The organism is Hydrogenispora ethanolica, assembly GCF_004340685.1.
Taxonomy (GTDB): Bacteria; Bacillota; UBA4882; order UBA8346; family UBA8346; genus Hydrogenispora; species Hydrogenispora ethanolica.
In genome coordinates, this window is record NZ_SLUN01000018.1 from 1 (window position 1) to 115,343 (window position 115,343).

A 115,343-nucleotide genomic window follows, 5' to 3' on the forward strand; every position below is an offset into this window, starting at 1 on the left:
TTCAAGGTCCGTTTTGGGCTTGCTCATGGAACTTGGGGGGTTCGCTGAATCGGCTTTTTGAGGGCGTTTTCCCCTGTTCAGCGAACCCTAATTAAATTCAACTTATATGGTAAAGAACCCAAATCAGGAAATACTACACGCTGAGGAGTGATCATCTTGAATAGGCAGGAAGCAAAACGAATCATCGAATCGTATGGAGTAATCGAGGTCCGACATGCTCAAGCACCGGTTTGGATCGAACAAATCAACGATGACGAAACCGCCGAAGTGAGGGAGCTAAATACGGACATCCGAATGGAAGTCCCACTCGCTGAGTTAGAGAGAAGCTCTATCCCGGCCGACCATGAATGGTAAAAAAAAGAGCCCTTCCCTTTTTCGGGGAAGAGCTCCTTGCTCTAACTTATCCGTAGTATTTGGATCGAAGCATTGACATTGTCCTGGACGCCATCGACGTTTTGTAGCAAAGCAACGGTGTTGAAGGAAGTATGGTTCCGGATGGTGAGAGTGGCCGGTGCAGTGATGCTGACAATAACGTGTCCGGTATTCTCCACGTTTGCAGCGCCCACCCCGTATATCGAACCGGGAATGAGTACACCGTTTAAAAATAGCGCGAATTGATTGACTCGGTCAGCTACCACTGTAAACATAATACTGTAAACACCGCTGCTAGTGATGAGTATCTCTGCACTTCCAGGTGTATGGGAGATGCCTCCTACAATTAAACCGTTCGTATCCAGTGGTACATCGGTTTCTGCAGGTATGCTGGGAACAATCGTTGTATTATAAATATATGCATAATCGGTGGATACCAATGGTCCAGTCGGTCCAACGGCTCCGGTCGGTCCTACCGCACCAGTCGGCCCTACGGCTCCGGTTGCTCCAGTCGCTCCGGCTACTCCTGTTGCTCCGGTAGGCCCTACAGCCCCGGTTGGTCCTACGGCTCCGGCGGCTCCAGCTACTCCCGTGGCTCCAGTCGGTCCAACGGCTCCGGTCGGCCCTACCGCACCAGTCGGCCCTACGGCTCCGGTTGCTCCAGTCGCTCCGGCTACTCCTGTTGCTCCGGTAGGCCCTACAGCCCCGGTGGGTCCTACGGCTCCGGTGGCTCCAGCTACTCCCGTGGCTCCAGTCGGTCCAACGGCTCCAGTCGGTCCCACAGCTCCAGTCGGCCCTACCGCACCGGTTGGTCCTACAGCTCCAGTGGCTCCTACCGCTCCGGTGGCTCCTACCGCTCCGGTGGCTCCAACGGCTCCGGTAGCTCCAACGGCTCCGGCAGCGCCAGTCGGTCCAGTTGGTCCTGCAGCTCCGGTCGGTCCTACCAAGCCAGTGGCTCCAGTCGGTCCAACCGCTCCAGTTGGTCCAACCGCTCCGGTGAGTCCAGTTGGTCCAGTTGGTCCAGTAGCGCCACTCGGTCCTACCAATCCGGTGGCTCCAGTCGGCCCGGTGGGCCCTGCGGCTCCGGTCGGTCCTACCAAGCCTGTAGCTCCAGTCGGTCCTACAGCTCCGGTTGCTCCCGTTGCTCCGGCTACGCCTGTAGCTCCGGTCGGCCCTACGGCTCCAGTCGGTCCCGCAGCTCCCGTTGCCCCGGTTAAGCCTGTAGCTCCGGTCGGCCCTACGGCTCCGGTTGCTCCCGTTGCTCCGGCTACGCCTGTGGCTCCGGTCGGCCCTACGGCTCCAGTCGGTCCCGCAGCTCCGGTTGCCCCGGTTAAGCCTGTGGCTCCGGTCGGCCCTACGGCTCCTGTGGCTCCCGTTGCCCCGGTTAAGCCTGTAGCTCCGGTCGGCCCTACGGCTCCGGTTGCTCCCGTTGCTCCGGCTACGCCTGGGGCTCCGGTCGGTCCTACAGCTCCGGTTGCTCCCGTTGCTCCGGCTACACCTGTGGCTCCGGTCGGTCCTACAGCTCCGGTCGGCCCCGCAGCTCCGGTTGCCCCGGTTAAGCCTGTAGCTCCAGTCGGCCCTACGGCTCCGGTTGCTCCCGTTGCTCCGGCTACGCCTGGGGCTCCGGTCGGCCCTACAGCTCCTGTTGCTCCCGTTGCTCCGGCTACACCTGTGGCTCCGGTCGGTCCTACAGCTCCGGTTGCTCCCGTTGCTCCGGCTACGCCTGTGGCTCCGGTAGGCCCTACGGCCCCAGTCGGTCCTACAGCTCCGGTCGGCCCCGCAGCTCCGGTTGCCCCGGTTAAGCCTGTAGCTCCAGTCGGTCCTACAGCTCCGGTTGCTCCCGTTGCTCCGGCTATGCCTGTGGCTCCTGTCGGTCCTACAGCTCCGGTTGCTCCCGTTGCTCCGGCTACACCTGTGGCTCCGGTCGGCCCTGCAGCCCCAGTAGGTCCAACAGCTCCCGTCGGCCCTACGGCTCCAGTCGGTCCTACAGCTCCAGTCGGTCCTACAGCTCCTGTTGCTCCCGTTGCTCCGGCTACACCTGTGGCTCCGGTCGGCCCTACGGCTCCAGTCGGTCCTACAGCTCCGGTCGGTCCTTTGGCTCCGGTCGGTCCAACACATCCAGTTGGCCCAATGCAACCATGTTTTCCAAAGCCTTCAGGTCCTACCGTCCCGGTTATATCATTGGATTCAGTTAGGCTAATTGGGCCTCCAACTATTGGAACTTGAATGAATTTTTGCAGAGCTTCGTTGATCGTGTATGAAAATGCCGCAACGGAAGATGCGAGAGTGGGGAAGCGTACTGATAGTGTCAATAGTTTATCGACTGTTACCTGAAGAACGTTAATAACACCTTGAGTATTGCCTGCCGCAAAACAGGAGAGCGCCACTTCGACATCTTCGGACAGCATTTCTCTTAAGTCATTGGAAACATTCAATTCCTGAATGCTATCTCGAATTGCAATGAGTAGTGACTCAAGATTGGAAATATCTGACGAATCATTATTCAAAAAGAATCACCTCTCCTTCTTTCGCTACCATCATACGAAATAAATATGGATAAGGAGTTATTGCAGAAGACACTTTATCCAAGAAAATGCCAATTGGAACCAAAAAGCATGCCTGCCAACAGCATTTTTTCTTGAGTCCGTTCGATATTTTAGGCAATATTTTTGTCACTTATCGAGAAAAGTTTTAAATAAACATCTGTATGATAAAAAGAGACCCATTGTATAACAGCATACAACGAATCTCCTGAGAACCTAGCATGAATATACCGGGTTATCGCCTAAGCAACATAACCCTTCAACCCTATCTCCTCAGCCACTTTTTGCATTCCCTGGATTGTTTCATCAATCACCCGATCGAGATCCATGCCCAGCAACGAAACGCCTTCCATAATCACTTCCCGGTTGACTCCAGCCGCGAAACTCTTCTCTTTCCATTTTTTCTTCACTGATTTCACTTCCAAGTCGAGCACACTCTTGCTGGGTCGGACCATGGCAGCGGCAGCAATAAGCCCGGTAAGCTCATCGATGGTATAAAGAACTTTCTCAAGATTGCTCAGGGGCTCTATGTCACAACACAGTTTCCAGCCATGGCTTTGAATCGCGCGAATATATTCCTCCGGCCAATTGCGTTCGGCAAGGATCTCCCGGACCTTAATGCAATGTTGTTCCGGGTATTGTTCATAATCAAGGTCATGCATCAGACCGATTAATCCCCACAATTCCGGTTCTTCCCCGTACAGCTGTGCGAAATGGCGCATCACAGCCTCCACGGTCAACGCATGTTTAATCAAACTCTCATTTCGGTTAAACTCAGTAAGCAGGGAAAACGCTTCAGCTCGATTGGGATTTATTACCGTCATTGCAAAACCTTCTTTCTTGTCACAATTTTCATGACCAGCTCGCAAGCTTTGGTTGGCCACTTGTCCTACTTTAAATATCTCCGTGCGAAAATTTCTGATATATTCTTTATTTTTATGGACTTCCCTGCAATTTCCATCGGGATTAACAATTCTGAAACTTCAATCTGACTATAACTTACCAAAAATGTTACTATAAACCAAACTGTTTTTTGAGCCCCGCAAGCCGTTTATCCACTCCGCTTTCACCCGGCAACAACCTTCGAAAGCCGAAAAGCGGTATTTGAGTCAGGTTTCGCTCCTTCAAACATTGCCTGAGCTCTTCAATGAAAACTCCGGAGCCTTCTTTTTCAGAAACATCACGATCGTGGCCGAGCATCGTCCCCTTGCCCTTGGTAACCTCCACACCACAGGAAGGACTGGGATTCATCCCAAGAATTCCAACTACCTCATAATCATGGTTGCTATAGGCCTCTATCTCTTCCGCTACTTGCTCCGCTAATTTTCGAAAGCCGACGCGCAATTCGTCCTCCGGGAGTAATCCGTAAAACTCCTTTTCCAGGCCGAGACAGCGGAATTCCGGACAAGGCATCTGCACAATTCCGACTCCGTTATCGACCAAAAAGCGGATCAAAGGCTCTGTGGAGCCGCGATAAGCGCTCCCGCCCGGGAAACGGGGATTGGTATTCAAAAAACAGTGCGCTAAAAACAATACCCGTCGGCCACGCCGGTCATTCAAGAACAAATAGCCCAAACGAAAAGCATCGGCAAAATTTCCGTAGAATGAAATCTCCCCGGTAGCCCATAGTCCGATGAAGAACGGCAGCTCCCCCTCCAGGATCTTTGATAATACCGTTATGGAACAAGCTAGCTGAAGATCCGGATCCTCGACTGGGGAAACAAAGCAGAGCCGGGCCGCTTCAGAACGCCAGTAGAACGATTCGCCATCAACATCCCAACGAATCGTTCGCTCCCATCCTTGCAAACGCCGGGACGATTGGGCATTTTGATGAACCCGGTCCAATAATTGCTCTAAAAGGATCTTACGATTACTCAACTTCTATCACTCCTTCATCGGTCGCAGAGTGGGGGGCAAAACGGCTTGCAGTGCACCTCTTACGCAAAAAACATCCCTTTGGCAGCCAAATTCAATATACCACCAAAAAAAACAAGTATCAAGCAGACATTTAACATTTATTTCTAACCACGACGATTGCGAAGCCGCTTGCGGAAATGAAAATTATCCTGTGTTTTCGCTCTTCGAAATGAGTGGAACGCATCTTCATATCAATCCGGAATGTTCAATATTTTTCCCAAGATGGTATATACCGAAAATCCTGCTAAGAAGTACAACTGTTACAAACCGCAATAAAAGTCTATAATTCATTTATTGGCTCAGCTTTATTGCATGAGATCGTGTTTCATAATTAAAAACGATGTTCCATATGCAACAACATTAATCCTTAGTCTATATGATTTACGAAAATAACGAACGCTTCACCGTTTTTTCGCAAATCATTTGATTCAAATCATGTCGTTGCATATAGAAGCGTTGTGATAAACCCTGTCCGAAGGCCAGGGTGAACACAAAAGCTCTGTCTGGAACATTATCACATTTGCCTCTGGGCAAATGATTTATGAAACCGGTCTCCAAAACTACGAATGGAGGTCTCCAATGCGATTCACTCTCAAAAAAACTTCACTAAAGTATCTAGTAACTCTCTCTGCAACAATGGTACTCGTATTCTCCAGTATCGCGATGGCTAACTCCAAGGCAACGACCGCCGTCTCCAATGAGGGGACAATCATTGTTCAAGATGGGCAATCCGGAGCGGTCATCTTCGAAAGGAACGGCACGTACTACTTTGGGTATACCAACTCCCAACAACTCGTCAACCACGGCGAGATCCGGCCAAAAGAGATTTTGGTGAAATACAAAAAACCAGATCCCGGCAAAAATCGCTTGACGGTTCAAGGTATGGAGTCAGTCCAAGAAACCGTCAAAAAATATTCCGGATCAACCCGACAGATCAATGACCAGCTTCGCCTGGCATTGGTCAAAGTTCCCCAGGACAAAGATTACTTCCAAACCATGCAGGAACTGAAGAAAAACTCAGTGGTTGAATACGCGGAACCCAACTATGTTCTGCGCGCCCAAGCCGCGCCCAACGATCCTTACTACGCCCGACAGTGGGGACCCCAGACAATCCATGCCGAAGCGGCCTGGAGTAAGATTGACGCCACCAAACGGGCCGGGGTCACGATCGCCATTTTAGACACGGGAATCAACGCGATGCACGAAGATTTGCAGAGCAGCATCGTTTCCGGGTTCAATGTGGTGAATAATAACAATAATACCAACGATGGAATGGGTCACGGCAGCCATGTGGCCGGGATCGCCGCTGCGGCGGTTAACAATGGCAAAGGAATAGCCGGGATTGCAGGCGGCAGTAAAATCATGCCTGTCAAGGTTCTCGGGGAGAACGGTTCCGGAGATTTATCGACGATCATCAATGGGATTAAATACGCTACGGACCATGGCGCTCAAGTAATTAGCATGAGTCTGGGCGGTGCCGGATCCAGCCAGGCCTTGCAAGATGCGGTAAACTACGCCATAAACCGTGGAGTCAGCGTGGTAGCCGCCTCCGGCAATGAAAACGGACCGGTGGATCTCCCGGGTAATTGCAAAGGCGTTATCACCGTTGGCGCCATCGACCGGACAGGAATGCGTGCTTCCTACTCCAATTATGGCCCGGAAATGGATGTCATCGCACCCGGCTCTGACATCATGAGCAGCTATATCGGGGGTGCTTCAAGCTATACGACAATGAGTGGAACTTCCATGGCGACACCGTTTGTCGCCGGAGTGGTGGCATTGGTTCGCGCTGCCAACCCCAACCTGACCCCGGACGAAGTTACCGCAATCATTCAGCAGTCCGCCACCGACAAAGGCCGGGCCGGTTTCGATAATGAGTACGGCTATGGCGTGGTTGACGCGGAGCAAGCGGTGAATCTGGCTTTGAAGGGAAACGGCAATTCCAGTCCTGCGCCGGTGCCAACTCCGAATCCGACGCCGGCGCCTTCACCCGCGCCGCAACCCAGTATCAATCTGGCGCTCAACAAGACAGCAATCGCTTCTTCGGTCGAGTCTCAGACCCGGAACGCAGCGAAGGCGTTTGATGGCACCACCGCGACCCGTTGGGCCAGCCGGGAAGGGATCGATCCTCAGTGGATCCGGGTCGATCTGGGTAAAACCAGTACCATTGGCAAAGTAGTCCTCAAATGGGAGACTGCTTACGCCAAAAGCTATAAGATTCAAGTATCGAATGACGCCATCCATTGGGCAACTGTCTACTCTACTACTTCCGGAACAGGCGGAACCACAACCCTGACCGGTTCGGCGATCGGACGCTATGTCCGGATGTACGGAATCCAACGAGGTACTCCCTATGGCTACTCTCTGCGGGAGTTCGAAATTTACGGAAAATAAGCCCATGATCCTGAGAACCGCCAAAGAGGCTGCTCCAAACGAGCAGCCTTTTTTTATTGTTGGTTCCAGAAATCCGGGAGCAAAAAAAACCTTATTATATGGCTATATAGGATGAAATAAATATCTTTACTATATTTGCATAGTAAAGCCGAATGCAAATGAAATCAAGGCGGAATTTATTTCATCCTATTACAGCAGTAATAAGTTGAATTAAATCCCTTCATGTTGCCATCATGGCCGGCTTTAGGGACATGGACATGATGCTTATAGAAATTTAATTCAACTTATATACCCTATGTATAGCACTGATTCTCCGACAATAAATATATAAAGATCAAACCGCTCACCCAACGTCGCCAAACCACACCTTCCATCCGCCAAAATCGCAACCGTGGGCTTCAAGTCAGAGTCCGACCATCATATGGCCTTGCCTCGGCCAGTCCGAAGGCCCTCTGTTGAAGATCGGTGGCAAAGTCCTTTTATCAAATCAAAAAAATTTTAAGTTTCGATACAACCGGAGGGCGCTTTGAAAAGAAGTCAAGTTCAGCTTCTGCTATTGATCCTTTTTGCTTTGGGATTCTGCGGCGAAAAGCTTGTTTCCATGGCGCTTGCCGGGCTGACGATTCAAACGCTGAATCAAGCGGCGGAGATCCAAGACCCTCACCCCTTTGGCCGCCCGGTTGAGGGTCCGTTGCAATGGGAAAATGACCCGCAATTTCAAGCCATTTGTCAAAAATACGGCGCCACCTTGCGAATGGCGGCTTTTCAAACCACTCTGCCCGATCCCTTACCCGGAGAAGAATACAATGTCGCTTTAGGCGCCCGGATCTTATCCGGGGCCATCGCCGAGCCGGGCAAAACCTTCTCCCTGAATAAGCGGATCGGACCTTACTCCGCCAAGCGAGGTTATCAAGACGGTCCAACCTATGTCGGGACTCAGGTTTTTCTATCGATTGGCGGGGGTGTTTGTAAAATTGCCTCCACCTTATACAATGTCACGATGCTCGCCAACTTGCCCATTGTGGAACGTCATCCCCACAGCATGCTCGTTCCTTATGTTCCAGCCGGGCAGGATGCCACCGTGGCCGACGGCGGCAAGGACTTCAAGTTCAAAAACGACCGGGACTATCCGCTCCTGATCTGGTCGGGCACAAAAGATAATACTTTATCCATTGCATTTTACGGCCGTTCTGTTCCGCCCAAGGTTACTTGGAGGCATCAAATTATGAACCGTCAAAAGACTTACACGGTATATCGGTATAATAAAAATTTGGCGCCGGGCATTGAAAAAACCGTCATCCCCGGAGCGGATGGACTCACCGTGAAGACTTGGGTGATCATTGCCGCTCCCCCGACGCAGCCTTGTGAGAAATATCTTGGAATGGATTATTACCGACCGTTACCCAACGTCGTGGAACGCGGCCCCATGAAACAACGGGGGAATGGCACATGAATGCCGTCTTTTTGGCCCTTTTTGGCGCCCTATGTTGGGGAATCGCTCCCCTGTTCGGCAAGGTCGGGCTGCGCGGCATCAACCCTTATGTCGGCCTCTCCGCCCGGACCATCATTACTGTCTGTTTAGTGACGGGATTTATTCTCGGCCAGGGTGGGCTGGAAAAGATCGCATCCATTCCGGCCCGCCGCTGGCTGTATTTAGCAGCCGAAGCCTTCTTCGCCACTTTTATCGGCGATCTTGCCTATTATGCGGCGATCAAGAAAGGGGCCATCGGGCAGACTTCCCTCATCTTATCCACCTCTCCGCTCATCACTTTATGGGCCGGCTGGTTCTTCCTGGGCGAAGCGCTCTCTCCCGCCAAGATCTGTGGCGCAGTCCTCATCATCATCGGTTTGGTGTTAATCGGATTCAAAAGCTGATCCCGCGCGATAATAAGTCCGAGCAATGCTACTTTGACACCTCGTTTTCTCATTCCGCATGCTGTCCCCTCACTCTCGCCGCCTCCCCCGGTCTAAAGAAAACGGCTCCCCATAATAGACTATACGAATCATCCATTCATGGCCAGTGCGCCGGCAGCGGACGGGCCATTGCGTATAGATTGGAGCTGTCAGCAAGATCTGGATTCAATTCATGGAATTCCCGGTCCTATTACGGACGATGTTATGTTAAGATGGCAATTGTTCTGCTTAAATATAACCAGATCATCATCATGAGATAAAGGGGGTTTTGCTATGAAAAAGAATAAAGTGCCGTCGCTTATCGTCTTTATTGCCATTAGCCTGGCCCTGGTTTCGCTCAGTGGTTTGGTTCTGGCATACCGGACAACTTCAAAAGACGAGATGCAAGGAGAAAAAACGTCCGAGGTTGCGACTCCTGAGGACGCACCGGCGCCACCGGCCGCGCCGCCAGCACCGCAGCCGGATCAAGAACAGCCGGAAGTAGCGGTCGTGAAGCCGACAGCCGCCATCCCGGATAATTGTCTGCCGCTTCAAACCATCCTGAATCAGCGGGGATTGACAGTTTCAGGGCATAAGCTCGTAATTTATGTGAAAAAATCGGCCAAAGTTCTATCGTTGTATTTAGATGGTGAACTGTTAAAAAGCTACCATGTGGAACTTGGCGATTCCGGTTTGGCTGACAAGCAGGTCTCCGGCGACCACCGGACTCCGGAAGGGACCTTCTACATCACGGAGAAGTCGAAGCTCATCCCTTCTGATGAATTTCTGGGCTCCCGTTGGTTCCGATTGAGCTATCCCAATGTCGAAGATGCCGAGCGGGGCCTCAGACAGGGATTGATCGACCAGGCGACCCGGGATGCAATCGTGGAAGCCAATGCGAATTACACCACCCCGCCGCAACGAACGGCCTTAGGCGGCGGCGTCGGAATCCACGGCGGCAGTCGTTCCAGCTTGGGTCCGAACTGGACCTGGGGTTGCGTCGGCCTGTCCGATCGGGATGTTGAGGAATTCTTTGACTATATTGCCGTGGGCACAACGGTTGTAATCGAACCTTGATTGAATCTTTTCGAATGAAGTTTTTGAAAGAAAAGACCATCGCCAGGCAACGATGGTCTTTTCCGGTATCAATAATCTCTGCCGCTCAGGCGCACACATCCACCCATTCTCCCCCGTGACCGGCTCCAATTGGGATGGGCTGATCCGGACCGCTGAATTGGGGGAGCCTCCCGCCGGAAAAACATAATCGAACTCTCGCAAGGACTGATCGAGATAGATCGCCAGCCGTTGTTTTAACCCGAAGGGGCAGACACCGCCAACCGGGTGGCCGGTTACCTCCAAGACCTCGTCGGACTTGAGCATTTTGGCTTTTTCTTTGAAGTATTCCTTATACTTCCGGTTGTCCACTCGGGCATCACCTTTGGCCACGATCAAGACATCCCGTTCTTTCAGCCGGAAAGCCATTGTCTTGGCGATGCGCGCCGGCTCGACCCCCAGGGTTTAAGCGGCCAGCTGAACCGTAGCGCTACTCTCAGCCAGTTCGATTACGCTCAGATCGAGCTTCAATTCTCCAAACTGTTGTTTGACACTCTCTACACTCATCGTTCCTTTTCACTCCTTGCCCCCCGCCCGGCGGAATCCCAAGACGGCTTATTGGACCGGGGGCTTTTTCATGGTCAAAGCGATCCGTTTGCGAGTCTGATCGACTTCAAGCACCCGCACTTCGACAATATCTCCCACCGCCACCACGTCCGTGGGATTTTTGACATACTTGTCGCTCAACTGCGAAATATGCACCAAGCCATCCTGCTTGACGCCAATGTCCACAAAAGCGCCGAAATCGACCACATTCCGGACGGTTCCGGTGAGAACCATTCCCGGCCGGAGATCCTCCATGGACAGCACATCGGTGCGGAAGACTGGCTTTGGGAGGTCCTCGCGCGGATCGCGGCCCGGTCTGCTCAACGAATCAATAATGTCCTTGAGAGTCGGTCGGCCCACTTCCAACTCCCGGGCCATCTTGTCGACATCCAGCAGTTGCAGTTTCATCCGCAAAAGCCCCAAGCGCTCCTTGTCCCGGATGTCGGCCACTGTAAATCCCAGTTTTTCCAACAGCCGGCACGCCACGGGATAGGATTCCGGATGAACCCAGGTAGCATCGAGCGGCTGGTCGCCGTCGGCGATCTTTAAAAAGCCCGCCGCCTGAATAAAAGCTTGTTCGCCAAGGCGTTTGACCTGGAGCAGTTGAGTCCGGTTAGAAAATTTGCCGTTCGTTTCCCGGAAGACCACGATATTCTTGGCCACTGCCGGTTGGACTCCGGCCACATATTGCAGCAGGGAAGGCGAGGCCGTGTTGAGATCGACGCCTACAAAGTTGACGCAGGACTCGACCACTCCTCCCAGCGTCTCCGTCAGTTTTTTCTGGTCAACGTCATGCTGGTAAAGGCCTACTCCGATCGATTTGGGGTCAATCTTCACCAGCTCGGCCAGCGGGTCCTGAATCCGACGGGCAATGGAGACGGCGCCGCGCATCGAAACATCCAGTTCGGGAAATTCCTCTCTGGCGAGCTTCGAGGCAGAGTAGACCGAAGCCCCGGCTTCGCTGACGATACAATAAGCAATTTGCCGGGTTTCCAGCCGGTGCAATAACTCGGCGACCAGTGTCTCCGTCTCGCGGGAGGCAGTCCCATTCCCGACCGAAATCAGGTTGACCCCGTGCGTTTCGATGAGCTCCTGCAGCTTTGACAATGCTTCTTCCCGTTTCTGCTGAGGCGGATGCGGGTAGATCGTGTCCGTATCCAATAGTTTGCCGGTCTCATCGACCACCGCCGCCTTGCAGCCGGTCCGGAAGCCGGGATCGATCCCCATCACCCGGATATTTGGAACCGGCGCTTGCAGGATCAGATTCCTGAGATTAAGGCCGAAAACCCGAATGGCATGCTCTTCGGCGACGGTTGTGAGATGCGCGCGCAACTCCCGTTCCAGCGAAGGAAAGAGCAGCCGTTTATAGCTGTCGCTGACCGCCTCCGTCAGTTCGGTGGTAAAAAGGGATTTAGGATTGATCACCACCAGCTGCCGCAGTTTGGCGACGGCAATTTCGTGGTCCAATTCCAGGCCCACCTTGAGAGCGTCCTTATCCTCGCCGCGATTCAACGCCAAAACCCGGTGCGGCGGTATTCTCTTCAAAGGCTCCCGGTAACTGGCGTACATTTTGAATTCGTCCAATCCGTCCGGATCGTTCTCCGGCCCGGCCTTCGCTTCGGAAGCGATGAGCGCCTGGTCCCATAACAATTCCCGCAAGATCTTCCGATACGCGGGGTCGTCGGCGATTCTCTCGGCAATTATGTCCTTCGCCCCCGCCAATGCCGCCTCCATATCGGCCACGCCCAGTTCGGCGTCGACGAATGGCCCGACCCATTCCGCCAAAGTTCCTTCCGCGATGGTTTGGCTCCAGATCTGGTCGGCCAACGGCTCCAGCCCCCGTTCCTTGGCAATCATCGCCCGGGTGCGTTTTTTCGGCTTATAGGGCCGGTAGAGATCTTCCAACTCCTGAAGCTTGGTCGCAGCCCCGATGGCCGCCGCCAATTCGGGGGTCATTTTCCCCTGCTCATCAATGGAATGACTGATTTCACTCTTGCGAGCCTCGAGATTGCGCAGGTAATTCAGCCGCTCCTCGACGCTGCGGATCTGTTCCTCGTCCAGTTCGCCGGTCATCTCTTTCCGGTAGCGGGCAATAAACGGAATCGTATTTCCGTCATCCAGCAATTGCACGGTATTGGCCACTTGGCGGGGGGCAATTTTGAGTTCGGCGGCGATTGTTTTTACCAGGTCCATGTCGTAGCTCCTTCAAACAGAATCGATATATCTCAAGTCGAGTTTTTTCCAGGCGCTAGTTGCGATCTAATTTATCGTCCCACACTTAAAAAATTATAACGGCCCAAATTGGAAAAAACAAGCGATAAAAAAAGAAGCCTCACGGCTTCCGGGAATACCCTAATCAATCATGGACCTCCACGGCTTTTTTGGTCATGGGAATGACTCCCGATTTTCCATTCTGGGCATCGATTACCAGCATCGGTTCCTCGTTGGGCTTGATCAAGCCGATCTGATGACCCCGTTCCTCCACGTAACTCATGGTCATCATCCTGGCCCGCTCCTTTTTCAATTGGGCTAATTGCTGTTCCAACGAATGATGTTTGTTCCTTAAATCATATATCTCTTGCGATTTCATCACGCAACTGTAAACTCCCTCCATGAGAGGGAATAACACGACCCGGCATGAAACGAACATTACCAGACCCCATGTCAGAAATGGCCAGAATGAACGGGGCCGAAACCGGAAACGGCGCCGAACCTGAGTTGAATCATTCCGAACCGGCGAACTCTCTTCCGAAACAAATGGATTAGGGCGTTGATAATTTCGCATGGATCTCAACCCGGCTCCGCCTCGCTTTCATCGGCTTCCGCAATTCCAAGCGCGGCCCCGGGTAGGATGATTACCACCTCGTAGCCTTTGCTCTTGGCCCGGTTATAAAGCGTCCCGACCGTACTCGGGGTCAATTGGAGACGCTTGGCAATGGCTTCGGTGCTCTCTCCTGTCTCTTTAAGCACGACGACCTGCCGTTCCCGAAAACTCAGGTTTTCTACGCCTCGAATTTCTATTTTCATTATACCACCGCAACTACAAAATTTCTACAAAATTACTACAAAATTTTATATCTCTATTATAAACCCAAGTCGTCAAAAAACCAATACAAAAAGAGCCGCCTGTCCGATGACAACGGCTCTTTTCAAGAACGGAACTGCAATTAACCCTTTGGTTTAAAAATGACGGCGACTAAAAAGCCAAAAACAATGGCGGCTGTAATCCCGGTACTCGTTAATTCGAACATTCCGGTCAAGACACCCAAAGGGCCATTGAGTTTTGCTTCGGCGATGGCCCCTTTGACCAAGGAGTTCCCAAAGCTTAAAATGGGCATGCTGGCCCCGGCTCCGGCAAAACGAATCAGTTTTTCATAAAGTCCCAGTCCTCCCAGGATGCCTCCGCAGACTACCATTCCGACTAAAATATGACCCATGGTAAACTTGGTCTTGTCGTAGATCAGCTGGCCAATCAGGCAGATCAACCCGCCGACCAAAAAAGCTTTTACATACATCATGCGGCTTCCCTCCGCTGAGCTTTTCAATATCCAAATCTGAATCCATCCGCAAAATTGCTACATTTCCAAGCTAATCGCTTGGGCGACGCAAGGAATGTTTTCGCCTTGCTGACATGAGAGCGGGCTGTGCATGGCCCCGGTGGCCACCAATAAAACCTTTTTCAAGTTGCCCCGGAGCAATTGTTGGTAAACATAGCCGTAAACGACACTCGCAAAACAGCCGCAGCCGCTTCCGCCCGAACCGACCCGCGGATCATCGAGATCATAGATCAGCATGCCGCAATCCTGGTAATTTTTGCTCAGATCCAGGCCCTGAGTATCTTTCATCCATTGGATCGCCAATTCATGGCCTACCTTGCCGAGATCCCCGGTCAGGATCAGGTCGTAATCAAGCGGTTGGAGCCCGGTATCATTAAAATGGGCGCTTAGGGTATCGACTGCTGCCGGGGCCATCGCCGCGCCCAGGTTCAACGGATCGTTGCACGCCATATCGACGACTTTGCCGACCGTCGCATACGTGATCCGGGGTCCTAGTCCCGAGCTGCCCAAGAGCGCGGCTCCAGCCCCGGTTACCGTCCATTGGGAACTCGGTTTGCGCTGCGTTCCGTATTCGGTGGGATAGCGGAATTGCCGTTCCGCCGTGCTGTTATGGCTGGAAGTCGCGGCCAAAACCCGTTCCCCAAAACCGCCGTCGAGAATCATCGAGCCGAGAGTCAATCCTTCCACCGCAGTCGAACAGGCTCCGTAAATCCCGAAAAAAGGGATGGTCAGCTCCAGCGCGGCAAAGCCCGAGGTGATGATCTGATTCAGCAGATCTCCGGCCAACAAGAATTGCATCTGAGCCGGGGTTGCGTTAATCTTATGAAGCGCCGTCAAACAAGCATCCAAAAGCATCTGGCGTTCGGCTTTTTCAAAGCTGGCAGCGCCCGCTAATGGATCGACATGTTTCGTATCGAAATAGTCCCCCAGTGGACCGGCGGCTTCATAAGGGCCCACGGCCGTTCCCGTGCTGAGGATAACCGGGGGAACCGCGAATTGGACGGTTTGTTTGCCGATATGTTTGGTCACTGTCCATTCAGCCTCGCCTTACTTCCAAGTCAGGAACAACGAATAGATCAACCCCACGAAAAAAGCGGTCACGACTCCGTACGTAATGACCGAACCTGCCAAAATGAACATCTTACTGCCAATGCCTTGGATAAAACCTTCTTTTTTAAATTCCAAGGCAGCCGAGACGATGGAATTCGCAAATCCGGTCACCGGCACGGCCAGACCGGCTCCCGCATACCGCGCCAATTTATCGAACCAGCCTAACCCGGTTAACAAGGCGCCCAGAAAGATCATGGTCGCTACAGCCGGATCACCCGCTTTTTCGACTGGTATTTTCATCAAACGTGCATAGCACTCCAGAATAAACTGTCCGATGATGCAGACGATCCCGCCGAAAATAAAGGCCCAAGCAGCATTCCTCAGAATATTCGGTTGGGGAATAATCTTTTGAGAAAGGTTTTGATATTTTTGCTGGTCCACGCTGAGTTGTTTTTTTGGGGGCAAGCTTTACACCTCTTAATTCTCTAGTGTATCATGAGGGGCGAAATATATTCTGTAAAAACTTACATAGAACCGCCTTCTCTGATCGATACTAAAAATTAATTTCCAAAGAGGAATCGACCGAACGATAGAGAATTAAGTATAGAAAACCAGAATAAGGAGTGAAGCCAAATGGAGGTCATCGGAGTTATTGCGGTCGTTTATCTGATTTACTACTTCATTCAGCATCAAAGATAATAATTTCAAACAGCGTTCCCTTATCCACTCGGTTTCGTATCCGAGTTCCTTGGGACGGATGAAACTCTGTGAATGACAATACAGGTCAATTGACCTGTATTATTTTGTTCGGGTTAAGACATTTACTCGCGGTATCGTTTCTCACAATGCAGCGGGTATCCTAATTGAAAGACTCGCGGAGCGATATGGAGCTTCAATGAGCGGAAGAAGATTTTGGGCGCTACTGGAAAGAGAATACCTGGATTTTACCACCAGCAAGTCTTGGATTCTGGCGCTGGCTTTGCCGCTGTTCATCGGTTTCTTGTTCAACTTTGTCTACAGAGACGCGGAAACCGCTCAGTTAACGGTGGCCTACACGGGCCGCTTAACCGCCATCGAACAACGGATCTTTGCGGCCCCGCCCTTTCGATTAATGTACTATCAGGATCTGAAACTGGCCAGAAAGGATTTGAGCCAAGCAAAGATCGACGCGCTCCTTCAGCCGTCCCGTCCCGGTTCCGGCAAGATCACCCTTTTGGCCAATCAGACCCAAGCAAAAAAGGCGGCCTTGTTGATCAATGCGGTAAACGTCTCGCTAATCCAAACTTTTTCGAACCGCCGGATCCCCCAGATTCAAATGAAATATCTCAATCAAAAGGCCCAGCCGCGCTGGCTATCGGTGCCCATTTGGTTGATCCAATTAATCCTGACCATCGCTTTGCTGCAAGCCGCCGCCGCCGTCGCCGATGAGAAAGAGAAACAGACTCTGCATTCTCTATTGGTCTCCCCGGTTCAGTTCATTGAATATATGGGCGCCAAAGTTTTATGGGCTGCTTTCGTCGGAATGGCTTCCATTTATCTGACATTATGGCTAACGAAATGCCCAAGCCATCTCGTCGAACTGAGCTTATTCGCCCTACTCGGGTGTCTGATCTATGCATTTCAAGCTTTGCTAGTCGGGCTGTTCGCTCCCAACGCACTTTTCGCGCGAACCATCGCCACGGTCATCTACTTGGTTTCCACTTTTCCTATGATGGTTGCCGACTTGGCCGGCGAAGGCAAGGAATTATTGAACCTCTTCCCCTCCTATCTTATTTTGCGCGGGTTGGAGCAAGCCGTTCAACTGCAACCGCTGACCGCTGAGCATTCGCTGGGCGCTATCGTGTTGGGACTGGAAACCCTGGCATTGGCGGGGATTGCTTACTACTTTTTCAAACAAAAGGCTGATTTTTGATGGCTCATCGCAGACTAACAAAACCCGGCCGCGAGACCAAAGATGCGCTTGGTTCGCTGCGACTTCAGAAACAAGGTGTTAACATGCCCGATGTAGTGGTGGTAAACAATCTAATGAAAAAGTATGGCCAGCGTTTAGCCGTAGCCGGTCTTTCCTTCTCAGTCGGCCCGGGACAGACGTTGGGTCTACTCGGACCTAACGGCGCCGGGAAGACGACCACCATGCGCATGTTGATGGGTTTGTCACGCCCTTCTTCGGGATCAATTTCCATCTTCGGTATTCCCTTGGCGAACGGATTAAAGCAAGTGCACTCCAGGATCGGAGTCGTCTTCGAAAAACCCAACCTGATGGAGAATCTATCCGCCTACCAAAACTTGGCGCTCAGCTGTAAGTTATATGGACAGCCGCTGTCCCGAATCCAATCTTTGCTGGAGCGGATGGATTTATGGAGCCGGGCGCGCGATCCGGTACGCTCCTATTCCAAAGGAATGCGGCAACGCATCCTCATCATTCGGGCGTTAATCCACGAACCTGAACTGCTCTTCCTCGATGAACCGTGCTCCGGTTTGGACCCGGTCTCTTCGCGGATTATCCGCGATTATCTCTTGGAATTAAAGCGTGGCGGCATTACCATCATTCTGACCAGCCACGATATGACGGAAGTCGATGAGTTATGCGACCAAATTGGCTTCATCAACCATGGCGAATTAGTGGTCATGGCCGAACCCCGCGAACTCAAGGAAAGGTTCGGCCAATCCGGACTAAAGGTTACCTTCCGCCAGGATTCTCAGATCTCGGAGGCCGTAATCGCCCCAACATCCGAAAATCTGGGCTGGTTGGCCGGACTATACGCGGAAAACCGGGTCGTTGCCGTTCATTCCATGGAGGCGACTCTGGATGAGATCTTTCGAAAACTCAGTGATTCGAAATTAGGTCAACAACCAAGTGATGAACTTCATTAATAGCGGCAGGATGAAGAGCAGGCCGACCAGTAGCATCCACGATGCCGGCTGGGCGAAGTTACTGGTCCACCCGATGCCGAAGCGTTTCTCCACAAACCAGGCGGGATCGTCCGGATTATAGTAAAAGATCCCCCATTTCCAGTAACGATCATCGTCCCGGTTCAGTCTCGCAGCTGATTTGGCGTATCCCATCCGGATCCGGCTTCCGCTCTGGCCCGTACCGATGGCTAACCATAGCGCTCCAGCCACGATGATTCCCGTTAGCATGAGCGGTCCGCGGCCACCAGCCGACTGTTCCTCACCAAGCCCACCATGGTAATTTGCATCCAGCTTATTTATTAAAAAATCCACCCTATTTTGGATAAACTGGATCTCGTGCGCAAAATTGATTTACTGTAAACCCAATCCCCGGAGTTACCATTTTCACGCCAGCCCGTTGCCGTAAATTCGATCCCAAACTTTAACCGTTTCACGGGAGGTTTTTTCTATTCCATCCCGAATTATTGGCAAAAAATATATCCATTGAAACCAAATTCCGCAGAAACCGCAATCGAGACGACGATTGCGCCCTCTGTGAATCAAACGAAGGGACTGATCGAATGGCCAAGATCAATCAGAATTATCTGGAATTGCCGGGCAATTATCTCTTCTCCGAGATTGCTCGAAGGATTCAAGCCTACAAAAACGAACATCCCGCAGCGGATATCATCCGTTTGGGAATCGGCGACGTTACCCGGCCCCTGGTTCCCGAAGTCATCAGCGGTCTCCAGCGCGGCGTGGCTGAGATGGGGGACGCCCGGACTTTCAAGGGGTATGGCCCGGAACAAGGCTATCAGTTTCTGAGCGAAAAGATCATTGAACACGAGTTCCGGCCCAGGGGCGTGGAACTCGATCCCGATGAGATTTTCATCAGCGACGGCGCCAAATGCGACACCGGTAATATTCAGGAGATCTTCGGGCTCGATAACATCGTGGCGGTCACCGATCCGGTCTATCCGGTTTATGTGGACAGCAACGTCATGGCGGGCCGGGCCGGAAAATTGGGCGGCGACGGCCGGTATGAGAAGATCGTGTACCTGCCGTGCACCGAGGCGAATGGGCTCAAACCGGAATTGCCGGGGACCAAAGTCGATCTGATCTACCTTTGTTTTCCCAACAATCCCACCGGGATGACCCTGACCAAAGAGGAACTCAAGCCTTGGGTCGATTATGCCCGGGCTCACCAGGCGATCATTCTGTACGACGCCGCCTATGAATCGTATATTCAGGAGGCCGATATTCCGCACAGCATCTATGAGGTGGAGGGCGCCAAGGAAGTGGCCATCGAGTTCCGGAGCTACTCCAAGACCGCCGGCTTCACCGGAACCCGGTGCGCCTTTACCGTGGTTCCCAAGACCGTTCTGGCATATGATGCCGATGGCAACGGCCATTCGTTGAACCGCTTCTGGCTGCGCCGCCAGACGACCAAATTCAACGGCGTTTCGTATCCGATCCAGGCCGGGGCCGCCGCGATCTATTCCGAAGCCGGCCGCAGCCAGATTCGAGAGGTCATCCGGTATTATATGACCAACGCCGCGTTGATCCGCCAAGGATTGCAAGCTTCGGGCTTTACGATCTACGGCGGGGTGAACGCCCCTTATATCTGGTTGAAAACGCCGGGCTCGCTCACTTCTTGGCAGTTCTTCGACAAGCTGCTGCACGAGGTCCAGGTGGTGGGGACGCCGGGCGCCGGGTTCGGTCCCAGCGGCGAAGGGTTCTTCCGGCTCACCGCCTTCGGCAGCCGGGAAAATACCGAGCGGGCGATGGAAAGAATTCAAAAACTGAAATTCTAAGCAATGAAAAAGCACTCCTTCGCGGAGTGCTTTTTGATTCAACCTCAGTCGACGCTTATCCGATAAGCGCAGCGGAATTCTTCATCCGGCCGCAGCGGCATGACGCCTTCTTTCTCCCGGAAATCTCCGTCAAAATCCTCCTCGTCCCCATGCCCGAACCAGGGCTCGATACAGATAAACGGCGCTCCTTGGGGCGGCGACCAGAACGCCAGATATGGAAAACCGCTGAAATCAAAGTGAATCACTTTACTGTTCCGGCGGTTCTTTAGGGCGACGGATTGGGAACGGAGCTTCTCAAAGACGAGCGCGTCGCCTGCAAAGAGTTCCTTCGTCAAGGCGATGGTCCGCTGGTTGTCCAGAAAGGGCCGTCTTTCCCGTTTCAGCAATCCGTTGGGATCAATCGGACGGACCGGCGCGGTTTCAGGCAATTCAAACTCCAGATAATAATCTTCGAAGTTCGTGTCCGCCGTGAATGGGCAATTCAATCCGGGGTGGGCGCCAATCGAAAAAAAGAGGCTCTGCCGGTCGCGGTTCCTCACCCGGTATGTGGTGGTCAGGGAAGCCCCTTGCAAAGCATATCCGATCTCCAGCTCGAAACGATATGGGTATTTTCTCAGCGTCTCCTCATTCCACCCCAGCCGGAAGAGGACATTCTGCCGGTCTTTCTGAACCAGCTCGAAAACGCTGTCCCGGGCGAAACCATGCTGGCCCAGGCAAAAACTCCGGCCGTCGATCCGGTACTGGTTATTTTTCAAACGGCCCACGATGGGAAAGAGCACCGGAGCATGGCGGGGCCAAAAAGCGGGATCCGCGGACCAGAGATGCTCCACTCCGTCCCGCTTGTCTCTCACGCAGACTAGCTCGGCCCCTTGGGCGACCGCCTGCACGGTCAGGAATTCATTTCCAAGCGTTATAGCCATGATGCTTCACTCCTTTGGAATACAACAGCTTGTTCAGTGACTGAAAGAGCTCATTCATTCACAAAATGAGCTTGTTGAACGACTGAAAGAGCTCTTTTTCCACAAAATGAGCTTGTTGAACGACTGAAAGAGGGGCTGTTGCAAAATGAACATGCAAGTTCATTTCCAACAGCCCCTTCTGCTTCAGGAATTCCGGGCTATTTTACCATTTATACTTAACCGTGTAGGTAATGGTCTCCTGTCCGCCCGGAGGAACCACCACGGCGAACTCGGCCTTGCCCGACTCGGTCTTCACAAACCGGTGGTCCGTTTTGACGATCTGCCATTCGTTCCACCCGTTCATCCGTTCCACGACGGTGACGTCCACCGCGGTCTGCTTGTGATTGCGGAGCGTGATCTGATAGCTCTCTTCGCGGCTCGTCGAGCCGGTATCCCGGACATTGGTGCGAATCCGTTCTCCCACAATATCGAAGGCGTTGCCGAGCGCCACCCGGAGCTTCTCAGCGGCGGCGGTATGATCGATCCGGTCTTCACCGATGAATTGCAGCGCGCCGTCACTGTCGGCTTTTTGCACGCGCACCCGGCCTTTCGGCAGCGGCATTCCCAGGTTATTCGCCTTGCTGTTCACGAGCTCCAGCACGACCTGGACTTTCTTCGGATCCGCCGTTCCGTCATAAATAAAAAGTTTCCGGGCGGGAATTGCGGCGGCGGTCAGCAATTCCACCTGTTTCAACTGATTGTTCTTCACCGTGGTGGTCCGGCCCAGCGTATAAAGATGATATTCGAAGAAAGACTGCTCTTGAAAACGCTCGGGCGAAGCCGTTTTCAGCAGATAATCGCCGGCCCGTTGGCGTTCCTCCTCCGGGGCACGGTGCAGATCTCCGGCCACCAGTTTGAGCCGGGCGTCCCGGTAATCGGCTCCGCTCCGGTTGTCCAGCGTGACCCAGCCCGCCAAGTCGATCCGGTTGTCATCCTGATTGATCGTCGCCACATAATCCGCTTTCCAAGAGAGCCCCCCGGTGAGGTAACTCACTTCGACCTGTTGCGCGCCGGCCCGCGCCGGATTGGTCAGTAACCAGACCAGTGTCGGACGGACCACGAGGCCGCCGGGCAACTCTGGAAACGTGACGCTCTGAATCTGGGCGGCCTTCACGATACGAACCTCGCCGCCTTGCAAAGTCGCGGCCAGGATCAGATTATCCCCCCCGCTCATCAAATAGCCCTCAAGAGTCTCTCCTTGGACTGTGGTCAGCCGGATCCTTTGGCCCAAATACTTTTGGAGCAGCGCGGTATCATTGATGATGTCGTATTCGTAATTCTGCTCCAGCACCCGGACGCCTGGCTCCGATAAGGAACGGAACCGTACCGAGGTCGGATCGATAAGGGAGGCGACATCCGTAAAACCGACGGTTCCGATCCCCGCCGGCAGCTCCATGCCGCGCCGTTCTTTGACCAAGCCCAAATTATCGTTATACACGGTCAGTTCGACGCTCCGATCGCTTGCGGCGGCGGTGATCGGCCGGCCTGCCGCAAAGACGGCGACCAACAGCATTCCCAGCAGGATTACTCCCAGCCGCACTCTGCTGCGATCCATGCGATGCTTCATTCCGTTTCACTCCTTTTTTTGAATTCGAGTTGGAGCATGCTTGCTTCCAATGAGAATTACTACTCAGACGAAACCGGTTTCAAAGATGTTCCCTTCCAAATCATTTTCCAGCGATCCGTTGGGAAAGATCCCGGTTTTTTGAGGGGAATGTAAAAAAACTCCAGCAAAAGAAGGCAATTTTATAACAAATCCGCTCATTTTTCGTTGTATTGGATCGGGAATATCGCTTATAATTTTACATATCGGTTTCATTATTGTTACGTAATATTCATCATCCGTCGCATAAAACCCTGTTGATTGCAGAATCGCAGAATTTAGGTGAAAAGTCTATGATTACCGTCAAACGGGTTCAATTGCCGGTCCTTGCCTTGCTGGCCATGGTCGCCGTCCTGTTGTTCACCATTCCCCGGCAGCTGATCAATCACTACCTTTTTGTCCGTTCGGCCATCGCCCTGGTGGACCGGGTCGATATTGAATGGATGGGATATACTTCTCAAAAAGTCGTGGCTCTGACCTTCGATGATGGCCCAGACCCTCGTTATACGCCGGCAATTCTGAAGATCCTGGCCGAATATAAGATTCCCGCAACCTTTTTCCTGGTCGGAACCAATGTCCGGCGCCATCCCGAACTGGTTCGGGCTGAAATCGCCGCCGGCCACCAGGTGGGCAATCATACCCTATCCCACCCGCATCTGCGTCGCTTGACTCTTCCTCAAATCGAAAAGCAGATTGCCGCCACCGACCGGGCGATTGCTGAGGCCGCCGGGGTAGAACCGCTTTTATTCCGGCCGCCGTACGAGGAATTGAGTGAAAACATCCTGGCCGCTTCGCGATTGGCGCGTAAAAAAATCGTCATGTCCACGATTACGGTTGAGCACCACGTCCTCCCCACCCCGCAACAGAAAGCCAACCGCGTCGCAAAGATGGTCTTTCCCGGAGCCATCATCCTGGCCCACGATGGCCGGGTCAACCGTACCGATACCGTCGCCGCGCTCCCGGAGATCATTCGCGCGCTGCAAGCCAAGGGATACCGTTTTGTAACACTGACCGAACTCTTGCAACACAATCGTTAAGACAGCTTTTTGAAGATCTCCTGGAATTTTTCGAGGACCTGATCCACCGGCCGGCCGTCGCAAATCTCGGTCTTTAAGCAATGGACCAGTTGATGGCTGAGAACCGCCAAGGCTGTCTGGGAGACGGCGGCCTTGACCGCTGCCAATTGAATGATCAAATCCTGGCAGGAGCGTTCTTCCTCCAACATCTTTTGGATCCCGCGCAACTGTCCCTCGGCCCGCTTCAGACGGGTCATAATCTCCTCTTTGGTCTTCGGATCCAGACAAATCTGTTCATTAATCTCGGCCATCTGTTCGTACCTCCAGCGAAATGAAAGAATTCCTTGGGAAAAGCATCGCGCGACTCGCAATTCAGCATCCGCGGATCGTTTGTCATCACCGGCGGAGCCTGGTCATGATTCGTACCCGGCGGTGCACCTTTCAAATATTTCGCTTGCCAGAACATTTTTCCTTTTATCCCAAAAGGAAATTCGTACAATTATCCGGCCTTTGGATCACTGCTTTTCTTTCGGGCGGGGCTCAAAATATTCAACCCCGGTCATCGCCGCGGCCAAGCGGTCTAACGCCACCAGATCCTTCCGGGTCAATTCCCGGAGCGATCGCTTGCCCAGAGCGCGGGCGACCTCCTTCATCTCCAAAATCCAACTCTGCAAAAATTTGTTGAGATGCTCGGCGCCCAGTTGTGGATCGAATTTGAACTCCTGCTTGCCCCCGTGGAAAAGCAATTCGGTCGGGGGTTCCCACGGCAGTGTTTTTACGACCTGGGTATGGGATAGAGCCAGACAGGCAGCGGTGCCAATCATCACGGCATCCGCTCCCAGCGCCAGACATTTCAGGGCATCGCCCGGCGTATAAAGGCCGCCGCCCACCATCAGGGAGATCGTTTGCCGCTGCCCCGTATCTTCCAGATACTGAACCGCCCGGCATAGCGCCGGCAGGGCGGGAAGCCCCAGATCATCGGCGAGAATCGTCGGCGCGCCATGAGTCCCCCCCTCGGTGCCGTCAAAGATGAAAAGATCGGCTCCGGCCGCCAGAATCCGTTCCAATTCCCGCTCAATGTAATGGGTGGCTCCGATCTTCACCCCGATGGGCACTCCGCCGGTGATCCTCCTCAATTCCCGGATATAGCGCTTCAGTTCCGCCACATTTCTCCCTTCAGGCAGGTGGGATTCGATTAACAGATCCAAACCGGGGATCGCTCCGATCCGTTTCGCCAGCTCGGCCTCGACCTTATAACCCTTGATGCGGACCGGCGCCGAATTCCAAGCCCCATGGCCGAGGCCGATCTCTATCAGATCAGCCTGCCGGAGAATGGCGGGATCTTTGGACCAATAACCCCGGGGAAGCTGTAGAATGTAATGCCCGGCGTTTTCCCGTTCTTCCTCGAGCAGCGGCCCGTTCCCGGAGTCGGTTGCCGTCTCCGCCAAAGCGGTTGCCCTAGCCAAGGCGATCTTGGACCGGTAACTTAAGGCATTTCCATAGGACATCCCGCCGATGACCACCGGGATCCCCAAATGCAATGGTTTCCGAGCCCGCGTTCCCAGCGTCACCCCGGTCTCTATCGGGTCTTCCTCTTCCAAGGGTTCTCCCGTCAAATACACCGGATTGAATTGCAGCTGTCCCCAATCGCAGAAACGCAGGTTCGTACCGAAAGGCCGTTCCAAAGGCTCTCCGGTCCGGGCGCGCAACAAGCTCTCCAACCCATCGCGCCAAGTGATTTTCCGAAGGATTTGAAGGTTCGTAAGGAACGGAAAACTCTTCAGGAGCCTGCCGAATTGGCGCATGAAACACAGCCGCTCCAAAATGACCAAGCCTATCGCGCAGGTTAGCAACCCGATCAGCACGCCCAAAGGGACCGCCACTCTCAAGCGCCTCCCTTGCCGGGGGTGAATAACCCTGATTCCACCCCGGTCATCTGGGAAACCTCCGGACTCAGCGCGCATAAGTCGGCGACTGACAACTCGGCCAGTGATTTCTTGCCCATCGAACGCAGCGCCATGATCATCTCCTGCTGGCAACTTTTTAGGAAATTGGCGATACTGCGGGCCCCTTCCTCGATGACGAAGCGGTCTTTTTGTTTGCCCCGTTCATAGACCAATTCGGTGGGGGGTTCCCACGGGATCACCTTGGTCAATTGCAAATGAGCTAAAACGATCATGGTGATCGTCCCCATATAAACCGCATCGGCCCCGAGCGCCAGCGCCTTAAGCACCTGGCCCGGCGTCACGAAGCCGCCCGAGACAATCAACGAAACTTTTCCCTGCAATTGTTGCTTTTTCAAAAAAGCCACGGTGCGGCAGAGCGCCGGCAAGGTGGGCAACCCGACACTATCGGCCAGGATCGGCGGGCCGAAACTGATGCCGGCCTCGGCGCCGTCAATGGTCAAAAAGTCGATCCCGGCGCCGGTCATGATCTCCAGTTCCTCCTCCAGATAATGGGTGGCGCCGAATTTCACGCCGATGGGCACTCCGCCGGTGATTTTGCGCAGATATTCCACAAGTTCGGCCAAATCGGACCGGTTGCGCACCTCCGGTAAAACGGCGCTCATGTGAAGGGATTGATCCGGACCGATCCCCATATACTCGCGGAAATCCGGGCTAATGTTTTCGGGCCCGAGCGTCACCGGCGCCGAACCGAGCGCGCCGTAACCCAACTGGATCTCGATCATGTCCGCCTGACGGAGCGCCTTTTCATCCTTGCCCCACGCGCCGCGGTGGTACTGCAGGATCAAGCGCTTAGTGCTCTTCCGTTCCTCGGGCAAGAATGGCCCGACACCGGTATTGGTAGCGGTATTGACTTGGTCGGCCCCCTTGGCCAGCGCGATTTTTGCCTGATAAGACGGGCCGAAGCCGTACCCCATTCCGGCAACCATCATCGGCAGACCGATGTGGAGAGGCCGGGCCGCTTGGGGCCCTAATACCACTTCGACGTCGACCTTGTCCGACTCGGCCACCGGCTGTCCCGATAAATAGACCGGATTCAGCAGCAGCTTCTCCCAAGGTGAAAAATGAATCGGGCTCCCGAACGGCCGTTCCAAGGGTTCGCCCTGATTGCCGCGGAGATCGGCCTCCAATACGTTCTGAACCCCTACTTTGGTGAAAACATTGTACATTTCCCCCAAGTTCTCGGGATACGGGTCTTTTAAAAGCCGTGTCAGAAAGGCATCACTTACAAAATTGATGATCGGTTTGAATAGCAATAGCCCGACGATTCCGGCTCCGATAAAACTCAATCCGAATGCCAACCAAAACTGCCATCCCAGATTCATGCCGAACCTCCTGTGATTTTTCAAGGTTATTCTCCCCCGCGAATGGCTTTTCATGAATGAATCGAACCCGGCCGCCGAACCGGCAGACTCTTGGGTTGTTGATGGACCATTCTTGGACGGAATCTGTTATAATTGAGTTATTTCACAAGGATACTATCTCTAAAGGAGGATTGCGAATGAAAGCCAATTTAAGCTGGGATGGCAAGATGGGCTTCACGGCCACGGGAGATTCGGGCCATGCGATCAAAATGGATGTCAGCGCCGAAGCGGGCGGTTCCGATTCCGGGGTCCGGCCGCTGGAATTATTGCTGCATGCCCTCGGCGGATGCAGCGGCGCCGATGTGGCGTCGATCCTACGCAAAATGCAGCAAAAAGTGGAGAAGTTCTCCATCGAACTCGACGGGACCCGGGCGGAAGAGCATCCCAAACGGATTACCCAGGTCCATATGATCTTCCGGGTCGCCGGACATGACATTGATCCCGAGAGAGTCCGGCACGCGGTGGAATTGTCACTGACGAAATACTGCTCCGTGGCGGCTTCGTTGAATGCCACAATTACCCACGAAGTCATCGTGGAATAAAGTCAAAGCCGAATCAGAATTCTAAAAATGAAACCGGGGTACCCCGGTTTTTCTCTGCCATCCTTGCCGTTAACGGGCGACGCTCGCCAAAACAGCCAGGCCGCAGATCAGGCTCCAAACCCAAATCTTTATTTTGGCCGGCATCGGCATCACCTCATCGCTATCGATTTCATAAGATACGAATCTCTCACAGCTGCACTGATCATAAGAAAAGAATCGTTGGGCATTGGAACTGTGGTGATCGAAGGATTGTCGTCGCAACCAGCCTTGAACCCATGGAGAAAGGCCGATTGCGACGTTTTTGAGCTAAAACACATGTTTGGAATTTTGATATTCTTGGACGATATCCAGCGTCTCGCCGAATCTCTGGAAATGAACGACTTCTCTTTGCCGCAAAAAACTCAAGGTATCCTTAAGATCCGGATCGTCGGTGAGATCAATCAACCATTGATAGGTGGCCCGGGCTTTCTCCTCCGCGGCCATATCCTCGTGGAGATCCGCCACCGCATCGCCCTTGGCTTGAATATATGCAGCTGTCCAGGGATTGCCGGTCGCATCTACATAAAACAAGGCGTTGTCGTGGTCGGCGTAATGGCCTCCCAAATCGACGGCGCGCATCTCCTCCGCCGTTGCTCCTTTGGTCAACTGATGAACCAGGGTGGCGATGATTTCGAGATGAGCCAGTTCTTCCGTGCCAATATCGTTTAGAATCGCCTTCGCTTGTTTGGTCGGCATGCTATAACGCTGGTTCAGATACCGAAGGGCCGCTGCCAGTTCACCGTCAGGCCCGCCATATTGAGTGATCAGGTACTTCGCCATCTTTAGATCGGCATTCCCAACCTTGGCGGGATACTGTAGTTTCTTTTCATAATGCCACATCGCGCTTCCTCCTAATATTCAATCTCCCAAGGCCAGGGGTGCTCCAGCCATTGCCAACAGCCTTGATTGTCGGTACTCGCTTCCATGGATAACGGGCCATAATAAGCCTCGTAGGTTCGCAAGCATTGTTCCGCTTCCTGCGCCAGCCTGGAAAATTCATTCAAAGCCCGCTGGTCAGCGGGATGCGTATCCAAATACAATCCGAACTCCAGCGCGGCGAATTCCAGTGCCTGCAAGTTTTTGAGCATTTCCAGCTGTTCCGGGCGCATTAGTTATCCCTCCAATGTTCCCGACCGACATACGGCCGGTAGAGTTCGGGGAAGATCGTTCCCGCCATCAATCCTTGCATCGGATCCCATGAATTCACATATATTTGCATCGGAACATAAGCCCGGGCCAATTGCAGCACAACTCGGTTCTCATTCATCTTCATTCCTCCCGAGGACTTTTAGTATAGTCTATTCGTCCTAAGGAACTATGCATATATGACCATCGCCCAAAAATATAGGCCAAAATAACAAAAACCCCGCGCGCGGGGTTTCCATCAAAAACGTCTGCAATTTGCATCAATGAGCCGCCGGATTCCGGACCGGGGAAGCTTTTTTGCGTTTTATCTTCATCTCCTTAGGGAAAATGATCTCCGTAATCTCCACCGCCCGGTAATCGGCATCGCCGAGACAGCGGCAACAGTTATCGCAAATCTTGTCGGGATCCAGATCGCAATAATGGCATTCGCCGCAATCATCGCAGATCTTTTCCGGATCAAGGGTACATCTGGCCAAGTTTCATCGCTCCTTATGTCCATGGACGGATAAAAAAGTTAAAAAGCCAATGGGACTATCCAGATCCATCTTATCACTTTTGCCGCACCTTTTTCAAAAGTTTTCTGCGGCAAGTCGAATTTCTTCGGTTGCTGCCGGACAACTCTTCCGGCTCCTTCGCCGCGCCGGCTTTCACGGCGGCGTCCCCTCCCGGGTCCTTGCCATACCTTGCGGCAAGTTCGCCCGGGGGTTCGGAAGGTCGTCCGAGGTCCCCGCAGGACTCTCCCGAGCCCCGGGAGGATCTGCCATCCCTTTCATCAAAACCTCCGAGTTCTTGGGAATGTTTGCTCCTTGATCCCGCAACTCCGATCCGGTCGTTTCCGCAAAAGTAATTCTCCCCGATTCTGAAGGAGAATTAACGAGCAACCGAGAATTATTCAAGCAGGAAGGGTGATCCATCCATGTTATTTGCAGCCTCGGTCCGAGTCAGCCTGGGCAAGAATCTACGCCGTCTGGATATTGTAATCGAAGCGGAAGACCTGGAAGCCGCCAAGGAGAAAGCCATCCGCCAAGCGCGCAAAATGTACTCCCCCGGCAAAAAGGCGGTCTATTCGATCCTCGACATTATCAATGAGGATGACGCCTACCAAACCTTAGCCCACCCCAAGCCGCCCGCCGCCGAACCGGCGGATCCTCCGGCCTCCAATCCTTGAGAAGAGACGATGCGATGCGCCAAAAGGCCATGAGACATAAATATACCCGAAACGGTTAAAACTATTCCGGGTGATGTGATATGTCCAAACAGACCCAGATTGAAGAGATTGTAAATTTCGTGTCCAAACATCCACAGACCGTGGCCAGCCGGCGGATCTGCCGGGAAATCCTGGGCGAGGCCCTGGAGCGGTTTAATACGGAGTTTTCCCAAGAGTTGGAGGCGAAGCTTCACCAGTCCGGCGACCGGGAGATCGATTCGTATTATACGCTGATCCGCTAAAACGCTCACTCACCGCCTGGACTGTTTTTTCCGCACTGAAAAGCCGAAGCTGCCGACCACCTGATCCAGGGTCCAATAATGGCCGTGCACGTAGGTGATGAGATCGGCTTTGGCCAGATTCAGCCGTCCATTGGGATCGATCAGGGCCTCTTCCACCTGCACCGCTACTACTTTGGCGATGAATAGGTCATGCGATCCCAGGGGAGACACGCTTTCGACCTTGCATTCCAAGGCCAACGGCGCCTCACGAATCAGCGGCGGCCTGACCAAACCGGCCGGCTCCTTGGTCAGGCCGGTGACCTTGAATTTGTCGACTTCCCGTCCCGAGCGCACGCCGCAAAAATCGACCGCCCGGACCATCCGGCGGTTCGGCAGATTGATCACCAATTCGCCGTTGGCTTGGATCAACTGATGGGAATGGCGTTCCGGCCGGATCGACACCCCGACCATGACCGGATCGGAACAGACGGTTCCCGCCCAAGCCACTGTAATGAGGTTGGCCTTTTCTTTCTCGCCGCAACTGATCAGCACCACCGGCACAGGATTCAGCAAAGTCCCCGGCTTCCATTGTATCTTCGCCATGCTTGTTCTCCGTTAAAAGATTTGGGGCTTAAAGGGTTCCCTTGTCTCTTCAAGGATTCCCTTTCGCATTGACAATATGATATTGTAGCACATTTTTGAAAACGCTGCGAGGTTAAAAAACTGCATAGCCTTTTCTCTATAGTTTCGCACCAAAAAACGGCCCTTCATACGGCCGTTTTTTAGTTTTGGTGCTCTCTCGTTCAAAAACTCCTGATATTTGTAGAACCGGAATCAGTTGAAATTCAAAGTCGCGCCCAATACCCAGCGGTCCATGTCGATGAAGCCGAAATTGATGCTCACCGGCTCCTTGAACATGAACTTGGTCCCCAGATTGACGTTGTGGGAATCGGCTTCGACCAGAAGTTGCACCTGTTTTAGTTGGCTGCCGGTGACCCGGAAATTCTTGCTGAGCCCGGCGAATAACCCGTCAAAGCTTCCGCCGCCCGCTCCTAAGTAACCGCGGAATCCGCCGTCAAACGTTTTCGAGATGACCAAATACGGGGAGATCTCGTCGGCGCCGATATCTTGAATCCCGATGGCCAGGGCCGGCTGCGAAGCGGTCTCCCGCAACAAGCGGTACTTGCCGCGCAAGGTCAGGTCGGTATCCCAAGGATTGTCATAGACGGCGACTCCCAGCTCAAAATCCCGGGCCACCCCGAAATCCAAATTGCCATAGGTCCGGTCATTCTCTGCAAAATTCAGACCCAGGCTTACATCGCCGGAGTTCAATGTATCTGCGGTCGGAGTCACCATCAGATCGGTGCCACCCAACAACCCTGCTCCCAGGGCAGCCGTTCCGGTTGCCAAAAGAATCAAGAGAACCACGGGAAACAATAAAGCCTTTTTCATTCCGATACCTCCATATTTGTACTTCATTTCGGATTTCTGTGAAAAAGGCTTGGATTCCTGGTGGGAATGGATGGAAAAACTTTTTTTTACAAATGGACTTTTTTAATAATTAAAACTGTTAAATAGCCTTCAAACTTAAAAAACTTATCAATTGATAAAAAAATACTTCTTAAGCCTCTACTCAAAAAATAAAAGCTTGTTTTTTTACTAGTAACAACTCTCTTTACTAATTCTAAACTGCAAGAATCTAACTCTTGTTTTAGGTCAAAAAGTTTAAACTCTTGAGGGTAAGGCCATTTTCCAGAGATTACTTTTTTTAAATATCCTAAACGATAGGGGAGACTGTAATGATTAGGAAAAGCAATAACCAGTAATCCGTTTTCTTTCAAAACACGACTATACTCATTTAATGCTGAAACTCGGTCCTCAAAAGAAAAGTGTTCAATAACACCTGCGTTAAAAACGATATCAAAATATTCATCGACAAAGGGCATATCAAACATATCTGAGGTAAAAAATTGAGCTTGTTGATTAAATAAGTTAAACAATTCCTTAGCGAGTTCAATGGCTTTGGGGTCATAATCCAGTAGGTATTTTTCAAAATTATTATCTAAAATTAGACTAGTAATACCATTTCCACATCCAATTTCAATGATTTTAGATGGATTACTAGATTTTTTTACACTCTTAATTATATCCCTTAATGCCAATTGAAATTCTTGAGGTTGTTTTGCTAGTTTAACAAGCTCTTCAATTTTCATTTGTTCATATTGTTTGTGCCACAGAGTCTTATTTACTAGTTTATCCATCTCATATCACCAAATTTTTTAAAACTTTTTCCATTTCTATCACTTTACTCTCCCAAGAGTTATCGGCAGCGATTTTTTTCCTAATTCTTACCCATTCGATATTATCTTCCTCTAATGCACGCCCTATTAAACTAATAAACTCTTGATGCGTATTTCCAATATAAGCATACGGTAAATAAGGTAACACTTCCGGTAAAGCAGTAGATACTACCGGTCTCCCTGAGGCAAAGTATTCATATAGCTTTACCGGGTTAACGCTCATGGTAAGCTGGGATATTTTAAATGGAATCAAGCAAACATCAAATTCCATAATAAACTTAGGTAGTTCATTATAGTCTTGAATTCCATGTAAAACAACATTTGGTAGTTTTTTTAAACTTACTTTATCAATAGTGTTCTGTATAGGTCCAACTAAAGAAAATGTAATCTTGGGATAACTCTGAGCTGCTTTTTGGATTAATTCAACATCAACCCAATCAAAAATCGCACCAATAAATCCAACAACTTTTTTTTCTTTCTTTTCTGGATTTAAAGGAACCATAAAATGAGAAACATCAACACCGTTACGATTAATAGTAACTTTCTTATTTTTTTTTACGACTTTATTATATAAATTTTCTGCTGTTACAAATACATGATCTGCCTTTGAAAGAAGATAGTCTTCTTTCGTGGAAACTATTTTTGCTTTTTGAGGATTAAATTGAGCATGATCGTCGACACAATCATAAATAATGTATTTTTCTTTAAATAATCCAATCAAATCATTTTGATTATAAGTATAAAACCACAATATATTATTATTAAATCCAAGATCAAAAACTGTTTTTTGGAGGTTTTTATGAAATTCATTGTTAATTTTATTGTTTATATATGGAAATTTTCTCGCCGAAAACGGAATAATTGGATTAAGAACAAAAAGGTTAGAGTTTATCTTTCGAAGAGTTTTAAATCCACCAATTCCCTGTTTTCTTAAGCATCCTTCCCACGTTTTAGTTGGTTCAATATACAATATTGGATGTTTCTTTGAAAGTAATTTCATAATTTGCTGAGGGCGTTGATGCATAAAATTCCAATCAATAGAAGATAAGCAAATAATACTATAGTCTAGCAAAATTCTTCCCTCCATCAAAAACACAATTATTTTATATATATACTTGAAACACTAATATATTTCATAACAATTTTCCTATATTCTTCTCTCATTCTATTCAGCGAAAATTTAAATTCTATACTTTTATACCCTTCTTCTATAACATTATGAAAATTCAGTGTATCTTTTTTGGCAAAAACCACCAAAATCCTTTCCGCTAAAATCAAATAATTATCTTTTGGAACCAACCACCCGTTTTTTTCATGTTCAATAATCTCATTAACCCCAAAAACATCAGAGGCAATTACCGGAATTTTTGCTGCCATAGCCTCACAGACCACTAGCCCAAATCCTTCATAATGAGTTGATAAAACAAATAAATCAATTCTTGGGGCTAACTCAACAAAAAAGCCTGTTTTAAATGAAACAATTTTTTGTAAGTCCTGCTTTTCCACGTAAGCTTGACATTTTTCCTTCATTTTACCAGACCCCTGCAATATCAGCCGGATGGGAAAATGCCGTTCTCGATATAAATACTCCACTGCTCGAATTAAAGTCATTTGATCTTTTTGACTGGAAAACCTAGCAGTCATGCCAACTGTAAACACTGAATGAGAAATTTTTTCAATTTGAAACTTTTTAAGATCAATGCCATTATATATTACCTTAATCTTCTGCTTATCTGCTCCTAGAGTAACAAGGTGTTCCGCAACGGCCCGCGATACACAAATATACCTTGAGGTATGTTGATCCATCATTCGAAGTAACCATTTTCGAAAGGAAGTGTATCTCTCTACGTTATGTTCAACATGAATTACCGGAATTTTTTTTATCGCAGCACACATCTTTGTCCAAAGATGTGTGCTATAGCCATGAACCAGAATAACATCCGGTCTATGTTTATCAAGATACTTGCATAATCCCCAGATATAATCCAAAACAAATCGATCTTCCACGACAACAGCGTCTTGAATACCGGCACGATTATACTTCCGTAACAAGATGGATGACTCGCAATAACGCCCTAAATCCTCGGCAATCGTTAGCATGATATTTAAAGCGCCAGATGGTGCTCCCGAAACTATATTTAACACGCCTCCCATGGTCAAATCCTCACAATCTGAAATGTTATATATGCGGTTGCAGTGCATCCATAACCATCTGCACCGAAATATCTTCCATTGACTCTTTGGCTTGCAGCACAACGGCGTGTTCCGGCGCCCATCGTTCAGGATTGGTTGGTCCGTATAACGCTATCAAAGGAGTACCGGCTGTCGCAATGATATGCATAGTTCCGGTACAAGGAGTAACGGATACCGTAGCATAACGGGCCAATAAAGCAATTTCCCGAAGACTAAAATATCCGGCCGTATTGATCAAATTCCCATCAATGGCTCCAACGAATGCTTCGTCCTGCTTTGAACCCAGGTAAACTGGAATGACATTCTGACAATTGAGAGATGCATTTAATTCAGCGAGTAGTTCGACAGGCCAGTTCTTATTGGCCGAAACCCCGCGTGGTACAATCAATACTAAAGGGTTACAGTCAAATTTATGGGCTTTGTACCAGCTTTTAATCTTTGTTTCCGACTGCTTATCAGGTTTTCCCACACGCGGTTGAAGGTATTTAATTTCTGCTTCAGAATCGATGCATCGAATATAATAGGAATAATCCAAACTAGCGCGTAAAGCTCGCTGTTTACGACGAAAATATTGCTTTTTATCAATTGTAATCTCAAAACCGATGTTCAGCAATTTGCAGCCAGCTTGAATTGCCATAAGCGTAGAGGATAAACGTTCATCAACAATGATAGCGTTTGTATAGTTTTTACATCGTATTTGGTGTAGCATTTCTTCTCTTGAAGGAACATGATAACCAAAGACATCATCAATATAAGGATGGTTTTCGATGATATCGGTCGCCTTTGCTGAAACAACCATCCCTAGACGACAATTTAAGCGTTCTTTTATTAACTCGGCAAGAGGCGTTGTCAGAACAACATCTCCTATACCAAGGCGATTAATTAATAGGATGTTTTCCATATTTACCTTTCTCAACTTCTTCTTTGAACACTTGCAAGTATTGCTGGACCATAGTCTTGATGCTCATTCGCTTCCGAATCTGCTGCAGAATTAGTTCTTTTTCCGAATTTGATAACTTAAAAGCTTTTTCGATTTCTTCAATTAATTTTTTTGGTTGAACTTGAAAATTTCGACCGTCAAAATTAACATCAATGGCTTCATTAATATTTAGCGCCGAAACTGCTCCGAAAAAGGTATTCTCGTTTCGGATGGCTATTACCGGTTTTAAACAAGCCAGAGCTTCTATTGCTACCCTTCCTTCACCTACGATTAAATCGGCTGCGGAATACCAAGTAAGTATATCCTGCGTAAAATTTTCGATTCTAACAACGGGGCCGTACATTTGATTCAATGATTGTACCTTCGCTTCAACCTGTGAGCGCAAAGGTCCTTCACCGATAATAACAACCTTGCAATTAGGGTACTTACTAAGGAGTTGAGGAATACTATCCAATAAAACTAAAGCGACGGCACCTTTAATTGAGCTCAACCGGCTGACATGCAAAATTGTCATGGTGTCCAATGACAGACTTAACGATTGTCTAGCTACGGTTTGATCATAGGCCACAAATCTTGTAAAATCGATTCCGTTATGGATGACCTTAACAGAATCCAGCGAGAACCCAAAGTCTTCAACGAGTCGTTGAGCCAAATTATGGCTAACTGCAATCATAGTTCCAAATTGTCGAGGGTAACTTTTTTTTCTAGGGGCTCTATGCCAGGCATCATGCATGGTCACAGTAAAGGAGACTCCCGTTATATTTTGAATGGCACGTGCCCAAAGTCCCGATGTACGTTGCTGTGCACTGATAACATCAATTTTTTTAATTTTGACAATATTCACAATTTGCCATATGCTATATAACCAGCTAAAAAAATTAATACCACGAGTTTGAATTTCGATAATAGATATCTTGGGATATTCTTTTCGTAATAAACTTAGTTTTTCTTTGTCTCCGCCTCGATTAACCGCTAATGTTATCGCGTGCTCCGAATACAAGCCTGTAATCAACGCCTCAACATGTGTCTCGGCGCCACCGACTCTCCAAGGTTGAGAAAACAAGATCAAAATGTTCATAAAATTTCCTCTTCATCAAAAAAGTCATTAGCTCAGTGATTCATTTAAATCTCAAGAATACGCTTCGCATGAGCAATAACCTCTTCAACAGTAATACCTTTCATGCAACGGTACTGATTTTGACAAAAAGCATCATCATGGCAAGGGCCGCAATCAAGTTTACAACTAATTATTACGGAGTGTTTTTTTCGTGGCCCCCACAAGTTACTATCCGTAGGACCGAATAGTACAATTGCCGGGGTATTGACCGCTTCAGCAATATGTGCCGGACCAGTATCTACACTAATCATTAAATCGGCTCTACTTATCAATTGAGCAATTTCGGTTAAGCTATAAGTTCCAGCCAATACAGTCGCCTGGTCGTTCGCTTTTTTGTTAATTTCCTTTAATATGGACTGCTCTGCAGTCCCGCCTATCAAATAACATTGTCCAAGAGATGAAAACTGTTTTATAATCTCAGTAAAGCCCTCAATTGACCAACTTTTTCCTTTCGAACGGCCACAAGGACATAGGACAATTTCGAATTTTTTTGACCTATCCTTCGGGATAGAACAAATCGTAGATACATTCAGAAATGGTGCGGAATCTGAATTTTTAATTCCGAGCGGATCTAAAAGAGTAAGTAAGTATTCAGTGTTATGCTGACCAACGCGTATTTGAGAATCGACTGTATGCGTTAAAAACCATTGCGATCCTCGTGCTTTAAAACCGATGCGATATAAAGAACCGCTGAGAAAAGCAATTAAAACACTTCGTTCGGATAAATTGGTAGATAAAGCGAGCTGATATTTTTTTTTGCGAAGTTTAATTATCAACTTCAAGAAATTTAACAAATCTTTATCTTTTCCAAGCTTATCGTAAACAATAACGTCGTTAACATTAGGGAAAAGTTTGGCAACTGCTGCAGTTTGAGGAGTGACGAGCAAATCAATTTTGGCATGTTTATAAAATGACCCAAGCGCTCTTGCTATAGGTGTAGATAATACCACGTCACCAACATTCGCAAGATTAATAAGTAAAATATTGTTAATCAAGTGATGCTTAATGTTCAAGTTCACAACTCCCATTTACAAAGCCCAAACCCAAAACACTCTAAAATCTTGCTAGTGTATTTTCTAAACTCAGTGCCACTTCATCCACATCAATCGCAGATAGACAATCAAAGTTCTTAGAACATCTCCGTTCCCAACACCCCTGACACTCTCTTTCCACTGTCAACACCTCATGCCCTTCCCCATACGGTCCATTCCGCAAGGGGTCTGTCGGGCCAAATAGCGCCACTACTTTAGTTCCCATCGCCGCAGCCAGATGCATTGGGCCGGTGTCGCCGCCGACAAAGGCTCGGGCGTGTTGAATAACATAAGCGAGTGCCTTTAAGGTAGTCCGGCCGACTAAATTAACCGGTTCGGTTTTCGTATGCTTGATGATTTCGTCGAACAGCGGTTTCTCTTTGGGTCCGCCCACCACTACCGGAGTAATCCCTTCCAAAGTAAGCCTGTCCGCCAGTTCTGCGAAGCGAATCGCGGGCCAGCATTTATTGGGCCAGTTGGCTCCCGGGGCCAAAATTAGATAGGGTTTTCCAAAGTCCAGGCCACATTCTTGGGCTTTTGATATAGCTTTTTGAGCTTCATCCTCCGTGATATGAATCCCGAAATTGACTTGGTTCACATCGCAGCCGAGATAACGGGCTACGTCAAGATAACGCTCCACCACATGACTATCGCGATGGTCGCCGCAAACTCGTTTTCCGATCCAATCGCTCAACTCACGGGCATTACAATACACCAGCTTTGTCGGAGCCCCGCTCAGCCAAGAAAGAACCGCGCTCTTCAATAACCCCTGCAGGTCCAAAGCCAAGTCAAAACGATATTGGCGAAGTTCGCCCGCCAAAGCATTAAGTTCATGCAAAAAACCGTGCCCTGTTTTAAACTTTGCCTTATCAAAGACAATCACTTGATCGATAAACGGATGATCGGCCAAAAGATCGTACGCCGGCCGTTCCACGATCCAGGTCACCCGGACCGAAGGATCGGCCTCTTTCAACGCAGCAGCCACCGGTAGAGCATGGATGACATCGCCGATGGCGCTCAGCTTAATGATGAGAATATTTTTAAAGTTCATCCGTTTCTCCGATGGCCATACGGTTTTTTATTATTCCACAAAGAACCTTTTTTTCCCTTTGTTATAATTCATAAAAGATTCTTTGAAAAACCCACCCATTTGATTATCGGCAGCGAGAAAATTTTAATAAACTGAAATCATTTACCAATCAAATTTTTCTCACAAACTCGCCCTTATCCCAATCGCCGGCAGATTCAATTCCCGGACCGCCCGGCAGATTCCTTCGGCATCCAGACCGCATTGGGCCAGAAGGATCTCGGTTGAGCCGTGCGCGATGAATTGATCCGGAATCCCGAGCGCCTTCAGGCGCACTCCGGTGACTCCCTGCCCGGTGAGGAATTCAGCCACCGCCGAGCCAAAGCCGCCGGCGACGGCGTTCTCTTCAACCGTAATAATCTTTGAATGGTTTGGCAACAAACTGAGCAGCAACGCTTGATCCAACGGTTTGACAAAACGGGCATTGACCACTGTACAATCGATCCCGGATTTTTTAAGCAGCTTGGCGGCTTCCAAAGCCGGGCTGACCATGGAACCGATGGCCACGATCGCGATATCTTTCCCTTCCAGGAGGATCTCTGCCGTTCCCAATGGCAAAGGAACGTAGGCTAGAGCATCTTCCAGCGTCAATCCTGCGCGGCGCGGATAGCGGATGGCCACTGGACCGTTGGTATGAAGCGCGGTATAAAGCATATCCTGAAATTCAGCGGCATCCTTGGGGGCCATGACAGTCATATTGGGAATATGCCGTAAAAAGCTGAGGTCAAAAACCCCATGATGGGTCGGTCCGTCCGCCCCCACCAGCCCGGCGCGGTCCAGCATGAAGACAACCGGCAAATTTTGCAGGCAGACATCATGGATGATCTGATCGTAGGCCCGCTGCAGGAAGGTCGAATAAATCGCCACCACCGGATGAAATCCCTGCTTGGCAAGGCCGGCAGCAAAAGTCACCGCATGTTCCTCGGCGATTCCCACATCAAAGAAACGCTTCGGAAAATGTTTAGAGAAGTTCAGTAAACCAGTCCCATCGGCCATGGCGGCGGTGACTGCGATGATTTTCGGTTCGGATTTCGCCAGATCGACGATGCAGCGCGAAAAGACTTCCGTATAACTCAAAGCGGACGGTTCTTCGGTTTTCCGGCCGTTGGCAAGTTCGAAAGGACCGGTGCCATGGAACCGCTGCGGGTTTCGTTCGGCCAATTCGTATCCCTTGCCCTTGACAGTCAACACATGAATCAATACGGGGCCGCCGCGATTGGCGGCATCGCGCAAACTCACCTTTAACTCGGCGATATCATGGCCATTCACCGGACCCAAGTAAGTGATCCCCAATTCTTCAAAAAACATTCCCGGGATTACCAGATAAGTCAGGCTGTCTTCGAGTTTACTCAGGTATTCGACAGTGACCTTGCCCACCCGGGGGATCTTCCGGATTAATTCTTGGATGTCGGATTTTAGCCGCCGCAATTTAGGGTTCATCCGCAAGCGGTTCAAGTAACGGGAGAGCGCTCCCACGTTTTTGGCGATGGACATCTCGTTGTCATTGAGCACCACAATCATATCGGTCTGGAGATGGCCCAGCTGATTTAGGCCTTCAAAGGCCATGCCCCCGGTCAATGAACCGTCACCGATCACCGCAACGACCTTGTGGTTCTCACCGGCCAAATCACGCGCCTTGGCAATGCCGAGCGCCGCCGAGATCGAAGTGGAGCTGTGCCCGGTGGCGAAGGCGTCATGTTCACTCTCTTCCGGTTTGGGAAAGCCACTCAAACCGCCGAATTGGCGGAGTGTCTGGAATTGATCGTAACGGCCGGTAAGGATTTTATGGACGTAGGATTGATGGCCGACATCCCAGACGATCTTATCCCGCGGGCTATCAAAAATCGCATGCAAGGCCAGGGTTAGTTCGACGACTCCGAGGTTGGGCGCCAGATGCCCGCCGGTATGAGCCACCGTTTTCAGGAGAAATTGGCGAATCTCCGCCGCCAATTCAACCAATTCCGAGTTGGAAAAGCGTTTTAGATCCGCCGGCCCATGGATGGATTGCAGGTAATCACTCATTTGGAACTTTTCACCTTCCGAGAGTTGGGCTTGGCTTTTTTCTTGGTTCGTTTGGGGTTGAAATCAGCGACCTTCAAAAATGATAAAATTTTCCCCACTAGAAATACCACATCATTGGCACGACTGATGGCATAGGATTTGGCAAGCGCCTTGCCACCGACCGTCATGGCCGCGACCAGAGCAACCGCAAACGGACTTAAGAATCGCTCTTTCAGAAAAGAGTGCTCCCTGATCAATGTAAGGACGATTCCCGCGACAAGCACGCCGCTGATAGTACCGGCGATATCGCCGATCACGTCATTGCAGAAATTGGCAACCCGGTCGGCGCGGCGGATCAGATAGATAGCTTGTTTGGACCCTTTGACCTTGTCGGCGGCCATGGCGTGAAAGGGCGCTTCTTTGGCGGCTGTCACCGAGGTGCCGATGATATCGAAAAAAATTCCGGTAAGTATAATCAGTGCCAAAAAAAGTAGCGCCAACCACAAAGCCAACGAAGGGCCGAAAAAGAAAGAGACACCCAAAGAAATGACAAAAGTCAACAATGCCGTATTCAGAGCCTGAAGAGTACTTTTAAACAAGGAACCACCTTAAAGAAACCAATCGCTTCGAATCCATAGGAACGATTGGTAGTATTCCAGATTTCCGCCCAATCCATGTTCGAACCGCACCGGCAAAAGCTCGGCGGAAATTTGGTGACAGCTTCGAAAAGATCTCTCGAAAACGCGGACTTTTTTCGGATAACCCAAAAAAGCGACCCTATACGGGCCGGTTTAATGACGGAATATGTAAGAGGGGATGGTATCCGCCGAGTAAAAATTGTGGCTTAGGTCCAGTAGGTTTTCCCAGAGACCTCCGTTTCGTCGCCGAAGCGGCGGTTTCCCTTTATGGTCTCTCTGTTTCGTCGCCAACAACAGGACTGGATTACCACTGAGTCCACACTGCAATCCCCGGTGAAATTCGAAAAATCGAATAGCCTAGGAGTTTTCCTCCACAGAACGAGTCATCTTCTAGCCTCTTTTGCGGCGTTGGGTTTCAAATGGCAGAGAGTCGCCTGGTTCTGCAGAACTTTGGCGGCTTGATTACCCATATCCTCCCAACCCGCTCAAGGCAGGCTACACTGCACCGATACTAAGTACAAAAGACCCGTACCATATGCAGGTTTACCCCCAAGCCGTAGTTCACGCTTCGTTTTAACAACGGGATCCCCACGCACTTGGGCCTCCACGGTGGTGGGGTCTACGCCCACATGCCATTGTGGATCGCCCCATCCCCTTAACCCCCAGCACCAACCCCCGACTGGGCGTCGGCAGCCAGCACCAGGGACTTCATCGATGTGCCCGCAACGGATTTTTAGGCCCGTCTTCGAAGATGGTCGCCCCGACTAGGATACTACACCATCCCCTCGTGAAAACTATTATACCATATTTAGGCCGGTCCGCACAAAAAGCTCTTGCCATAACTGGCAGTAAATTGCTTATGCCGGCTGACAGGACGGGAAAAATAATTTTTTACTTCATCAACAGTAGGGCCATGATCACGCCCAATGTCGCTCCGGCTATCACCTCGACCGGAGTATGACCCAGGAGTTCCTTCAAGCGTTCCTGATGAAACTCGCCTTCCTCGAAGATCTCATCCACGATCTTATTTAAAATGACCGCCTGACGACTGGCCGCCAATCTCACCCCGGCGGCGTCATACATTACCACTGCGGCAAACATGATGGCAATCGCCGTCATCGGACTGTCCCAACCTTTTGCGATTCCCACGGCGGTCGCCAGCGAAGTCACCAAAGCCGAATGAGAACTGGGCATCCCGCCGGATCCGACCACAAACCGTTTGAAATTGATCCGTTTTTCAACCGCGTAATAGAAAACACCCTTCAGAAATTGGGCGACGAACCAAGCGGAAATAGCGGTCCATAAAATTTTATTCTCAGCCAATTCCTTAAAGAAATTGCCCACTCCGATCCATCTCCCTTAAAAATCGCGATTCACTACATAATTCGCCCAAGTCAACAGCAGTTCTTTATACAGCGAATCCGGCAGGGGGCCGATCTCTTCCAACGCATCGGCGACAATGGATTCCGCTAGGCCCCGGGTATATTCTATTCCATTGAAGTCTATAAGAATTCGTCGGATCTCCGCCACTTCCTGCTCGCCGAGATAAGGATTTCCCAGCCAGCGATCTAAAAATTCCCGTTCGGCGGGACCGGCGTTATGATAGGCATGCAGTACGATGGTAGTCCGTTTGCCCTCCCGGATGTCGGAACCGACCTTTTTGCCCAGTCGCGCCTCATCGCCGGTGATGCCCAGGATGTCGTCCTGCAGTTGAAAGGCGGTGCCGCATTTCAAGGCGAATCGTCCCACCGCCGCGATCAGGCCGTTCTCACTCAACGTTTTGCCCAAGCCGATCGAAGCTCCGGCGATTCCGGCATACTCGTACAGGACTCCGGTCTTCAACTCCAACATCCGCAGCACTTCCGCCTCGGTCAACTCGGCGATCGGCCGCCTTGCGAACAAGACATCCAGGGCCTCGCCTTCCAGCAACCGATTGGTCACATCCACTTCCATCCGGCGGACCAGATCGAGGACGACCGGCAGCGGCACTCCCAATGAGGCCGAATCCAACAACAAACGCACCGCCCAGGCATGCTGGAGATCTCCGGTGAGAATCGCCACATTCCGGCCAAGGTCGGCCGCTTCTTTGTCGGGATACCCCCATTCCTGGGCTTTCAGCCGGAACTCCTCATGGATGGTGGGCTGTCCCCGCCGCCGGGGATCATTATCGATAATATCGTCATGGACCAGGGTCCAGGTGTGATACACTTCCACCGCGGCCGCAGCCAGCCGCGCCGCCATCTCCTTGCCGCCGACTGCGCCGCAGCAGAAAAAGAGGATTCCCGGCCGAAACCGTTTGGCGGGACGGTTTATATACGAATAAACAGCTTCCCGGAGGGGTTCCGGACGAAAGCTCTGCCGGTAATGTTCTTCATTGAAAAGCTCGACGACCATGGTTTCCCGTTCTTTCAGAGCGGATACGAATTGTTCCCTCGTTACCATCCCTGCCTAACCCTCCTCTTGGCCCTGATCCAATTGGAACGAACCCAGCTTGGGTTCGGCATTCTCGATTCCCAGCAGGATCTGAAGCCTTCCTTCGGCGGCATCCAGTTTTCCCGTGCAGAACTTGGCTAACCCGATCCCTTCCTCGAATAGATTCAAACTTTCCTCGAGGGACAGCTCGCCGGTCTCAAGCCGCTGCACGATCTCGGTCAGCCGTTCCATGGCTTCCTCATAACTGCGTTCTCCAGGCTTATTTTTATTGGCATCGCTCATGATGAACTCTCCTTACTGAGAGAATTTCAAATCTCTTCGGAAAAGCTTCGCAACTCATTGCGAAGGGTATATTATGGTAATTTGAAATTCTCTGTACTGGTTACTTTACAATGCAGCGCGCCGGAGGCCAACGTGACGTGCACCGCCTCCTCCGCTTCGACTTGTTCGGAACGGGTCACGAAGGTGCCATCCGCCTTCCGGACAATGGCATAGCCCCGGCCGAGCGTGGCTAGTGGGCTTAACGAATCCAGTTTGCCCAGGATCCGCAAAGAGCGCTCCCGCTCCAGTAACAAATGCTGGCGGGTGATGCGGATCATCTGCTCGGAGAGGAGGTCCACTTCCTGGCGTCTCCGGTCCAGCGGCGCCCGGGGCGCTTGAAAGACCCGGCTCTGCATGATCCGTTGCCAATCTCTGCGGCAAGTCTGGATTTTGCGGTTCATCCCCGCCAGCAACCGCCCGCGCAAGGCGATCAGATTGTTTTGGAGGGATGCCTGCTCGGGGACGGCCAGCTCGGCCGCTGCCGAAGGCGTGGGAGCCCGTAGGTCGGACACAAAATCGGCGATGGTAAAATCGGTCTCGTGGCCCACCGCGGAGATGATCGGCAGTGGAAAATCGGCGATCGCCCGGGCCACCCGTTCATCGTTGAAGGCCCACAAGTCTTCCAGCGAACCGCCGCCCCGGCCGATGATCACCAAGTCGAGATTGTGGAAACGGCCTGCTTCCGCCAGCGCCTTCACCAGGCTGGCCGGGGCCTCATCCCCCTGGACCTGGGCGGGAATGATCAAAATATCCAGATTGGGCCGGCGGCGGCGCAAGATCTTAATCATATCCCGGACCGCCGCCCCGGTCGGCGAAGTAATCAATCCGATCTTTTGCGGCAAAGACGGTAGCGGCTTTTTACGGTCGGCATCGAAGAGGCCTTCCGCAGCCAATCGCGCCTTGAGTCTTTCAAAGGCGGCATGCAGATCGCCTTGACCCGTTTCGGCCATCTCCTCGACATACAGTTGGTACTGTCCGAGTTTTTCATAGACCGAGAGGCGGCCGCGCACTTGAATCGCCATGCCGTCGGCAGGCTTGAACCGCAACAGGCGGGCCTGGGATTTGAACATCACGCAGCTGAGCCGGGCTCCCTCATCCTTCAAAGTGAAGTATAAATGCCCGGAACTATGGCGGGTAAAATTGGAGATCTCGCCGCGGATCCAGACCCGCGACAACAGAAAACTCTCCTCAATGACTTGTTTGATGGTTTGGGTCAATTGACTGACACTGATGATCGGTTCGGCCAAGGTAATACTCCTCGTATCGTCGCAAACAATTGTAAGCCTCGCAATGAAGGCGACCCATTTTCTCTTCGTCCCGCGATGGATAAATATCCCAATCCTCCCGGACGGTTGGACGTGGAGGCCCACAGACGCTTGCTCCGCTGTCGTTTTTAGGATTCATCCTTCGAAACGCGAAGGAAACGGTTCGGCAAATCAAGATCTTGAAAATAATGGCAATGGATATCTTTGCCGAACTTTTTTCCTATAATTCGGTAAATAAAAAGAATATTCCTGCCAAAACGCAGGATATCCCAGTTCAGAGAATTGCATAATTACCTTAAACAAGCCCTGTGGCTACAATATATAGTGTAAGGCCCGGATATACCTATCGATATATTGTAGCCAAAAGATTATTTTATCAATTATGCAATTCTCTCCGTTCGTTACCTTATTTTATTGCGGGCTCCGGGAGCCCATAAAAAAACCGGCCGGAAGGAGCTCTGGCCGGTAATCCGAAACGAATTATTGACGGCTTTCCGTTTCCACACGAACTGTGGCCCCGGCTTCTTCCAATGCCGCTCGCAACTCGAGGGCGGCTTCGTAAGAGAGTCCTGAAAAAGTAGTCAGGGAGACCGTTTCATTCCGCATGGCGTAATAGGTGCCGTCCCCGTAATTGGCCCGGAAGTCACGGGCAATCTTTTGAACCCGCTTATTCCTGGGGCCGAAGTCGATGATCTCTACCCGGTAGATCGCTTGATCCGGCGCCGCCGCCACCGACCGCCGCAGCACCTGCACTTTGCCGGCCGGGGCCGATTCTTTGGTTGCCAGCTTGGCAACGGGTTGCTGGATTCGCAGACTATTCAACGCCAGGCCGATGATGACAATCGCCGCCACGCCACAAACCGGCAGAAGCGGCCGAAAGGCCGGAAATCGCCAGCGCCGCGCCGCCGGAGCATTCCATGGACGCTGCGCCGCCTCACTACGAAGGCGGCTCCGCCAAGCCGCGCCAAATTGCGGGACCGGCTCCACCGGCTGAGCCTCGCTCAATAGCCGGTATGCTTCTTCGGCGAGTTGCAGTTCCTTCGCGCAATCGGGGCATGCTTGAATATGCTGGTTGAGCAGAACGCACAGGGACTGGGGGGCTTCCCCCGCCACAAGGCTGTGCAAATGCTGCCGGATCTTGGTACAATTCATGCCTGCATCCTCCCTTCCAGCAAGCCGCTGTAGCGCGGCCGGCCGGCCAATTGCTTGCGGAACGCTTCCCTGGCGCGGCTCAACCGCGATTTGACCGTTCCCACGCCGCATCCGATGATGCGGGCGATTTCGTTGTAATCCAGTCCTTCGATGTCCCTCAGAATAATAATCGTCCGGTGTTCCAAAGAAAGCCCCAGCAACACTTCTTGAATCAGCCGGGCCTGCTCGGAATGTTCGGCCTCATCCTCCGGGTTCCGGAAAGCGGCGGCCGGTTCGACGCCTTTCTCCTTGAGTTCCTCCAAGGAATAGGCCTGATGTTTACGGCGCCTGAGTTCATCCAGACAAAGATTGGTGACGACCCGGTACAGCCAGGTCTTAAAGGTAGATCGACCGTTAAACTCATGGATTTTATGATAAACGCGGACCATGGCCTCCTGGCCGAGGTCGCTGGCGTCGTGGTGATTGCCGAAATACCGGAAAGTAAGATTATAGATTAGTAACTCGTAATTCCCCAAAAGCTCCTCAAATGCCTGCTGATCTCCATTTTGGCACCGGCGGATCAACTCCGGTTCATTCATTGCCGCTCCTTCCCGCCCGCGCGCGCCGCGCCAAGCCGCTCCATTCCATTTATTATAACGGCTGAGGGGGCGGGAAATCAACTCTCATCATCGCAGAGGATGAAACAAAAATCCGGTTCGACCAGCGGCCGGAACAGACCGGAAAGACAGATGAAGCGCCGGAATGGCGGAATTTTTCCCATTTCATCCGCCCCAAAAATCAAACGCCGCTGTGGGAATCTTTTTCTGGTCATTCCGGAAGTCGTTATTTGGACGAATCCAACCCGGGTTCGGTTCCCTGTTTTTAAGTCCGTTCCCTCGTCCAAATTCGAGCCGGGGCGACGGAGAATTCCCCGCGCACCGGGGTTCTCCCTGAGAATTTTCCGCCGCTATGTTAGCGGTAATTGTCTGGATATTTCCTCCGTCCTGTGGTACGTTAATAGAGTTCGGGCGGGCAGCGGCCCGCTCCCCTGATTCCGGTCTTCGAAAAGAGGTTTAAAACGATGAGTGTCAAAGTCGCGGCCTATAAGAAACTGCACCCCACCGAGGCCTATGCCTGCTCGGCCATAGAAGCGCAAAACTGGGCCCAAACCTTCGCCGATCTGCGCCTTGACTTTGGAAGCTTCCGTAGCTTCCGGCTGGACCCGCGCTGCAGCCGGCGGCCGAAAATAACCGGCGTGGTGGTGGCCAAGGCCATGATCGATGCCAAATTAAAGCCAGCCCTTTATTTTTACCCCTTTCCCAACTCCCGCTACCCGGAACCGTTGCGGAAGGAGTTTTTGACCAAAATCCTTCCGGAAATTCAAACCTGGATCGAAGGCTACCTGGCGGCCGCCGACACCGAGATGGTCGGCCAAATGATGCTCGTCGTCGAATTGATGGCCGCCGGATTTACAATTCATCGCTTACGTTGCTTATAAGCTGGAAAGGCCAACCGCTCCGCTCATTCTCCCCCCGGCTACCCCAGTGATATGGACGCCGGTCAATCCCTCCCGTCTGGCCAGCCACCCGTTTTCGCAATCGCTCCGTCGCCTTCAATGTTGAAGGTGTTTATTTTGTTACCATAAATACATACGAAGTAACCGTGCCCATCTGCTCAGTCGCTCGACACGCTCCTTTGGTGAGCGCAGGCATTCTCGCAATGATCGCGCATGCCTGCTCAGTTGCTCTGTGAACAAGCTCAGTTTCCGCGCAAGCATACTCAGTGACTGTGCGAGCTTACACAGTTACTGTGCATGCATGCGCAGTGACCGCGTATGTTCATTCGGTTACGGAAGTAGTTCGTTCGGTTTCGAAAGATGCTCATTCAGTAACCGAATCGAAAGCTTTCGTAATCGAAGGAACAGCTTCGGTCAATGAATCCGGTCATGCGGTTATTGAAGGACCAAATTCAGTTTGAGAATGGGAGACCTGAATTACGAAACGTTCCGGTGCGGGCTCCGGGGACGTGCCTGCTAAGCCGGAACCAGTATCCGCCCTAAACGCAGGAAGCGCTTGGACAGTCTTCTCAAGCGCGTCTTCCGGCCGGCGGGCCCCCGGTCCGGTTCCACACCATTTCCATCTTTCCACCCCGCCGCCATCCTCATCCAAACCCGCCAGCAATCTACCAGCAACTTCCGCGCAGTTGACACGTTGAGAGAATAAGACTGCAACGGAGCCTGCGGTACAAGGATCCAGTCTTGCCAGTGATTCCTTGCAGGAATCACCGGAAAAAAGACGAATGATGCGGTATTGAAATACTTTATGTAAAGTTAGGCGCCATATTTGCTGCTTAACGTCAAAAAACCTTTCCAGTTTCGCGGTTTCACGGACGACCCTATTTTTATCCGGTTCTAAAAGCATTGTGATAAACCCTGCCCGAAGGTCAGGGTGAACACAAAAGCTCAGAAAAGCAAGTGATAAAGTCGATTTTTAATCCTTTGAAAGAGTGATTTCCGAATTTGAGGACTTTATCACATGGCTTCCAAACGACGCGCCAAACATACGAAGCAACATTTTTGAATAGGGTCTTTCCGTTCCAAATTTGGTTCATACTTTAGAAAGGAGCATATCATTTTGATGATTACGAAAAGAAAGTTTTATCTGATGTTATTGGGGATGCTGACCCTGACCGCGATCTTCAGCGTGGAAGCGCAGGCGGCGACGGCAGCCGCGACCGCGACTGCGACCCCGGCGGCGTTCTCCGATATCGAGGGCAACTGGGCGCAAAAAGAGGTCAAGTCGCTCACGGATAAAGGCGTCATTAACGGCTACCCCGACGGCACTTTTAAACCGGATCAGACGATCAACCGGGCGGAATTCGCCAAGCTGGTCGCGAAACTTTTCAACTACCAACCCGCGGCTTCGGTTCAATTTCCGGATATCAAGAATTCCTGGGCCAGCTCCTATATTAAAGGAGTCGGCTCCCAAAAAGTCATGCAGGCTTTCGCCGACGGCAACTTTAAGCCGGAGAATCCGGTCAACCGGGGCCAGTTGGCGGTGTTTCTCACCCGGGTTCTGCATATCGTGACCCCGGAAGAGAAGTATACCGATCCCTGGGCGGCGAGTTTCACGGACCTATCCGAAAAAGATTGGGAATTCCGCTATGTAGAAGTCGCCGCGAAACTCGGCCTTTTGCCGGAAAGCTATAAAAATGAATTTCACGCCGGCCAAGGCGTGACCCGGGCCGAAGCGGCCTGGACCTTGAATGCGCTGAATAATCTTTCAGTTAAAAAAGGCAAGATCTCGACCGTCGATCCGACCAGCGGTCTGGTCAACATTCAACGCCAGCAGAACGGCGATCCGCTCCTGGCCCTGGTCAATCCGGATACGGTAGTGATGCGCAATAACACCAGCGCCGCGGTGGACGGATTGGTGCCAGGCGATGAGATCACCGTTATCTCCAGCGCCTCGGGCGACGTGAAGTATTTAAAAGCCTTTGGCAAAGTCACCAAGAACGATCTGCTCTCGCGGGTCAGCACCATTACCAAAGGCCGTCTCACTCCCGATCAGATCAATTCGATCGTCTCGGGAGACTGGGATTCGATCAAAGATAGCATCAAAGGCGGCATTTATAACCAGATGATCGAAATGGGTCTGACCGCCGGCGAGGCGGAGAGCATTATCGGCCAGGACTGGAACTATCTCGATACGCTCAGCAAAGACCGTTTATCCCAGGCATTGTCGGCACAGTTCGGGATCTCTCAGGACTTCGGCCTGGCCCTGCTGGAGCGGGACATGAAAAAGATTCAAGACTATGGCAAGGTTGAACTGGCGACGGCCGCTCTCAGCAGATTGCTGGGCGCTACGCCGGGCACCGACACCAGCAGTTCCTATTGATACAATTCGAATAGAAAAGCAAACCCTCATCCAACCATGAGGGTTTGCTTTTCCCATTCCGTAGATGCCCAAAAACTCCTGCGCCCGGAATACTCCCGGATGAACCGGCTAACGAATCCCGCCGATCAACGAGAATAAGCCAAATCCCATCACCAAGCAACCTGATACCAAATTTATCCAGTGCAGGGCGGGGTCAAAACGTTTCCGGAAGATTCCCACCAGCAAACTGAGGAAGAACCACCACAGCAGCGATCCGCAAAAAACCCCTAGCACCATCAGGCCGGAACGCCAGAGATCAAAACCGCCCGTTCGGGTGTCCAAACCGGCGTAGACCGCGGCAAACGATAGAATCGTCATGGGATTGGTCAACGTCAAGAAGAAGGTCGAAAGATAATTGCGGAAAAGTCCCAATTGAGATGGAACCTCTGCCGCCGTGGCGGAGGGCCGGGCGACAAAAATCCGCATCCCCAGATATATCAGGAATAACCCTCCAATGATATGAAGCCAGCGTCCCTGGCCGAGTAGCAACGCAGTGGCGGCATTCAAGCCAAAAACGGCAATCGAACCGTAAATGGCGTCCGCTGTCGCCGCCCCGGCTCCCGACACAAAACCGGCCAAGGAGCCGCCGGACAGTCCCCGTTGAATACATAGAATCCCGATCGGACCTACCGGAGCGGCAATCGAAAATCCGATCACCAAGCCTTTCAACCAAAGTTCGGGGCTCATGGCAACACTCCCTTTCATCAATTTCTCCGCCTCGAAGTTTTATGGAGCAATCACTCGTCACCGCAGCCGGAACCAGCCAACGGTACCGCCGACGTCTCTTTCACTGTGGAGAGGACGACCGTAGTCTTGCTCCTTACCACCCCCCGTGTCTCTTTCAGCTGTTCGCTGATGAGGCCTTCCAGTTGGCGCAGGCTCGCGCAACGGATTTTGAGTAGATAATCAAAATCGCCAGCCACATGGTGACATTCCTGAACCTGCGGCAAATGGGCCATCTTTTCCAGGAATGGCGACCGGGCCGAAGGATGATCCAAGGTAACCGCGACAAACGCCGTCACCAGGCACCCTACCGCTTCGGGGTCGACCACTGCGGCATAACCCTTGATGACCCCTTTCTCCTCCAGCCGGCGTACCCTTTCGGCGGCTGCCGGAGCAGTCAAGCCGAGAATCGCCCCCAGCTCCGCCCAGGTGGTGCGGGCCTGTTTCATCAATTGGTCGATGACTTTCAAATCGATGGCATTCATCCCATTCACCCCAATAAAACAAAGTTATTATTCATATTATACTTATAATACAATGTTTGATCAAGAAATTATTTTAAAAAAGAAACCATTCGGGATGGAATGGTTTCTTTTCATTCGTATTGATGGGTGGGGGATTAGTTCGGCAAGATTGCCAATTTACCGGGAGGGCTTCCCTCAATGGGTTGCGCCGAGTTCAACGGTTGCTGATGAACCTTAACCTTGCCATCCTTGACCGAAACCGCAATGGTGCGGCTAAAACGGCCGCCCGTCTGGCTGGTTTCACATGCCAGCCGGTAATTCTGTAAAATCGCCGTGACGGCTTCAAGATTGCGCACTCCGATCTGGAACGAATCATCGTTCCAAACCGCAGTCGCTCCTCCGAAAAGGCGGATATTCAGCTCCCAGCCGTGACAATGATACTGCTTTAAAAATTTCTCCACCATGCCCGGTACAGCCGTGTCAGCAAAATAGCCCGGTGATTGCAGGCTTTTCAATGGGTCAATCGTTGAATCCGGCAGGGCAATATGGGCCATCCCCAAAACTTTTTGGCTTGATGAATAAATGGTCAAAGCCACACATGAACCAAGGGCGAAGGTAATCAGGGTATCTTCGGGATCGTTGGTAATCAACAGTTCTCCTACTCCAAGAACTCGCAACAAAAATAGACACTCCTTAATTAAGATAATTTCCGGAAATTGCCATGATAAAGTTCAATCATTCGTCGCTAATTTCTCCCGCCAGCGATGCGAGTATCGGTTTATGACCATTCCTCAGGGCCGATTGGAGTTACACCCCGCAATTTTGCGAGTCCAGGCATTGTTCCCGGCATGTTTTCACGGCTCGTCATCAAAAACGAAACCATTTGTTTCTTTCGGCAAATTCTTCCCTTTTTTTAGAATTTATGGCTTAAGATTATGTAACATTTCTGGAAATGACGCTCCGTTTATTTTTCCCTTCCCACAAGAATACCGTTCCAAAGGCTGCCGCTGATCATACCTACCGCCCCTCCGCTACAGTCGGAGTAAAGTATCAATAATGGTTTGGACTTGAAAAGGTTTTACGATAAATCCCTGCGCGCCACAGGCCAGTGCTTCCCCCACTATTTTTTCATGTTCCAACGCGGAGATGATTACTACTTTACAATCTTTATCCAGCGCTTTTAGAGCTTTAAGCGTTTCCAGGCCATTCAGTTCCGGCATGGTAATGTCCAGAGTCACCAGATCCGGGTTGAGCTGTTGATATTTTTCAATTGCTTCATAACCGTTCTCCGCCTCGCCTGAGACTTCAAATCCGTAGTTTTCTAATATTTCCCGCAAAATTGTCCTCATTAAAACCGCATCGTCGACCACCAATACCTTCCGCGCCATTTTCACCCTCCTTATTGGTGCAGATCCGGATACCGGCCGCATCTATCGCTGTATGCCGCAATAAGTCTTTCGGGATAACTTGGAGTAGTTACAACATATGTTTTTTCCGCGATCCATTTTTTACAGAGTGAACCGTCGAGAACGTCCCCCCAGGACGCGAAGAACTTTCAAGTTTCCCGGCAGACAAGTTACATGATTCTCCATGGGCAGGTGAATTGATAGAGAGCCTCTCCTTCTCGAACTCATGGTACACGTCTTTTAGATATTCGACGGGAAGCGGAAAACAATAATGGGGAATAACCCTACTTTTCATGAAAAAACACCCTACTTCAAAGGGTGTTTGGACGATGTCCGATCTTAAAAACGCGTGATAATCATCAAAACCTCGGTTCTACAACCATACGGTTAACGGATTATTAAAGGTTGACGATTCCCGCAGGGGATCCAAGCCACCAACTGAGTTCCTTTCCCGGATTTCGATCTGACTTCCAGCCTACCGCCCAGCATTTCAAGGCGTTCGGCCATACCCACCAGCCCGATCCCTGGTGATTCCGGATGACGGAGGAGGCGTTCTTTTTTGAGGCCCAGACCGTTGTCTTGAACTGACAATTGAATCTGCTGATCATTCTGGTGCAAACGGATTCGAACTTTGGAAGCGCCGGCATGTTTTGCGATGTTAGTCAACGATTCCTGCAAGATCCGATAAAGACAGACGCTTACTTCTTCGGGGATATTCCGCAATTCCGAACCGTGATAGTCGATGCTCAAACCGCTTTGTTTGGAAAAATCCCGGCAAAGATCCTCCAGAACCAGATTAATCCCATTATCCTTCAAAGCCGGAGGCCGCAATTGATGAGCCAAGGTCCTGAGATTTTCGAGGGTGGTATCGACCATCATAATCGCATTCGACAATTTTTCTTTTAGAAAAGAATACTGGACCGGGATATCATTGTTTAATAACACCAAGCATATTTTTAACGCAGTTAATGACTGTCCGGTTTCATCATGCAATTCACGGGATAATCGTTTTCGCTCCTCCTCCTGGGTGGCAATGATTTTGGCATTCAGTTTCCGCAATTGCTTTTGGGTGACTTTTACCTGGTCGAACAGCAATGCATTGGCAACAGCCATGCCGGCTTGATCGGCGATTCCCCGCAGTAGGTTTCGGTCCTCCTCCGAAAGATGGGTCTCCTCGTAGGCATAGATATTAATGGTTCCCAATAAATGAATGGAATTAAAAAACACAATCACATCAATCGCTTGCAAATCCGGTTCGGTCTCAGCAAGGTTCGATAGAATTTTTCGGCTCCGAAGTTCCGAAGCCGAGACCGTCAGATACTTTTGTTTGATTAGTTTTTGATAAATAATCGGAGGAACCGGGTCGACGTCCAGGTCTTTGAGCGATATTCCATGACCGAAGACCAGATGAAGCCCATCGGTTTTTTTCTCAAAAAAAGTGGCGCTGACTTTGGTCTGAATTATTTCGGAAATATCCTCGCAAAGCAGCTTCACCAAAACATCCAGATTCAACTGATCGTTGAGCCGGGAAGCGTTTTTGAGTAAGGCTGTCGTCCGAGCATTCTGACGCAGCATCGCTTTTTTGGTTTGGATGCGCTCAGTGATATCCAATCCGATAATGATGAATTGACACTTTCCGTTCCTACTCTTTGATTTTGATTTATACCACTCGATTTCCCGTATGGAGCCATCCTTCAACATAATAGGACTCTGATGATAACTGTATGAAGATTTGGATTCTAAAAATGACCGACGATTCTCTTCCCGGTCGCTTTCTCGAAAAAACAGGGTGAACCAATCTTGGTCCTTAACTTCTTCCAAAGAATAGCCTGACAGTTTCTCCATCAGCGAATTGAAACGGATAATCTTTCCTGTCCGATCAATTACAACAATAATGATTTGGGCAATATTAATGAGTGTTTCCGCAAAATCTTTTTCTTTACGCAAATCATCCTCAATTTGTTTTTGGTGGTTCATATTTGGGTTAAATATGAGTTCAGGCCTCCGCGTTCCATGGTATCCAGCATCGTACACGATTCACAGCAGTTTGAGGTAGACTTCGATCCCATTTAATTCCGTCAACAAATCAAAAAAATAGATTTTACCCTTTTATTGGCGAAAAAACGGTATTCGAACCAACATCAACAAAAAAGGGATGAAATCTCCTTTTCATATTCGACAATCATCAAATCTTCCCCTTCGAAAAAATACCGTTGTTTGGGGTATCTTTTACGTAATATTCTTACATCTAGCATGCTGAAACAATCGACACAGCTTCCGAAATGGTTATAAATGTATATTTTGTAATAATACGTCTTATTTTTATATTCGACTAAAATTTCCTTTTTATAATAGGGTATAACCCTACCTTTAAATAAAAAACACCCTACATTGAGGATGTTTTTCATTGCTGCGGCAATGAGAGAGTCTTATGCGAAAACAAGCTTACTTTTTATCCGTTATTTTCGTCAATGAATTGTATCCAAAAATACTACATTATGTTTGATGGCGATTCGTACCAGACCGGCAGTGTCATGCACATTCAGTTTACTCATCATTCTGGCCCGGTGTTTCTCAACGGTTTTAACAGTAATATTTAGCAATGAAGCTATCGAGTTGTTGGTATGGCCTTCCGCTACCAATTGTAGGACTTCCATTTCCCGCGAAGAAAGAATCGTATCCAGTTCGGTTTCGGTATTCGAGGCAGTAGGATTAAAAATCTCGGAAATTAATGGGGCAGAAACAATGGGAGTGATAAAAATCTCGCCTCGTTTCGCCGCCTTAATCGCTAATATGAGTTCTTCAGTCACCGAACGTTTCAATAAATAACCTTTAGCTCCATTGCGCAGGGATTGTCGGACAAGGGACAGATCCGAATACATGGACAGCACGATAACTCGGGTTGGGACATCGAGCATCTTGATCTTTTGAATGGCTTGGGTCCCATTCAATCGTGGCATGGCAATATCCATCAGCACCACATCCGGTACCAACTTCATCACCATATCCACTGCCATCTGTCCGTCCTCAGCTTCGCCTACAACCTTGATACCAGTTTCTTTCTCTAACAAAGCTTTTATTCCTTGCCGCACCAAGTGATGGTCTTCGGCAATGAGGACACTAACCATGATCATCCTCCAGGGTAGTCATCGCAGGGATTGTTCTCTTTCTCGATTGGATATACAATTTTTGAAATGCGACTCATATTATTCTACAGGAAATAAACAGCCCTTCAGGGCTGTTGGCTGCTTGATGGGTAATTTTATCCTCTAATTTGGAAAGGTCGACACGAGACTCATCCCACATGCTATGGTTCAATCTAAATATTGTTGTGGGTCATGAGCAAACCCAATTTCCGCATGACTTCCAATAATTTCCCCGTATCGATTGGTTTGGCGGCATAAGCTTCGCAACCGGTGTCAAAGGCCTCAAAGACATTATTAGGCTCATTCAAGGCCGTTGTCATAATCACCTTGACCCGGTTTTGGTCCGGAATGCCTCGTTGGTTCTCAATTCCGCGAATCGTCTTTAAGGCTTTATAGCCGTCCACTTTGGGCATCATAATATCCATACAGATTAAATCATAGGGTTGACCTTCATCCCAAGCCATCAAGAAAGCTTCCACTGCTTCCATGCCATTCACAGTGATATCGCAATCACCGTACATTGTTAAAAACTTAAATAAAAATTTTCTGCTGGCTAAATCGTCCTCAACAATCATAATCCGCATGGTGAGAACCCCCTTTCATTTATCACAGCGCAACATTCAATCATTATGTGTCAAACCAATTCGAGCAAGCGGAATCGCCTCTTATTCAGCTCTATGTAAATACTGCTCCAGTTTATCATAGCACTCTTTAATTTCAAGACATTGTTCTTTTCGCACTGCCATTTCCATCTTAAAGGCAAGTTGCTTCAAGATATCATCCTTTTCGTTAACGGCAGCTACTTTTAAATGATGAGCGATGTCTTCCATAGTTGCATAATCTTCATGATTAAAAGCAGCCTCGAAATTTAGGAGAAACCGCTTCTTACTGTCATCCGGTTGGATTTTTTCTGGTTCCCATTCTTTTGAAAGGTCTTCCGCCTCGGAATTTTTCTGGTATTTTGCCGCTTCAACGAAACAGAGTTCAGCAATGTTTTTTGAAAGGTCGTAGATGGAAACCGGTTTGGTAACCAAGCCATCCATGCCTGCAGCCAGAAACTTTTTGGTATCGTCCGAAAAGGCATGCGCCGTTAAAGCTATAATTGGGATGTGCCCTCCGGCTTCCGCTTCCAGTTCTCGGATTCGGCGGGTCGTTTCCATGCCTCCCATGCCCGGCATTTGGATGTCCATCAAAATAAGATTATAACTGTTTCGTGTCAATTTATGGAGAGCCTCTATCCCTTCCGTGGCGACATCGACTTTTATCCCAATGCGCTGTAACATCTTCGCAACGGTTGCCTGATTAATCGGATCGTCCTCCACTAGCAGCACATGCAACTGTGCCGAGCCGAGGTCAAGATAATCGGGAAGGCTGGCTTTCTGGGGCGGTGAGTCTTGAGCATCAAGCGTAACCGGAACAGAAAAATAAAAAGTACTGCCCCGATCTTTTTCACTGTATACCCCAATTTCTCCGCCCATCATGTTTACCAACCGTTTGGCAATCGCAAGTCCCAGGCCGGTCCCGCCGAAACGGCGCGTAATTGATCCATCCACTTGGCTGAATGTTTGAAATAGGCGATTCATTTCAGACTGTTCGATTCCTATTCCGGTATCACTGACTTCAAACCGAAGAAACACACTATCATTCCGGTCATAACTATGATAGACTGCTAGCGTTACCATCCCAGTCTCAGTAAACTTCACCGCATTGGATAGCAGATTATTCAGCACCTGTAGCAGGCGGAGCGGCGCACCGATTAAGGAACGTGGGGTTCGGGGGTTGACCTCAACGGTTAACTCCAATCCTTTTTTTAAAGCACTTGAGAGATGGGCTTTGAGCGCCTTATGAACTAATTCATCCAAATCAAAAGGAATGAGTTCGATTTCAAGTTTCCCTGCTTCAATTTTAGAGAAATCAAGGATATCATTTATTACATTCAATAAAGTCCCGGCACAATTCTTGGCAATCAAAAGGTTTTCACGCTGGTCCCGCTCCAGGCTAGTTAAAAGAGTCAAATCGATCATTCCCGTAATTCCGTTCAGTGGCGTCCTGATCTCATGACTCATATTGGCCAGGAATTCCGTTTTAGCCCGATTCGCTGCCTCGGCGGTCTCTTTCGCCTGTTTCATTTCGGCCTCAGCCTGTTTACGCCCGCTGATGTCGGATATTACGACCGCAAAATAACCCGGCTGCGGACTATATGCCGAAATGGATACCCAGCCGCTGCTCAGTTCCGATTGAGAAGTATCCAGTTTAATACTCTCACCTGTAAGTGCCACCATCCCAAAGATGCGAATCCGCTCCGCAACAATCGGCGCCGATTCGGGGATTATCTCCGTAAGGCGTTTACCGATCAACTGTTCTCGATTCCAGCCCGTCAATTTTTCGAAAGCAGCATTCACTTCTAAAAAAACATAATCTATTGGATTTTGTTGCTCGTCAAATACAACTTGATGGTAAGCAAAACCATCCGACATATTGGCAAATAAAGAAGAATATTTTTCTTGACTCGCCCGCAGTTGAGCTTCGGCATTTTTCCTATACGTAATATCGCGCGCAATGCCGGTGCTTCCTACAATCCGTCCATCTTCCGCAAAGATTGGAGTTTTGATGACTTCAAACCAGCGTTCATCACCGCCACGCACCCTGATTTTTTCTTCCGATCCAAATTGCCGGCCAAAATATACCACTTCACCATCGCCGTTCATTAAACTTTTGGCAAGCTGCTCCGGCCACAACTCAGTGTCTGTCTTCCCGACAACTGCTTCGGGGTGAACTCCCAGCAAAGAGCCGAACCTTTCATTTACGGCAATATAATGTCCCTCTTCATTTTTCAACCAAGCTAAATCGGGGATATTATTCAAAATTGCCTGTTGAAGTCGCTCTTTTTCCAAGACCAACTCCTCTATTCGCTTAATACGAGTTATATCCCGAAATACGACGACTACTCCAAGGACAGTATCGGTTTGATTTTGTATCGGAGCGTTACTCGCAGATATGTAACGAATTGTCCGGTCTCTGGCCACTAATGCCGTATGTTTTGGAAGTCCCACCTTCGTCCGGTTCTCAAAAGCTATTTGCATGGGATCAGTGACCGGTAGCCCCGTTTTGTAATTGATGATTTTAAAAATCACATTGGCGGGTTGATGAATGGCTTCCTCCAGCGTCCAGCCAGTCAATTCCTCAGCAACTTTATTAATAAAAATAACATTCAATCGATCATCGGTTACAATTAATCCATCTCCGATAGAATCCAATAAAGAATGTATCGGTTCCTTATTTGAACGAGTGTGATGACTACCTGATTTTAAGCGATTTCGTAGCAAAGATTCTCGTAATGCATGTTGAAGTACTCTCGAACGATGCGGAAGCTGATTTGGAAAAAAACAATCATAATAAGAGAATGAAAACTGAAAATTCTCAGCTTGCAAATTCCTACTCAATAAGAGCACAATTGCCTCTACTGCGTCTTTTACGAGTGGAGAGAGCAACGAATCGTCGGGAAAAAGATCGATATTCAGCACTATCAAATCCCAAAGGCGATTGGAAATTGCGCTTTTTAAAGCCGAATTATCATCCACCTGGTACACCGTTATGGTAATACCTTCTTGAGCAGCTGCTTCAGCCACTCTATCCGCATCATTTTTTTGGTCGCTGGCGATTAAAACCTGCAAAACTTCAAACACGGCTTCACCTTCCGCTTTGAGTTCCCAAACCCATGTCTATAGGTTGTTGACACAGGTTTCGATCGCTTTCGCCATCTCTCCTAGCGGTACCTGCCTCTCCACTGCGCCGATTTCAAAAGCGACCCGCGGCATACCATACACCACACTGGTACTCTCATCCTGACCGAGAGTCCGACTCCCCTTTTTACGCATTTCAAGCAATCCTTTGGCGCCATCATACCCCATCCCTGTAAGAATAACCCCCACCGAATTCTTACCAGCGTGATCTGCGACGGAGTGAAACAAAACATCGACCGAGGGACAATGTCCGTTCACCTTGTCCCCTTTAAAGCATTCAATAAAATAAGATTCGCCGCCTCTTTTAATTTTCATTTGAAAATCCCCTGGCGCAATCAAAACCCGCCCCGGAAATACACGGTCGCCGTTTTCCGCTTCTTTTACCTCGACTTGACAAGAGTTATTCAACCGTTCAGCATACATTCTGGTAAAAACCGGCGGCATATGTTGAACCACAACCGTTCCTGGCATATTGCGCGGAAAAGCCTGCAAAATATGGGATAAAGCTTCGGTTCCCCCGGTTGAGGCTCCGATGGCGATTAGTTTATCGGGCCGACCTTGAATCACATTCTTTACTTCATGGAACTTGGGGTCATGCTTCCAACTTCCTACCTTAGCAATCGAAGCAATTTTAATCTTTACAATCAGTTCGTTAATGAGTGATTCCATGCTACGACCAATGGAAGTATCCGGTTTGGTTACAAAATCAACTGCTCCAGCTTTGAGCGCTTCAAAAACGCTATCGCTCACAGCACTAACCATTACTACTGGTAAAGGATATTGGGGCATCAACTGTTTTAAGAAATCGATCCCGTTCAATTTCGGCATTTCAACGTCTAAAGTCAAAACTTGCGGCTGCAAGGCAATGATTTTTTCCTTAGCTTCATACGCATCGCTCGCTGTCCCCACAACCTGAATTCCTGAATCCGCCGCGAGACCTTGAACTAAGGTTTCCCGAAAAACCAAGGAATCATCAACGACCAAGACTTTAATCCGCTGTTTGATTGTCACTGGCTTTATTCCTTTCTATAGACCGAAGGACGAATATATTTGTAAGCGGTTTCCTCTCGCCGTAAGGATTCCGAAAGACCGATAAATAAATACCCGCCCGGTTCAGTATGATCATAAAAACGATTCACAAGTTGCCGACGAGTCTCAGAGTCGAAATAGATCATAACATTACGGCAGAAAATGACCTGAAATCTCTTTTTAAATGGAAATACTTGATTCATCAGATTAAACTGCCGGAAAATTACATTTTCCCGAATTTCCTCAACAACATGACTCGAATCGGAGTCATGTTTTTTGAAGTATTTTCGTCTCCATTCTTCTGGCAAGACCTGTAATTGTTCGTTGGTATATATCCCTTGTGTCGCAGTCTCTAAGACTTTTTCCGAAATATCCGTAGCTAAAATACGACTATCCCATAACTTTTGTTCCATCCCGAGAAAGTCTGCGATAATCATTGCCAAAGTATAAGGTTCTTCTCCACTAGAGCATCCTGCACTCCAGATTCGTAAATCTTTATTGGAAGCGGTCTTTTTTAAACATGGGAGCACTTGAGTTTGAAAGTAATTAAAATGTTCTTTCTCCCTCAAAAAAAAAGTATGATTGGTCGTAATCCGATTAATTAATGTTGTAATCGCTTTTCCCGTTTGATCAGCTTTCACATATTTTATATATTCCGAAAAAGAATTGAGATTTTTTTCTGCTAAAATATGCTGTAGCCTTCCGGTTACCAACGTTTTTTTTTCAAATAAATTAATACCATAATTGTTTTTGATAAAACCAACAAGCTCAACGAACTCATCTTCGTTAATTGAAACCATGATCAAGCCCCACCACAATTATAACGTATTACGTCGGGTTGTTTTCACTTTTATTTAATAACGAGAAAAATCAACTTAAGAAAGCTCGGCCAAGTTTTTAACTTCATCATCGTTAAGTAATTTTTTGCAGTCCAACAACAGTTTTACTTGATTTCCTATTTTGCCCAACCCTTTAATGTATCGGGTCTGAAATCCAGTGCTGGGATCGGGAGGAGGCACAATTTCTTCTTCCGGTATCGTAACAACCTCAAGTACCTTATCAACGATCAAACCAATCGTAATTTCTTCTATATCAACTACAATAATGCAAGTCCGCTCATTATACTCCAGAAAATCTTTCTTAAATCGAATTCTTACGTCCATCACCGGAATGATTTTGCCTCGTAAATTAATAATTCCCTTGATATAATCCGGAAGTTCGGGTACCTGTGTAATCGCTTGAATGCCGATAATCTCCGTAACAAATTTTATCTCTATTCCATAATCTTCTTTTCCGATAGAGAACGTCAGAAACCGCCCTTTTTGCGTATCTTCTTGCAATTCCATTGATTCATCGACCATTCCAATCATTTCTACCACCTCTTGTTTTTAAGTCCAATTATTTTTAACGTCATAGAACGAATGGAGACCTCTCAAAAGACTTCAATAATGCAAAAACCCCGCTACATCCAAAATCAAACTAATACTGCCGTCCCCCAATAGAGTACAACCCGCAACCCCACTTACTTTCTTAATGTACCGTGGAAGATTCTTCACCACCACTTGCTGTTCGCCCAGTAATTGATCAGCAAATAAACAAATTACTTTTTGATCATTTTCCACCATCACAATAATTCCTTCCGATAATTCTTCTACAACGGTAGGAATTTTATAAAATTGATGCAGTCGGAGAATGGGATGGCATTGCCCGCGAAGCAGGATCATTTCATTTCCATCCGGGTCATGAATAATGTCTTCACTTTTTACTCGAAATGACTCTCGAATGGTTGTCGTTGGAACAGTAAAAAGCGATTCTCCCACTTGAATCGACATTCCATTAATAATTGCTAAAGTCAACGGAATCTTTAATGAAATTACAGTTCCCATTCCCGGTGTGCTATCAATGAAAACGGTTCCGCCTACCTTCTCAATGTTCTTCACGACTACATCCATGCCTACACCGCGACCCGAAAATTCCGTTACCTTTTCCTTGGTCGAAAATCCTGGCAAAAGAATAAATGAATAAATTTCGCGATCCGTTAATTCGCTTTCAGGCTTAAAGACCAATCCATTTTCTTGAGCTTTAGCCAAAATCTTTTCTTTGTTTAATCCGCGACCGTCATCCTGAACAATGATCCACACTTCATTTCCGGAGTTTTTCGCTTCCAATGTTATTTTTGCTGTTTCCGGTTTCCCTTTCGCCAGACGTTCATTGGGAGGTTCTATACCATGATCAATCGAATTTCGGATTAAATGCATCAGCGGATCAGATAGATTTTCAATGATATTCTTATCAACTTCAGTTTCTTCACCGATTAGCGCAAGCTCAACATCTTTATTAAGCTTGTGAGACATATCCCTTACTATCCTCTGCATTTTTAGGAATGTATTCGTCAACGGAACCATTCGGATGGACATTACGATATCCTGCAATTCATTCGTGATTTTCCGAAGTTGTCCAGAGGCTTTATGATAGTTTTCCAGCGGTAAGTTTTCTAGTTCCGGATGATGAGTCACCATTGCTTCGGCAATCACCAACTCTGCAACCAGATCCATTAATTTATCCAGTTTATCGACATTAACGTTGATAAATTTCTGGGTTACCGAATTAAGAACATGGTTTTTCTCAGCCTCTCCACCATGCTTCGTTTCATTTGGATGAGAATTGCCCGTATCATTACTGGACGCATCTTTTTGGATCTTTGATATCGCGGGAGTATCGATATCCGGAAGAATGGTCACTTCTTTGAGAAACGGCGTCTTATTTAGAAAATCACGAAGCTCTTCAGGAGTGAGCTGACTCTGTATCAAAATATGCAGACCGTTCTTGCGGATCTCCCCAATTGTATCCTGATCGTCGATGATAACCTCAGGACTGGTTTCGACTACCTCCGCTTTCTCTTTTAACTGATACAAAAGGGTGAAGGCTCGAACATCCTCCATTTCACAGCCTTCCATAAAACAAAGTTCGATCCGGAAACGGTTTTGATTATCCTTTTTTTCTGCATTCTGGTCGGAACCAATATAAAACTTTTGCGATTCTGCCTTTTTTGTATCATTTTTGTTTTCAGGAGGCGCTCCTGACGCATCGGATTTCAATGTTGCCAAAAACTCTTTAATCGTTTGGATTAACCCGGATGAATCTCCGTCGGGTTCTTCTCCGTTTTGAAGCTTGTTAATCTCATTTTTGGTAAAATCAACCCCAGCCAAGACTAAATCGCTCAATTTCATATAATCTACCTGGCTTGGCTTTTCCTCGCGTAAAAAATAAAAGAGATCTTCGATCGCATGAGCTAAATTCGAAATATTATTAAATAGCATCATGGCCGAGGAACCTTTAATGGTGTGCATGATTCGGAAAATTTCATTAATCGATGAGTCAAACCCATTGCCTTGTTCACTATTGAGAATAAGTTGTTCCAGCTGCTCAATGAGTTGTGTGGTTTCAAAAATGAACAAATCCAACATGGGTTCCCGCTCAAAACTGCTCCCCATTTAGTTCACTCCTTATTTTAGCGAATTTACCGAATAAAATCCGGGCGGCCGCTGCTGAAACATCGGTCGTCCGGATTAACGAATTTTTTAATCCGCAGGCCTGACTAATCAGCATCCTTGCCGAACAGGTTTTCTAAATATTATATCGACGTTACCTGTATAATCTTAATAGCTTTATAGTTTTTCCTAAAGATCGTTTTTACATAGTAATGGCCAATATTGCTTATTCCGTATCAGACTTTGAAATAAACTCGCTTCATGATATAGCATAATACGAAGACCACCGGATGATATATGTTACGAGCTAGAACAATTCCTACCTATCACCGATTTAAGATGGTAACTCTTCTACCAATCTTTTTTCAATCCATTTCAACTCTGAAACTAACCTAACCAGTAAGGGTTCAGCATCAATAAACTGACTTTCTCGAATCACCGATTCCAATTGAAGTGCCAATTCTTGCGCGCTAACGGCTCCAAAATTGGAAATCGCTCCTCTAACACTATGTACCTTTTGATATAAGAGATTATCATCCCTTGCGTCGAAGGCGCTCCAAAGTCCATCAATCATTGTAGGGAGAACCTTCAAAAAATCTTTGATTAACTCTGCGAGCAACTGCGAATCGTTACTCAGATTTTCGCGGAGCGAATTCAGATCAATAATACTCTCATTGGAAGAGCCCTGCGTCATATTACGGGTGATGACACGATATAAATCATTCATTTTTATTGGCTTTGCGAGGTAATCGTCCATCCCGGCCGCTAGGCATCGCTCGCGATCTCCTTTTAACGCATGAGCAGTCATGGCGATAATTGGAATATGTCTGTTGATACTCATTTCTTTTTGCCGAATTATCGAGGTAGTCTCAAATCCGTCAAGCTCCGGCATCTGCACATCCATCAAAATCAAGTCAAACTGACCGTGTTCCCAAAGAGTCAGACATTCTTTCCCATTAACAGCTGTAGTGACTCGCCAGCCTCGATTACGCAATAAAGTCTCAGCCAGTTTTTGATTGACAATGTTATCTTCCGCCAGTAAAATACGGAGCGTCGTCGGAGATTGAAGCGGACCGTTGTTAATTTTCGCTTGAGGTAATGTCGTTTCCCCGGCTTGTCTCAACTCGCGAGTCTCACTTTCCTCAAGGCCGCGTTGGTATATTAAATGTGCCATCATTTGAATCAGCTCCCCTTGTCGGACCGGTTTAACAAGATAACTTTCGATTCCTAATTTCCGACAGCGCGCCAAATCACCTTGAACCGCATCCGAGGTAAGCATCATGATGATTGTGTTTCTTAATTCCGGCTGACTTTTAATGGTTTCAGCCACAGCAAATCCATCCATCTCCGGCATATTCACATCCAAAAGTACAAAATGATATGGAATTCCATAAATGGCGGCATTTTGCAATAAAGCTAATCCTTCAACTCCATTAGCGGCCAAACTCACGGAAAACCCTAAATTTCGTAAAATATCTTTAAGTATCAAGCGGTTGGTCTCATTATCATCAATTATCAATGTTTTAATGGAGCCATTAAAATGAACGGATTGGGATATCACCTTCGTTTGAACGAGAGGGGGCATATACGGAATTTCAAATTGAAAGGTGCTACCCTCGCCAGGCGTACTTTTCACTTGAATATGGCCGTTCATCATCTCCACTAAGTGTTTGGAGATCGCAAGGCCCAATCCGGTTCCACCGTATTTTCGCGAAATGGAGCCATCCACTTGACTAAAACTTTTGAAAAGGCGGTCCATTTTCTCCGCTGGAATTCCGATCCCGGTATCACGAACTGTAAAGGCGATCCTTCCAGGAGTTGACTCTCCCCAACCAATCTTGACTACGACCTCACCTTGAGCGGTAAATTTTACCGCATTGCCAATAAGATTGGTCAATATTTGGCTTATTCTTCCTGGATCTCCATGAAGAACCGGCGGAAGCGATGAATCGATCTGATACGATAATTCAATCCGTTTTTGATGGGCTGTCACTGCCAACGTCTCCACTGTTTTTTCGATCATCTCTCGCAAGTTAAAATCGACAGTTTCAAGCTCCAGCTGACCAGCTTCTATCTTTGAAAAATCGAGAATGTCATTGATAATCTCCAGTAATAAATCGGCAGAATTCTTAACCATTTGCAGATAATCCCGCTGTTCTCTGTCGAGTTCAGTTTGCAACGCCAATTCAGTCATTCCGATGATGCCATTCATCGGGGTCCGAATCTCATGACTCATATTCGCCAGGAATTCACTTTTCGCCCGATTAGCTGCTTCAGCGGCATTTTTGGCCATCTCTAAGGCTTGCTCCGTCTCCTTACGCTCAGTGATATCAATAAAACTCTCAACTCCGCCTATAATTTTTCCATCCGGGTCTCTGAGCAAGTCAGCACTTTTTAAGACCGTCATCCACTGCCCGTTTTTTTTCCGCATCCTGCATTCGATGGACATCACCGGTTTTGGAACATCCGGACAATAAAGGCCGCATGCTCCCTTAACACATGGAGTTGGCGCAAACATGCGACAAGGTTTACCGATTACTTCCTGGGGTGAGAATCCGGTGAGTTCAGCCGCAACATCGTTAAAACTGGTAATCATTCCTTCTGAATCCACCGAAAAAACGGCGCTTGGTGTCACTCGGCATAACAATTCGAGCCATTCTTTGGTTCGGCGCAATTCATCCTGGGCTTCTTTTCGTTCTGTGATATCGTGAATGATCGAATATAAGAGATTACGCTGGTTGACCTTGATCGGGCCACTATAGACTTCCACTTCGCGAATCTCGCCGCTTGCCAATCGATGTTTAAAAATAAACAGCCTTTTTTCCAGTTTGACGACTCGCTTCATTTCTGAACGAATTTCTGCGAGAGAAAGTACATTAATATCCATAATGTTTAAAGTTTTGAGAACAGATTTGCTAAATCCATAAAACTCAGCAGCTGCCGCATTCCCGTCGACAATTGCGCCAGTATCTGGATCAATCAATAACATCACCGAATTATTCATTTCAAAAAGGCTGTTATAACGAGCCTCGCTTTCAAGCAATGCTTGTTCAAAATGTTTTCGTGCCGTAATATCTCTAACAATTGACAAAGAACCTGGAGTCCCGGGGTCTAGCCGGACTGCTGTTGAAGCTACTTCTACATCAATGGCGTTCTCTGCAAAGTTCACATATTTCATCTCGACTAAAGGCGTACTGTTTCCCAATATCTCCAGTTCCATTAAACGCTGTTGGGTAAGTTGATAAAAGTCTGGATGTACAAATTCATAAATTGATTTACCGTATACCTGTTCTTTTTTTTCAAATCCTAAAAGTCTCAAGAAACCCTGATTGGCATAGACAATCTTCCCTTGAGATTGGGCAAAGAAAGCATCGGGCAAGTTTTCCACAAACCGGTGATAACGGTTCTCGCTCTCTTGCTTTGTCCATTGCTCGCATAGGCTAACCTCAAAACAGTCGAAAAAGCGCTCAATCAACTGAATATAAGCTGCGGCATTTTCTGGCAGCTCCTCTGTAGTGCCGATGAACTCCAAATAGCTTCGGCGGAAGCACTTCAGTAAAGCCAGAAGAATCGGAAAAGGAACTTGGAAGGTATAAACATTCTGTTCATCGCACATTTCAGAACTCACGGAATCCACGGTATTTTGAAATACAGGATCCATGCTGAAACCGCTTCGATTCTGCCATGCCAGAATCAACTTTTGCGACAAGCGAGGAACTGAGATGAGATCATCTTTTTGAAGAATAAGAAGGGCATCAGACAAGTGATTTTCTACAGCGTGCGCAGTAATCCGCTGAATAAGCCAATTTTCTTTATGATGCAATGCTTCCGCAAAATTCATCTTCAATTCCTCCCCCCGGTAAATAATTGTGGGATTCATTGCATTTCCATGCTTATCGATTACACGCCTCTACGAGGGCATGAGGAATCTCCGATAATGGCAGAATTCGAGAAACCGCACCAATAACAGCTGCCTCTTTGGGCATCCCATAAACCACGCTACTTGCTTCGTCCTGAGCGATGGTATAGGCGCCGGCCTTTTTCATCGCTAATAATCCCGTAGCGCCGTCTTTTCCCATTCCAGTAAGAATCGTTCCCACTGCATTCGCTCCGGCGTATTTGGCGACCGACTGAAACAGTACTTCAACCGACGGTCGTTGATGAAAGACGAGCGGGCCGTCTTTGACCTCAACGTAATAATTGGCGCCGCTCCGTTTGAGGACCAAATGCTTATTTCCCGGAGCAATGAGCGCTTTCCCGGGTGTCACCGGTTCCTGATCCTCGGCTTCCTTCACTCGGATCCGGCATTGACTATCTAGCCTATCGGCAAAAGCTTTTGTAAAAAATTCCGGCATATGCTGAACTATCAAAATTGGATGCATATCCGCAGGCAATTGAGTCAACAAAGCCTTCAAGGCCTCCGTGCCGCCCGTGGAGGCTCCGATTGCCAATATCTTAAAGGTGGTTTTCAGTAATGCGTTGTTGAATTGGTACTTCTGAGAGACTGCTTCCGAACGATTGAATTGCGTCGCAGAAATTGAAAATTTTCGCAGGCCGGCCACTGCCTTAATTTTGTCGATCAATTGCGCGCTCATATCTTGCACCGAATAGGAAGAACCCGGCTTGGCAATAACTTCGGCTGCACCTAAATCTAAAGCGCGCAAGGCTACTTGCCCTCCTTTTTCAGCCAGGGAACTCACGATAATTACCGGCATCGGATGATAACGCATCAGTTTTTCCAAAAAGGTCAAGCCATCCATCTTTGGCATTTCGATATCCAATAGCAGTACATCGGGGTTCAACTGTACTATTTTGTCCCGGGCGATAAAAGGGTCGGGCGCTGTCCCGACTATCTCCAGCTCGGGATCTTTGGCTAGTTCGGTGCTGAAAACTTTCCGAACCATGGCTGAATCATCAACAATCAATACCTTAATCTTCCCTGCCATGTTATTTATACCAGTCGCTTTCCCACGCTTTATTTACTTTTGAAATGAAGATCTCTCCGGTAACAGTATTAAAGATAACTTTTCGGCTGATTGGACCGCCCGTATCCCGCGTGGCAATCTCAATCCGATGCTTCTGTAAAATTTCTTCCGCAATCTTCGCATTCTCATTTCCAATCATGGAATTGAGGTGCAAATGCTGACCTCCGCCAACGATATGCGCTTTCAATCCGGATCTTTCCGCGCCCATCTTCCGGAATAGGTGAATCATATAGGGAATGGAAAGATCCCCAAACCGCGCATTGCGTTCACCGCGTAACGATCTGGCAAATAGGTAATGATTCATCCCGCCGATCCGTGGCGCCTCGCTCCAGATACAGACCGCTACGCAAGATCCGAGGACCGTCTGGATCAAATACGGCTCAGGGGTTACAAAAATGAAGCCAGGCTGGAGAAAATAACTATTGAACCCTTCCATACCTATTTAGTCGATCAATTGCATCTCGCGCAATTGCTGTAACAGTTTGACTCGCTCAATCGGTTTTACGAGATAAGCCTCGCATTGTTCCTGAAATGCCTGCTTGATATTTTCATGATCATGCAAAGCGGTGGTCATAATAATCTTGGCGCCATCTCCCCAATCGACGCTCATCTCCCGTTCAATCGCACGAATCGTCTTTAGAACCTCCTGTCCGCCCAGTTCCGGCATCATGATGTCCAAACAAATTAATTGGTATGGACTCTTTTCCTGCCAGGCAAGGCGGAACGCTTCGATCGCTTCCTTACCATTTACAGCAATGTCGCAAGGACCATAGGGCGCCAGAATGATCTGGAGCAAGCGACGGCTGACAAAATCATCTTCGACGATCAAGGTTTTCATGATTCACACTCCCCGTAAAATGGCGCGATGAGTACTTCGCTACGCCGTCAGTTTTCAATTTTGAATAAATTCTCAACGTCCAGGATCATTGCCAGTTTCCCGTCGCCAAGGATAGAAACTCCGGAGGCGAATTTCTGTTCCTTAAATTCTCGATCGAGCGGCTTGACCACGACTTCCTTCCGGCCGGAAATGCCAGCGATCGGCAATGCCTTCTGGTGCTTATCCATTTCCAGTATGATCACCAAACTATTCTCCGGTAAATGGTCCGGCTCCGCGACCCCAAAAGCTTTCGCAATCGGCACCACTGGCAGCACTTCATCCCGGACCTTAAAAAAGGCCCGTTTCCCTTTGATGAATATCCACTGCTCAGGACGGGGTTGAATAATCTGCTTTACATTCAAAGTCGGGATCACGCAGCGATAACCAAAAATCTCAGCGATAATTCCATTTAGAGCTGCAAAATTGATGGGAATCTTGAGAATGAAGGTGCAACCCTTGGCCGGAAAGTTTCGCACTTCGATTTTGCCGCCGATCCGCGCCATTTCGGTCTTGACGACATCGAGACCGACTCCCCGGCCGGAGATATGGTTCACCTTTTCCGCCGTAGAAAAGCCGGGCAAAAAGATGAAGTCGACAATCTCCTCATCCCGGTATTTTTTGGCGGGATCGGCCAAGCCTTTTTCAATGGCTTTGGTGAGGATCCTTTCAAGCGACAAACCCCGTCCATCATCGGAAATCTCAATATAAATGTTGCCTTTTTTGTTATAGGCCTGAATTTTAACTTCTCCTTGCGGCGGTTTCCCGAGCTGGATTCTTTCCGCCTCGCTTTCAATCCCATGAGAGATCGAATTCTTGACCATGTGGAGCAATGGGTCCTGGATCTTCTCGGCGACACCGCGATCGATCTCCGTATCCTCTCCCAGCGCCAGATAGTTTACATTTTTTCCAAGTTCATTAATGGCATCGCGCGCCACCCGGTTAATCTTTTGAAATGTCGCCTTTAACGAAACCATCCGCATCGACATGGACTGACTCTGAAGATCCTTGATCAGCCTTTCCATCCGTAACACTTTATTGACCAGTTCATCATTGGCATTAAAACGTTGCAACGCGGACTGTTCAATCTGTGCTTGCAATATCAGCAGTTCACCAATTTTATCGACCATACCGTCGATCTTGTAGGTAGGGATGCGGGCAAATTCAGTTCCGGAAATTCCATTCAACCCATTGCGTTTGTTGGGTTCCGATGCCCGAGCGGGTTGACCCGGAGCTTCCGTTGGAGAACCTTTCCCCTCGCTCGGCTCATCCGAGGCATCCGGGACCAGGAGCGGCTGACGATTGGCTTCCTGCTTTATGAACTGCTTTGCTGCTGGCGGCTCTTGGAGATTCGCCGTCGCAATCACGGCTTCGGCCGAAGAAACGCCCTTCGTACCCGATTCCAAGTCCTGCAGATGTTGTTCAATTTTCTTGGATAACTCCGGACCCGCTTGCTCGGATGTTTCCGTGATCAGCTGTCTGATCAGCTCGCCCGATATCAAAAGTCGTTCCAGTACAATTTGGTCAGTTTGGTGTTCCGCCTTCCGGATCTGATTCAAAAACCGCTTGGTATGATCGGTGATCTTTTTCACTGAGCCAAAACCGATAAACCCCGCCAGACCGCCGATGGTATGAAACAGCCGGTAAATCCGGTAAAGAATCTCGGCGTTTCCCACGGGTCCTGCCAATTCCGACAGGCTAAGCTCTATTTTGCCAAGATACTCTTGCATTTCCGCCAAAAAATCCGCCCGAAATTCCCGGTCAATCTCAATTACTTGCGCAGGCCCGGCCGGTCCGTCAATAATTTCCGCAACGAGTTGATCCACCTCATCCGACTCATTTGTGCCCTCCGCTTTTCGCTCCTGGGAAGTGACCAGGCGGAACGGATTGACGCTAGGAATGGTTCCAAAATTGGCTGGCAGGGGTTGAACTGAAACAATGATCTCCGTTTCGATAGCCAACGATTGAAGAATAGCGGCATCTTGCGATTGCGAAGCCAAAATTACTACCAATTGTTCCGGCTCGTAGAGAAGATTACCCTCTTTAACCGCAGGCACTTCCGGGTCAGCCTTCAGCAATACTCCCTGATTCTCCAAGATCTGATAAACAATCAGTGCCCTCACGGAGACAAGTTGCGTTTCCGGTTTAAAGGTAATTTGAACCTGATACAGCGAGTATCCTTGCGCTGCCAAATCCTGCGCTTGTTGGATGAGCTCCGGAGAGTCGAGAAACATTGGCTTTTCTATCCCGGATTGGGGCATTTCAAGTGGCTGCTGATTCGCCTGGATGATCTCGTGCAGATGCTTCATAATCTGATCCGACTTGAAATCGCCTTCATCCCCATTTTGAATCACCGATTCTAAACAATTCAGGAGAAAATCATGACAAACAAAGAGGAGCTCCACCAGTTTGGCATCAACCTTAAGCTTTCCATCCCGAACATCATGTAATACATCCTCCATGCCATGGGCCATATTCTCCATCTTCATCAAGCCCATCATGGCGGAGGATCCTTTCATGGTGTGAACCACCCGAAAGATCTCATTGATGATTTCCTTGTTCTCCGGGTCCTTTTCAAGCTCCATCAAAGAATCATTCAGAATATCCAGGTGTTCCCTGGTTTCTCCGACAAATATCTCCGCCAGTTCACTCATGGGGTGAACCTCCTTTAATTAACAAATTTGCAACATCTCGATAGGATGGAATAAACTTTCCTTGCAACTTTTTGCATTCCTAAAGCCGAACGCAAACGAAATCCAAAACGGCATTATTTCATCCTATTCCTGCGGTATTGAGTTGAATGAAATCCCTCAATTTTACCATCATGTCCTGCTTTCGGGACTTGATGCATCCCAATTCAACTAATGTACCGCCCGCCGGCCTTCGTATTCTTCCGGTAGATGGTCGGTTGCAAATACTGAAAATGATGTCGCTTATTGGTCAGACTTTCGGAATGGCCGATAAAAAACAGGCCGCCCGGGATTAAAACATCGTAAAAACGATTTACCAAATCTTGCTGGGTCTGCGGATCAAAATAAATCATTACATTCCGGCAAAAAATCATGTCAAACTTATTTTGAAACGGAAAATGATCCATCAAATTAAACTGGCGAAAGGTAATCAAGTCTTTTATTTCCTGGGTAACCTTCCAGGCATCGCGCTGCCGGCTAAAATAACGCTGCAAATAATAGGGATTGATCACCGCCACATCTGCCGCGTTGTAAACGCCTCGTTGAGCGGCGACCAAAACCCGGTGACTCAAATCGGTGGCTAAGATTTTAACCTGGATCGCCGCCGGCAAGGTTTCCCGCAATACCATCGCCAGCGTATAAGGTTCTTCCCCGGTGGAACAACCGGCGCTCCAAACCCGGATCATCCCTTCCTTCTGAATCCGCGGATTGAGATCCATGATATTTTGCAGCTGTTTTTGAATAAACTCAAAATGGTGATTTTCACGAAAAAAATCAGTCTTATTAATCGTGATCTCATCGGAAAAACGGACCCAGTCTTCAGGTTTCCCGTCCCGCGTCAAACGTTGATAATACTCATCGTATGACGCGATCCCCTGCTGGCGCATTAACTTATCCAATTTCGTTTTCAGCATTTCTTTCTTGACCGATTGAATATGGATCCCCAACTGGTCATAGATTAGCCGGCTGAATTTTTGAAATTGCCCTTCATTCAAATGATTCGTTGGGTCCATATCAAAAATCACTCAGATCGTCTTTTAACGGGATGACTTGTTCGGGATCCACAATTTGCGTCGTCTTTTTGGAAAACGAGTTTTTCTCGGCAGTATCCTGAAGCATCTTTCCCGGAGCGGAGTTCCCGCCAGACTTCGGCCGTTGCAAAGAAGGCTTGGCGGCCAAACGCTCCGTCGGGTAACCCGCATCGGCGGCGGCGAGGCCGTCCACCAATCCTTTGAGCTGCTGTACAATTTCCCGGGTATTATAGACTTGGGCATTGAGTTCTTCGGCGGCGGAAGCGCTTTCCTCGGCTCCCGCTGCATTGGACATGGTGACCGTCTCCATCTGGGCAATGGCCTTATTCACCTGCATAATCCCCTGAGACTGCTCTTGACTGGCGACCACGATCTCTTCCATCAATTCATTCACTTTTTTGGCTTGTTGAGTAATGGAGACCAGCGCCTCTTGAACCCGCTCGGAAACGGTCACGCCCTTGGCAGCCAATTCAATATTGTTTTCAATGATGGCAGCGGTATCTTTAGCCGCCTGGGCGCTGCGCTGAGCCAGATTCCGGACCTCCTCGGCCACGACGGCGAATCCCATGCCGGCTTCCCCGGCGCGCGCCGCTTCCACAGCCGCATTCAGGGCTAGAATATTGGTCTGAAAGGCAATCTCATCGATGACCTTAATAATCTTGGCAATCTGGTCGCTGGAGCGTTTTAACTCGTTCATCGAAGTCATCATCTGCTCCATCTCGTGGTTGCCGCGTTCCGCAAATTCAATGGTCTGCTTGGACAACAAACCCGCCTGGTGAGTATTTTCCGAGTTCTGCTGGACCATCGAGGATGTCTGTTCCAGCGTAGTGGATGTTTCCTGGATCGCGGCGGCCTGTTCCGAGCTGCCTTCCGCCAATTGCTGGCTGGTGGAGGAGAGTTGAGTGGAAGCTGCGGCAATTTGGGTCGCACTCTCGGAAAGACTGTCCACGCTATTTTTGATGGACTTGCTAATGGAGGTACTTAGGAAATAGCCCAATCCCAAAGATAATAAAAGTCCCAGCGCAATGCTGATAACAATGATGATCGAAGTAGTTCTTTGTTGGTTATCCGCAGCGCTGCTTTCGTTCTTTGCCGCTTGCCGATTCATGGCAATCAGCTTCGCCAGTATTTCCTCGGATTTTAGAAAATTCTGGCGGGCAATCGTATAGGAGATCTCCAGCGCTTTCTGTTTTGAAGCGGTAGTATTCAAAAGAGCTTGCTCAACTACTTGTTCATGACTTTCTTTCCAAATACTCCATACCGATTGCAAAGCCACCCATAGTTCTCGTTCCCCTTTCAATGAAATGAGCGGCTCGTATTCTTTCGAACATTGCTCGATGCGTTTCCAAATCGTCGTCATCCGGTTCTTCTGAAACTCCATCTCATCCCGGTTGGGTGCAATCAGCATTGAACGCTCGGCTGCCAGAATACTATTCATTCCCGATTCGATCGTCAAGAGGTTTTGAACGGAAGGAAGCATATTATTACTGATCTGATTTAAATTTTCACCGACCCTCTGGAGACCACCCCATCCGATGATTCCTAAGACAAGCGTGATTAAAGAGACCAATAGAAAACTAAGGATCAATTTGGCACTGAGTTTCAATCGTTTAAGCATTTTCGACCACTCCTTTAGTTTCTTTTAAACTGGTCAGCTCTTCCTGAGCCAACATTTGATCCATTTCCAGCAAGACAATCACTTTATTTTTTAACTTCCCGATCCCGGTCATGAATTTGCCGTCAATGACGCTGTCGTATTGCTCGGGGGGTTCGACATCGCCAGCCTGGACATTGACAACTTCTAAGACCATATCCACCACGAGGCCGAAGAGCCGTTGCTGGCCGCCGGATTGAATCTCCACCACGATAATGCAAGTCCGGTCGGAATACAGCTGTTCGGGAAGGCCGAACTTCAAGCGCAGGTCGACGACAGGCACGATTTTACCGCGCAGGTTAATGATTCCTTTGATAAACACGGGGGTTTTAGGGATCGGTGTGATCTCCATCATTCCGATGATCTCTCTAACTTGCCGAATCGGGATTCCATACCCTTCGTTCCCCAGGCCGAAGGTCAGATATTTTCCTCCGTTCATCTCGCTCTCCTCCAACTTTTTTCATAACCCACATTCTCATTCGCTTCACTACATCCCGACTGAGTAGCTAAAAAATGCTTTTCCCCTTCCCTCCCATGTCCAATTTGTTCTTCTGTGTTTCGGATAATGATTCATTGGAATATATTAAATGAAATATATTTCCTGGTAGATAATGATATTTGTATATTTATCGGCAGAGGAAGCCAGAACTTTAATGAATTATGCAATCGGTTCCGGGATCCCTTGACCCGACTGCATTTTGGGTTATGAACCATCATTTCTCTCCGGAATAAATTGAAGCGGCGGATGAGGATTCCTTGGGGGGAATGGAAGACGGATCTTCAATCATCCAAGACCGAGCTTGAATAACGAAAGATCGATCTTCAACCATCCAAGATCGATCTTGAATAACCGAAGATTGATCTTCAATCATCCAAGATTGATCTTGAGCGACTGAAGATCGATCTCCAACCATCCAAGATCGATCTTGAGTAACTGAAGATTGATCTTCAACCATCAAAGATCGATCTTGAATGACTGAAGATCGACCTTCAATTACCAAAGATCGATCTTGAACGGTTGAAGACTGATTTTAACGACATCACGCTCCTGGCGGGACCAGCGCGGATTTAGCGGCTACCTTTTCATAATTGGCCTCCGTTCCCGAAGGTCGAATCCTGCGGTTCACTCAATCCCAACCCGGACCGGAACCGGATGCAACACCCGGATCAGATCTTCCGGTTTGATACTCACCAGATAACCCCTTTTTCCGCCATTTATGTAGAGCAACGGCAAGGCCAGGATGCTCTCCTCCACATACACCGGGAGCTGCTTACGGGTTCCAAAAGGCGAGGTTCCTCCGACCAGATATCCGGTATGTTTGGTGGCGGTCTCCGGCGTGCAGGGATGAATGCTCTTTACCCCGAGCACCCGGGCCAATTCCTTGGTGGAGACTTGCCGGTCGCCATGCATCAGTATCAATAACGGATGGCGCTCCTCGTCCTCCATGACCAGCGTTTTGACGGTGCTGTGCTCATCGATGCCCAGTTCCCTGGCGGCAACCTCGGTGCCGCCCTTCTCTTCATACGCATAAAGATGATCGGCGAAGGCCACCTTGGCCGCTCGTAATTGCCGAACTGCGGTTGTAACCGGCGTTTTTTCCATCTTACGATTCACTCCAGTCTGTATCATTGGCAGCGGGTGACCCCGTCCCAACCCTCCGTGTACCTGAGAGAATTCGCGATCCGCCAAAAGCTTCCTGCGTTTTTCCGGCGCGGTCGGGTTAAAAAAAGTTAACGATCAACTTTTATCAGTGACGGCAGGTTAATCCGGTCGCATACCGAAATAATTATGACAAAATTCAAATCATACCTCGAGGTGACCATTATGAAGTCTGCCCTGTTTGTGGTCGACGTGCAAAATGATTTTTGCCCGGGCGGCAGTCTGGCGGTGGCCGGGGGCGATCAGGTCGTTCCCGTCATCAACCGCTTACTCCCCCGCTTCGACACCGTGGTGTATACCCGGGACTGGCATCCCGCCAACCATATCAGTTTCGCCGCGCAGCCTCAATTCATCGATCAATCCTGGCCGGTCCATTGCGTCGCGGGAACTCCCGGCGCGGCCTTTCACCCCGGACTGCAGGTCAGGGAAGACGCCATCATTGTCAATAAAGCGACTGCCGTCGCTCAGGAGGCCTATAGCGCTTTCCAAGGAACCGATTTAGCGGAGCGGCTGCGGAGCCTGGGTGTGGATACGCTATACCTCACCGGCCTGGCGACCGATTATTGCGTCAAAGCCACCGCCCGCGACGGATTGCGGGAAGGCTTCCGGGTGCTGGTTATCCGCGATGCCGTCCGGGGAGTGGATGTGCCGCCGGGATCGGCCGATCAGGCCCTGGCGGAAATGGCCCGGGCCGGAGCCGAAATTATCACCGCGGCCGAGGTGAAATAAGTGGAAAACCTGTCGGATACCGCTGCCGGCTGGGGGGAGCGTAGAGACTCCGCCCTACTGACCGATTACTATGAAATCACCATGCTTTATGGCTTCTGGAAGTACGGCCGGCACGAGCAGCAAGCCTGTTTCGAATATTTCTTCCGTTCGTTGCCGCCTCATAACGGTTTCGCCCTCAGCGCCGGCCTGGAACAGTTCCTCGACTTTTTGCGCCATTTTGCGTTCAATCCAAGCGATCTGGCGTACCTGGGCCAACAAGGCTTCGAACCCGAGTTTCTGGAGTATCTGGCCCATTTCAAACCCGATTTCGACCTGTGGGCCGTTCCCGAAGGTTCGGTGGTCTTTCCCAATGAACCCTTGATCCGGGTCGAAGGCCCGCTCGGCTTCTTGCAACTGTTGGAAACCATCCTCTTGAACTCATTAAACTATCCGACCCTGGTGGCTACCAAAGCGGCCCGGGTCTGTTATGCCGCAGAAGGAGATCCGGTGATGGAGTTCGGCCTGCGCCGCGCCCAGGGCCCGGACGGCGGACTGAGCGGCGCCCGGGCCGCCATCATCGGCGGTTGCGTCGGAACCTCCAATGTGCTCGCCGGCAAACTCTACGGCGCCAAAATCCTGGGAACCCACGCCCATAGCTGGGTGATGAGCTTCGAGAGTGAAACCGAGGCCTTTCGCGCCTATGCCAAGGCTTTCCCCAACAATATCACGCTCTTGGTCGATACCTACGATCCGGTCAACAGCGGAATTCCCAACGCCATCACAGTCTTTCGGGAACTGCGGGCCCAGGGGCTGAATCCGCGCGGCTCGATCCGGCTCGACTCCGGCGACCTGGCCAAACTTTCCAAAGAAGCCTGGCGGCTCTTTCGCGAGGCCGGCTTCGAAAATCCGTCGATTGTAGCCTCCAATGAACTGGATGAAGACCTGATCGCCGACCTGAAACGGCAGGGCGCCAAGATCAACTCCTGGGGCGTGGGCACCAATCTGATCACCTCCCGCGACTATCCGGCCCTGGGCGGAGTCTACAAACTGGTCGCCATTCACGAAGCGGGCGGCTGGGAGCCGCGGATCAAGATCTCCGGCAACATCACCAAGATCACCGATCCGGGCCGGAAACGGATCATCCGCTATTACGACCATGAAAACCATCCGCTGGCCGACCTTCTCTATCTCGAAGGCGAACCGGTCCAGCAAGGCCGGGTCAAGGCTTACGATCGGGAAAATCTGCAAAAAGAGATCACGTTCCGGGCCGATCATTATACGGAACTTTCCCAAAAAATGGCCGAAGGCGGAAAATTTACGGTCGCTCCCGTATCCTTGCCGGAGCTGCAGGCGCGGGCCCAGGCCAATCTGACCTGTTTTCCCGATGAATATCGCCGGCTGCGCTACCCGCAGACCTACGACGTCTTCCTCTCTCCCGAAGCCGCCCGGGTGAAACACACCTTGCTGGAGGCGAACGGTTTTTACCGCACCGAGGCGGCTGGCAAGGAAGAATAAGGCTGGTTGCCAGATTCAAAAACCCGGGTCAAAGAAAGGCCCGGGTTTTTTAGTTCGGAACGCGAACCAACGAATATCTTATGGAAACGGTTGGAATCGCGTAAATTTTTATGAAAGCGTCTTTTCAATTTCGGGCGTTCGCGCGATAATAATAATGAAAGAAAATTTTCAGGCACTCTCATGCCGATAGTGTCGGGCCGACACTAACAGTGCAGTCCGTCCGGCGGAAGGAAACTACGATGCGCATTCGCTTGACCTTATGTTTATTTCTCATGATCGCGGCGGTCCTCGCCATTCCTCACCGGGCGCAAGCCGCAACCTTCTCCGCCGATCTGACGGTGACCCAAAACGGGCGGGCACACTCCGGCAAGATCTACGTCCGGGACAATGCCATCCGCCAGGAATTGCGGCTTAAAAACGAGGTTCAGATCACCATCATCCGGCTCGACCAGAAACTCGTCTGGACGCTTCAGACCGCCAACCGGACCTTCCTGGAGACCGCTTACCTCGGCACCCAGACCGATCTCCAGTCCTACGGCATCAAAACCGAGGATATCCGGGAAACCAGGACCATCGGCATTGAACAGCTGAATGGCTACCGCTGCACCGTGATTCAATACCGCTTCAATGACCCCAAGATCATGATGACTCAATGGATAGCGACCAAACTCAATTTCACCATCAAGACGGAAATCCATGGCGTCAAAGGTTTCAATCTGACGCAAGAGCTTAAAAACATCGTCGAAACTCCGGCCGCAGACACCGTCTTCGAGATCCCGGCCGGCTATCAAAAGATCTCTTTTACCTCCCCCGACACGCCCTAAAAACCCGGTACACCGGAACACGCCGCGGGACTTCCAAATGGTTTCCTCAAATCTTCATGCAAAAACAAAACCGCCTCCCTGCGACGGCGGTTTTCCTGTTGGCTTTTCGGAGTAGCTTAATGATGGAGATAATTTTCCCGAGCAGCCTGATAGTGCGGGGTGCAGGATTCTTCGATATCCACCCGGACCGGAGTCTCCTGCTCCATCGATTCAATGATCGCCAGCACGGTCCGGGCGTCGCCCAGCTCCAGCTCCGGGGTGACCGCGATCGCTTCTTCGCCGATGTAGGCCTTGTAAAAATTGAGCAGTTCATTATAGTAGCCCCGTTGCGGCCGGTAGGGGATCTGCTTGGAATTGCCGTCATTCAGGGTGAGATTGATGACGCCGCAGTCCCGCTCTTCCTGGTAGATCTCGCCTTTCTGGCCGATGATCCGCCAGCCGACTAAAGGCCGCTGAATCTCCTTGCCGCCGGCGTAGAAGACATAGCTGCCGGTGAAGCCGCTCTGGAAGCGGAAGATGACGTGGACCACGGTATACTGCTCGGGCGTGACCGGTTTTTGCTGCCCATACGCCATCAGCTCGTCAATCGCTCCGAAGACGTGGCGAATCGCCGCGATATCGTGCACCGCCGTATCGTAAAAGATCCCGCCCGGGAAATCGGGATGTTGCCGCCACTCCTTGGCCGGGAAGGCGTCCTTCCGCATATCGTCGGGGTAGTTGAGCACCCGGTTCCAGAGGAAGTAATCCACCTCGCCGATCTGGCCTTGCCGCACCAGATCCCGGATGAGATTGGGATCTTCGTTATACCGGTAATTCTCGGCGATCAACATCGGGATCCGGTATTTTTGGGGAAGCGCCGCGCATTTTTCGGCCTGTTCCAACGTTGGCGCCAGCGGCTTCTCCAAAATGATCCCTTTTCCGGTCCCGGCGATCTGCTGGGCGATCGCCTCGGCAACCGTAAAATTCAAACCGATTGGCACCATGATGTCGATCACCTGTACGTCGTCACGCCCCGCCAGCTGCCGGTAATCGGTGTATACGTCCTGATCGGACAGTCCCAAACGTTTCGCCCAATTCTGGGCTTTCGCCCGATCTTCGTCACAAACGGCCACGATCTGATATTCCTCGGCCAACTCCTGGTAGGCCGGATAATGCAACCGTTCCAGAGCCATTCCGGTTCCGATGATTCCCACCTTCAAACGTTCCATCAGCATCCCCCGTATCTGTTCAAGTGATAAACTTATTATTCGTCCCTGAACGGTGAATATACGGCAAATCGGCCAATCGGCTTACAATTTTTCCATATTTGGGATTTCCTAAAAAAGCTGTGATTAACCCGGCTAAAAAGCCGGGAAGAGCCACAGCGATTGCTTGAAGCAAGTGATAAAGGCGTTTTTAGACTTTTTATAGGTCGAATCGATTGGGAAGAGACTTATCACCTGGCTTTTGAAACCAAAAAAAGCAAGCCCGAGGTTCGGACCTGCTTCTTCGCAATTTTAGCCAGTGATAGCTTCTTATTTTTTCAGGCTCTGGTCCAGCGACGCCTGGACCTTGAGGGGCAACCCGAACAGGTTGATGAAACCCTCGGCGTCTTTCTGATTGTAGACCTGGTCCGCGCCAAAGGTCGCCAGTTTCTCCTGGTAAAGCGAGTACGGCGATTTCCGGCCGACAGTCTGAACCGAACCTTTGAACAATTTTACCTTGATGCTGCCGCTCACCCGCTCCTGAGTTTGATCGATAAAGGCGTCGAGCGCCTGGCGGAGCGGGGTGAACCATTGGCCGAAGTAAACCAGCTCGGCATAGCGCCCGGCGACCATCTGTTTGTAATGCAGGGTATCCCGATCCAGGGTGATGGTCTCCAGGGCGTGATGCGCCTCATACAGCACCGTGCCGGCGGGTGTCTCGTAGACGCCGCGCGATTTCATGCCCACCAACCGGTTCTCGACGATATCGACCCGGCCCACGCCGTGCCGGCCGGCGATCTCATTCAGCTTGAAGATCAGCGCGACCGGGTCGTAACCCTGGCCGTTGATCGCCACCGGGACGCCCTTCTCGAAGTCGATGGTCAGGATCTCCGGTTGATCCGGAGCCTGTTCCGGAGAGGCGGTGAGGATGAACATATCCTCGTTATACTCGTTCCAGGGATCTTCCAAAATGCCCCCCTCGTAGCTGATGTGCCAGAGGTTGCGGTCCATCGAATAAGGTTTGGCCTTGGAGACCGGAACGGGAATCCCTCGCGCCTCGGCATAATCAATCTCCTCGTCGCGCGATTTGATATCCCATTCCCGCCAGGGGGCGATGATCTTCAGGTCCGGCTTCAAAGCCTTGAAGGTCAACTCGAAGCGGACCTGATCGTTGCCTTTACCGGTGGCGCCGTGAGCGACCGCATCGGCTCCCTCTTTGATGGCGATCTCCACCTGCCGTTTGGCGATGACCGGCCGGGCAATGGAAGTCCCCAGCAAGTAACGGTTCTCATAGATCGCTCCGGACTTGATCATCGGGAAGACAAAATCCCGCACCAGTTCTTCCTTGAGATCTTCAATATAAATCTTGCTGGCCCCGGTCTTGATGGCCTTTTCATTTAACGGTTCCAACTCTTCCTCTTGGCCGACATCCGCCGCGTACGCGATCACTTCGCAACCATAATTCTCTTTCAGCCAGGGGATGATGATTGAGGTATCCAAACCGCCCGAATACGCCAGAACCACCTTGTTTAATTTTTCCATCATGACTCCTCCGTTCGTTTTAACGATAAAAGCAAACCTTGGTTCAGAAATTGATTTTAGCACCGTTTATATTCAGGAAAACTCCCGCAATACCTGCTTCATGATGGCCAAAGCTTCATCCAGTTCAGCCGGAGGGATATTCAAGGCCGGCAAGATGCGGATGGCGGTATCGGTGACTGCGTTGACCACCAACCCCCGCTCCAGACATTTCAGCATCACCGGTTTACTGGGGATATTCAGATCGAGAGCCAGCATCATGCCGATGCCCCGCGAACCTTTGATCACCGGAAGCTCTTTCCGCCATTCTTCCCAGGTATCTTGGATATGGCGGCCCTTGCGGATGACTTCGGCCATGAGGCCGGGCTCCTGCAGCAGATCGAGTACGGCCAGGCCGGCGGCGAAGGCCATGGCGCCTCCACCTATTGTCGTGCTGTGATCACCCGGCTCGAAAAGATTGGCCCGTTCGTCCACGAGCAATGCTCCGCAGGGGATTCCGCCGCCCAAAGTTTTGGCGACGGTGATCACATCCGGACGGAAGTGGAAATGTTCGTAGGCAAAATACTTGCCGGTCCGGCCGAAGCCGGTCTGAACCTCATCCACCATCACCAGCACCCGCCGCTCACGGCAGAATGCGACCAACCCGGCGATGAACTCGGGATCGGCCGGGACCACGCCGCCTTCACCCTGCACCAATTCGATGAGAATGGCGCAACTCTGGTCGCCGATCGCCGTCTTCCAGGCGTCGAGGTCATTCATGGGAGCGTAGACAAAGCCCCGCACCACCGGTTGAAAACTGGCCTGATACTTCGGCTGCCCCGTCGCGGACAACGCGCCGAAGGTCCGGCCGTGAAACGAATCCCGGGCGGTGACGATCTGATACTTGCCGTCCAAATGGACCTTGCCATACTTGCGGGCCAGCTTCAGCGCGGCTTCGTTGGCCTCGGCGCCGCTATTGGAGAAGAAGACCTGCTGAAAACCTGTTAATTTGGTCAAAGCCGCCGCCAGCTTAACCTGTTCCTCCAGATAAAAGTAGTTGGAGACATGGATAATCTTCCCGGCCTGGCGCACCAATGCTTCCGTGATGGCCGGATGGGAATGGCCGAAATTATGGACCGAGATCCCGGTCAAAAGATCGAGATACTCCTTGCCATCCGCATCCCATAGGCGCGACCCCTCGCCCCGGGTGAAGACCACCGGCAACCGGCCGACGTTTTTCATCACCGCCGGCTGCCCCAGCTCGAGCAAGCTGGAATTCGACATCACAATACACCTGCCTTTTAAAAGAGCTGTGATCAGTCCGGCTACAAAAGCCGGAAGGGTCACAGCGATTGCTTCATGCAAGTGATAAAGTCGATTCAATCTTTTTGCAAGACAACTTCCGGTTCGAAAGACTTTATCACATGGCTTTACTGAACGACCATGGTTCCGATTCCCTGGTCGGTCAAGATCTCCAATAACATGGAGTGCATCAGGCGGCCGTCGATAATATGAGTCCGGTTCACGCCATGGTTTAGCGCGGTGATACAAGCCTGAACCTTCGGGATCATGCCGCCTTCGATCTGACCCCGGTTAATCATTTCATAAGCATGTTCAACTTGCAAAGCGGAGATAAGCGAGGATTTATCCTCATAATTTTCGAAGATCCCTTCCACATCAGTCAGCATGATCAATTTTTCCGCCCGCAGCGCGGCGGCCAGTTCCCCGGCGGCCGTGTCGGCGTTGATGTTATAGCTGACCCCATCCTCACCGACGCCAATCGACGAGATGACCGGGATATAGTTATTGGCAATCAACTGGTCAATGATGGTGGTATCGATCCCGGTCACTTCCCCCACGAAGCCGACATCGGGGATTTCTCCTTGAAAATCTGCGGGCATAGTGGGCTGGGTCTTTTTCGCCCTGATTAAATTGGCATCCTGTCCGGAGAGACCGACCGCTTTCCCGCCGATCAGGTTCAACTTGGCGACGATCTCCTTATTCAGTTTGCCGACCAACACCATCTGCACGATCTCCATGGTCTCGGCGTCGGTAACCCGCAGGCCCTGAACAAACTGGGCTTTCTTCCCCACCCGGTTCAACATCTGGGTGATCTCCGGCCCGCCGCCGTGGATCACGACCGGATTGACCCCGAGAAACTTCATCAACACAATATCCTGCATGACGCCTTGTTTTAAGGATTCGTTGATCATGGCGTTACCGCCATATTTGATGACAAACGTCTTACCGTAAAAAGTCCGGATATAGGGGATCGCTTCCACCAGCACCCCGGCTTTGGCAATAATCTGGTCCATTCCGGCCACCTCCTTCTCTAAAATACAAACGTTCAAATCAACACTGCGTCGCAATCCACCGGGGCGTTCAAAAACGGATTGTGACATACATCGTCACTGTTTCAAGTCCGGTAACTGCCGTTGATTTTGACATAATCATAACTGAGGTCACAGGTCCAGACGCTGGCCTCAGCCGATCCGGCGCCGAGGTTGACCGTGATTAACAGTTCGGACTGTTCAAGGACGCGTTTGGCCCGCGCTTCATCGAACACCAAACCGCAGCCATTCTCGCAGACCAGCAAGTCGCCGAGATAAATCCGGACCCGGCCGGGCTCAAAGGTCACTCCCGAATAACCGGCGGCCGCCAGGATCCGGCCCCAGTTGGCATCCTCACCGAAGAGCGCCGTCTTGACCAGGTTGGAGGTGGCGATGGATTTGGCGATGGTCACCGCTTCAGATTCGGTAGCGGCCCCGGTTACTTTGATTTCTACCAGCTTGGTAGCACCTTCGCCGTCCCGGGCCATTTGGCGCGCCAAATCCTGGCAGACCGTGATCAGACCTTCCAGGAACAACTGATATTCCGGCCCGTCGGTCTCCAGTGACGCATTACCGGCCTTGCCGTTAGCGAGGATTAACAGGCAGTCGTTGGTGCTGGTATCGCCATCCACCGTCACCCGGTTGAAAGAAAGATCGCCGGCCCGCCGCAACGCCCGTTTAAGCATCGCCGCATCGATGGCGATATCCGTAGTAACCACGCCGAGCATCGTCGCCATATTCGGATGGATCATCCCCGAACCTTTGGCCATGCCGCCGATATGGACCGTCCGGCCATCCAGTTCGAACTCCACCGCGGCCTCCTTGGGAAAGGTGTCCGTGGTCATAATCGCCTGGGCTGCAGCTCTGCCCCCTTCAGCGCTGATGAATTCCGGTCGCCCGGCCAAGGTCTGTTGAATCTTTGTCATCGGCAAGGAAACGCCGATCACTCCGGTGGAAGCCACCAGCACCGCATCGGATGGGATTCCTAAGAAGTCCGCGGCCGCCCTAGCCATTGCTTCGGCAGTCGCCGTGCCATCCGGAACACAGGCGTTGGCATTGCCGCTATTCAGGATCACTGCTTGAGCGGTATCGTTTCGCAACTGCTGTTTCGAAAAGACGACCGGAGCCGCCTGCACCACATTGGTAGTGAAAATGCCGGCCGCCACCGCCGGAGCCTCGGAATAAACCAACGCCAGATCCGGTTGACCATTCTTCTTAATTCCACAGGCGATCCCGCCCGCCTGAAACCCAGCCGCTACAGTCACGCCGCCAGAAATCTTTTGCATGATGCCACCTCCATTACGGGTACACCGGCCATTGCACCAGACTCATGGTCTCCGGGAGATCACACATGATGTTCATATTCTGGATGGCCTGGCCGGAAGCGCCCTTGATCATATTGTCAATCACTGAGACTACGATTAGTTGCCGGGTCCGCGGGTCTACCCGTACCGCAATATGGCAACAGTTTGTGCCGGTTACATTTTTCAACTCCGGCAACTGGGGTTCACGGACAATTTTGATGAACGGCTCGCCCTGGTACGCTTCGGCGAGCATCGATTCGACCTCGGCAGTGTTCATTGTTTTGGTGAGACTCAGGTGAAGCGTACTCAGAATCCCCCGCGCTACCGGAAGTAGATGCGGGGTGAACGATACCGCGACCTCTTTTCCGGCCAACCGGGAAAGCTCCTGCTCGATTTCAGGGGTATGCCGATGAGTGGCGACACCATAGGCTTTAAAGTTGCCAAACAACTCCGGGAAGTGATAAGCCACTTCCGCTTTGCGGCCGGCGCCGGAGACGCCCGATTTGGCATCAATGATAATCCGGTCGGGATCGACCACGCCTGCTTTCAGCAACGGGCACAGGGGTAAAATGACACTCGTCGGATAGCAACCGGGATTTCCGACCACTTGGGCTTCACGGATCTCTTTGCGGTAAAGTTCCGGTAGGCCATAGGCCGCCAGCTTCGTCATTTCTCTCGCGCAATGCTCTTTTTTGTACCATGCCTCATAAATCCGGTAATCACGGAACCGGAAATCGGCCCCCAGATCGATTACTTTTTGTCCCTTCTCCAGCAACGCGGGAGCCAAAGCCATGGCCACGCCATGCGGAACGGCCAGAAAGACCAGATCGCAGCCATCCACCGCATCCGCCGAGTCGGACCCGTTGAAAACCGGTCCATTCCACCCCGTGAAGCTGGCAAAGACCTCTTCCAGTTTCTTCCCTTCATGCGTCCGGGAGGTAATGGCGGCGACTTCCACCTTCGGATGCTGCGCCAGAATCCGAAGCAACTCACCTCCGGTATAACCGGACGCTCCGATAATTCCTACTTTAATCATTTCGCTCGACCTCTTCTGGTTCAAATTACCAGGCTTTATTTAATAATTATACATAGGATGCGAATAACACGCAAGCCAATATCCAATAATATTTCTTAAATATTGGTGAACCAGATTTAATGGTAATGTATAATTATACTTAAAGTCTGATTTTTAATCCCCGATAAGAATATATTTTGAAATTGTCGCAGTGATTATGTGGAATCTACGATAGATATTGCCAAAGGAGGTAATGAAACGACATCCTCCTTCCCACATGGAAAGGAGGATGTCGTTTCATTTGGATGAATGGCAGCTTGTTATTTCCCCAATGCCTTTTTGAACTCTTTATTCAATAAAGGCAGGATCTCCAGAACATCCCCGACAATCCCGAAAGTCGCGATCTTAAAGATGGGGGCATCCGGGTTTTTATTAATGGCAATAATGATATCCGATGATTGCATGCCGGCCATATGCTGAATGGCGCCATGAATACCACATGCAAAATAGACCTTGGGACCTACGGTCTTGCCGGTCTGGCCGACCTGATGCGAATAAGGAACCCATCCCGCATCCACTGCCGCCCGCGAAGCACCCACCGCCGCACCCAGCGTTTCCGCCAGTTCCTCCACAAGTGCAAAATTTTTGGGATCGCATAATCCCCGGCCGCCGGAGACGATGATATTGGCCTCTTCCAGGTTGACCGCAGGCCCAACCTCATTGACGACTTCCAGGATTTTCGCCCGAACATCCCAAACATTGTGAGAGAGATCAACGGACACGACCTCGCCGGTTCTTGCCGAGGCGGCCGGCAGCGGTTTGAAGACCTTCGGCCGGACGGTCGCCATCTGCGGCCGATGATTCGGACAGAGAATCGTAGCCATCAGATTGCCGCCAAAAGCCGGCCGGGTCTGTAACAGATTCTTTTCGGCAACATCCACTTCCAAACCAGTACAATCCGCGGTCAAACCAGTACCCAACCGGGCTGCCACTTTCGGAGCTAACGAACGGCCGGTCGCTGTCGCTCCCATCAAAATAATATTCGGTCGCTCTTGACGGGCAAGATCGACGATTACCTGCGCATAGGGATCTTCGAGAAAACTCTCTAGTTCCGGCGCTTCAGCCAGCAGAACTTTATCGGCACCCTGGGCGATCAGTTGTTGCGCTATCCCGGCGACCTCTTTGCCGAGCAGCAAAGCAACCAGCGGTTCGCCAAGCTGATCCGCAAGTTTCCGCCCTTCGCCCAAGAGCTCAAAGGCCACATTCGCCAACTTGCCCTGGCGTTGTTCCGCAAAAACCCACACCCCGCGGTAGAGCGTCTTATCAATCGTGATCTCCTGCTCGCGCTGGATTTCGATGGCTTGAAACTTGCAAGCCGAGACGCATGAACCGCAAAAATTACAGCCATCTTTGATGACCGCTTTTTTGTCAACGAGCTCAATGATGCCAAAAGGGCAGCTGGATATGCAGATTTTACAGCCCAAACATTTATCGACATGAACTTTGATACCCATGATAATCCTCCTATCCGATTTCGTAAAAAAGGAGCGACTGCGGCGGATCAGACTATCTTCCTGCCGACGATGGCATCAACCAAAGCTTGAACCTGCTCCTCGGGAGTACCTTCAAAGACTTGCCCCTGGCATTTGAGCTCGGGAATGAAAATCCGTTTTACCCACGTAGGCGAGCCTTTCAACCCAATCTTGGCTGGATCGGCATCGATCATTGCCGCAGTCCAAGTGGTAATCACTGCTTTCTTGGCGCGCATCATCCCTTTGAGGGACGGCAGCCGGGGTTCATTGATCTCCTTTACCACGGTGATCAATGCTGGCAAAGGGATCTGAACCCGCTCATAACCTTCTTCATTCATCCGCTCGGCGATCAAATGGTCAGCCGCGATCTCATTCACTTTTTTGACATAGGTTAGATGGGGGATGCCCAAATTTTCAGCGATTTCCGGACCGACTTGGGCGGTGTCGCCATCAATGGCTTGCTTGCCGCATAGAATCAATCCGACCTCTCCGATCTTGGCAATCCCTTTGGCTAAGGCATGAGCCGTGGCGAGCGTGTCCGAACCGGCAAAAGCCCGATCCGACAACAGAATTGCATCATCGGCTCCCATGCCGATTAACTCCCGTAATGATTCGGCGGCTTGTGGGGGACCCATCGATAATACGGTGACCGTCCCGCCTAGTTTCTCTTTGATTCGGATGGCTTCTTCCACAGCGTACATATCAAACGGATTGATAATGCTGGCGACTCCCTCCCGAACCAAAGTATTCGTTTCGGGATTAATCTTGACTTCGGTGGTTTCCGGAACCTGTTTGACACAAACGACAATCTTCACCAATATCTCCTCCTTATGACGGCAGGAAAAATAAATCCCCGACCTAAAAAAGCGCCCCCGCGGGCGCTTGATAAAGGCTTATTTTGAAGCGTATTCCTTAATCAGTTCCAGGGCGATGATGTTGCGCTGAATCTGGTTGGTCCCTTCGTAAATCTGGGTAATTTTAGCGTCGCGCATCATTTTTTCAACCGGATACTCTTTCATATAACCATACCCGCCTAAAACCTGAACGGCATCGACCGTAACCTTCATGGCGACGTCAGAGGCGAATAGTTTGGCCATGGCCGATTCCTTGGAGAAGTTCTTGGCGCCGGCATCAATCATCCGCGCAGTGGCATAAACCAGTGCCCGGGCCGCTTCCAACTGAGTGGCCATGTCCGCCAGCATATGTTGGATTGCTTGAAAGGACGAGATGGGTTGTCCGAATTGAACCCGTTGTTTGGCGTATTTGACCGCTGCGTCCAACGCTCCCTGGGCAATACCGATGGCTTGGGCGCCGATCCCGGGCCGGGTCCGGTCAAACGTACGCATGGTGGCAATGAAGCCAATGCCTTCTTTCCCTCCGAGCAAATTCTCTTTGGGGATTCGGCAATTGTCGAAGATCAGTTCGCGAGTAGCCGAAGCGCGGATACCCATCTTATTCTCTTTTTTCCCGAACGAGAAACCGGGAGTCCCTTTTTCGACGATAAAGGCGCTGATGCCGCGAGGCCCTTTCTGTTTATTGGTCACCGCCATCACAGTATAGATTTCGGCTTCCCCGCCATTGGTGATCCACTGTTTCGTTCCATTTAAGACATATTCGTTGCCATCGAGCACTGCCGTGGTTTCCATGGCGGCCGGGTCGCTACCGGCATTCGCCTCCGTAGCGCCAAAGGCGGCTAACTTTTTCCCGGAGGCAATCAAAGGGAGGTATTTCTTTTTCTGCTCGTCTGTACCCAGGACCAGAATGGGCATGCAACCCAGTCCCGAGGCGGCATAGCTGACCGCCACACCGCTGCAAGCCCGCGAAAGCTCTTCCACCACCAGGCATTGCTCGAAAACTCCGCCACCCAGTCCGCCGTATTCTTCCGGCAGATAGACTCCGAACAAATCCGCTTCCGCAATAATCTTCATCAGATCCCAGGGAAACTCTCCGGTCTCATCCAATTCCAACGCCCGCGGCGCGATTTTCTCAACCGCGATTCGTCGCGCTAAATCTCGAATCATCTCTTGTTCTTCAGTCAGAAAGTAATCCAAACCGGTCACCTCTCCGTTATGTTTTGTAAAATTTACGATATTATTGAATAAAAATTGCAAATTAGTTTCAGTCTAACATACCCGTTGAAACCTTGTCAAGCCGCCGCGCTGGCGCGGTTTGCGGAGGTCATCCCTCCATAACCGACCCTCATTCCGGATACCTGGTAAATAATTACTATACTCGAATCCGGCTCTCCCAAAGTTTGTGCATCCATAACCATTGTTCCGGATAATGCGTCACGACTTCTTGTACCATCCCGATATAGTAAGCGGTGTTGGCGACCAGATCCTCGGCATAGTCTCCAGTCTTGGAGAGTTCAATCTCTTCCGATATGACCACGCGATAGCGGTTTCCTTCCTCCCGTACCAAGTAAGCGAAGATGACCGGCGCCCCGGTTTTGAGTGCAAATTCGGCCGCACCGGGCGGTAACGATGCAGTCCTGCCAAAAACTTGGACCCGAACCCCTCTTTGGCCGGCCTGCGATTGATCAATGAGGAACGGCACGATTTCATTATTGCGAAGTGCCAACACTATCTGGCGTAAAAACCTTTCTCGCGGAACCACTTTTATCCCTGCGGATTGGCGTTTCGCCTGGATAACCCGGTCCACCAAGGGATTAGTTTGCGTTTTTACCAGCGGAGTCAAGGGATACCCCAGGGCCGAGAGGGCCAAACCGAGCAATTCCCAGTTGCCAAGATGCGCCACGATCAAAATGGCTCCTTTTCTCTGTGCCAGCACTTGTCGGAGATTGGCTTCGCCGCTGATCGTCACCCGCTTTCGCAAGGCGTCAAAACCCCGGGAATAAAAGTAAAAGAATTCGCTACCCACCTGCCCGATATTTTCCCACACTTTACAGGCCAATTCGTTTACATTGATCCCGGTCAGAAACCCTTGACCCTGCGCTTCGCGAATATTCTCAATCGTCAATTGACGTCTGGAGGTGAGAACTTGGTATGCCATTTTTCCGAGCTGTTTACCCACCCAGCAACTCCAGGAGAACGGCATGATCCTGGTGAACCAAAGAAAAGCTTGTAAAGCGAAGAATTCCAGCCAATTCTTTAAATCCCTGTTCTTTTTCGGCATATTATTTTTCCTCACGGCTTCATTCCGGTTAATCCTTTAATGATGTCGTGCAAGTGGATAATTCCGATCGCCACACCCTCTGTATCGATGACTGGCAGGACCGTAATGTTTTTGGCCTCCATTACATGCATCGCCTCTGCGGCCAACTTCTCCGGTCCGATGGAACGCGGATTTCTGGTCATCACCCGTTCAACTGGCAGGGTCAATGGATTGTCATGATTCTTCAATATCCGGCGCAAATCGCCATCAGTAATGATCCCGGCCAATCTTCCCCGTTCCCCGACGATCACCGCCGCGCCGTGGTTACCGTGGGAAGTCATGACGATGACGGCGTCCTTCACGGTTTTATCGAGCGGAATGACCGGATTCATCTCGCCGGTATGCATCAGCTTATCCACTGTCAGCAAGAGTTTCCGGCCCAGTGAACCGCCAGGATGATACAGCGCGAAATCCTCCGGTGTAAAATTGCGGGTCTTCAGCAACACCACTGCCAATGCATCCCCCAATGCCAGGGTTGCCGTAGTGCTGGCGGTAGGAGCCAAACCGAGCGGGCAGGCCTCTTTTTCAACTTGCACCATGAGTACCAGATCGCTGTTTTGCGCAAGGGAAGAGTCCCGATTCCCTGTTATGCTGATGATGGGAGTCCCGATAATTTTTAAGGTCGGCAGGATCGCCAGCACCTCATCCACCTCTCCGCTACTGGAGATGGCAATAACGATATCGCTTGGCGTGACCATCCCCAAATCCCCGTGGACTGCTTCACCGGGATGCAGAAAAAATGATGGCGTCCCCGTGCTGGCAAGGGTCGCGGCAATTTTTCGTCCAATCAGCCCGGATTTCCCCATTCCGGTGACCACGATCCGTCCGCTGCAATTCAGGATCAATTCCACTGCTCGGGCAAAACTATCGTCCAATTCCTCGGCAATCGTCTTGACTGCTTCGGCCTCAATTCGTAATACTTCTTTGGCCTGTTCGAGGTATCCTGTTACGCAGCGGGATTCGGTAAGTTCTTTCATCTCTCGGATCATAGCTCATCCTTTACGATTGCATCAATTTTTAGGCAGGTTCGCAGCAAGGCTTCTAATTTCGATAACTCGACCATGTTGGGTCCATCGGATTTCGCACAGTCGGGATTGTCATGGACTTCCAGGAAGAGCCCGTCCACCCCGGTAGCGACCGCAGCGCGGCAAAGATACGGAACCATCCGGCGATCCCCGCCGGTGGCTTTGCCCAGCCCGCCCGGTTCCTGAACGCTATGGGTTCCATCAAAAACCACAGGGACACCCAACGAGCGCATCAACGGCAAGGCGCGCATGTCCACCACCAGCCGATTATAACCGAAGGAAACGCCCCGTTCAGTCAATATGACCTGCTGATTTCCGGTATAACGAACTTTTTCGATGGCATTCTTCATGTCCTGGGGAGCACTGAATTGTGCTTTCTTAATGTTAATAATCCGTCCCGTCTGAGCGGCCGCCACGATTAAATCGGTCTGGCGCGAGAGAAAAGCCGGGATCTGAATGATATCGAGGACTTCAGCCGCCTTCTCAACTTGGCTCACTTCATGAATGTCCGAGAGGATGGGCAGTCCCAGTTCAGTTTTGATCGTTTTTAATATCGCGAGGCCACGCTCCAGCCCCGGACCGCGAAACGAATCCACCGCCGTTCGATTGGCTTTGTCAAAAGAAGCCTTGAATACGAAGCGGATGCCAACCGCTGCGGCAATCTTCTGCAATTCCACAGCCATCCCCATGGCATGCTCTTCCGATTCGATCACGCAAGGACCGGCTATCAAAAAGAATTGTTTCGATAATAAGTTTTCCAGCGTTGCAAACACGAGGGTTCCTCCCGCATCAAATAATCTTTTGTTCCAGTATCGCCCGGACCCGCTCCAGATCGGCGGGAGTGTCGACCCCTACCGAATCTTGGGCCACTTCCACGACTTTAATTCGATATCCGTAGGATAAAACCCGCAATTGCTCCAACGATTCAGTCAATTCGATGGTAGTCTGCGGCAATTCGACGTATTTTAACAGGAACTCGCGGCGATAACCGTACAGCCCGACATGTTTCCAGTATTGAGCCATCTCGGCTTTACGGGGATAAGGAATCGGCGAACGTGAAAAATAAAGCGCATATCCCTCTTCATCTGTAACGACTTTAACCACCGAAGGTTCCTCAATCTGCGCCGGTTCGGTCAAACGAACCTTGGCGGTGGACATCGGCAGGGTCATGTCAGCGACCAGCGGCTGGATGATTGAATCAATGACTTCGCCGCGGATTAACGGTTCATCGCCCTGAATATTGATGATTAGATCCGCATCATGCCTGCGCGCAACCTCCGCCAGCCGGTCGGTTCCGGTTGGATGGTCCGCCGCGGTTAACTCCACCGTTCCCCCAAATTGCCGTACCGCATCGCAGATTCGCTGGTCATCGGTGGCGACCAGTACTTCATCGAGAAGCGAAGCGGTCTTCGCGCTCTCATACACCCATTGAATCATGGGCTTTCCCACAATATCCAATAACGGTTTGCCCGGCAACCGGGTTGATTGATATCGGGCCGGTATTACCCCTAAAACTTTCATGAGTCCCAACCTTTCTACTGAATTCGGGCGTCAATCTGCGATAAAATCTGCGGATTTCTCACACTAAACTCCAGAGTAAGCAATAGCAGTTCGATTTCGGCCCGTTGAAAAAGTTCCGTAAACCGTTCCAGCTTCACTCCATCCTTCGCCGTTACGACGATCTCGGTGATCGCCGTTTCCCGCAACTCCGCTATCAAAGACTCCATCTCTTCCGGAGTCCAGGAATGGTGATCGGGATAAACCTTGGTGAAGGCGAGCTCTGCTCCGAGTCCGGTCAAGGAGTCAAAGAACTGTTGCGGATTGCCGATGGCGGTGACCGCTCCGCAACGGCGGCCCTCTAAGAATGAAACCGCCGCTGCCGGGGATGGCTCATCCGACCATTCGCTCAGCTTCACAATCTCGGGCGGAAGCGGCTCCACCAAACCGACTTGCAATTCGGGATTTTCCCGGATTAACCGGTCGGTCAGACGTTCCAACTCCACCTGATCTACCCGCTCAAGGCGAGTCAGGAAAACTGCCTGAGCCCGGGATAATCCGCTTAGCGGTTCCCGTAAAATCCCCCTGGGGATCAGCCGTCCGTTGCCAAAAGGATTACTGGCGTCCATGACCACAATGTCGTAGTCCCGCTGCAGCTTCCAATATTGAAAACCGTCATCCAGCACAAAACAGTCGATCGTCGGATCGCACTGCAATGCGGCCTGTCCCATTCGCAAACGGTCCCTTCCCACCGACACGCGTGTTCCCGGCAGCAGCTTGGCCAATAAATAGGGTTCATCGCCGGTGAGGCCCGGCTGTAAATTGGAGAGCTCGTCACTGCAAAATACTAAGCCTTCCTTTTGGGCCACGCCCCCGTATCCCCGGGTCAAGATCGCCGGGTTTCGGCCGCCCGCCCGGAGCCAGCGCACCAGCCAAACCACGGTGGGAGTCTTTCCGGTGCCTCCGGCCACCAGATTGCCGACACTAATCACCGGTACCGGCAAACTGCGGGAACGCGTGAGCGCCCGGTTTAAGCCCAACAAAAGGCGGTATAGCCCTTCCAATCCGGTCAGCAGCAGCCGCACCGCTCCGGCCAGCGGACCTTGCTCCGTCCCCGAGACGACTCGATATAAATAATCCAGAATGGGTTGCTCCCGCCTCACGAACCGCTCCTCACCAGATCGGCCAGCAAGCGGACTGTCTTTTCGGCCGCCCCCTGGTTCGACAGTACCGCCTGGCGTCCCGCCAGCGCCCGGCGGCGATAGAGCGCCCGGTCGGCGGTAAGTTCCTTGATGGCCTGCACCAAACCGTCGGCATCATTCACCGTAAAACCGGCGTCAAACGCTTCCAATAGCTCCTTCATCTCCTGCTGGGCATGCATGTACGGGCCATAGATGACCGGCTTGGCCTGCACTGCCGCCTCCAGGATATTATGACCGCCGATATCGACCAGGCTTCCTCCGACGAAGATCACCTCGGCCAGGGCATACGCCAAACTTAACTCGCCGAAGGTATCCAGGAGCAAAATCTGGGGCGATTCATCGGATGATTGGGCAGTGCGCCGGGTAAACGAAAAACCGGAAGTCTTCAAAAGTCCGCTCACTGCTTCGGCCCGGTCCGGATGGCGCGGCGCCAGGATCAGATAGTACGGCCGCTCTTTGAGTAATTCCCGATAGGCCTGGAGGACTTGCTCCTCCTCGCCGGGGTGGGTGCTGGCAGCCGTAAAGATGGGTATTTCCGGCTTCCAGTGGTATTGCTCCAGGAAGGCGGCCAGCTTATCCGGATGGAAAGTCGGGTAATCCTGATCAAACTTGGCGTTTCCGGCGACCACGATCTTCTCGAGCGGCGCGCCCAAAGTGCCGATGCGATTGGCGTCTTCCGCCGATTGCATGGCGAGAAGATCGAGCTGTCCCAGAACAGTTTTTAAAAAAGGAGCCACTTTCAAATATCTTCCGTAGGACCGGTTGCTGATCCTGCCATTCACCATCGCGATCTTGGCCCCGGCTTTGCGGCAGTAACGGATGGCATTGGGCCAAATCTCCGTTTCCACCATAATGAACAACCGCGGTTTGATCCGTTTCACAAAACGTCGGCTAAAAAACGGAAAATCGAATGGGAAATAAGTAATCGGGAGCGTATCTCCCAATAACTTTTGGGCCATTGCCTGGCCTGTCGGCGTGGTGGTCGTAAAGACCACCTGGTACTCGGGCAATATTTTCCGGATCTGATTGACGATGCAGTTTGCCACCACGGTTTCGCCCACCGAGACGGCTTGCACCCAAATCACCGGCTGAGGGCCGAGCTTTCGCAGGAAATCCGGCGTCATGTTATGAAAATACGGCAAAACGGGCCTTTTTAAAATGATATTGCGAATAATGAAATAGGGCCAGAAAAAAATCCCCGCCAATATCAGCAAACCGTTATAAAGGAGATAACTTACGCTCTGCCTAGCCATTGCTGCAAAATCTCCTCTCCCCGCCGGTTCGCCTCATGAATGGCATCCCTGAGCCGTTGCTGTTCCAGCGCCAGCTGTTCCTCTGTCAGCTTCGCGGTTACAAAGATGGGTTCGCCGAAATAAGCCACGCACCGGGCAAATGGTTTCGGAATCACAAACTGATCCCAGCTTCGTTTCATCACCCATTTGCGATCGAAAACGAATGCCACCGGAATCAGCGGCGCGCCGGTTTTTTGGGCCAAATAAATGCCGCCCGGCTCGATATGGTAGAGCGGACCGCGCGGCCCATCGGGAGTCAACGCCACTCCCGCGCCTTCCCGCAACACCCGGAGCAATTCAATCAACCCGCGCACCGCGCCTTTTGAGGTGGAACCCCGGATTATCCGCCAACCGAAACGGCTCATGATGGAGCTGGAATAATCACCATCCCGGCTCAAACTGGACAAAATATAATAGCCGCAACCGCGAAAGAAACAGAAACCCAACATTTGCTGGCCGTGCCATGAATTGAGGATGAATCCTTGCTTGCCGTGAAACTGTTCCAACTGTTCGCGGCCGATCACCCGATACCGCAGGGTCCTCCCGAGCAACGCGACCAGCCAGAAGCCAACGCTGACAATCGCTTGGGTTGTAAACTTTTTTTTCAGTTGTCTGGTAAACCGCCCCATTAAGCCGTCCTTTACTGGAAATGCACAGCGTACGCTAAAAAAATAAAACCCTTCCGCAGAGCTGTACCAAAACCGCCATCATTCAATATCGGATTTCCTTTCAATTCCATCGGCGGCCATTCTTATTCTACCATATTCATTTCACAATGTTAAGAACCGAGTTGCTTTGAGCTAAGTTGGAACTGACCCGGAGGCAGCGCTGCGGTCCCGCCGCGCCGCTCACCGGATACTGCTATTATTGTCAGCAAAAACAACATTTTCATGAATCAAAATTTGTCCCGCTGCTGTTTTTTCGGGCAAAGGACTTGTCCCTGGCGTACCCGCCGGATAGCGGCGGCCCGATTTTCGGGTTATTCCGGGTTCGCCGTGACCACGGTCGAGGGCTTCAACGGTTACCACCCGGCGGCCCGGGCATTAGCGGAGGAACCGGCCGATCGGTCCGTTTTTGTAGATCAGGTCCCGAACCTCCGGATAGCCGATCGCCAACTCCGGCACGCTTCCTTGTGCCGGGGTGTCTTCCGGCAGCGGAAACACCAAGATAAGGGCGGTCTCCGTCATATAGAACTCCTGGCGTTTCAGGACCCCGCCAAATTCGGCGACCGTCTCATCATCGCCCGCGTTCAACGTTTGACGGATCAGGCCATTTAGCCGGGACACATAATCGCAATCATCATTGAAGAGATCCTCGAATTTAAAAAGGTCGCCGCTGTGCAGATCGAAGGTCAATCCCTTGACCGCTATGGTCCGGAGGGCGTCTCCCGGCACATTGCCGGTCCCCTCCAGGCGGAGGCTGAGAATGCCTTTGGCGTTTAGCTTCACCTGATAGCCGCCGGCGACCTCCCGCGTCAGCTCCGGCGCGTACCCCTGGTCGCGGATGAGATGCCGTACTTTCCTGGTGATGGCTTCATTCATCTGCTTGAGAACCCGTTTCTCCTGCGGACCCTCGATCTCGGGATAGCTGAAATTCAAGCCCGGTTTGGCGACCCGTTTTGGAAAGATCCGGGCCACCGCTTCTTCTCCCATGTTCGCTCTCCCTCCCGTTCAATAGCCTATTCAGTGGCGGAGAAAGTTGTGCCATCGTCCCAGGGAAAGAAGTATTCTTTTTGCAAGTTGAATCGCCGCTCCGGCCGCTTTCAGCCAATTTTCAGAAACATGTTTTATACTCGTATCTGTCAAACGAAGCATGCTACGGCGGGTGTTTCATATCCGAAATTATAATGCCGGATAAAGCGGGATACTGCTTGTATTGAATCCCATCCGGTTACGTTGAACTTGGAGCCGTTCCTGAGTATTGAGATTGCGGACATGAGCCGTGGGTCGTGGACGTGGAGTTTCTGCGCTCGAAGTCTCGATGAAAGGTAACGTAGCCCCGGTTTTGGTAAAGCATTCGTTTCTGTACCCGTTCCAAGCTGAACCGGCTGGAAGGAAAACTCGACCCGAAGATTGAAGATATGGCATGGTAATATATTGAAGGAGAAATATCATGAGCTTATGGGTGATTCAGATTATTATCTCCATAGCGCTGGGAGTAGCCGGACAACTGCTCTTTAAAGAAGGCGCTGCCCGGTTGGATGTATCGCTTTCCGGGGCAGCCGGGGTCTTTCCATTGCTGTGGCGCATGTTTGCCGAACCTTTGATCTTCATCGGTCTGGTCTGCTATGGAGTCTCCACTGTCTTTTGGATATTAGTCTTGAAACAGAAGAACTTATCCATGGTTTATCCGTTGATCGCCAGCAGCTACATTTTGGTGGTATTCTTTTCGTGGCTGTTCCGGCATGAAACAGTCGCGCCGTCGCGTTGGGTGGGAGCGTTGATCATCACGGTCGGCGTCTGGCTGATCGCCCGGGGTTGACAGTCCTTTCGAAACATCATACCCTCATTTTGCGGACGGGGCGTCTCCGGAGCCGGTCGCCACAGTTGCTTCCATGAAGGATAATTCTATGGCGATGACCGCCATGGTTCATTCCGTAACAGAAGAGCCAATGGCGACGATCGCCGTCGTTCCTTTTGCGGTTCAGGTAACTATGGCGACGACTGCCGTTGTTCATTCGACGATTGAAGAGCCCACGGCAGTATTGCCGCCGTTCGTTTTGCGGTTCAGGTAACAATGGCGGCGACCGCCATTACTTATTCCGTAACACGGAATGGGATAGCGGCCGTCGCCACAGTTTTGTTTGAAGTTCGCGATCTTTCATTAATCCCTGTCATTCATCCTTGGCGGCGTCCCGCGGGATCTGGTTCCGGACAACAAAAAACACGATGACCTATCGTGCCTTCTGCACTCTTTGTAATGAAACATACCGGTTCAAAGGGTGTTCACGCGCTGCGGCCAAAATACGGCACACCAACCCCGCAGCCATCGAACCCTCGATAGCCGTTCCCGGTTTGGGCATCGCAAGGACGTCTCATGGACGAGTCGGGTCCTGGGACGCAAGCAGCGGTTTTAGCAAATCACTAATCTTAAAGATCAGTTCATCGACTGACAGGCCGTCACATGGCATGGTCAGATCGGCATTGGCCTCGTATAACGGAATCCGCTCGTGGTACAAATCCACCAGCTGCTGACCCTCGGCCAGCGCAATCCCCCGGCTGGCCATGTTTTGAATCCGTTGTTCGATCGCGGGATAGGACAGTTGCAAATAGACCAGAATGCTGTCCCGTCGCAGCTGTTCGATGGCGGGCGCGCTATAGATGACACTCCCGCCGGTGGCGATCACCGTATCCGCGACCCGGATCTGCTGGACTACGGCCGCCTCAATCTGAAGAAACTCGACCACGCCATCCTGATCGATGATGGATTGCAATAACCGGCCTTCCCGTTGCTGAATGATCAGATCGGTATCGAGAAAGGCCATCCCCAAATGTTTGGCCAGCAATACTCCTAACGTGCTCTTGCCGGAACCGGGCATGCCGATAAAGACGATGTTTTTTCCGTTCATATCTTCCCTCATTGATTTCAGAGAATTGCATCATGATTGGGCAAAAAAATTTATAAGAATAAGGCAATTCTCTCATTGTTCACGATGATCAATAATTGGCCGGCATTCGAAAATATCCTACAGATTTCGAGCGATGTTCGCTGAATTTAATCCATTCTTAACCTTTTGCCGAATATCACTTGACGGCGGGCCAAAGGAGTCCATCCCTACCAGGCAAAAATATAGCGCCGCAAGTGGTTCGCGGCGCCTTTTCTCGCTACGGATTGAACCGGGGCTGCAAGTGCTCAAGGACGACGCGCTGCTCCGGCCAAAAAGAATTTGAGGGAACGGGCGGTCGCTTCGCGGATCAACCGTTGGGAATCGGCCAGGGCTTCCTCCAAGGTCATCGGGCGGCTGATGATCGAAGTGACCGCGGTGATGCCACTTTGGTATACCTGTTCATAACCGGCGCCCAGCGAACCGGCGATGCCGATCACGGGAACCCCGGCCGCCCCGGCCAATTTTCCAACGCCGCTGATGGTCTTGCCGAAAGCGGACTGGAAATCGATCCGGCCCTCTCCGGTCAGCACCAGTTGCGCGTCTTGCAACTGCTTTTCAAATTGAGTGACTTCCATCACGAGTTCGATCCCCGACGTCAGCCGGGCATTCAGGAAAGCGACTAAGCCGCCCCCCAAGCCGCCGGCCGCGCCCGCTCCGGGCAGCCACTGAATATCCTGGCCCAACTCTTCCCGCACCCGCTCCGCCAACCGTTCCAAACCGGCATCCAACTGCGCCACCATCTCCGGAGTCGCTCCTTTTTGCGGTCCGTAAACGGCGGCTGCGCCTTCGGGACCGGTTAACGGATTGGTCACATCGCAAGCCACCAAAAATTCGGTCGATGCGATCCGCGGATCGAGCCCGCTGCGCTCGATCCGCGCCAGGCGGCCCAGATCCCCTCCGCCTTCCTTCAATTCCAGGCCGGCGGCGTCCAGAAAACGGACTCCCAATGCCTTCGCCATTCCGGTCCCGCCATCATTGGTGGCGCTGCCGCCAATCCCCAGAATAATCTTTTTGACGCCTAAGTCAAGCGCGGCGCGGATCAATTGCCCCGTTCCATAGGTGGAGGTGATCAAAGGGTTCTTTTCCGCCTCGCTCAAGAGTGGCAGGCCCGATGCCGCCGCCATCTCGATGATCGCCGCGCTCCGGTCGCCGGTCAAGCCAAAAAAGGAACGGATTTCCCGGCCCAACGGATCCCGGGCCGGGCACGGAATGATCTCCCCGGCGGTCGCCGTAACTACTGCTTCAACCGTTCCCTCGCCGCCGTCCGCCATGGGCATTTTGACAACGGCCGCATCGGGAATGAGCGCGGCGATGCCGTCGGCCATCGCCTTGCAGACTTGCGGCGCGGTTAAGCTGCCTTTAAAAGAATCCGGGGCCAGTATTATCTTCATCATCATCTTCCTTTGCTGAAAGCTGTTGTTTGGGCCAATCTTTCACATCGCCAAAACCTGTTTCCAGATGGCTTCATCCACGGGGATTCCCTGCTCCAGATTTTCGTTGCGGGTTTGCAGCGTTCGCTCGCCGGGATAATAAATCCGCTCCCCCTCCCGCAGCGGCTCGGACTGGTGAATATGATCGATCAATCGCATGATCGTCCCGCGCACCGCCTCCGGATCCGGCAGCACCGATAAGTCAAAGGCCAAAAAAACCTGGGACAAAGCGTATTCGCTCTCCAAGCGGCCGATCTCAGCCGTGGAATTGCCGCCGGAAAGAACTGTCGCCACCAAGTCCAGTAAGAAGGAGAGCCCGGAACCTTTCCAATACCCGATTGGCAATCCCAACAGAGTTTCACTGATTGCTTCCGGATCCCGGGTGATCTTTCCCTCTTTGTCAAAGCCGCCGTCGAACGGCAACATTTCATGGCGCCGTTGGTAAATTTCGACCTTTCCCATGGAAAACTGGGATAGGGCCATATCCAAAACAATATGTCCTGCCGCGCGCGGCACAGCCAATACCAAAGGATTATTCCCCAAACGGCGCTCCCGCCCTCCCCAGACGGGCATATTCGGCGTGGTATTGCTCCAGCAGATTCCGATGCATTCCGCTTCTGCCGCTTGCCATCCATAAGTACCGCCGCGCATCCAATGGTTCGTGTTTTTCAGTGCCACGCAGCCCATGCCATTCTCCCGGGCCTGCTGAATCGCACGATTCATGGCAAATTGAGCATTCAAGCTGCCCGGTCCCAAGTGCCCATCCCAGCGCTCCCAGGTTCCGAAACGTTGTACGAGTTCCGGTTGGGCATCCATGGCGATGTACCCTTTTTGGATGTATTCGATAAACCGCGGAAACCGGTTCAATCCGTGAGAGTACACCCCGTCACGGCTATTATCGGCGAAAATTTTGGCGCAGGCGCCCGCCCGCTCTATCTCAAACCCTTGTCTGCAAAGCACCCGGGTGAGCTGTTCGACCATCTCGGCGTAATTGACCCGTTTCATCGAAGCCTCCTTAAAAAAACTTTTCTGGTTTTAAATAGTATTTCCGCATAAAATACGAAAAACCAGAAGCTTCCCGCTACTGGTTATTACTGAAGATGGATTAAAACCCGCATCATTTTTTAAACAATCGATCCAATTTTTCGAGATTCGGCTGGCTCAAAGCAGCTAACTGATTTTCCTTCTGAATCTCCCGATAGACCTCTTCCCGGTGCACCGCAACTTCACGAGGAGCGGTAATCCCTAGCTTGACTTGGTCGCCTTTCACATCCACGATGGTAATCTTGACGTCATCGCCGACCATGATACTCTCATTCAACTTACGGGTTAATACCAACATCAGGGATCCTCCTTGACTTGTGGAGATTCATGTCTCAAATATATACCTTGATATTTTCTCCGAAAGTAAGAAAATCCCTTTTTTTTCTTTCAGCGGACCGCTGTTTTTTTGTGGATTGACGTATCGCTGGATGTGAACAGCGGATGCCTCAGCTGGTATGCTGGATGGTGAAGGATGATCTGCTTGCCCATCCGCGATGAGAGGCCAACGATAATGGGCGCCGCCAGATTCACTGTTGCCTGGCTGATATCGGCGGGAAGCACCACCACCGCGTACGTAACCGCCTCGGCGGGAGACGCGAGACCGATCTCCGCCGCATCCTCATCGGAGATTTCGAAGGAGAATCCCGGCGCAACCTGATTGAACTCAATGAGGATAAGAGCCAGTTCCGGCTGTTCTATGGATTGGAGAATGAAAAAAGGCGAATCTTCCTTATAATGCATGATGGTATACACGTGACGGCTTTCAAACCCCGGCAATCCATTTTTAAACGTAATGCAGTCGGCTTCCGAAATCTCTTGCGGTCCGAAAAATTTGGTTTCGATTTGCATCAGGCTCATCCTTCCTCTGACATCAATTCATTCATTTGAATATCCCACTCATGATCATCGGAAAATTCCAATAAACCTTTATATGAAAAATGACACAATTTCAAAAAAATGTAAAGGAATGTAAAATTATTTCAAATACAATAAAGAAGACGCCGTATGTCGTCTTCTTATGAATAAATTATAACATGATCGTCTCACATTATGGAATATATTTTAAAATAAATTTCCCAATTCAAAACGGCCGTTTCAAAAACATTAGTCCAAATAATCCAGCAACGTCTTGGGAATCAGCTGCCCGGAAATCTGCAACGCCGCGTCATAGGCTGCTTGCTGCGTCTTTAATTCCATGACAATCCGGGCGTATTCAGTATCATTGATAGTACTCATCATCGAGGTTAGATAATCCTCCACCCCCGACATTCGCGTGATTCCGCTCTCCAGCCGGTTAACCTTGGTTCCGATTTGGCTCTGCGCCACCAGCACTTTTTGTTGATCCTGTTTGAATAGGCGAATGTCTTCATCGCCCAATGCGTCCAAATCGCCGGTTCGCAAATCCTGACTGAATTTGCGGAGATTGGTAAAGATGGAATCGAATATATCAGCCCCTACCTGGTTGACACCCAAGCTAACGCCCACGTTAATCTCATAATTGAGGGAACCGTAATCCCCTTCATAATTGGGCCTTGCCTGATCGGAATGGTCGCCGCTGATAAAGCCCATCTTATCCAGGATATCCGCGCTGGAACCCGATTCCAGTTTGATCGGCAATGTTTTATTCGCGCCGCTCGGATCCTGATAAACCAGACTCAATTGATTGTCCGAATTCACGCTCACTTTGATGTTGGCATAATCGCCGCCGATATTCTGAATCTTCTTTTCCAATTGGGCTGCGAACTCCGTCAGAGAATAGGTTCCGCTATCCAAGCTGATCTCGTAGGAGGTCCCCTGGCCCAGGCTTATCTTGAAACGATTATCCTCATTGGCAAAATAGTTGGCGTTGATGGAATACTTGGAACTGGCATCCGGAAGCGTATTTAAGGGGCTGTCCAATTTGGCGTAATATTTGCCCGCCACCGAATCATATTCGACACTCTTGATAGTCCGGGTCTGGCCCTGACCGGCTCCGTCGGTAATGGTGATCGGCATTCCCATGTAAAAACTGGTCGTTATGGCATTGGAATCTAAGTAAATCTTATCCGAATCCGCGCTCGCCGCACTGACAGTCCCTTCCAACGGAGGGCTCAGGGAATACACCGAAGTGGCATCCGGCAAGGGTACTGACCAGGAACCACTCAAGGCAGCCTCTTTGGTCGTTCCGTCATAACCGGTAATGGTCTGCGTCTGGCCTGCCCCCGGACCGCTGACAATCGTGATGGTCCAGTTTTTATAAAAATCAGCCGTAGCCGTCGCATCGGAAGTCAATGTAACGGAGCTCCCGGTAGCCGAGGCAACCTGTCCGGTCAAGGGATATTTGCCCAATACCGTAACCGGGGAACTAATGCTCGTTCCGACCAATTGACGGGTCGTGGCCTGATCGGCGAAGCCCAGCTGTCCGAGGGTACTGTCAACAACGTCATAGGTGGAAGTGGCGCTTACAGCCGTATTGCAAGCTTCATCCAACGTCGCGGTTCGGGTCGCTCCGTCATAGGAGACGATCTTACGGGTTTCAAGCGTTCCATCGCTGTTTTTGAAAGTAACGGTGTTGCCGGTATAAAAATCATCCGTAGCATCCGCGGAAGAATCCAATACAATCGTCGGGGGAGTCCCCGCCGGAGCGCTGGCCGCTTGCACATTCCCGCTTGCAGTCACGGCGTTCCGGAGCACCACCGTATGGGTTTTTCCATCCGGCGGAGTCGTTCCGGCATAAAAAGTTATCTTGTTATCAGGCGTCATTTTAACGGAAACCGGTACCGCAAAACCAGCGACATCGAGTTGTTTTTGAATCGCTTTCGTCAAGTCGTTCAGCGTTTTACCGGAAGTTCCGTCATAGACGCCGTAAGATTCAACCGGCAAAACGATGGTTTTCACGGTGCCGTCATCCAATTGCAGTTGAAATCGGTTATTGGAGGCATCGATGACAATCGGTTGATCGTGAAGATCGAGGGGATTTCCCGAAACGCTAACCCGCAGATTGTAAGGAATGCTTGTAACATCGGTGCCGGCAAAGATATATCGATTATCGATATTGGTATTGGCGACTTCCATAATCCCGGAACAAATTTGATCGATTTCTTCGGCAATGGCAATTCGTTGTTCATCGGAGAGCGTGCTGTTGGCGCCTCTCTCTAATAACTCGTAGGCACGCTGTAAATACTCATCTACGCTTTGAAGCGCCTTGTCCGCCGAATTAAGCCAGGTCCTGGCCTCTTGCGAGTTATTCGTATACTGTTTAATCTGGTAAATGCTGCTGTTCATCAACATGGTACGCGCTGTGCCGATGGGATCATCCGACGGTCGCTGGATCACGACTCCGCTGGCATACTGGGAGCTTTTTTTCTGGATTTCCGCTTCCCGGCTCATGATATCCGACAAAAAGCTTAAAGAGTTCATTCGGCTGGTAACACGCATGTCAGATCGCCCCTTTTCAGACTTTCAGCCGGTTAATAATGACGTCCAATAATTCATCCATCGTGGTGATCACTTTGGATGCAGCATCAAAGGCATGGTTGAAGATTAGCGAATTAGCAGTCTCTTCATTCATTGAAACACCCGAAACGGACTCCCGTTTTTGATTCAAGCTCGTCACCAAGAGATTTTGATTCTTCACCCGGCTCTGGGCACTTGCGGAATCGACCCCCAGCTTCGCTACAACTCCCGCAAAAAACTCACCGATTGTCGCGGTTTTACCGTTAAACAATTTTTGCTGGAAGATTCCGGCCATTTTGTCCGAATTGCCGGAATCACCGGAGGCTCCGGTGGCGGAAGCCGCAATTTTGCTGGAATTAAGTTGAATATCGGCGGAAACGCCAATGTCGGCCGCTCCGGTACCCGTAAAAAACATTCCTCCGGGCTTTCCTTCCAGATCAAAACCCTGTTGGTGCTGTTTATTCATCTCCGTAATCAACGTACTGGTTAATGTGTCCAAATCCGCCATCATATTCGGCAGGGCCGTATCCCGAATATCCAGCAATCCCTTGAGCATACCGTTGGAAACGGAGATTTTACTGGAAGCCGGGTCGGCGACTCCTTTCCAGGTAATATCGGAGATGGTCGGATCGGCCGGGTTCGGCGTCGTGGTCAGCTGATTATACTCAACCCCGCTGACTAATGTTCCTCCGCCCAATGTCACCGTGGCGCGGTTTTGCTGATCGAAGGAAACCCGGATATTTACCAGTTCCGAAAGCTTTTCCAACACAATATCCCGCTGATCCAAGAGGTCGTTGGGTTGATCGCCTTGGATGGTGACTTTACCGATTTGATCATTGAGATCAGCCAATTGCGTAGCATAGTTATTGATGGTTTTCACCGTGTCTTGAACCTGCTTGTCCACCGTGGAACGGAGATTTTTCAAGTCGTTATACGTTTGCTTGATATAATCGGTTAACGTTACGGCGGTTGAAGCCACGATATCGCGAGTAGAGGGATCTGCGGCCTTGCTGCCCTGTAAATCTTGTAACGATTTCCAAAAAGCATCCAGAGTCGACTGGATACCGGTTTTCGAGGGTTCGTTCATGATTCGCTCGATTTGATCGAGCAAATCGTTTTGCGAATTCCAATAGTTGAGCGTAGACGTTTCCTTCCGGATCTGTTCGTCGAGCAGTAGATCGCGAATCCGGTTGATCGAAGCAACGTCCACCCCGGTCCCGAGTTGCCCGGCAGATATCTCGGCGTTAGCGGAAGGATATGAGAAAGGATCGGTTGCGACAATATTCGCCACTTGTCTCGTATAACCAGGCGTTCCGGCATTCACCATATTATGACTGATTACATCCAATGCCTTTTGCGCCGCCATCAAACCCCGCTTGCCAATTTCCACTCCAAAAAAAGTCGAAGACATCCTTGTCACCCCTTGAAATCAAGAATATTCACTTTATTCTGGCCCGTCATCAACTTTCCCGTCGGATTATAAGTTCCCGTATCATCATCCATGGAAGTCCAGGCATTAATGGTAAACCGGACTAAACTCAAAAAATCCTGCAGGATAATTTGGTTGAATTCATTCTCTTCCTTAATCTCCAAGACCAGCTTTTTCATCTGGGCAATATACGATGCAACGGGTTCCGGAATTGCGGAGCCGTTTTTCGCACTGGAAATAAAAATCTGTGTCTGCTCCGAGCAGACACTTTGAATTTCTTTTAACTTTTTTGCAGCGGCCTCTTCGCGGAGAACGATATCATTCAATTGTGACAGATTATCATTCAGTAATGCGGCTTTTTTGGCTAAAGCGAGACCTTTCAATTCTTGCAACAGTTCAATTTCTTGGCCCAAAAGCAATTCAAATTCTTGGGCATCAGACATCTACGCTTACCTCCCGGCAAGTTCATCCACGAGGCTCCGGTTGATCATTTTCTGGGCGATTTCGTCCCCCGTCACATGATATCGGCCGTCCTGGATGAGTTCTTTTAATTCACTTACTTTATCGGCACGAATATCCGGAGACTTTAGTACCTGTTCTTTGATGAGGTTTAACTCCTGCACTTTATTGGAGAGCAACAGCACATCGGCGCGGGGCATGGATGAATTGTCAGCGAAAGCGATCCGCCTCGAATAATGGTAACAACTGTTGAGTTGCAGCACCGTTTGGACTTGTTTATTTGAAATAATCATCCTAACCACCCCGTTATAAAAGCATTATAATATATTATCGTCAACTCCGAGGAAAACTTTAGAACCTTTCTGCCCGAAAATACATTTTTTGCAAAGTCTCTCCTTCATTCCAAACGAAATATTAGAGATTGGGTTTCTTAAAAGTTGTTTCCAATCGTCCCTCACGCAAGAATCTTGAAATCACCCGGACATCCACTCCAGTCGCTTTACTTACTTCCGGAACCGTGGTGTTTGGGTGCCCGTAAATAAACTCGCGCACTTTTTCAAACTCCGTTTGCTCCTGAAGGAAACAATTATTGCAAATTTCAACTCCGACAAAATTGAAAATTTTGCCGCAGCGCTTGCAATTCCTTATTTCCATAAATTAACCCCCTGCTTTGGAACCAAACCACTGGGAGTCGATGACCCCGGCTGCCAGGGTCAGGACTTTAACGTCTCGCGCACCGCCTCGTAATAAAACCCGGGCTGCTTCGGAAGCGGTGGCTCCGGTTGTCAAAATATCGTCGATCAGCAAAACTCTGGCGCCCGTCAACCCACTGTGGTCAACCACCCGGAAAGCTCCGCTGATATTCGCAAACCGTTCTTCTTTGTCTAAGGCGTTCTGTGATTCGGTTAGTTTTTCTCTCATCATTATACTGTATGTTGAACGAATTCCCAAATAGTTTCGGAGCGGATTAGCCAGTAATTCGGCCTGATTATAGCCGCGAAGCATCATTTTTTGGCTGTGAATCGGAATTGAAACAATCCGGTCGATTTTTCGTACAAACTCCGAATGAAGTTTCGCCCATTCCACCAGCAGCTCTCCCAGAGCCGGACCCAAATCCGGCCGGTAGCGATATTTCAGCTCCGCCAAATACTCGCGGAGCGCCCCTTCATAAAGCGCTACGGAACGGGCTTGCGAAAAATAATATTGATTCCGTTCACATTGGGAACACTGCCGAGCATGAGCGACCGCTAATCGTAACGGCCGTCCGCAACGTTCGCAGATCGGCGGAACGATTAACGCTATCCGCTGGAGGCAGCGTCTTCCCAGCCCCCGCTGGATGCTCTCTTCCTGATGACAGACGGGGCAAAGTTGCCGCGGTGGAAAGATCAGCTCCGCAATTCCGGAGCCGAGCGATTGATACCATTTTTTTGCTTCTTTTTTTATCATCGACCGCCCCTCTTGAAAAATTTATGAGACCTTAGACCCAATTTTTTAATGAATATCCAAGAAACCCTTAATGAATCGACCATAAAACCATAAGCTGGCGAATATTGGATGAGATCTCCAGCCTTCACGAAGCAACGGGGTGAATAGTTTTTACTCCTGATATCAACGCCCCCAGGCCTCGATGTTTTTAAGAAGATTCATCCAAGAACCCCAATTGATATCCCGCCTCATTCATCCGCGATATCCAGGTGACCGCCTCATGCATCGCCCGGCTTTGCCGTTTGCCGGCGAAGCAGACTTGAGCGGCTTCGCCCATTCTCCCGACCCGTCCCGCGATCTGAACCAGGGTCCGGCAATCGAAGATTGCTTCATCATCAGCGTTTAAAACCACTACATCCAAGTTTGGAATCGTAATTCCCCGCTCAAAGACCGTGGAAACGACCAGAAAATCATGAGCGCCATCCAACAAGGCTGCTTTGGCCTCCAGCCGGCCGGGCGTCCGCGCATGAACATATTTTCCCTTCAATGTCCGGCTTTGTGCCCAATCACAAAGCGCCCGGCCGAATTGTTCCACCTCGCGGACGGTGGGGAGAAATACTAACAGCTTGCGGCCGTTTGAATGGAGGGCCTCCAGCTTTTCCCGGAGAAAGGGCGGCGGTTGCCAATCTTTCCGTCCGACCGGATTCAGGGCAGTCCGCAAGATCTGCGGGACAATCAAGGGCCGGCGGTGCGGCCGCGCCGGGATCTCCACCACCGGGATCTCTCCTCTCGCGGCCCGCGCCCGCAATTCCCGATCCGGAGTAGCGGTCATCATCACCAGCTTGCCTTGGGGTTTCAAGGCCCGGCGCACCGCAAAATGCAACATTTCACTTCCGAAATACGGAAATGCATCCTCTTCATCGAGAATAATCAAGTCGAAGGCTTGATAGAACCGCAAACACTGATGAGTGGTGGCGAGGACCAGGGACGACTCCTCGTAACGCCCGCCGCTGCCGCCATACAGCGCCACCAATGTCTGTGCGGGGAAAGCCTTTTGAAAACGCGGCTCGAGCTCTTGAACAACATCCTTGCGGGGCACCGCGAAAAGAACCCGGCCTCCCGCGCTCAACACTTTGGCAACTGCTCCGAAGCTGACCTCCGTCTTGCCGCCGCCGCACACCGCCCAAACCAGAAACTGCCGCTCCCCGCCATCCAAAAACTGTTCCAATGCGGACGAAGCCCTTTTTTGCGGCGGAGTCAGCTCAAAATCGAAATGAGGAAGAATCGCCTCTTCCGCCACGGGCTCCTCGGAACGCGGCTGGGAATACAGTGGCAAGCAACTCTTGGCAACTCCCATGCTCCGGCAATGAGGACAGGTATAACACCGGGAATTGCCGCAAAAATAACAATCATCCTCCAGGATACCTGTCGTTGCGCCACAACGCCGGCAGAAAGGGAGGCCCAGCCGGTCCACGCTGACTGCCGCCTCGCGGCGGACCCGGGAATGAAAATACAAATATTGCATCCAATCTTCGGGATTCCAAGGAACTTCCAGTCCCTTGGCGGCGATCAACTCCGGCAGTTCGGTACCGAGCAGGATCCTTCCCTGAAGGAGCCCGGTCAAATCCGGAAAATCCAAACTCTCAGGGCGAAGTTCCGCCAGGGATAGCTTTACCGGAGGCAATATCCTATGCGGCTGAATGGTTTGAACGGCGCGCTTCACCATCCGGAAAAACAGGCCGGATTTCAGTTTCAAGCCGGGGGTCGACAGCTGCTCCAGGACCCATTCCGCCAGATATAACGGGAGGGGCGGCTTGATAATCTGTAGCGCAGTGAACCCCTCCTCCGCCAAAAAATAAGCGTCGATCCGGGGATTGCTGCTCAACGATACTCGAAAACGGCCTTCGTCGCTTTCGGCCAAATACAGGAAATATTTCGGCGCGAGCAACTCCTCACCTCATCCGTTCCCACGGCGCGCCGCCAGTCGTTTATAAAAACGCCATCCGCAGCCTCTCCTGCAACAGCGAAAGACGCTCCTCGATCCGGTTGTTCTTTATGGCGATGGCCAGGGCTTTTTTGGTTCCGATCAGCACCACCATTTTTTTGGCGCGGGTAACCGCCGTATATAACAGATTCCGCTGCAGCATCAGAAAATGCTGGGTGGTCACAGGCATCACAATCACCGGATACTCGTTGCCCTGGCTCTTATGGACCGACATCGCATAGGCCAGGACCAACTGGTCAAGCTCCTCCGCTTCATAGAGGACGGTCCGCTCTCCTTCAACCTCGGGAAAAACTACTGTCATGCTGCGCTCTTCAGCGTCAATCCGCCGGATTCGCCCGATATCCCCGTTATAAACCTGCTTTTGGTAGTCATTCTTGAGTTGCATCACCTTGTCGCCGATCCGGAATGAGACAGCGCCGTTTTTGAGCTCGGGTTTATCGGCGGCGGCCGGGTTCAAGGCCGCCTGCAGCACCTGATTGAGATTCTCGACGCCGGTGATGGTCCGGCGCATCGGAGTCAGAACTTGAATATCCTCGATCGGGTCGCAGTGCAGATACTCGGGCAGCCGGGTCTTGACCAACCCCGGCAGAACCGTGGTGATATGCTCGGGATTGTCATCCTCGATAAAGAAAAAGTCATCGTTTTTGGCCAGGTATGGAAATTGACCCTGATTGATTTTATGGGCATTGGCTACGATCATGCTGCCGCCGGCCTGGCGAAAGATAGTATTCAACCGGACCGTCGGTACCGCGGCCGACCGGATCAGATCCCGCAACACCGAGCCGGGCCCCACCGACGGGAGCTGATCGACATCGCCGACCAGAACCAGCCGGGTGCCGGGTTGGACCGCTTTCAGCAAATGATAGAAAAGGAGCAGGTCCACCATGGAAAACTCGTCGATGATCAATACATCCGCATCCAACGGCTCTTTTTCATTCATCTGAAAATGGCCGGGCGCGCCGTTGGCGCCGCCGTAGCCGAGCAGACGGTGAATGGTTTTGGTGGGGGTATGCGTGGACTCGGCCAAACGTTTGGCGGCCCGCCCGGTCGGCGCCGCCAGCAGCACGTCCAAACCGTTGTCTTTGAATAATTCGACGACGGCCCGGATAATGGTGGTCTTGCCAGTCCCGGGACCGCCGGTGATCACCAGCAACCCGCTGTCCAGCGCCATCCCCACCGCTTGCCGTTGCCCGTCGGCCAGCTTCACCTGGTGGTGCGCCTCGTAACCGGCCAACCATCCCGCAAGTTCCAGTTCGACTTCCTGCGGCGGGGTCTGCAGCATCTCGCGCAGCTTGGCTGTTACGCCGGTTTCGCTATAGTAAAAAGGCGCCAGATAGAGAATGTTCCGCTCCTGATACCGTTCGCGGAAGATCTCCTTATCAGCGATGAGATCTTCCAAGCCGCCCACTAACTGCAATTCATTGACGTTTAACTCCGCTGCGGCTTGCGTAAGAAAATCGTTTTCATGAGCGAACACATGGCCTTCGCTGCAATGCTCGTTCAATCGATACCGGAGCCCGGCCCGGATCCGGTACGGCGAATCTTCCTTGATCCCGACTTTGCGGGCAATCTGGTCGGCGATCTTGAATCCGATCCCAAAGACCTCGTCGGCCAGGCGATACGGGTTCTCTTTCACGATGGCAATAGCCGCGTTGCGATAGGCCCGGTAAATCTTCAAGGCGTAAGCCGGACTGACTCCCACGCCCTGCAAGAAGACCATAATCTGCTCAATGGCGGAATGATCCGCCAGGCCCCGGGCGATCCGCTCCGCCTTATTCTCGCTGATTCCGGAGATCTCAGTCAGGCGCAACGGGTCGCTCTGAATGATCTCCAGTGAAGCGAGGCCGAACTTCTGGACGATCTTCTTGGCGGTGACCGGACCGACCCCCTTGATCAAGCCACTGGACAGGTAACGTTCGATCCCCAGCAATGTCTGGGGAACCACCTGCCGCCATTGCTCAATCTGAAATTGCTGGCCATACTCCTTGTGATGAGTCCAGTTGCCGGTCAGTTGAAGCACTTCTCCGTTGAACAGCGGCGGCAGATTGCCGACCGCCGTGACCGGTCCGCCGGAATTGGCTTTCAGACGGACGACGGTATAACCATTCTCCGGGTTGCAAAAAACGACTTGTTCGACTGTTCCTTCCAGTTCCGTCCGGGTATCCGCCATCTCGACTCCATTTCATCCATTCACTATAGTATTTTGCGAAAGCATAAACGGCTTTGTTCGGTGAAGCGTTCGCGTTTTTCGCTCCAAACCCGTCAACGCTTTCGCAAAATGCTGTATCGGCAAAGGCAACCGTGCAATCAGCCGCGTCGTATCGAAAAACTGTAACATTGGCCGCGCATTCAGGTATAATAGGCCAAACTTTGCAGGTCGAGGGTCACATCGGAATTCTGCACTTTGATTCCGGGCGGAGTCTTGATGGAAGCGGGCACAAAGTTTAAAAAAGAAGTGATCCCATTCTCCACGCAGGCATCGACAATCTCTTGAACATTGACCGCCGGAAAGGCCAGGATCATCATCTTGATATTCAATTCCCGGATCTTCACGGACAACTGGTCGATGTGGTAAATCTCCACTTCGGCGACTTTCCGGCCGACCTTCTTCTCATCATTGTCGAATAACGCCACGATTTGCAATGGCTTATGAACCGGGCTCCGCTGATGATACCGCACCAGGGCGGCGCCGAGGTTTCCGGCGCCGATCAGCCCCACCCTTACTTCGCGGTCGAGTTTTAAGATCCGCCGCAACTCATCTTTTAAGGATACGGTGTGATACCCTACTCCCTGTTTTCCAAAGACTCCAAAATAAGAGAGGTCCTTACGCACTTGTACCGATGAGGTGCCCACCATCGTCGCCATTTGTTCGGAGGAGATGATGGGCAGCTCCGCCGGATCAATGACGCTCAACACCCGTAAATATAAAGGCAAACGCCGAATCACTAC

Annotated in this window: 108 protein-coding genes and 1 pseudogene (1 of these 109 running past the window's edge); 19 read left to right on the forward strand and 90 right to left on the reverse strand. The window is 50.6% G+C overall.

What is annotated here, in order from left to right:
- Positions 1-156 precede the first annotated feature (156 nt).
- On the forward strand, positions 157-354 hold the full coding sequence (locus EDC14_RS14505; protein WP_165908030.1) for a small, acid-soluble spore protein, H family: 198 nt from the start codon (positions 157-159) through the stop codon (positions 352-354).
- Positions 355-3,157: 2,803 nt separating this feature from the next.
- On the opposite strand, the gene EDC14_RS14515 is transcribed toward EDC14_RS14505, so the two are convergent.
- Together EDC14_RS14515 and EDC14_RS14520 are read right to left on the reverse strand one after the other, a co-directional pair.
- Complete coding sequence (locus EDC14_RS14515; RefSeq protein WP_132015138.1) at positions 3,158-3,739, reverse strand: HDIG domain-containing metalloprotein; 582 nt, start codon at positions 3,737-3,739, stop codon at positions 3,158-3,160.
- 190 nt (positions 3,740-3,929) lie between these two features.
- A complete protein-coding gene (locus tag EDC14_RS14520) occupies positions 3,930-4,793 on the reverse strand; it encodes a DUF523 domain-containing protein (protein ID WP_132015034.1) in 864 nt (287 codons plus the stop codon).
- A gap of 618 nt (positions 4,794-5,411) precedes the next feature.
- Between EDC14_RS14520 and EDC14_RS14525 the strand changes: the two genes are divergently transcribed.
- The 4 genes from EDC14_RS14525 to EDC14_RS14540 all read left to right on the forward strand — a co-directional run bounded on the left by EDC14_RS14525 (position 5,412) and on the right by EDC14_RS14540 (position 10,196).
- The gene (locus tag EDC14_RS14525; protein ID WP_165908031.1) at positions 5,412-7,226 is read left to right on the forward strand and encodes a S8 family serine peptidase; all 1,815 of its coding nucleotides are present in this window, start codon (positions 5,412-5,414) and stop codon (positions 7,224-7,226) included.
- 526 nt (positions 7,227-7,752) lie between these two features.
- A complete protein-coding gene (locus EDC14_RS14530) occupies positions 7,753-8,679 on the forward strand; it encodes a VanW family protein (RefSeq protein ID WP_132015036.1) in 927 nt (308 codons plus the stop codon).
- Positions 8,676-9,101 carry an EamA family transporter gene (locus EDC14_RS14535; RefSeq protein ID WP_132015037.1) on the forward strand — a complete coding sequence of 142 codons (426 nt, stop codon included), beginning with the start codon at positions 8,676-8,678 and terminating at the stop codon, positions 9,099-9,101. The genes EDC14_RS14530 and EDC14_RS14535 overlap by 4 nt, the downstream gene beginning before the upstream one ends.
- Before the next feature lie 312 nt (positions 9,102-9,413).
- A complete protein-coding gene (locus EDC14_RS14540; protein WP_132015038.1) occupies positions 9,414-10,196 on the forward strand; it encodes a L,D-transpeptidase family protein in 783 nt (260 codons plus the stop codon).
- 85 nt (positions 10,197-10,281) lie between these two features.
- On the opposite strand, the pseudogene EDC14_RS27795 reads toward EDC14_RS14540, so the two are convergent.
- From EDC14_RS27795 to spoVAC, 7 genes and pseudogenes are all read right to left on the reverse strand, one after another.
- A pseudogene (locus EDC14_RS27795) lies at positions 10,282-10,739 on the reverse strand (YbaK/EbsC family protein).
- Positions 10,740-10,787: 48 nt separating this feature from the next.
- Complete coding sequence (locus EDC14_RS14550) at positions 10,788-12,971, reverse strand: Tex family protein (RefSeq protein WP_132015039.1); 2,184 nt, start codon at positions 12,969-12,971, stop codon at positions 10,788-10,790.
- A gap of 163 nt (positions 12,972-13,134) precedes the next feature.
- A complete protein-coding gene (locus tag EDC14_RS14555; protein WP_132015040.1) occupies positions 13,135-13,323 on the reverse strand; it encodes a hypothetical protein in 189 nt (62 codons plus the stop codon).
- Between the two features lie 245 nt (positions 13,324-13,568).
- Positions 13,569-13,805 carry a sigma factor-like helix-turn-helix DNA-binding protein gene (locus EDC14_RS14560; protein ID WP_132015041.1) on the reverse strand — a complete coding sequence of 79 codons (237 nt, stop codon included), beginning with the start codon at positions 13,803-13,805 and terminating at the stop codon, positions 13,569-13,571.
- Between the two features lie 140 nt (positions 13,806-13,945).
- Positions 13,946-14,296, reverse strand: coding sequence for a stage V sporulation protein AE (spoVAE, locus tag EDC14_RS14565; RefSeq protein WP_132015042.1), 351 nt, complete (start codon positions 14,294-14,296; stop codon positions 13,946-13,948).
- A 57-nt stretch (positions 14,297-14,353) separates the two neighbouring features.
- A complete protein-coding gene (gene spoVAD / locus EDC14_RS14570) occupies positions 14,354-15,364 on the reverse strand; it encodes a stage V sporulation protein AD (RefSeq protein WP_132015043.1) in 1,011 nt (336 codons plus the stop codon).
- 18 nt (positions 15,365-15,382) lie between these two features.
- Positions 15,383-15,850: a stage V sporulation protein AC gene (spoVAC, locus tag EDC14_RS14575; protein WP_207930750.1), complete on the reverse strand. Its 468-nt coding sequence runs from the start codon at positions 15,848-15,850 to the stop codon at positions 15,383-15,385.
- Between the two features lie 430 nt (positions 15,851-16,280).
- Here spoVAC and EDC14_RS14580 point away from each other — a divergent pair, with 430 nt between their 5' ends.
- Both EDC14_RS14580 and EDC14_RS14585 read left to right on the forward strand, forming a co-directional pair.
- Positions 16,281-17,297: an ABC transporter permease gene (locus EDC14_RS14580; protein ID WP_132015044.1), complete on the forward strand. Its 1,017-nt coding sequence runs from the start codon at positions 16,281-16,283 to the stop codon at positions 17,295-17,297.
- Positions 17,298-17,380: 83 nt separating this feature from the next.
- A complete protein-coding gene (locus tag EDC14_RS14585; RefSeq protein WP_165908033.1) occupies positions 17,381-18,259 on the forward strand; it encodes an ABC transporter ATP-binding protein in 879 nt (292 codons plus the stop codon).
- Here the strand turns inward: EDC14_RS14585 and EDC14_RS14590 are convergent.
- Complete coding sequence (locus EDC14_RS14590) at positions 18,227-18,526, reverse strand: DUF5808 domain-containing protein (RefSeq protein WP_132015046.1); 300 nt, start codon at positions 18,524-18,526, stop codon at positions 18,227-18,229. The genes EDC14_RS14585 and EDC14_RS14590 overlap by 33 nt on opposite strands.
- Before the next feature lie 332 nt (positions 18,527-18,858).
- Between EDC14_RS14590 and EDC14_RS14595 the strand changes: the two genes are divergently transcribed.
- Complete coding sequence (locus EDC14_RS14595) at positions 18,859-20,091, forward strand: LL-diaminopimelate aminotransferase (RefSeq protein WP_132015047.1); 1,233 nt, start codon at positions 18,859-18,861, stop codon at positions 20,089-20,091.
- A 44-nt stretch (positions 20,092-20,135) separates the two neighbouring features.
- On the opposite strand, the gene EDC14_RS14600 is transcribed toward EDC14_RS14595, so the two are convergent.
- Positions 20,136-21,011, reverse strand: a complete 876-nt coding sequence (locus EDC14_RS14600) for an aldose 1-epimerase family protein (RefSeq protein ID WP_132015048.1) — start codon at positions 21,009-21,011, stop codon at positions 20,136-20,138.
- A 202-nt stretch (positions 21,012-21,213) separates the two neighbouring features.
- The gene (locus EDC14_RS14605; RefSeq protein ID WP_132015049.1) at positions 21,214-22,617 is read right to left on the reverse strand and encodes a DUF4139 domain-containing protein; all 1,404 of its coding nucleotides are present in this window, start codon (positions 22,615-22,617) and stop codon (positions 21,214-21,216) included.
- 329 nt (positions 22,618-22,946) lie between these two features.
- Here EDC14_RS14605 and EDC14_RS14610 point away from each other — a divergent pair, with 329 nt between their 5' ends.
- Positions 22,947-23,690, forward strand: a complete 744-nt coding sequence (locus tag EDC14_RS14610) for a polysaccharide deacetylase family protein (protein ID WP_132015050.1) — start codon at positions 22,947-22,949, stop codon at positions 23,688-23,690.
- Here the strand turns inward: EDC14_RS14610 and EDC14_RS14615 are convergent.
- From EDC14_RS14615 to EDC14_RS14625, 3 genes are all read right to left on the reverse strand, one after another.
- Positions 23,687-23,980, reverse strand: coding sequence for a metal-sensitive transcriptional regulator (locus tag EDC14_RS14615; RefSeq protein ID WP_132015051.1), 294 nt, complete (start codon positions 23,978-23,980; stop codon positions 23,687-23,689). The two genes, EDC14_RS14610 and EDC14_RS14615, sit on opposite strands and share 4 nt — an antisense overlap.
- 204 nt (positions 23,981-24,184) lie before the next feature.
- Positions 24,185-25,552 carry an FMN-binding glutamate synthase family protein gene (locus EDC14_RS14620; protein WP_165908034.1) on the reverse strand — a complete coding sequence of 456 codons (1,368 nt, stop codon included), beginning with the start codon at positions 25,550-25,552 and terminating at the stop codon, positions 24,185-24,187.
- Between the two features lie 2 nt (positions 25,553-25,554).
- Positions 25,555-26,958 carry an FMN-binding glutamate synthase family protein gene (locus EDC14_RS14625; protein ID WP_165908035.1) on the reverse strand — a complete coding sequence of 468 codons (1,404 nt, stop codon included), beginning with the start codon at positions 26,956-26,958 and terminating at the stop codon, positions 25,555-25,557.
- Positions 26,959-27,134: 176 nt separating this feature from the next.
- On the opposite strand from EDC14_RS14625, the gene EDC14_RS14630 reads away from it, so the two are divergent.
- Entirely contained in the window at positions 27,135-27,539 is a 405-nt protein-coding gene (locus tag EDC14_RS14630) for an OsmC family protein (RefSeq protein ID WP_132015054.1), read from the forward strand.
- Positions 27,540-27,845: 306 nt separating this feature from the next.
- Here EDC14_RS14630 and EDC14_RS14635 read toward each other — a convergent pair whose 3' ends face one another.
- The 4 genes from EDC14_RS14635 to EDC14_RS14650 form a co-directional block, all read right to left on the reverse strand.
- Positions 27,846-28,418 (reverse strand): manganese catalase family protein, encoded by a 573-nt coding sequence (locus EDC14_RS14635; RefSeq protein ID WP_132015055.1) that lies wholly within the window; start codon positions 28,416-28,418, stop codon positions 27,846-27,848.
- A gap of 11 nt (positions 28,419-28,429) precedes the next feature.
- Positions 28,430-28,687, reverse strand: coding sequence for a spore coat protein CotJB (locus EDC14_RS14640; protein ID WP_132015056.1), 258 nt, complete (start codon positions 28,685-28,687; stop codon positions 28,430-28,432).
- On the reverse strand, positions 28,687-28,845 hold the full coding sequence (locus EDC14_RS14645) for a spore coat associated protein CotJA (RefSeq protein ID WP_341540161.1): 159 nt from the start codon (positions 28,843-28,845) through the stop codon (positions 28,687-28,689). The genes EDC14_RS14640 and EDC14_RS14645 overlap by 1 nt, the downstream gene beginning before the upstream one ends.
- 139 nt (positions 28,846-28,984) lie before the next feature.
- The gene (locus EDC14_RS14650; protein WP_132015058.1) at positions 28,985-29,200 is read right to left on the reverse strand and encodes a hypothetical protein; all 216 of its coding nucleotides are present in this window, start codon (positions 29,198-29,200) and stop codon (positions 28,985-28,987) included.
- Positions 29,201-29,640: 440 nt separating this feature from the next.
- On the opposite strand from EDC14_RS14650, the gene EDC14_RS14655 reads away from it, so the two are divergent.
- Together EDC14_RS14655 and EDC14_RS14660 are read left to right on the forward strand one after the other, a co-directional pair.
- A complete protein-coding gene (locus tag EDC14_RS14655; protein WP_132015059.1) occupies positions 29,641-29,892 on the forward strand; it encodes a hypothetical protein in 252 nt (83 codons plus the stop codon).
- Positions 29,893-29,972: 80 nt separating this feature from the next.
- Positions 29,973-30,173 carry a TFIIS N-terminal domain-containing protein gene (locus EDC14_RS14660; protein ID WP_132015060.1) on the forward strand — a complete coding sequence of 67 codons (201 nt, stop codon included), beginning with the start codon at positions 29,973-29,975 and terminating at the stop codon, positions 30,171-30,173.
- 9 nt (positions 30,174-30,182) lie between these two features.
- Here EDC14_RS14660 and EDC14_RS14665 read toward each other — a convergent pair whose 3' ends face one another.
- From EDC14_RS14665 to EDC14_RS14745, 17 genes are all read right to left on the reverse strand, one after another.
- Entirely contained in the window at positions 30,183-30,755 is a 573-nt protein-coding gene (locus EDC14_RS14665; protein WP_132015061.1) for a flavin reductase family protein, read from the reverse strand.
- Positions 30,756-30,986: 231 nt separating this feature from the next.
- Positions 30,987-31,604: a YjbH domain-containing protein gene (locus tag EDC14_RS14670; protein WP_165908036.1), complete on the reverse strand. Its 618-nt coding sequence runs from the start codon at positions 31,602-31,604 to the stop codon at positions 30,987-30,989.
- Between the two features lie 86 nt (positions 31,605-31,690).
- Positions 31,691-32,413, reverse strand: a complete 723-nt coding sequence (locus EDC14_RS14675) for a class I SAM-dependent methyltransferase (protein ID WP_132015063.1) — start codon at positions 32,411-32,413, stop codon at positions 31,691-31,693.
- Between the two features lies 1 nt (position 32,414).
- A complete protein-coding gene (locus EDC14_RS14680; protein WP_165908037.1) occupies positions 32,415-33,524 on the reverse strand; it encodes a glycosyltransferase in 1,110 nt (369 codons plus the stop codon).
- A 26-nt stretch (positions 33,525-33,550) separates the two neighbouring features.
- Positions 33,551-34,606: a glycosyltransferase gene (locus EDC14_RS14685; protein ID WP_165908038.1), complete on the reverse strand. Its 1,056-nt coding sequence runs from the start codon at positions 34,604-34,606 to the stop codon at positions 33,551-33,553.
- A gap of 25 nt (positions 34,607-34,631) precedes the next feature.
- Complete coding sequence (locus tag EDC14_RS14690) at positions 34,632-35,546, reverse strand: glycosyltransferase family 9 protein (RefSeq protein WP_132015066.1); 915 nt, start codon at positions 35,544-35,546, stop codon at positions 34,632-34,634.
- Positions 35,524-36,663 carry a glycosyltransferase family 4 protein gene (locus EDC14_RS14695; protein ID WP_132015067.1) on the reverse strand — a complete coding sequence of 380 codons (1,140 nt, stop codon included), beginning with the start codon at positions 36,661-36,663 and terminating at the stop codon, positions 35,524-35,526. Before EDC14_RS14695 ends, EDC14_RS14690 begins: the two co-directional genes overlap by 23 nt.
- Positions 36,664-36,707: 44 nt before the next feature.
- Positions 36,708-37,715, reverse strand: coding sequence for a glycosyltransferase family 9 protein (locus EDC14_RS14700; protein WP_165908039.1), 1,008 nt, complete (start codon positions 37,713-37,715; stop codon positions 36,708-36,710).
- 40 nt (positions 37,716-37,755) lie between these two features.
- Positions 37,756-38,784 (reverse strand): lipopolysaccharide heptosyltransferase II, encoded by a 1,029-nt coding sequence (gene waaF, locus EDC14_RS14705; protein WP_132015069.1) that lies wholly within the window; start codon positions 38,782-38,784, stop codon positions 37,756-37,758.
- A 159-nt stretch (positions 38,785-38,943) separates the two neighbouring features.
- A complete protein-coding gene (gene dxs / locus EDC14_RS14710) occupies positions 38,944-40,842 on the reverse strand; it encodes a 1-deoxy-D-xylulose-5-phosphate synthase (RefSeq protein WP_132015070.1) in 1,899 nt (632 codons plus the stop codon).
- Positions 40,839-41,420, reverse strand: a complete 582-nt coding sequence (locus tag EDC14_RS14715; protein ID WP_132015071.1) for a hypothetical protein — start codon at positions 41,418-41,420, stop codon at positions 40,839-40,841. The genes dxs and EDC14_RS14715 overlap by 4 nt, the downstream gene beginning before the upstream one ends.
- Before the next feature lie 930 nt (positions 41,421-42,350).
- Positions 42,351-42,803 (reverse strand): divergent PAP2 family protein, encoded by a 453-nt coding sequence (locus EDC14_RS14720; protein ID WP_132015072.1) that lies wholly within the window; start codon positions 42,801-42,803, stop codon positions 42,351-42,353.
- A gap of 15 nt (positions 42,804-42,818) precedes the next feature.
- Complete coding sequence (locus EDC14_RS14725; protein ID WP_132015073.1) at positions 42,819-43,901, reverse strand: polyprenyl synthetase family protein; 1,083 nt, start codon at positions 43,899-43,901, stop codon at positions 42,819-42,821.
- A gap of 6 nt (positions 43,902-43,907) precedes the next feature.
- Positions 43,908-44,174, reverse strand: coding sequence for an exodeoxyribonuclease VII small subunit (xseB, locus tag EDC14_RS14730; RefSeq protein ID WP_132015074.1), 267 nt, complete (start codon positions 44,172-44,174; stop codon positions 43,908-43,910).
- 71 nt (positions 44,175-44,245) lie between these two features.
- The gene (gene xseA, locus EDC14_RS14735; protein WP_165908040.1) at positions 44,246-45,460 is read right to left on the reverse strand and encodes an exodeoxyribonuclease VII large subunit; all 1,215 of its coding nucleotides are present in this window, start codon (positions 45,458-45,460) and stop codon (positions 44,246-44,248) included.
- 498 nt (positions 45,461-45,958) lie between these two features.
- Entirely contained in the window at positions 45,959-46,630 is a 672-nt protein-coding gene (locus tag EDC14_RS14740) for an anti-sigma factor family protein (RefSeq protein WP_132015076.1), read from the reverse strand.
- A complete protein-coding gene (locus EDC14_RS14745) occupies positions 46,627-47,208 on the reverse strand; it encodes an RNA polymerase sigma factor (RefSeq protein ID WP_132015077.1) in 582 nt (193 codons plus the stop codon). Before EDC14_RS14745 ends, EDC14_RS14740 begins: the two co-directional genes overlap by 4 nt.
- 482 nt (positions 47,209-47,690) lie before the next feature.
- Here EDC14_RS14745 and EDC14_RS14750 point away from each other — a divergent pair, with 482 nt between their 5' ends.
- The gene (locus tag EDC14_RS14750) at positions 47,691-48,107 is read left to right on the forward strand and encodes a hypothetical protein (protein ID WP_132015078.1); all 417 of its coding nucleotides are present in this window, start codon (positions 47,691-47,693) and stop codon (positions 48,105-48,107) included.
- Between the two features lie 445 nt (positions 48,108-48,552).
- Here EDC14_RS14750 and EDC14_RS14755 read toward each other — a convergent pair whose 3' ends face one another.
- Positions 48,553-49,029, reverse strand: a complete 477-nt coding sequence (locus tag EDC14_RS14755) for a hypothetical protein (protein WP_132015079.1) — start codon at positions 49,027-49,029, stop codon at positions 48,553-48,555.
- Positions 49,030-49,245: 216 nt separating this feature from the next.
- Between EDC14_RS14755 and EDC14_RS14760 the strand changes: the two genes are divergently transcribed.
- Entirely contained in the window at positions 49,246-50,505 is a 1,260-nt protein-coding gene (locus tag EDC14_RS14760; RefSeq protein ID WP_132015080.1) for an S-layer homology domain-containing protein, read from the forward strand.
- A 108-nt stretch (positions 50,506-50,613) separates the two neighbouring features.
- Here EDC14_RS14760 and EDC14_RS14765 read toward each other — a convergent pair whose 3' ends face one another.
- The 22 genes from EDC14_RS14765 to ybaK all read right to left on the reverse strand — a co-directional run bounded on the left by EDC14_RS14765 (position 50,614) and on the right by ybaK (position 77,383).
- The gene (locus EDC14_RS14765; protein WP_132015140.1) at positions 50,614-51,231 is read right to left on the reverse strand and encodes a LysE family translocator; all 618 of its coding nucleotides are present in this window, start codon (positions 51,229-51,231) and stop codon (positions 50,614-50,616) included.
- 50 nt (positions 51,232-51,281) lie between these two features.
- Positions 51,282-51,752, reverse strand: a complete 471-nt coding sequence (locus tag EDC14_RS14770; RefSeq protein WP_132015081.1) for an Lrp/AsnC family transcriptional regulator — start codon at positions 51,750-51,752, stop codon at positions 51,282-51,284.
- A 134-nt stretch (positions 51,753-51,886) separates the two neighbouring features.
- Positions 51,887-52,411: a chemotaxis protein CheD gene (locus tag EDC14_RS14775; protein ID WP_132015082.1), complete on the reverse strand. Its 525-nt coding sequence runs from the start codon at positions 52,409-52,411 to the stop codon at positions 51,887-51,889.
- 351 nt (positions 52,412-52,762) lie between these two features.
- Positions 52,763-53,119 carry a response regulator gene (locus tag EDC14_RS14780; protein ID WP_132015083.1) on the reverse strand — a complete coding sequence of 119 codons (357 nt, stop codon included), beginning with the start codon at positions 53,117-53,119 and terminating at the stop codon, positions 52,763-52,765.
- Positions 53,120-53,524: 405 nt separating this feature from the next.
- Positions 53,525-55,171: a PAS domain S-box protein gene (locus EDC14_RS14785; RefSeq protein WP_132015084.1), complete on the reverse strand. Its 1,647-nt coding sequence runs from the start codon at positions 55,169-55,171 to the stop codon at positions 53,525-53,527.
- 434 nt (positions 55,172-55,605) lie between these two features.
- Entirely contained in the window at positions 55,606-56,265 is a 660-nt protein-coding gene (locus EDC14_RS14790) for a response regulator (RefSeq protein WP_165908041.1), read from the reverse strand.
- Between the two features lie 191 nt (positions 56,266-56,456).
- Positions 56,457-56,867, reverse strand: a complete 411-nt coding sequence (locus EDC14_RS14795; RefSeq protein WP_132015086.1) for a response regulator — start codon at positions 56,865-56,867, stop codon at positions 56,457-56,459.
- Between the two features lie 81 nt (positions 56,868-56,948).
- On the reverse strand, positions 56,949-59,969 hold the full coding sequence (locus tag EDC14_RS14800; protein WP_132015087.1) for a PAS domain-containing hybrid sensor histidine kinase/response regulator: 3,021 nt from the start codon (positions 59,967-59,969) through the stop codon (positions 56,949-56,951).
- Positions 59,970-60,005: 36 nt separating this feature from the next.
- Positions 60,006-61,046, reverse strand: a complete 1,041-nt coding sequence (locus EDC14_RS14805; protein WP_132015088.1) for a protein-glutamate methylesterase/protein-glutamine glutaminase — start codon at positions 61,044-61,046, stop codon at positions 60,006-60,008.
- The gene (locus EDC14_RS14810) at positions 61,043-61,855 is read right to left on the reverse strand and encodes a CheR family methyltransferase (RefSeq protein ID WP_132015089.1); all 813 of its coding nucleotides are present in this window, start codon (positions 61,853-61,855) and stop codon (positions 61,043-61,045) included. The genes EDC14_RS14805 and EDC14_RS14810 overlap by 4 nt, the downstream gene beginning before the upstream one ends.
- Before the next feature lie 75 nt (positions 61,856-61,930).
- On the reverse strand, positions 61,931-62,425 hold the full coding sequence (locus EDC14_RS14815; RefSeq protein WP_132015090.1) for a chemotaxis protein CheW: 495 nt from the start codon (positions 62,423-62,425) through the stop codon (positions 61,931-61,933).
- 72 nt (positions 62,426-62,497) lie between these two features.
- On the reverse strand, positions 62,498-64,549 hold the full coding sequence (locus EDC14_RS14820; RefSeq protein ID WP_132015091.1) for a chemotaxis protein CheA: 2,052 nt from the start codon (positions 64,547-64,549) through the stop codon (positions 62,498-62,500).
- Between the two features lie 331 nt (positions 64,550-64,880).
- A complete protein-coding gene (locus EDC14_RS14825) occupies positions 64,881-68,387 on the reverse strand; it encodes a PAS domain S-box protein (protein WP_165908042.1) in 3,507 nt (1,168 codons plus the stop codon).
- Positions 68,388-68,439: 52 nt separating this feature from the next.
- Positions 68,440-69,492 (reverse strand): protein-glutamate methylesterase/protein-glutamine glutaminase, encoded by a 1,053-nt coding sequence (locus tag EDC14_RS14830; RefSeq protein WP_132015093.1) that lies wholly within the window; start codon positions 69,490-69,492, stop codon positions 68,440-68,442.
- Between the two features lies 1 nt (position 69,493).
- Positions 69,494-69,835: a chemotaxis protein CheD gene (locus EDC14_RS14835; RefSeq protein ID WP_165908043.1), complete on the reverse strand. Its 342-nt coding sequence runs from the start codon at positions 69,833-69,835 to the stop codon at positions 69,494-69,496.
- 138 nt (positions 69,836-69,973) lie between these two features.
- Positions 69,974-70,369, reverse strand: a complete 396-nt coding sequence (locus EDC14_RS14840) for a response regulator (RefSeq protein ID WP_132015095.1) — start codon at positions 70,367-70,369, stop codon at positions 69,974-69,976.
- Between the two features lie 47 nt (positions 70,370-70,416).
- Positions 70,417-73,059, reverse strand: coding sequence for an Hpt domain-containing protein (locus tag EDC14_RS14845; protein WP_132015096.1), 2,643 nt, complete (start codon positions 73,057-73,059; stop codon positions 70,417-70,419).
- A gap of 203 nt (positions 73,060-73,262) precedes the next feature.
- Positions 73,263-74,108, reverse strand: a complete 846-nt coding sequence (locus EDC14_RS14850; protein WP_132015097.1) for a CheR family methyltransferase — start codon at positions 74,106-74,108, stop codon at positions 73,263-73,265.
- Position 74,109: 1 nt separating this feature from the next.
- Positions 74,110-75,744 carry a HAMP domain-containing methyl-accepting chemotaxis protein gene (locus EDC14_RS14855; RefSeq protein WP_132015098.1) on the reverse strand — a complete coding sequence of 545 codons (1,635 nt, stop codon included), beginning with the start codon at positions 75,742-75,744 and terminating at the stop codon, positions 74,110-74,112.
- Positions 75,737-76,219 (reverse strand): chemotaxis protein CheW, encoded by a 483-nt coding sequence (locus EDC14_RS14860; RefSeq protein WP_132015099.1) that lies wholly within the window; start codon positions 76,217-76,219, stop codon positions 75,737-75,739. Before EDC14_RS14860 ends, EDC14_RS14855 begins: the two co-directional genes overlap by 8 nt.
- A 274-nt stretch (positions 76,220-76,493) precedes the next feature.
- Complete coding sequence (locus tag EDC14_RS14865; protein WP_132015100.1) at positions 76,494-76,736, reverse strand: hypothetical protein; 243 nt, start codon at positions 76,734-76,736, stop codon at positions 76,494-76,496.
- 167 nt (positions 76,737-76,903) lie between these two features.
- The gene (gene ybaK / locus EDC14_RS14870) at positions 76,904-77,383 is read right to left on the reverse strand and encodes a Cys-tRNA(Pro) deacylase (RefSeq protein WP_132015101.1); all 480 of its coding nucleotides are present in this window, start codon (positions 77,381-77,383) and stop codon (positions 76,904-76,906) included.
- A gap of 222 nt (positions 77,384-77,605) precedes the next feature.
- Here ybaK and EDC14_RS14875 point away from each other — a divergent pair, with 222 nt between their 5' ends.
- The 3 genes from EDC14_RS14875 to EDC14_RS14885 all read left to right on the forward strand — a co-directional run bounded on the left by EDC14_RS14875 (position 77,606) and on the right by EDC14_RS14885 (position 80,487).
- Entirely contained in the window at positions 77,606-78,169 is a 564-nt protein-coding gene (locus EDC14_RS14875) for a nicotinamidase (RefSeq protein ID WP_132015102.1), read from the forward strand.
- Positions 78,170-79,663, forward strand: coding sequence for a nicotinate phosphoribosyltransferase (locus tag EDC14_RS14880; protein WP_243662942.1), 1,494 nt, complete (start codon positions 78,170-78,172; stop codon positions 79,661-79,663). It abuts the gene before it with no gap.
- Positions 79,664-79,902: 239 nt separating this feature from the next.
- Entirely contained in the window at positions 79,903-80,487 is a 585-nt protein-coding gene (locus EDC14_RS14885; protein WP_132015103.1) for a DUF4412 domain-containing protein, read from the forward strand.
- 116 nt (positions 80,488-80,603) lie between these two features.
- On the opposite strand, the gene EDC14_RS14890 is transcribed toward EDC14_RS14885, so the two are convergent.
- From EDC14_RS14890 to EDC14_RS14970, 17 genes are all read right to left on the reverse strand, one after another.
- Complete coding sequence (locus EDC14_RS14890) at positions 80,604-81,695, reverse strand: Gfo/Idh/MocA family protein (RefSeq protein ID WP_132015104.1); 1,092 nt, start codon at positions 81,693-81,695, stop codon at positions 80,604-80,606.
- A gap of 306 nt (positions 81,696-82,001) precedes the next feature.
- The gene (locus EDC14_RS14895) at positions 82,002-83,213 is read right to left on the reverse strand and encodes an argininosuccinate synthase (protein ID WP_132015105.1); all 1,212 of its coding nucleotides are present in this window, start codon (positions 83,211-83,213) and stop codon (positions 82,002-82,004) included.
- Between the two features lie 72 nt (positions 83,214-83,285).
- Positions 83,286-84,473: an aspartate aminotransferase family protein gene (locus EDC14_RS14900; protein WP_132015106.1), complete on the reverse strand. Its 1,188-nt coding sequence runs from the start codon at positions 84,471-84,473 to the stop codon at positions 83,286-83,288.
- A 146-nt stretch (positions 84,474-84,619) separates the two neighbouring features.
- A complete protein-coding gene (gene argB / locus EDC14_RS14905) occupies positions 84,620-85,504 on the reverse strand; it encodes an acetylglutamate kinase (RefSeq protein ID WP_132015107.1) in 885 nt (294 codons plus the stop codon).
- Between the two features lie 101 nt (positions 85,505-85,605).
- Positions 85,606-86,805, reverse strand: coding sequence for a bifunctional glutamate N-acetyltransferase/amino-acid acetyltransferase ArgJ (argJ, locus tag EDC14_RS14910; protein ID WP_132015108.1), 1,200 nt, complete (start codon positions 86,803-86,805; stop codon positions 85,606-85,608).
- Between the two features lie 13 nt (positions 86,806-86,818).
- The gene (argC, locus tag EDC14_RS14915; RefSeq protein ID WP_132015109.1) at positions 86,819-87,859 is read right to left on the reverse strand and encodes an N-acetyl-gamma-glutamyl-phosphate reductase; all 1,041 of its coding nucleotides are present in this window, start codon (positions 87,857-87,859) and stop codon (positions 86,819-86,821) included.
- A gap of 299 nt (positions 87,860-88,158) precedes the next feature.
- The gene (locus EDC14_RS14920; protein WP_132015110.1) at positions 88,159-89,352 is read right to left on the reverse strand and encodes an electron transfer flavoprotein subunit alpha; all 1,194 of its coding nucleotides are present in this window, start codon (positions 89,350-89,352) and stop codon (positions 88,159-88,161) included.
- A gap of 47 nt (positions 89,353-89,399) precedes the next feature.
- A complete protein-coding gene (locus EDC14_RS14925) occupies positions 89,400-90,185 on the reverse strand; it encodes an electron transfer flavoprotein subunit beta/FixA family protein (protein WP_132015111.1) in 786 nt (261 codons plus the stop codon).
- A 78-nt stretch (positions 90,186-90,263) separates the two neighbouring features.
- Positions 90,264-91,421 carry an acyl-CoA dehydrogenase gene (locus EDC14_RS14930; protein WP_132015112.1) on the reverse strand — a complete coding sequence of 386 codons (1,158 nt, stop codon included), beginning with the start codon at positions 91,419-91,421 and terminating at the stop codon, positions 90,264-90,266.
- Between the two features lie 175 nt (positions 91,422-91,596).
- Positions 91,597-92,505, reverse strand: a complete 909-nt coding sequence (locus EDC14_RS14935) for a lysophospholipid acyltransferase family protein (RefSeq protein WP_132015113.1) — start codon at positions 92,503-92,505, stop codon at positions 91,597-91,599.
- Positions 92,506-92,516: 11 nt separating this feature from the next.
- Positions 92,517-93,533 (reverse strand): KpsF/GutQ family sugar-phosphate isomerase, encoded by a 1,017-nt coding sequence (locus EDC14_RS14940; protein WP_243662943.1) that lies wholly within the window; start codon positions 93,531-93,533, stop codon positions 92,517-92,519.
- The gene (gene kdsA, locus EDC14_RS14945; protein ID WP_132015114.1) at positions 93,530-94,342 is read right to left on the reverse strand and encodes a 3-deoxy-8-phosphooctulonate synthase; all 813 of its coding nucleotides are present in this window, start codon (positions 94,340-94,342) and stop codon (positions 93,530-93,532) included. The genes EDC14_RS14940 and kdsA overlap by 4 nt, the downstream gene beginning before the upstream one ends.
- Positions 94,343-94,358: 16 nt before the next feature.
- A complete protein-coding gene (gene kdsB / locus EDC14_RS14950; RefSeq protein ID WP_132015115.1) occupies positions 94,359-95,090 on the reverse strand; it encodes a 3-deoxy-manno-octulosonate cytidylyltransferase in 732 nt (243 codons plus the stop codon).
- Positions 95,091-95,104: 14 nt separating this feature from the next.
- On the reverse strand, positions 95,105-96,229 hold the full coding sequence (gene lpxK / locus EDC14_RS14955) for a tetraacyldisaccharide 4'-kinase (RefSeq protein ID WP_132015116.1): 1,125 nt from the start codon (positions 96,227-96,229) through the stop codon (positions 95,105-95,107).
- Positions 96,226-97,521, reverse strand: a complete 1,296-nt coding sequence (locus EDC14_RS14960) for a 3-deoxy-D-manno-octulosonic acid transferase (protein WP_132015117.1) — start codon at positions 97,519-97,521, stop codon at positions 96,226-96,228. Before EDC14_RS14960 ends, lpxK begins: the two co-directional genes overlap by 4 nt.
- Positions 97,503-98,189, reverse strand: a complete 687-nt coding sequence (locus tag EDC14_RS14965; RefSeq protein ID WP_132015118.1) for a lysophospholipid acyltransferase family protein — start codon at positions 98,187-98,189, stop codon at positions 97,503-97,505. Before EDC14_RS14965 ends, EDC14_RS14960 begins: the two co-directional genes overlap by 19 nt.
- A 414-nt stretch (positions 98,190-98,603) precedes the next feature.
- A complete protein-coding gene (locus EDC14_RS14970) occupies positions 98,604-99,212 on the reverse strand; it encodes an RsiV family protein (RefSeq protein WP_132015119.1) in 609 nt (202 codons plus the stop codon).
- A gap of 460 nt (positions 99,213-99,672) precedes the next feature.
- On the opposite strand from EDC14_RS14970, the gene EDC14_RS14975 reads away from it, so the two are divergent.
- Together EDC14_RS14975 and EDC14_RS26835 are read left to right on the forward strand one after the other, a co-directional pair.
- The gene (locus EDC14_RS14975) at positions 99,673-100,041 is read left to right on the forward strand and encodes an EamA family transporter (protein WP_132015120.1); all 369 of its coding nucleotides are present in this window, start codon (positions 99,673-99,675) and stop codon (positions 100,039-100,041) included.
- An 88-nt stretch (positions 100,042-100,129) separates the two neighbouring features.
- Positions 100,130-100,294 (forward strand): hypothetical protein, encoded by a 165-nt coding sequence (locus tag EDC14_RS26835; protein WP_165908044.1) that lies wholly within the window; start codon positions 100,130-100,132, stop codon positions 100,292-100,294.
- 300 nt (positions 100,295-100,594) lie between these two features.
- Here EDC14_RS26835 and EDC14_RS14980 read toward each other — a convergent pair whose 3' ends face one another.
- The 14 genes from EDC14_RS14980 to EDC14_RS15045 all read right to left on the reverse strand — a co-directional run.
- On the reverse strand, positions 100,595-101,128 hold the full coding sequence (locus EDC14_RS14980) for a shikimate kinase (RefSeq protein WP_132015121.1): 534 nt from the start codon (positions 101,126-101,128) through the stop codon (positions 100,595-100,597).
- 284 nt (positions 101,129-101,412) lie between these two features.
- A complete protein-coding gene (locus EDC14_RS14985; RefSeq protein ID WP_132015122.1) occupies positions 101,413-102,558 on the reverse strand; it encodes a glycerate kinase in 1,146 nt (381 codons plus the stop codon).
- A 42-nt stretch (positions 102,559-102,600) separates the two neighbouring features.
- Positions 102,601-103,602 (reverse strand): 3-dehydro-L-gulonate 2-dehydrogenase, encoded by a 1,002-nt coding sequence (gene yiaK / locus EDC14_RS14990; protein ID WP_132015123.1) that lies wholly within the window; start codon positions 103,600-103,602, stop codon positions 102,601-102,603.
- 112 nt (positions 103,603-103,714) lie between these two features.
- Entirely contained in the window at positions 103,715-103,939 is a 225-nt protein-coding gene (csrA, locus tag EDC14_RS14995; protein ID WP_132015124.1) for a carbon storage regulator CsrA, read from the reverse strand.
- 89 nt (positions 103,940-104,028) lie between these two features.
- Positions 104,029-104,490, reverse strand: a complete 462-nt coding sequence (gene fliW / locus EDC14_RS15000; protein ID WP_165908045.1) for a flagellar assembly protein FliW — start codon at positions 104,488-104,490, stop codon at positions 104,029-104,031.
- Between the two features lie 255 nt (positions 104,491-104,745).
- Positions 104,746-107,058, reverse strand: coding sequence for a flagellar hook-associated protein FlgL (gene flgL / locus EDC14_RS15005; RefSeq protein ID WP_132015126.1), 2,313 nt, complete (start codon positions 107,056-107,058; stop codon positions 104,746-104,748).
- Between the two features lie 16 nt (positions 107,059-107,074).
- Entirely contained in the window at positions 107,075-108,487 is a 1,413-nt protein-coding gene (flgK, locus tag EDC14_RS15010; RefSeq protein ID WP_132015127.1) for a flagellar hook-associated protein FlgK, read from the reverse strand.
- A gap of 5 nt (positions 108,488-108,492) precedes the next feature.
- Positions 108,493-108,948, reverse strand: a complete 456-nt coding sequence (flgN, locus tag EDC14_RS15015; RefSeq protein WP_132015128.1) for a flagellar export chaperone FlgN — start codon at positions 108,946-108,948, stop codon at positions 108,493-108,495.
- A gap of 6 nt (positions 108,949-108,954) precedes the next feature.
- On the reverse strand, positions 108,955-109,257 hold the full coding sequence (gene flgM / locus EDC14_RS15020) for a flagellar biosynthesis anti-sigma factor FlgM (RefSeq protein WP_132015129.1): 303 nt from the start codon (positions 109,255-109,257) through the stop codon (positions 108,955-108,957).
- A 121-nt stretch (positions 109,258-109,378) separates the two neighbouring features.
- Positions 109,379-109,618, reverse strand: coding sequence for a hypothetical protein (locus tag EDC14_RS15025; RefSeq protein ID WP_132015130.1), 240 nt, complete (start codon positions 109,616-109,618; stop codon positions 109,379-109,381).
- 3 nt (positions 109,619-109,621) lie between these two features.
- Positions 109,622-110,410 (reverse strand): ComF family protein, encoded by a 789-nt coding sequence (locus EDC14_RS15030; protein ID WP_132015131.1) that lies wholly within the window; start codon positions 110,408-110,410, stop codon positions 109,622-109,624.
- 187 nt (positions 110,411-110,597) lie between these two features.
- The gene (locus EDC14_RS15035; RefSeq protein WP_132015132.1) at positions 110,598-112,337 is read right to left on the reverse strand and encodes a DEAD/DEAH box helicase family protein; all 1,740 of its coding nucleotides are present in this window, start codon (positions 112,335-112,337) and stop codon (positions 110,598-110,600) included.
- 40 nt (positions 112,338-112,377) lie between these two features.
- Positions 112,378-114,564 carry an SF1B family DNA helicase RecD2 gene (gene recD2, locus EDC14_RS15040; protein WP_132015133.1) on the reverse strand — a complete coding sequence of 729 codons (2,187 nt, stop codon included), beginning with the start codon at positions 114,562-114,564 and terminating at the stop codon, positions 112,378-112,380.
- Positions 114,565-114,743: 179 nt separating this feature from the next.
- On the reverse strand, positions 114,744-115,343 hold the 3' portion of the coding sequence (locus EDC14_RS15045; protein ID WP_165908046.1) for a redox-sensing transcriptional repressor Rex. The gene runs 27 nt beyond the window's last position; 600 of the gene's 627 nt are visible here — the last part of the coding sequence; its start codon lies off the right edge, out of view; its stop codon occupies positions 114,744-114,746.

What these genes read in the sequence shown, in the direction of transcription:
- argC (WP_132015109.1), bottom strand. Translation starts at nt 87,859, where the DNA reads ATGATTAAAGTAGGAATTATCGGAGCGTCCGGTTATACCGGAGGTGAG.
- EDC14_RS14795 (WP_132015086.1), bottom strand. Translation starts at nt 56,867, where the DNA reads ATGCGGATTATGATTGTTGAGGACGATTTAGCCAGCAGAAAATTTTTA.
- EDC14_RS14610 (WP_132015050.1), top strand. Translation starts at nt 22,947, where the DNA reads ATGATTACCGTCAAACGGGTTCAATTGCCGGTCCTTGCCTTGCTGGCC.
- EDC14_RS14600 (WP_132015048.1), bottom strand. Translation starts at nt 21,011, where the DNA reads ATGGCTATAACGCTTGGAAATGAATTCCTGACCGTGCAGGCGGTCGCC.
- EDC14_RS14580 (WP_132015044.1), top strand. Translation starts at nt 16,281, where the DNA reads ATGAGCGGAAGAAGATTTTGGGCGCTACTGGAAAGAGAATACCTGGAT.
- EDC14_RS14630 (WP_132015054.1), top strand. Translation starts at nt 27,135, where the DNA reads ATGAAAGCCAATTTAAGCTGGGATGGCAAGATGGGCTTCACGGCCACG.
- EDC14_RS15030 (WP_132015131.1), bottom strand. Translation starts at nt 110,410, where the DNA reads ATGATAAAAAAAGAAGCAAAAAAATGGTATCAATCGCTCGGCTCCGGA.
- xseB (WP_132015074.1), bottom strand. Translation starts at nt 44,174, where the DNA reads ATGAGCGATGCCAATAAAAATAAGCCTGGAGAACGCAGTTATGAGGAA.
- EDC14_RS14770 (WP_132015081.1), bottom strand. Translation starts at nt 51,752, where the DNA reads ATGAATGCCATCGATTTGAAAGTCATCGACCAATTGATGAAACAGGCC.
- flgM (WP_132015129.1), bottom strand. Translation starts at nt 109,257, where the DNA reads ATGATTATTTCAAATAAACAAGTCCAAACGGTGCTGCAACTCAACAGT.
- EDC14_RS14740 (WP_132015076.1), bottom strand. Translation starts at nt 46,630, where the DNA reads ATGAATTGTACCAAGATCCGGCAGCATTTGCACAGCCTTGTGGCGGGG.
- EDC14_RS14985 (WP_132015122.1), bottom strand. Translation starts at nt 102,558, where the DNA reads ATGAAGATAATACTGGCCCCGGATTCTTTTAAAGGCAGCTTAACCGCG.
- EDC14_RS14810 (WP_132015089.1), bottom strand. Translation starts at nt 61,855, where the DNA reads ATGGTTTCAATTAACGAAGATGAGTTCGTTGAGCTTGTTGGTTTTATC.
- EDC14_RS14615 (WP_132015051.1), bottom strand. Translation starts at nt 23,980, where the DNA reads ATGGCCGAGATTAATGAACAGATTTGTCTGGATCCGAAGACCAAAGAG.
- EDC14_RS14655 (WP_132015059.1), top strand. Translation starts at nt 29,641, where the DNA reads ATGTTATTTGCAGCCTCGGTCCGAGTCAGCCTGGGCAAGAATCTACGC.
- EDC14_RS14845 (WP_132015096.1), bottom strand. Translation starts at nt 73,059, where the DNA reads ATGAGTGAACTGGCGGAGATATTTGTCGGAGAAACCAGGGAACACCTG.
- EDC14_RS14900 (WP_132015106.1), bottom strand. Translation starts at nt 84,473, where the DNA reads ATGTCGAATTCCAGCTTGCTCGAGCTGGGGCAGCCGGCGGTGATGAAA.
- EDC14_RS14790 (WP_165908041.1), bottom strand. Translation starts at nt 56,265, where the DNA reads ATGGTTAGTGTCCTCATTGCCGAAGACCATCACTTGGTGCGGCAAGGA.
- EDC14_RS14980 (WP_132015121.1), bottom strand. Translation starts at nt 101,128, where the DNA reads ATGAACGGAAAAAACATCGTCTTTATCGGCATGCCCGGTTCCGGCAAG.
- EDC14_RS14690 (WP_132015066.1), bottom strand. Translation starts at nt 35,546, where the DNA reads ATGGAAAACATCCTATTAATTAATCGCCTTGGTATAGGAGATGTTGTT.
- EDC14_RS14525 (WP_165908031.1), top strand. Translation starts at nt 5,412, where the DNA reads ATGCGATTCACTCTCAAAAAAACTTCACTAAAGTATCTAGTAACTCTC.
- flgL (WP_132015126.1), bottom strand. Translation starts at nt 107,058, where the DNA reads ATGCGTGTTACCAGCCGAATGAACTCTTTAAGCTTTTTGTCGGATATC.
- EDC14_RS14780 (WP_132015083.1), bottom strand. Translation starts at nt 53,119, where the DNA reads ATGGCGCGGAAGGTATTGGTGGTCGACGATGCGGTTTTAATGAGGACA.
- EDC14_RS14830 (WP_132015093.1), bottom strand. Translation starts at nt 69,492, where the DNA reads ATGGCAGGGAAGATTAAGGTATTGATTGTTGATGATTCAGCCATGGTT.
- EDC14_RS14875 (WP_132015102.1), top strand. Translation starts at nt 77,606, where the DNA reads ATGAAGTCTGCCCTGTTTGTGGTCGACGTGCAAAATGATTTTTGCCCG.
- EDC14_RS14635 (WP_132015055.1), bottom strand. Translation starts at nt 28,418, where the DNA reads ATGTGGCATTATGAAAAGAAACTACAGTATCCCGCCAAGGTTGGGAAT.
- EDC14_RS14590 (WP_132015046.1), bottom strand. Translation starts at nt 18,526, where the DNA reads ATGCTAACGGGAATCATCGTGGCTGGAGCGCTATGGTTAGCCATCGGT.
- EDC14_RS14970 (WP_132015119.1), bottom strand. Translation starts at nt 99,212, where the DNA reads ATGGGAGAAGAAGCGGTGGCCCGGATCTTTCCAAAACGGGTCGCCAAA.
- ybaK (WP_132015101.1), bottom strand. Translation starts at nt 77,383, where the DNA reads ATGGAAAAAACGCCGGTTACAACCGCAGTTCGGCAATTACGAGCGGCC.
- EDC14_RS14835 (WP_165908043.1), bottom strand. Translation starts at nt 69,835, where the DNA reads ATGAATCATTACCTATTTGCCAGATCGTTACGCGGTGAACGCAATGCG.
- EDC14_RS14825 (WP_165908042.1), bottom strand. Translation starts at nt 68,387, where the DNA reads ATGAATTTTGCGGAAGCATTGCATCATAAAGAAAATTGGCTTATTCAG.
- EDC14_RS14625 (WP_165908035.1), bottom strand. Translation starts at nt 26,958, where the DNA reads ATGAATCTGGGATGGCAGTTTTGGTTGGCATTCGGATTGAGTTTTATC.
- fliW (WP_165908045.1), bottom strand. Translation starts at nt 104,490, where the DNA reads ATGCAAATCGAAACCAAATTTTTCGGACCGCAAGAGATTTCGGAAGCC.
- yiaK (WP_132015123.1), bottom strand. Translation starts at nt 103,602, where the DNA reads ATGAAACGGGTCAATTACGCCGAGATGGTCGAACAGCTCACCCGGGTG.
- argJ (WP_132015108.1), bottom strand. Translation starts at nt 86,805, where the DNA reads ATGCAAAAGATTTCTGGCGGCGTGACTGTAGCGGCTGGGTTTCAGGCG.
- flgN (WP_132015128.1), bottom strand. Translation starts at nt 108,948, where the DNA reads ATGTCTGATGCCCAAGAATTTGAATTGCTTTTGGGCCAAGAAATTGAA.
- EDC14_RS14865 (WP_132015100.1), bottom strand. Translation starts at nt 76,736, where the DNA reads ATGGTTGAAGATCAATCTTCAGTTACTCAAGATCGATCTTGGATGGTT.
- EDC14_RS14850 (WP_132015097.1), bottom strand. Translation starts at nt 74,108, where the DNA reads ATGGACCCAACGAATCATTTGAATGAAGGGCAATTTCAAAAATTCAGC.
- EDC14_RS14840 (WP_132015095.1), bottom strand. Translation starts at nt 70,369, where the DNA reads ATGAAAACCTTGATCGTCGAAGATGATTTTGTCAGCCGTCGCTTGCTC.
- csrA (WP_132015124.1), bottom strand. Translation starts at nt 103,939, where the DNA reads ATGTTGGTATTAACCCGTAAGTTGAATGAGAGTATCATGGTCGGCGAT.
- EDC14_RS14725 (WP_132015073.1), bottom strand. Translation starts at nt 43,901, where the DNA reads ATGGTAACGAGGGAACAATTCGTATCCGCTCTGAAAGAACGGGAAACC.
- EDC14_RS14585 (WP_165908033.1), top strand. Translation starts at nt 17,381, where the DNA reads ATGCCCGATGTAGTGGTGGTAAACAATCTAATGAAAAAGTATGGCCAG.
- flgK (WP_132015127.1), bottom strand. Translation starts at nt 108,487, where the DNA reads ATGTCTTCGACTTTTTTTGGAGTGGAAATTGGCAAGCGGGGTTTGATG.
- EDC14_RS14550 (WP_132015039.1), bottom strand. Translation starts at nt 12,971, where the DNA reads ATGGACCTGGTAAAAACAATCGCCGCCGAACTCAAAATTGCCCCCCGC.
- EDC14_RS14695 (WP_132015067.1), bottom strand. Translation starts at nt 36,663, where the DNA reads ATGAACATTTTGATCTTGTTTTCTCAACCTTGGAGAGTCGGTGGCGCC.
- EDC14_RS14665 (WP_132015061.1), bottom strand. Translation starts at nt 30,755, where the DNA reads ATGGCGAAGATACAATGGAAGCCGGGGACTTTGCTGAATCCTGTGCCG.
- EDC14_RS14660 (WP_132015060.1), top strand. Translation starts at nt 29,973, where the DNA reads ATGTCCAAACAGACCCAGATTGAAGAGATTGTAAATTTCGTGTCCAAA.
- EDC14_RS14640 (WP_132015056.1), bottom strand. Translation starts at nt 28,687, where the DNA reads ATGCGCCCGGAACAGCTGGAAATGCTCAAAAACTTGCAGGCACTGGAA.
- EDC14_RS14515 (WP_132015138.1), bottom strand. Translation starts at nt 3,739, where the DNA reads ATGACGGTAATAAATCCCAATCGAGCTGAAGCGTTTTCCCTGCTTACT.
- EDC14_RS14765 (WP_132015140.1), bottom strand. Translation starts at nt 51,231, where the DNA reads ATGAGCCCCGAACTTTGGTTGAAAGGCTTGGTGATCGGATTTTCGATT.
- argB (WP_132015107.1), bottom strand. Translation starts at nt 85,504, where the DNA reads ATGGACCAGATTATTGCCAAAGCCGGGGTGCTGGTGGAAGCGATCCCC.
- EDC14_RS14855 (WP_132015098.1), bottom strand. Translation starts at nt 75,744, where the DNA reads ATGCTTAAACGATTGAAACTCAGTGCCAAATTGATCCTTAGTTTTCTA.
- EDC14_RS14760 (WP_132015080.1), top strand. Translation starts at nt 49,246, where the DNA reads ATGATTACGAAAAGAAAGTTTTATCTGATGTTATTGGGGATGCTGACC.
- EDC14_RS14960 (WP_132015117.1), bottom strand. Translation starts at nt 97,521, where the DNA reads ATGGCTAGGCAGAGCGTAAGTTATCTCCTTTATAACGGTTTGCTGATA.
- waaF (WP_132015069.1), bottom strand. Translation starts at nt 38,784, where the DNA reads ATGAACTTTAAAAATATTCTCATCATTAAGCTGAGCGCCATCGGCGAT.
- EDC14_RS26835 (WP_165908044.1), top strand. Translation starts at nt 100,130, where the DNA reads ATGGCGATGACCGCCATGGTTCATTCCGTAACAGAAGAGCCAATGGCG.
- EDC14_RS14815 (WP_132015090.1), bottom strand. Translation starts at nt 62,425, where the DNA reads ATGATTGGAATGGTCGATGAATCAATGGAATTGCAAGAAGATACGCAA.
- EDC14_RS14755 (WP_132015079.1), bottom strand. Translation starts at nt 49,029, where the DNA reads ATGCTTTTAGAACCGGATAAAAATAGGGTCGTCCGTGAAACCGCGAAA.
- EDC14_RS14860 (WP_132015099.1), bottom strand. Translation starts at nt 76,219, where the DNA reads ATGAACGGAGGAAAATATCTGACCTTCGGCCTGGGGAACGAAGGGTAT.
- EDC14_RS14745 (WP_132015077.1), bottom strand. Translation starts at nt 47,208, where the DNA reads ATGAATGAACCGGAGTTGATCCGCCGGTGCCAAAATGGAGATCAGCAG.
- EDC14_RS15025 (WP_132015130.1), bottom strand. Translation starts at nt 109,618, where the DNA reads ATGGAAATAAGGAATTGCAAGCGCTGCGGCAAAATTTTCAATTTTGTC.
- EDC14_RS14675 (WP_132015063.1), bottom strand. Translation starts at nt 32,413, where the DNA reads ATGGATAAACTAGTAAATAAGACTCTGTGGCACAAACAATATGAACAA.
- kdsB (WP_132015115.1), bottom strand. Translation starts at nt 95,090, where the DNA reads ATGAAAGTTTTAGGGGTAATACCGGCCCGATATCAATCAACCCGGTTG.
- EDC14_RS14560 (WP_132015041.1), bottom strand. Translation starts at nt 13,805, where the DNA reads ATGAAAATAGAAATTCGAGGCGTAGAAAACCTGAGTTTTCGGGAACGG.
- EDC14_RS14670 (WP_165908036.1), bottom strand. Translation starts at nt 31,604, where the DNA reads ATGAAAAAGGCTTTATTGTTTCCCGTGGTTCTCTTGATTCTTTTGGCA.
- EDC14_RS14595 (WP_132015047.1), top strand. Translation starts at nt 18,859, where the DNA reads ATGGCCAAGATCAATCAGAATTATCTGGAATTGCCGGGCAATTATCTC.
- EDC14_RS14885 (WP_132015103.1), top strand. Translation starts at nt 79,903, where the DNA reads ATGCGCATTCGCTTGACCTTATGTTTATTTCTCATGATCGCGGCGGTC.
- EDC14_RS14750 (WP_132015078.1), top strand. Translation starts at nt 47,691, where the DNA reads ATGAGTGTCAAAGTCGCGGCCTATAAGAAACTGCACCCCACCGAGGCC.
- EDC14_RS14965 (WP_132015118.1), bottom strand. Translation starts at nt 98,189, where the DNA reads ATGGGGCGGTTTACCAGACAACTGAAAAAAAAGTTTACAACCCAAGCG.
- spoVAE (WP_132015042.1), bottom strand. Translation starts at nt 14,296, where the DNA reads ATGATGTATGTAAAAGCTTTTTTGGTCGGCGGGTTGATCTGCCTGATT.
- EDC14_RS14890 (WP_132015104.1), bottom strand. Translation starts at nt 81,695, where the DNA reads ATGGAACGTTTGAAGGTGGGAATCATCGGAACCGGAATGGCTCTGGAA.
- EDC14_RS14685 (WP_165908038.1), bottom strand. Translation starts at nt 34,606, where the DNA reads ATGGGAGGCGTGTTAAATATAGTTTCGGGAGCACCATCTGGCGCTTTA.
- EDC14_RS14645 (WP_341540161.1), bottom strand. Translation starts at nt 28,845, where the DNA reads ATGAATGAGAACCGAGTTGTGCTGCAATTGGCCCGGGCTTATGTTCCG.
- EDC14_RS14895 (WP_132015105.1), bottom strand. Translation starts at nt 83,213, where the DNA reads ATGGAAAAATTAAACAAGGTGGTTCTGGCGTATTCGGGCGGTTTGGAT.
- EDC14_RS14605 (WP_132015049.1), bottom strand. Translation starts at nt 22,617, where the DNA reads ATGAAGCATCGCATGGATCGCAGCAGAGTGCGGCTGGGAGTAATCCTG.
- EDC14_RS14975 (WP_132015120.1), top strand. Translation starts at nt 99,673, where the DNA reads ATGAGCTTATGGGTGATTCAGATTATTATCTCCATAGCGCTGGGAGTA.
- EDC14_RS14540 (WP_132015038.1), top strand. Translation starts at nt 9,414, where the DNA reads ATGAAAAAGAATAAAGTGCCGTCGCTTATCGTCTTTATTGCCATTAGC.
- EDC14_RS14940 (WP_243662943.1), bottom strand. Translation starts at nt 93,533, where the DNA reads ATGATCCGAGAGATGAAAGAACTTACCGAATCCCGCTGCGTAACAGGA.
- EDC14_RS14920 (WP_132015110.1), bottom strand. Translation starts at nt 89,352, where the DNA reads ATGGGTATCAAAGTTCATGTCGATAAATGTTTGGGCTGTAAAATCTGC.
- dxs (WP_132015070.1), bottom strand. Translation starts at nt 40,842, where the DNA reads ATGAGTGATTACCTGCAATCCATCCATGGGCCGGCGGATCTAAAACGC.
- recD2 (WP_132015133.1), bottom strand. Translation starts at nt 114,564, where the DNA reads ATGGCGGATACCCGGACGGAACTGGAAGGAACAGTCGAACAAGTCGTT.
- EDC14_RS14535 (WP_132015037.1), top strand. Translation starts at nt 8,676, where the DNA reads ATGAATGCCGTCTTTTTGGCCCTTTTTGGCGCCCTATGTTGGGGAATC.
- EDC14_RS14820 (WP_132015091.1), bottom strand. Translation starts at nt 64,549, where the DNA reads ATGGGGAGCAGTTTTGAGCGGGAACCCATGTTGGATTTGTTCATTTTT.
- EDC14_RS14935 (WP_132015113.1), bottom strand. Translation starts at nt 92,505, where the DNA reads ATGCCGAAAAAGAACAGGGATTTAAAGAATTGGCTGGAATTCTTCGCT.